The following is a 113,170-nucleotide window of genomic DNA, read 5'->3' on the forward strand; positions in this document are numbered from 1 at the left end:
AACTGGCCTACTTTTACGCCGCCCTAATGGACCAATTTTGCGCCGCCCTTGACAGGAGTACTGGTTTGACGCCCCGGATCGAGCCCGTGATGCGGCGCAAACCTTGCGTGCCGGGCTTTAATGGCTACCACGATCCCCTTGCGCAATATCTGGCTGCTATTTTTGTACGCGGCCGATCTGGTGCAATTCAAAGGGCGATTTGACCATCAGGTCGAGACCGCCCCGGATCTTCCGGATCTAGTGGCGCGCCTCTTGACCCATGTGGTCGAGGAACGCCTGAGCCGGAACCTATCCCGCGGATACCGCCCCCAAGTGGCTACCCTGTCGCGGGTGCGGGGGCGTATTGACATGCTAGAAACCACGACCCGCCGATTGATGGACCGCGGTCGCATTGCCTGCCGCTTCGAAGAGCACACGATGGACACGCCCCGCAATCGGCTGGTCAGGGCAGCCCTCGCGCAGCTTGCGAACCGCGTTGCGGATGATCTGGTTGCGCATCGCTGCCGCCAACTGTCCGGGGATTTTACCCGCATGGGCGTTGTCGGCCCCCGCCCCTCCTGGGCAGAAGTGGCCAGTGACCAGATTGGTCGCAATGAGGCCGCCGACCGTTTGATGGTGGCACTGGCCCGGATGGTGTTTAACACGATCATCCCGACAGAGGAGCCCGGGGAGGTATCAGGCGCCCTGCCTGACAGCACCGACCACCTGATCCGCCGCCTATTCGAGCGGGCGGTGGGCAACGCCCTGCGCCTTGAACTGGAGCCTCAAGGTTGGTGCGTGACTCAAGGCAAACGCCTTTCATGGCCGGTCACGGCCGCATCCCCCGGGATCGCCGCGATCCTGCCCGGAATGCAGACCGATATTGAGTTGAACCATGTCGAAACGGGGCGCCGAATTGTGATAGACACGAAATTCACGGCCATCTTTACAGCGTCCAGCTATCGAGACCGGATTCTGAAAAGTGGTTACCTCTACCAGCTTTACACCTATCTGCGCAGTCAGGAGCGGCCGGGCGATCCCGCTAGCTTAACCGCCGTCGGGATGCTGCTGCATCCGCAGACAGGGGGATCAGTCGATGAAGGGGTAACAATCCAGGGACACCGAATGCGCTTCAAGACGGTTGATTTGGCAGGCGATCCTGGAGAGTTCGAGGTGAGCTTACGGGGGGTGTCTCGGAATGAGGGCTCATTAGCCGTAGATCGCTCAGTTCCCCTTGGCGATGGAAGCCAACCTTTCTTCCGCGCGCTCTGCGCGCGCTTCGGCTTTCTCAAGGATACCTTGAAGGTCAGAGACTCTTTGTTCTAGGCCGGCTATTTTTTCCGTGGCGCGCGCATGCTCAAGGGTTAGAGTTTCATAGGCGGTCTGGAGCATATCGAGGTCACTCTGCACATCATGCAGTGCAGTTTCTGCGTCCTCATGCTGCTTTCCTGCAAGCTTAAGATTTTCTTCAAGATCAGCTTGTTTTTCGGAATAATGATCTCGTAGCTTCTTTAGCTCTCTGCGCAGCGCCTCCGTCGCAACGCCAGCCTCTTCTTGCGCATCGCGCCATATTCGCGCCGCGAGTTCTTGCGCCAGCTGCTCGATGGGTTCGGGCACATAGCGCTCTGCGAGAGCCTGACGCTCCTTTTGATCTTCTTTCCAGGCCCTCACCAGGGGCGAAATCGTGGACATAGAACCGCCACCCAAAAGGCTGTGGACGGCTTGATTCGTCACTGGGCTGCCTCGCGCGATGAGCTTTTCGGCTGCCTCGGCGACAGCTTCGGGCGTTATGGACGACTGACGTGGCATGGCGTTGCTCCCTCTTTGTAATATCGTACATTATGATACGCAGGGAGCCCACAGGAGAAGCGCGGGCGCTGGTTGCCTGGTATGTGACTTCCTGATTAGTGTAATTAATTGTAAATTAGGACTTGAACAAGGGGGATGGTATCACCAAATTACACATAGGTCACCGGGCGCCCGATAAGCGGACGAGAACAGAGATCCTACCCTCTGCCCCCGCCCTGACCACCGAAGAGTCCATAGGAGACCCTACGATGGCTAAGTATTACGTAACCCGTGGCGCGGGCGGATTCAATTCCGCGCTTCCCTTCACCTTCACCCTGTCCCCGCTTGTCCTCGCCCGCGCGATGACTCGCGCGCTGGTCGATCTGGCCGCCGCCGAGCGTGAGCTGGGCGATGAGACCGGCTTCGACCCGGCCCTCTCCGCCTATCGGGCTGCCGTCGATGAGGCCCGTACCCGTGTCCTCGAGCACTGCGAGGCGCTGATCGCCCATGCCCCCGCCACGCTGCAGGCAGCCTCCCTTCAGCGGGTCGCGGTGCTGGTCGATACCGTCATCCGGTCCGGGGATCCGGTTGAGGTGGCCCGCATCCGCGCCAGTCTTCAGGTGGCACGCTGGGTCTGGCAGCTGCCGACTACCGTGCCGGGCCACGCCTTCTATAATGCGGCCCTCGATGCCGCGCTGGACGCACTCGGTGGTTATATTGACGGGCCTGACGAACCGCAGGACACTCCGCCGGCGGCAGGGTCCCAGACGGTGATGGAGGCCGGTGCGGCGGTGGAGAGGGACGATCATTCGATCCCCACCGCCCATACGGAAGTCAGCCGCGCCTTCACCGCCCTCGTGCACGGTCTCGAGGCCTGTGTGGCTGCCGAGCGGCGGATCCAGCGCGACGTTGTGGGCGACGATGTGTTTGCCCCGGAGGTCGCCTCGGACCTGGCTGCGGCAGAGGCAGCCCGCGAGGATCTTCTCGTCCGGCTCGCAGAGGTCACCGCGCTGCCGGAGCAGCGCGGTCTCGACCGTCCGCTGCAGCTGTTGGCGAAGGGGCTTCATGCGCTTGTTTCGGTGGAGGATGACGACGACCGCCAGCATATGCATGCAGTCATGGCGGGGAGCGCCGACCTGTTGCTTGTTCGGGGGGATGCGCCCGCGGTTCGCTGGGTGCGCGCGGCGCAGCGGCGCTTCCTCGACGGCGTCGCACGGCTCATGTCGATGGAAGACTTCGGAGGAAGGGGAGCCGGGCCGGACGATGACGGCACGGACGACGCACCCGGGCTCGCGGCCTGAGTCGCTCCGGACCTCGCCAGGGGGCCACGGCCCCCTTTCCCTCTTCCCGAACAATGGAGGCGCGCATGCCCCAACAGCCCTTCCTGCCCGGCATCATCTTGCCGAGCCGTCCCGCCGAGCCCCGCGACGCCCGTAACGCGCTGGCGGCCTACCCTGACATGCCGATCGAGGATCTCTGCCGCTATGCAAAGTGGCTGGGGGCCTCCGCCGAGATGACCGTCGACGCCCTGTTCTTGCGTCTCGGTGAGCGCATCTTTCCGGCACCCGAGCACGAGCGGCATGATCGCGTGTGGATCCTGCCCGACGGCACGCCGCTGCGCATTCAGGTCAAGACGCGCCACAGTCAGGCCGCGAACGGATCCTTTATCTTCAACCTCCGACAGCGCTCGGCCCGCGGGTCGACCGGCAAGGGGCCGTATCTGCCCGAGGATTTCGACCTGCTTGCCATGGTCATTCTGACCGAAAACGTCGTCGCCTTCACCGCCGACTGGCAGACGCGACATGTCATCCAGCCGAGTGAGATTCCGGCGCTTCGGCGGCACCCCCGTGCCACGTTGGACGCCGCCCTTATGCGCTTGGGCCATGCCCAGGCGATCCCGGGTCACGTCGACGGGCCGGACCTCAATCTCGCCGCCTGACCGACGGGTCTTTCCACCCCCCAGATCCTTCCTCGGTCCGCCCCCGGCGGTGGGCCGACTGCCCCCCTTTATTCCGGAGTTCTCCCATGACGCAGCCCACATCCTCCTTCTCGACCCCGCCCGCCACTATCCCGCTCACCGATACCCCGGACTGGGCCACCTTCGCCGCCGAGATCCGGAACGGCCTGCTGTCCCGGGCCGCCGCATGGGCAGTCACCGCCTACACCGCTTCCGGCCCCACCGAGGATGACGACGCCGAGGCCTCCGTTGCGACGGCCACCGACGCCGGCAACGCTGAGAAGGCGACAGTCGACACCGGCACCCGGCGCGATACGACTCTGGCGGACGCCGCCCGGTCCAGCGCCCAGAGCGACGGATGGCAACTCGATGATCTGCTCGATCAGATCGAGGCTGATGCGGCCATGAGTGAGTTCCCCGACGCGTTGCCCTTGGTCCCGGAGGACGCTACGGCACCGCGCAAGCGCTACCGCCTCCGCCCGGAGGCCGCACTGGCCGTGGTCCGCATCGCCAAGACCTTCGGCTCGGCCGGGGCGATGGGCCGGGCGCTCGGCGCGCCGGGCGCTGTGACCCTGATCACCACCGCAGATCCCGCGCTCGACGCGCATCTCATCCAGCTGATCGAGCACATTGCCCAGCCCAACGCGCTCTGGCCGAAGGGCGCGGCGATCCCCGTCGTGCTGAGTGCCGAGAAGGCCGCGCCCAGCAAGCTGGATGCATCCGAACCGGCTGTCAGTGTGCTCTGCGGCTCGCTGCGCTTGGCGCTGGAGACCCGCCGCCCGACCGTCCTCATCGCCCCGGCGGCCGGAACCGCGCCGAAGGCGCTCCGGGCGCTTCAGCCTGAGATGGTCGCGCTTGCGCCCCTCGACCGCGAGATGCTGGCGCAGATCCTCGGCGATGCCTATCCGGAGGCAGAGGTCCCCGGCGCGGCGCTCACCGCGCTGCCCGCCAACGCGCCGCTCGCGCGGCTCACCCCCGGCGACCTGCTCCTCGCCCTGCGCTGGCCCGACCCGAAGCGCGCCGTCACGACGCTGGCCGCCGCGCTGGCCCCCGAAGAGACCCAGACTGGGCCGGGGCTGGCCGCATTCCCGCTGCCCGAGGATGTCCGCGCACCGCTGGAGCAGCTCGTCGAGGATCTGCGGGCATGGAAAGCGGGGGAGATCCGCTGGCGCGACGTGTCGCGTGGGGTGCTGCTCGCCGGCCCTCCGGGGACCGGCAAGACCGAAACGGCCCGCCAAGTCGCACGCGAGGCGGGGATCGGCATGATCGCCGCGTCGCTCGCCACATGGCAGGCGCGTGGGGAGCGGTCCTCAGATTTGCTCCGGGCGATGAAGGCGGATTTCGCGCAGGCCGCCAGCGAGGGGCCGTGCATCATTTTCGTCGATGAGATCGATGTTTTCGGGGACAGAAACCGCCGGGATCACAATGCCTCCTGGACGGAATATGTCGTCGGCAGTCTGTTGGAGTGCCTTGACGGCTATGCGGCTCAGGAGGGGGTCGTGTCCATGGCCGCGACCAACCATGTCGATAGGGTGGACCCCGCCTTGCGCAGGCCCGGGCGTTTTGACCGCATCCTCCATCTGCGCCACCCAACGGTCGAGCTGATGCCGCGAGCGCTGCGCTGGCAGGCCTGGCCCGACCTGCGCGACGCCGACTTGACCGCCATCGCCGCGCAGGCCGTCGGCATGAGCGGCGCCGACGTCGCGGGCCTGGTCCGCGCTGCCCGGGCAACGGCCCGGCGGGCGGGTCGCCCACTCAGCGTGGAGGATCTCTCCGCGACCCTCGCGGAAATTCGGCCCCCCATGCCGGAGGCTGTCCGCTGGCAGGTGGCGGTTCACGAGGCCGGTCACGCCGTGGTCGGTGCCGCCACCGGGGTCGCCACGCCCCGCGTGCTCGCCCTCCAGGGCGATGGCGGCGTCACCCATGCGGAACGGCGCGTCATCCACCAGCGGCGGTCCGAACTGGAAGCCGCGCTGGCCCTCGACATGGCCGGCCGCGCGGCGGAACACCTCGTATTCGGCGAAGCCTCCGCCGGGGCTGGCGGCGCCTCGGACTCCGACCTCGCTCGGGCCACGACCATGGCTATCTCGATGGAAGCCGCCTGGGGGCTCGGGGACCGGCTTACGTGGTGCGGCGACCCCGAGACCATCGCGCCCCGCCTGCGCCTCGACCCGCCGCTCGCGGCCCGCGTCGAGGACCACCTCCGCCGCGCCGAAGACCGGTCGCTGGGGATCCTGCAGGCCCAGAGGCCGGTTCTCGAAGCCATCGCCACCGCGCTCTGCGACCGGGGCCTGCTGCAGGGGGCTGCGCTGGAGGAGCTGATTTCCCAGGTGAGGCCGGAGGCGGCACAGCCCACGCAAGGCGAGCGGGCGCTGGAGGTCCAGAAGGCACCGGACCAGTCGAAGTCTGAAGACGAACAGGCGGACAACCGGGATACGGACTGGTCCGTGCCATACCGGCCCCTCGATCGCGCCGCCTGATCCGGTCCGGACCCGCCCGCCTGTACGATCTCGGTGCAGGCGGGCGGCGGCAAGTCTCTCTGAATAACAAATCCGTCCGAACAGACGATTTGCACCTGCCTTAACTGAGGCTCGTTTCTGTTATCAGAACAGTCTGGGTAAGCGTTCGATCGCATCCGCTTTTATGCGTACACTGACATCGTCACGATACGTTTGTTCGTTTATCTCGCTGTAGGGCCTTTGCTCCTGCCCCCGGAAAGCATGTCCGGTGATGTCGTATCTGGTCACGTCAAGCACATCGGGATCGTGCAGCAGGGTGTCATTAACATAGTGTCGCAAGCTGTGCATGCAGAGCTCTCGTGGATTCCCACCCAGCGCGATCTTCAGCGCCTTCCGCCACATGTCGTCGATGCTTTCGCCAAATTTTTCCACGCCCTCAGCGGGATCAAGGCTTAGGCTGCGTGCGCTGCCCGACCGCGGCTTCGGGATAACATCTGGGAACAGAAACGTTTCGCCGTGTGCCTGCATGCGCCCGGCATGTTCCATCAGACCCAGTTCCACCAGGTGCGAGTGAATCGGAACGAACCGCGTGAGTTTCTTTCGCGGATCCGTTGTCCCTTCTTCCTCGCCTTTGAGCCCACGCCAGGCGTTAGACTGAATGATGATTGTCGGGATGCCCTCGATCGTCACGATATCAGAGGGCAGGAGGCCAGCGATCTCGGCTCGGCGTGAGCCCGTGTATGCGAGAATCAGGGGCACCCAATAGCGAGAGTCTTTCTTGATCATCTCGCCAGGAACATGCCGGCGGCCTGGGCTCTTGTGGCCTTGCCATAGCGGATGCCCAAACACCGTACGGACTTCATCGAGACGAAACACGGACCGACGTTTGTGATCGAGGACCCGACCACTTGTTTTCGGCCGCAGAGATGCGAGTTCAGGCTTGAAGCGGAGGGCGTGTCCCTCGGAAACGGCGCGGCCCAAAAAAAGTTCAAGAGATTTCAGGTGACGTTTGATTGTTCCAGAGGCCAGTCCAACCTGATCGCGTGGCATGTTGGCCGCGATCGCCTTCACCTGGCCATAGCTACGCCGCTGATCATATACTGACCGTAGGAAGGTCTTCGGGATTTCCTTGAGAGCGTCCGCGTATCGCCGCAGGTGCCACTGCTCGACTTCATCGATCGTTTGAATGCCATTCACAAAACAGAAAAGACGCAGATCAGCGGCGCGCTGCTGCGCCACGCCGTCGGATAGGCCTTCCTGTCGGGCATATCTCCAGAATATCCCGGCGATGTCGCGAGTGTAGCTTCCGTCCCCCGGTTCAGGTGCCGACTGGGCCGCTGCGAATTGTTTCATCAGTTCGCCTACCGTAAATGTCCCATCAATCAAATCGACGCCGTGGGATATAGGCGCGAGTTGTTTGGTGCACTTGATAGGTGTGGTGGTTGTATCGGGTTCGAGTGTCAGTTGATCCGCCATGACGACCGGTTCAACTTGTTCAGAGTTTATTGACGTCAGCAGCGCATCAGCTTCCGACAGATAGGTTTCTTTTTGACGTTTAGTGATGCTGGATAGGGCTGCCAGCCTGACCTTTAGATCCGCCTCCCGTACTTGGGCGTGATGCTCCATCGAAGCGAGGGTCGCACCGGTGGTTTCGGTAAATCTTTTCACCATCGTCCGTCGGGCCTCTGGTGACATGATCCGAGCATATTCGATTTGATAGATGCGAAGCATATGCTCCACCTGCGCCGGCGTCCAAGCCGGATCGATTCTATGGGGGGGAAATGTCGAGTGAACACCGTCTTCCAGCAGGGTCAGCACTGCGAGCTTTTGGATATCCCGAAGCCACGCACCGTCCTGAAGGCCGCGCCCCGTCATCCGCTCAATCCGGACCTTGCGATGAAATTCCGGCAGCACCTGACGCAGGCTGGTGGCCATGTATTTCGAGACCACCTCTTCAGGGAGGGCAGGAGAGAGCAGGATCAGCGACGACATCATTCGATCGAATTCCACAGTGATACGTCCCGTTAATATAGACGCTGAACGCTCATCTGTGGTGCCCAGAGGGATGACCACTGGTCCGATTTTTGGGGATAACCCCGGTATCCGTCTTCGAAAATAGAAGCGGTGTCCCTGACGATAGAGGTACTTACCGGTTGTTGGGTGGTCTTGTGTCCGCATCGCGCCCTGCTTTCCGGGCGGTCCGAACTCATGAGCCAGAGAACACGAGGGCGTTGTGACAGACGTGTGCAAGTTTTGTGCAACGCCTGTGAAAGAAAACACGCCGTAAATCCAAAATTCGCCGGAGCTAAGTTTGGAAGTCGTAGCTTTTCAACACCTTATAGGTGATATGGCTCCGGCGGTAGGGATCGAACCTACGACCAATTGATTAACAGTCAACTGCTCTACCGCTGAGCTACGCCGGAACTGGGGGCGGATATAGCAACAGCGCTGGGGCCGGGCAAGGGTCAAACTTCGGCATTGGTGCAATTTTCCTCGGGATCAGCCGGTCCGGGCAAAGACGGCTTCCTGGTGCAGGTCGGATTCCGGCGCGACGGCGGATTTCCCCATCAGATCAATCAGGTGGGCGAGGACATTGCGGGCGGCAGCGGGCAGCAGCTGCGGCGGGATGTCAGTGTAGATGCGGGCGGCCAGGCTGGCGGCATTGGCGGGGCCGTCCTGCAGCGCCTCCAGGATGGCCGCTTCGCGGGTCTTGCGATGGGCGATCAGCCAGTCGATCCGCGCCTGCGGGGCCTCGATCGGGGCGCCGTGACCGGGCAGCAGACGTTGTGGTTCCAGGGCGCGCAGACGGGCGCAGGAGGCCATGAAATCGGTCAGGTCACCATCCGGCGGCGAGACGATGGAACTGGACCAACCCATCACCAGATCGCCTGAAAAAACCAGGCCATCCATGTCAAAGACCAAGTGATTGCCAAAATGCCCGGGGGTCCAATGTCCGCGCAGGCGCCAGCCGTCGCCGCTGACCTCGCCGCCATCGGCGATGATCTCGTCTGGGCTGAAATCCGTATCCGCACCTTCGCCGCCGCCGATCTCTCCGGCGGCCGCTAGGCGTTGCATCACCGCCGATTGCCCGGCCAGCGCGTCGCCATAGGCATAGACCGGGGCGCCGGTCCGCGCCTTCAGGGCGTTCGCCAGCGGCGAGTGGTCGCGATGGGCATGGGTGATCAGGATGTGACTCACTGATTCGCCGGGCGCCAGCGCCGCCAAGATCGCCTCGAGGTGGTGGTTGTCCTCGGGGCCCGGGTCGATCACCGCGATGCCGCTGCCCTGGCCGACCAGATAGGTGTTGGTGCCACGATAGGTAAAGGCCGAAGAATTGCCGCAGAGCACCCGGCGCACCCTCGGGGCGAGGGTTTCGGGCTGACCGACGGGCGGGTTGAAATCATCTGTGGCTTGCATCGTGGCTTCCTTCCTAAGTGGCGTCCGCGTAGGTTTAGCCCATGACCTTTGGTTGGCTCAAACGATATGTGCCGCGCGGGCTATATGGGCGGGCGGCGTTGATCCTGATCCTGCCGGTGGTGGCGCTGCAACTGGTGGTGTCGGTGGTGTTCATCCAGCGGCATTTCGAGGGCGTGACCGAGCAGATGACCGGTGCCATCAGCCGCGAGCTTGACCTGATCCAGGGCGCGGTGGCGGTCGGGCTCGACCCCGGTGAAATTGCCGCGCGGCTGGATGTTCAGCAACAATCGCTGCCGTTGAGCGCGGTACCACCGGATCATATCCGGCCCTGGTATGACCTCTCGGGGCGGGCGGTGATCGCGACGCTGGCGCGGTTGCGCCCGGATTTGCTGGCGGTGTCGCTGGCGGATGACAAGGTGGTGCGGGTCTATTCTGCGGCGACGGAGCCTGCGGCAGGTGCCGTCGAATATGCTTTTGGCCGGGAACGGGTTTCAGCCTCTAACCCGCACCAGCTCTTTGTAAACATGGTGGTTTTCGGGGCGTTGATGACCGCTATCGCCTATGTCTATCTGCGCAACCAGCTGCGTCCGGTGACCACGCTGGCCAAGGTTGCGGCGGCCTTTGGGCGCGGCCAGCACCTGCCATACAAACCCGCGGGCGCCGCCGAGGTGCGCGCCGCCGGCCAGGCCTTTGTCGACATGCGCAGCCGGATCGAGCGGCAGATCGAGCAGCGCACCCTGATGCTGTCGGGGGTCAGCCACGATCTGCGCACCCCGCTGACCCGACTCAGGCTGGGTCTGTCGCTGCTGGACGAGGCCGAGCGCGCGCCGCTGGAGCGGGACCTGGCGGAAATGCAAAAGATGATCGAAGGTTTTCTCGATTTTGCCCGGGGCACCGCCGAGGATGCGCCCGAGGCGGTTGATCCGATTGCCCTGATTCACAGCATCGTCGATGATGCGCAACGGGCCGGGATTGCCGTCGAACTGGTTGAAACCGCCGAACTGGGCCCGGTGTCGCTGCGCCCGCTGGCGGTGCGCCGTGCCGTCGAGAATCTGATTGGCAATGCGGTGCGCTATGGCCACCGCGCCGAAGTGTCGCTGACCGCGACCTCGCGCGGCCTGTGCATCCGGGTCGAGGATGACGGCCCCGGCATCCCGGCCGAACAGCGGGCCGAGGCGCTGCGGCCGTTTCAGCGGCTGGATGCGGCGCGCAATCAGGATCGCGGCGGCGGCGTCGGGTTGGGCCTGTCAATTGCGGCGGATGTGGCGCGGGCGCATGGCGGCGCGCTGCGACTGGGCGACAGCAGCCGATTGGGCGGATTGCAGGCGGATCTGGTGATCGCGCGCTAGCTGGGTCTATCGCCCGCGAGCAAACGATTGCCGGGCGACACATGGCGCGGGACTCGACCGGTGCGTCGCGGAAATCCAAATCCGACTCGCTCTCCTGAACCGCGTCCTTGGACTGGCCGCCACAGGGGCCGTAGGCGGGGGCGTCCGGGGATGGGGACGTCTGACCCTCACCCGATTTGCGCAACAATACCCTGCGCAGCAGTCAGAATTCATTCAACCCGGATGATTTGGGTGAGTTTGGTAGGCCCGGAGGGATTTGAACCCCCAACCAAAGCGTTATGAGCGCTCTGCTCTAACCGTTGAGCTACAGGCCCGCCATGGCCCTGCTTTAGGAGATTACAGGCTGGACGGTCAAGCGGCTGCGCGCCTAGGCTGGTCCGATGATCAGGGAGAAGCAGAGATGACCAGCGACAAATCCGCGCTGACACGACAGGTCGGCGGGTTCCGGGTGACCGCCATTCAGGATGGGCAAATGACCGGCAGCGTCGCGTTGATGCCGGATTTCGACGACGCGCAGGCGCAGGCCTATTGCGACCGGGTCGGGGTGCCTTTCTCGAAAGTGCGCGAAACCTCGGTCAATTGCTTTGTGATCGAGGGGCAGGGGCGCACGATGCTGGTGGACACCGGATCGCCGCCGGATTTCCACAAGGACGCGGGCCGCTTCCCCGAAGCCTTTGCCGCCGCCGGGTTCAAGCCCGAGGATATCGATATTCTGATCCTCACCCATCTGCATGTTGACCATTGGGGCAATATGCTGCGCCGCGAGGATGGCGAGGCGTTTTTCCCGCGTGCGGAATTCGTGGTCACCCAGTCGGATTACGATTTCATCCACGATGAGTCGGTCTACGCAGGCCTGAATGACGCGCGCAAAGTGGCGCATGACCGCTCTCGCGCCTGTTGCGTGCCCTATGCCGGGCGGACGCGGCTGATCGCCGATGACGGCGACATCGTGCCGGGGATCAGCTATGTCACCATGCCGGGCCATTCGCCGGGCCATTCCGGGGTGTTGATCCAAAGCGCGGGCACGGTGTTGTTCATCTTTGCCGATCTCGCCCATGCCTGGTTCTGGCAGGCGCCATTCCCGGATTGGTCGGTGCTTTATGATCTCGACCAGAAACAGGCGGCGCGGTCGCGGCGGGCGACCCTGGCCCGGATCGTCGCCGAAGGCTGGCCCTGCGCCGGGATGCACACCCCGTTTCCCGGCTGGGCGCGGGTTGAGCAGGATGGCGACGTCTGGCGCATCCTGCCGGATTTCTGATCCTGGCCGGGCGCTGAGCCCGTGCTTGCGGTGGACTCGCGCGCCGCGCTGATCTATCCGAGGCGCGAACGGTCCGGAGGGCGGAAATGAGCGGCACAGGCGCGGGCAAGAACGGCATAACCTACGCGGATGCGGGGGTGGATATCGACGCGGGCAATGCGCTGGTCGATCGGATCAAACCAGCGGCCAAACGCACCGAGCGTGCTGGCACCATGGCCGGGTTGGGTGGCTTTGGCGCGTTGTTCGATCTCAAGGCGGCAGGTTACAGCGACCCGATCCTGGTGGCGGCCACTGACGGGGTCGGCACCAAGCTGCGCATCGCCATCGACACCGGGCTGGTTGACGGCGTCGGCATCGATCTGGTCGCGATGTGCGTCAATGATCTGGTCTGTCAGGGCGCCGAGCCGCTGTTCTTTCTCGATTACTTCGCCACCGGCAAGCTGTCGGTCGATCACGCCGCGCGGGTGGTTGAAGGCATCGCCGAGGGCTGTCTGCGCGCCAGTTGCGCGCTGGTCGGCGGCGAGACCGCGGAAATGCCCGGCATGTATCCCGAGGGCGATTTCGACCTCGCCGGATTCTCGGTCGGGGCGATGGAACGTGGTGGCGAGCTGCCGCGCGACGTGGCGCCGGGCGATGTGCTGCTCGGCCTTGCTTCGGACGGGGTGCATTCCAACGGGTATTCGCTGGTGCGCAAGCTGGTCGAAATCTCCGGCCTGGGCTGGGATGCAGCCTGCCCCTGGGGCGCGGGCACCCTGGGCGCGGCACTGCTGACGCCGACCCGGATCTATGTGCGCCCGGCGCTGGCGGCGATCCGGGCAGGCGGCGTGCATGCGCTGTCGCATATCACCGGTGGCGGGCTGAGCGAGAACCTGACCCGGGTGGTGCCGGGGGCTGACATCGATCTCGACGCCTGGGACCTGCCGCCAGTATTCGGATGGCTGCAACAGACCGGCGGCATCGAAGCCGCCGAGATGCTGAAAACCTTTAACAGCGGCATCGGCATGGTGTTGGCGGTGGCGCCGGAGCGGGCCGGGGCGCTCACCGAGCTGCTGCGCGCTGAGGGCGAAACCGTGATCCAGCTGGGCACTGTCACCGACAGCGGCAAGGTCACCTACCGGGGCCGCCTTTCTTGAGCCAACGGGTGGCGATCCTGCTTTCGGGCGGCGGCTCCAACATGGTCCGCCTGATTGAAAGCATGACCGGCGATCACCCGGCGCGGCCGGTGCTGGTGCTGTCCAACGATCCCGATGCTGGTGGCTTGGCCAAGGCCCGGGCGCTGGGAGTTGAAACCGCAGCGATCAGCCACAAAGCGTTCAAGGGTGACAGGCCGGGATTCGAGGCCGCGCTGTCGGTGCCGCTGGCCGCGGCGCGCCCCGATATCATCTGCCTGGCCGGGTTCATGCGGGTGCTGACCGCCGATTTCGTGCGCCAGTGGCAGGGGCGGATGCTGAACATTCATCCCTCCTTGCTGCCGAAATATCGCGGCCTCAACACCCATGCCCGCGCCATTGAGGCCGGTGATGCTGAGGCCGGCTGCACCGTGCATGAGGTCACCGCCGAGCTCGACGATGGTCCGATCCTGGGGCAGGCGCGGGTGCCGATTCAGCCCGGCGATAGCGCCGAGTCGCTGGCGGCCCGGGTTCTGGCGCAGGAACATTGCCTTTACCCGGCGGTGCTGCGCCGCTTTGCCGCAGGCGATCGACGCCCGATCTTGCTGCCCTGAGCCGCCATGGCACCCGACTTTCCAAGCCGGAGCGATTGGAGTATATCCGCCCGAAGGCGAGGTCTGGATCGACATCAAAAGACAGGTATTTATGAAGACACTGACCACGACTGACGAACTTGCAGAGTTTTGCGCCCAGGCTGCCAAACACCCCTACGTCACCATCGACACCGAGTTCCTGCGCGAACGCACCTATTATTCGCAGCTCTGCCTGGTGCAGCTGGCGATGCCCGGCACCGACGACAGCGGTGCGGTGCTGGTCGATCCGCTGGCCGAGGGGATCTCGCTGGAACCGCTGCATGCGCTGTTCCGCGACACTTCGGTGGTCAAGGTCTTCCACGCGGCGCGCCAGGATCTTGAGATCTTTCAGGTCGATGCCGGGGTGATCCCGGATCCTCTGTTCGACACCCAGGTTGCGGCGATGGTCTGTGGCTTTGGCGAACAGGTCGGCTATGAGACGCTGGTGAAAAAGATCGCCCGGCAAAACCTCGACAAATCGTCGCGGTTCACCGATTGGTCGCGCCGCCCGCTGAGTGATGCGCAGCAGAAATATGCGCTGGCTGATGTCACCCATCTGCGCCAGATCTACGAATTCCTCGACGCCCAGATCCGCAAGACCGGGCGCGAGAAATGGGTGACCGAGGAATTGCGCATCCTGACCAATCCGGAGACTTATATCGTGCGCCCCGAGGACGCCTGGAAACGGGTGCGCACCCGGACCAATTCCGGCAAGTTCCTGGCGGTGATGCGGGAATTGGCGCGGTTTCGTGAATCCTATGCGCAGGCGCGCAACGTGCCGCGCAACCGGGTTTACAAGGACGATGCGCTGGTCGAGCTGGCCTCGACCAAGCCGCAGAACATCAATGACCTCAGCCGCTCGCGTCTGCTGCTGCGCGAGGCCCGCAAGGGCGATATCGCCGAGGGCATTCTGGCGGCGGTCAAGGCCGGGCTCGACTGCCCGCCTGAGGGGTATCCCAAGGTCGACACCAGCCGCGACAAGATGCAGGTGAACCCGGCACTGGCCGATCTATTGCGGGTGCTGCTGAAAGCCAAGAGCGAGGGCGCTGGCGTGGCCGCAAGGCTGATCGCGCCGACCTCGGATCTGGACGCTCTGGCGGCGGGGTGGCGCGATATTCCGGCGCTCAGCGGCTGGCGCAAAGAGGTGTTCGGCGACGACGCCATCCGCCTCTGCGAGGGCAAGGTCGCCCTGGCCGCGCGTGGCGCCCAGGTGGAAATCGTCGAATTGTAAGCGGGTCGGTCGTCAGGCTCGAGTCCGGCGCGGTGCGATCAGCGGCGGCTGGTCATCGAATTGCGCGTGCCCGAGACGCGAATCTGGCGCACCCCTTCCAGTTTCTGATCCGTCACATGATGGGCGGCGACGATCCGGCGCGACGGCGCGGTGCCAATGGCTGAACGATGGGCGACCAGAGCCTTGAGCGTGTAGGACAACACCCCGTCCACCGCGATTTCGTCTTCGGAATCCGGCACCACCTTGACGCTGAACGATCCCTGACGGGCCGCCAATGCCTCGATTCGAATGATCGCGCCGCCAGGCACCCGTTCCACCGTCAGCGCGGTGATCTGATCCACCGGCGTACCGTAATAGGCCGAGGAATCTTCTGATGACATCAAGCCGTTGCTGCGCGGGATCAGCGGGTTGGTCTCGGCGGCGGTTTCGGTTGCCCGTCCCCGGCCAAACCAGTTCGCCGGGTTCAAACGGGACCCGCCCAAAGCGCCGCAACCGCCGAGAACCAGCGTGGTAAGCAACAGAACGGCGATGGATTTGCGCATCATATCGGGCCTTTTGCTGGCGGTGTCCCCATCGAGTTACCCTATCGGCCCGGCCTTGAAAAGCCGCAAGGCGTCGCGCCGGGGGCTGGACCTCATCGTTGCTGGCGCCTAGGTGAGGACAGCAGCGCAAGGCAGGTGAGCATGGCACAGGACGCATTCGAGGATATCGTCGCGGATTTCGAATTCCTTGAGGATTGGGAAGACCGCTATCGCCATGTGATCGAGATTGGCCGGGCGATGCCACCGCTGGATGAGGCATTGAAGACGAAGGTGACCAAGGTCGATGGCTGCGCCAGCCAGGTCTGGCTGCATCCTCGGATCGAAGCGGGCAGATTCACCTTTGAGGGCGACAGCGACGCCCTGATTGTGCGTGGGCTGATCGCGGTGCTGCGCGCGCTTTATGACGATCTGCCGGTGGCTGAGGTGGTCGGCGTCGATGCGGGCGGTGAATTGGCGCGGCTGGGCCTGCAAGAGCATCTGTCGGCGCAGCGCTCAAACGGGCTGCGCGCGATGATCGAACGAATTCGCGAAACCGCCAGCGCCGCGACCTGATCGCAGCGCGGCGGGGGGTGGCGCGGCCCGATCCTGGCCAGCCCGCGCCCTGCCGTCAAAGACGCGCGGTCAGTCGGTGACCCGCACCCGTTCCATCCGGTCCGGTTCGCCGATCACCGCGCCATTCGGGCCACGGCCGCGCTTGATCGCGTCGACGATCTCCATCCCCTTGGTCACCTGGCCGACCGCCGTGTATTGGCCGTTCAGATGCGGTGCCGGGGCGAACATGATAAAGAACTGCGCATTGGCGCTGTTCGGATCGCTGGACCGGGCCATGCCCAGAATCCCGCGCTCAAAGGATTTGTCGGAAAACTCGGCCCTGAGGTTGGGCAGTTTTGATCCCCCTGTCCCGGCCCGGCGCATGTCGCCGCCCTTGCGGGCGAATTCGACATCGCCGGTCTGCGCCATGAATCCGTCGATCACCCGGTGGAAATAGACGCCATCATAGGCGCCCTCATTGGCCAGCTGGGTGATCTGGGCGACATGGTTGGGCGCCACATCCTCGAACAGCTCGACATGGATGCTGCCGCGTGCTTCACCGGCGATTTCGATATCCAGGCCGGTGGCATGGCCGGGCAGGGCCAGCCCGGCCAGGATCAGGGCGCCGATCAGCGCCTTAGACATCGCTGGCCACCTTGACGCTGATCATCCGGTCGGGGTTCGCCGGTGGTTCGCCTTTGGTGATGGCATCGACATGTTCCATGCCTTCGATCACCTGGCCATAGACCGTGTATTGCCCGTTCAGGAAATCGTTGTCCTTGAAATTGATAAAGAATTGCGAGTTCGCAGAATTCGGGTTTTGCGAGCGCGCGGCGCCGAGGCTGCCACGGGCATGCGGCAGTTTGGAAAACTCGGCGGGCAGGTCGGGCAGGTCGGAGCTGCCGGTGCCGGCGCGGCGGATGTTGAACTCGCCTTCCATATTGCCATGCTGCACGTCGCCGGTCTGCGCCATGAAGCCGTCGATCACCCGGTGAAAGGCGACGTTGTCATAGGCACCGGCGCGGGCCAGTTCCTTCATCCGTGCGGTATGGGCCGGGGCCACATCGGGCAAGAGCGCGATGGTGACGGTGCCGCCTGCCAGCTCCATCAGGATGGTGTTTTCGGGGTCCTTGATCTCGGCCATGGTCGGGTTCCTTTGATTGGCTTTGCGCTACCCTTAAAAGAGCGGCGGCAAATTGCCAAGGCGCGGGCTGTTGACCCTTTCGCGATCAGCAGCCAATAAGCGCCGGACTCGCAACGGGCGGGAGGCGGCAAAGGGTGGAGCGCATGGGCTGGAAGACGCTGGACGACATGGATTTGGCGGGCAAGCGGGTCTTGCTGCGCGTCGATATCAACGTCCCGGTGGAAAACGGTAAGATCACCGACACCACGCGGATCGACCGGATTGCCCCGACGGTTCACGATATTCGCGCCAAGGGTGGCAAGCCGCTCCTGATCGCGCATTTCGACCGCCCCAAGGGCAAGGTGGTGCCAGCGCTGAGCCTGCGGATCACCCTCGGCGCGCTGCGCCGGGCCCTGGGCTGCGATGTCGCCTTTGTCGAAACCCTTGAGGCGCTGGAAGCCGGGACCGAAGAGCAGGGCGAGGCCGATGTGCTGCTGCTGGAAAACATCCGCTTTCATCCCGGTGAAGAGGCCAATGACCCGGCCTTTGCCGCCCGGCTGGCGCGCCTCGGCGATATCTATTGCAATGATGCCTTTTCCACCGCGCACCGGGCCCATACCTCGACCGAGGGGCTGGCCCATGTCCTGCCGGCCTGCGCCGGTCGTCTGATGCAGGCCGAGCTTGAGGCGCTTGAGACAGCGTTGGGGCATCCCAAACGTCCGTTGGTGGCCGTGGTCGGCGGCGCCAAGGTGTCAAGCAAGCTCGACCTGCTGGGCAATCTGGTTGAAAAGGTCGATCACCTGGTGATCGGCGGCGGCATGGCCAACACCTTTCTCGCCGCGCGGGGACTCGATGTCGGCAAATCACTCTGTGAGCATGACATGGTCGACACCGCCGAAGCGATCCGCCTCAAGGCGCTGGATCTGGGCTGCACCATCGTGCTGCCCTCGGATGTGGTGGTGGCGCGGGAATTCCGCGAACATGCAGACAGCGAAACCGTGCTTGTCGACAATTGTCCGGCGGATGCGATGATCCTCGACGCCGGATCGGAAAGCGTCAAGCGGATCAACGCCCTGTTCGACACCGCCGCGACCCTGGTCTGGAACGGCCCGCTGGGCGCCTTTGAAATCGTGCCCTTCGACATGGCCACCAATGCGGCGGCGCAAAAGGCGGCCGAATTGACCAAGGCCGGGCGGCTGGTGTCGGTGGCCGGTGGTGGCGACACGGTGGCGGCGCTGAACAAATCCGGGGCCGGGGCCGCGTTCAGCTATATCTCGACCGCTGGAGGTGCCTTTCTTGAGTGGATGGAGGGCAAGACCCTGCCCGGCGTCGCCGCCTTGGGCGGTTGATCGGCGCTGTTAGCGCCACCTTTATTGCAACCGTCCCGGGCCTCGCCTAGAAGCGGGGCCGGGGGAGTTTCCCGCAGATTTGGACCATTTCAGGCGAAAGTGATTATGGCGAACCCAGAACAATCCGAGAAATTGCGCAGCGGTCAGGGCTTTGTGGCGGCATTGGATCAAAGCGGCGGCTCGACCCCCAAGGCGCTCGGCCTTTACGGGCTGACCCCAGCGGCCTGGAACACCGAGGCCGAGATGTATGGCCTGATCCACGAGATGCGCAGCCGGATCATCAAATCGCCCGCCTTCACCGGTGACAAAGTGCTGGGCGCTATCCTGTTCGAGCGCACCATGGATGGCGAGATCGACGGCATTCCGACGGCGCAATACCTTTGGGAAAACCGTGGCGTGGTGCCGTTTCTCAAGGTCGACAAGGGGCTGGCCGACGATCAGGGCGGGGTGCAGCTGATGAAGCCGATGCCGGAGCTCGATGCGCTGCTGGCCCGCGCCAGCGCCAAGGGCATTTTCGGCACCAAGATGCGGTCGGTGATCAATGCCGCCGCGCAGCCGGGCATCCGATCGGTGGTGGCCCAGCAATTTGAGGTGGGGCAGCAGATCCTCGGCCATGGGCTGATCCCGATCATCGAGCCCGAGGTGACGATCAGCATTGCCGACAAGGCCGCCGCCGAAGACATCCTGCGCGATGAACTCGCGGCCGCGCTGGATCGCCTGTCCACGGATGTTCAGGTGATGCTGAAGCTGACGCTGCCAGAGACCGAAAATCATTACCAATCCCTGGTCGATCATCCCCGGGTGATGCGGGTGGTCGCGCTGTCGGGCGGCTATTCCCGCAAAGAGGCCAACCGGCGCTTGTCACTGAACAAGGGCGTCATCGCCTCGTTCAGCCGCGCCCTGACCGAGGGTCTGTCCGCCGGGCAATCGGATGCGGATTTCGACGCCACCCTGGCCCGCACCATTGATGAGATCTGCGCGGCCTCGATCGCGGGTTGAGCCAGCCCAGCGGTTTTTGCGACGCTGTGATGGTTTTTCAACAACGCCGGCGCGACAGATGCGCCAGGGGGATTCCCTTGGCGAATCAGCTGTGGCATGGTGGGCGAACCCGTCCAGAAGAGGCGGGGATGAGGCACAGAATGGCAAACGGCAGACGTCCCGCGCTTGGCGCGGCAATATTCTTTATCGCGGCTTTCGGCTTTGGCCTGTATTTCACCTTTGCAGCGGTGCAGGGTGATTACGGGCTGTTCCAGCGTGCCGAGATTCTGGCCCAGTCCGAGGCGCTTGAGGCACAGCTGGCGGCCCTGAATGCCGATGTGGCGCGGATGGAGAACCTCACCCATCGCCTGTCTGACGACTACCTCGACCTCGACCTTCTGGATCAGCAGGCGCGCGACATGCTGGGCATGCTGCGCAGCGATGAAATCGTCATCCGCTGAGCTTCTCTTCCTCGCTGCGCCAGTCACACATTTCACCCGGCCCGCCCGGCATTTTCGCCCTCGCATGCCGCGGGCGAATGGTGTAGATAATAGTTTAACGCTAAACCATTTTGGGGAGGAGCGCCGATGGCGACCCGAAAGCCCGCCGCCAAGCCGAATGTTTCGGCCGATGAGCTGAAACACTACTACCGCGACATGCTGCTGATCCGCCGGTTCGAAGAAAAGGCGGGGCAATTGTATGGCATGGGGCTGATTGGTGGGTTCTGTCACCTCTACATCGGCCAGGAGGCGGTGGTCGTCGGGCTGGAAGCGGCAGCGGAAGAGGGCGACAAGCGCATCACCTCGTATCGGGATCACGGCCATATGCTGGCCTGCGGCATGAACCCGGACGGGGTGATGGCCGAACTGACCGGGCGTGCGGGCGGCTATTCCAAAGGCAAGGGCGGCTCGATGCATATGTTCAGCCGCGAGAAACATTTCTACGGCGGCCACGGCATCGTCGGGGCGCAGGTGCCGCTGGGCGCCGGATTGGCCTTTGCCGACAAATACCTCGATAACGGCCGCGTCACATTCACCTATTTCGGCGATGGCGCCGCCAATCAGGGCCAGGTCTATGAGACCTTCAACATGGCGGCGCTGTGGAAGCTCCCGGTGATTTTCGTCATTGAAAACAATCAATACGCGATGGGAACCTCGCAGAAACGGTCGACCTCGACCGAGGATATCTATACCCGCGGCGCACCTTTCGGCATTCCCGGAGAGGTGGTTGACGGTATGGATGTGCTGGCGGTCAAGGCGGCGGGCGAAAAGGCGGTGGCACATGGCCGGGCGGGCAAGGGGCCCTATATCCTTGAGGTGAAAACCTATCGCTATCGTGGCCACTCGATGTCGGATCCGGCGAAATACCGCACCCGCGAAGAGGTGCAGAAAATGCGCGAGGAAAAGGACGCGATCGAACATGTCCGCGACCTGCTGCTGTCGGGCAAACATGCCAGCGAGGATGATCTCAAGACGATCGACAAGGAGATCAAGGGAATCGTCAACCGCTCTGCTGAATTTGCCAAGGAAAGCCCGGAACCGGATGCGTCCGAGTTGTGGACTGATATTTACGCCGCCGAGATCCCGCAGGGTTCTGCGGTGCAAGAATCCTGAGGGGGAGGGAACGACATGGCAACCAATATCCTGATGCCCGCGCTGTCCCCGACGATGGAGGAGGGCACCCTGGCGAAATGGCTGGTCAAGGAAGGCGACACCGTCAAATCCGGTGACATCATGGCCGAGATCGAGACCGACAAGGCGACGATGGAATTCGAGGCGGTGGATGAGGGCGTGATCGGCAAGATCCTGGTCGCGGAAGGCACCGAGGCGGTCAAGGTGAACACTGCCATCGCGGTGCTGCTGGAAGATGGCGAAGAATTGAGCGCCTCTGATACCGCGGCTGAAAGCGCGCCGGCCCCGGCTGCGGCGCCTGCGCAGGAAGAAACGGCCAAGGCCCCGGCCGCAGCCAAGGCCGCCGCGCCCGCTGCGCCGTCTCCCGATCGGGCCCCCGATTGGCCCGAGGGCACCGAGATGAAATCGCAGACCGTGCGCGAGGCACTGCGCGATGCGATGGCCGAAGAAATGCGCTCCGATTCCAGCGTGTTCCTGATGGGCGAAGAGGTGGCCGAATATCAGGGCGCCTATAAGGTCAGCCAGGGCATGCTGGACGAATTCGGCAGCAAGCGGGTGATCGACACGCCGATCACCGAACATGGGTTCACCGGCATCGGCGTCGGCGCGGCCTTTGGCGGCTTGCGCCCGATTGTTGAATTCATGACATTCAACTTTGCCATGCAAGCGATTGATCACATTATCAATTCGGCGGCCAAGACACTCTATATGTCGGGCGGTCAGATGGGCTGTTCGATTGTGTTTCGCGGCACCAATGGCGCGGCGGCGCGGGTCGGTGCCCAGCACAGCCAGGATTACGCCGCCTGGTATTCGATGATCCCCGGCCTCAAGGTGGCGATGCCCTATTCGGCAGCGGACGCCAAGGGCCTGTTGAAAACCGCAATCCGCGATCCCAACCCGGTGATTTTCCTGGAGAATGAAATCCTCTACGGGCGCGCCTTTGATGTGCCGGTTCTTGATGATTTCACGGTGCCTTTCGGCAAGGCCAAAATCTGGCGCGAAGGCGGTGATGTGACCATCGTCAGCTTTGGCATCAGCATGCAGTATGCTCTGGAAGCCGCTGAAAAGCTTGCAGAAGACGGGATCGAGGCCGAGGTCATCGACCTGCGCACCCTGCGCCCGATCGACTATGACACGGTGCTGGCCAGCGTGATGAAGACCAACCGCTGTGTGACGGTCGAAGAGGGCTTTCCGGTCGGCTCGATCGGCAACCATCTGGGCGCGACGATCATGCAGCGTGCCTTTGATTATCTCGATGCGCCAGTGATCAACTGCACCGGCAAGGATGTGCCGATGCCCTATGCGGCGAATCTGGAAAAACTGGCTTTGGTGACCACCCAAGAGGTGATCGAGGCCGTGCATCAAGTGACCTACAGGTAAGGAGGGCGCGCAATGGCGACCGAGATTCTGATGCCCGCCCTGTCCCCGACGATGGAAGAGGGCACCCTGGCGAAATGGCTGGTCAAGGAAGGCGACGCCGTCAAATCCGGCGATCTGCTGGCCGAGATCGAGACCGACAAGGCGACGATGGAATTCGAGGCGGTGGACGAGGGCGTGATCGGCAAGATCCTGGTCGCGGAAGGCACCGAACGGGTGACGGTCAACAGCCCGATTGCGGTGCTGCTGGAAGAGGGTGAAAGCGCCGATGATATCGTGGGCGCGGCCCCGGCCAAGGCTCCGGCTCCGAAAGCTGCAGAGCCGGCCGCAGAACCCGCCGCAGAACCGATTGTGGCCCCGGCAGCGAAACCCGCCGCCGACCAGGCCCTGGCGGCCCCCAGCGGCGGTGATGGCAAGCGCCTGTTCGCCAGCCCGCTGGCCCGCCGGATCGCCGCCGACAAGGGCATCGACCTGGCGCAGGTCACCGGCTCTGGCCCGCATGGCCGGATCGTGCGCGCTGATCTGGAGGGGGCGACAGCCTCGGCCCCGGCGACCGTCACGGCCGCGGCTCCTACGGGCGCTGCGTCGATGCCGACCGGGCCGTCGACCGACGCGGTGCTGAAGATGTATCAGGACCGCGACTATGCTGAGATCAAGCTGGACGGGATGCGCAAGATCATCGCCGCCCGCCTGACCGAGGCCAAGCAGACCATCCCGCATTTCTATCTGCGCCGCGATATCCGTCTGGATTCGCTGATGAAATTTCGCGCCGATCTGAACAAACAGCTGGCGCATCGCGACATCAAATTGTCGGTGAATGATTTCATCATCAAGGCCTGCGCCCTGGCCCTGCAACAGGTGCCAGCGGCCAATGCGGTCTGGGCCGGGGACCGGGTGCTGCAACTGGTGCCCTCGGATGTCGCGGTCGCCGTGGCGATCGAGGGCGGGTTGTTCACCCCGGTGATCCAGGACGCCGAGATCAAGTCGATGTCGGCTCTTTCCGCCGAGATGAAGGACCTCGCCGCACGGGCCCGCAGCCGCAAGCTGGCGCCACATGAATATCAGGGCGGCAGTTTCGCGATCTCCAACCTTGGGATGTTCGGCATCGACAATTTCGACGCGGTGATCAACCCGCCACAGGCGGCGATCCTGGCGGTCGGTGCCGGGGTGAAAAAGCCGGTGGTCAGCGCCAGTGGCGATATTGCGGTGGCGATGGTGATGTCGGTGACCCTGTCGGTCGATCACCGGGTCATTGACGGCGCGCTTGGTGCAAAGCTGTTGCAGGCGATTGTCGATAACCTGGAAAACCCGATGGCGATGCTCGCCTGAACGGACCCCGATCGGGCCGCTGCGAACGGCGGCCCGCGGTCGGCCTAATGGCGATCCGTTGGCGGCAATCAGCGTCATCGGGCCGGGCGCGTTTTCCGCTGTCCGGAAAAATCCCACCATCTTGACGCATTGCCCTTTCATCCGTGCCGGTGACACATTAGATATCTTTGGACTTTCCGGCCCTCAAAGCAGGGCCACACTCAGGGAGCATCCCCATGCTGAACAACATCGGACTTCCAGGCCTGCTGCTCATCGCCGTGGTCGTGCTGGTCCTCTTTGGACGCGGCAAGATCTCGTCGCTGATGGGCGAGGTCGGCAAGGGCATTACCGCCTTCAAAAGGGGCGTGGATGACAGCAAGAAAGAGCTTGAGAGCGCCAAGGCCGAAGAGGCACTCGACGTGACTCCGGCGGACGCGGAAAAAGACAAGGCCTGATCTCAGGGTCTGATCCGTCGCAGGCCTGATCCCTCCGGGGGCGGCCTGATCGTCTAGACCTGCGCGCTACTTGAGGGGCATACAGCCATGTTCGACCTCGGTTGGACCGAACTTTTGCTGATCGGCATCGTTGCGCTGATCGTGGTGGGCCCCAAGGACCTGCCAGGGCTGTTCCGCAACGTTGGCCGCTTTGTCGGCAAGGCCCGTGGCATGGCGCGCGAATTCACCCGGGCAATGGAAGACGCGGCAGATGACTCCGGGGTTGGCGATCTGACAAAGACCCTGCGCGACGCGGCCAATCCCAGCAAGATGGGTTTGGACAAGCTGAAAGAGGCGACCGATTACAGCAAGTGGACGCCGGACAGCGCCACCGGCAAACTGGCCGAAGACCGCGCCGAAGCCGCCAAGAAGATCCACAGCGCCAGCGCCGAACGCGCCGAGAAACGCCTCGCCGCCGAGGCGGCTGAGGCTGATGCGGCCAAACCCGCCGCCGCCGCGTCCAAGACCGCAACCAAGACGGCTGCGAAACCGGCGGCCAAGACCAGCGCCAAGCCGAAGGCCGCAGCCGGTACCGCCGCGAAACCGGCAGCCAAATCCAAAGCGGCGGCGAAACCAAAACCGGCCAGCAAGCCTGCTGCCAGTAAGGCCGCCGCCAGCAAGACGGCAGTCAGCAAACCCGCTGCGAAACGCCCGGCCAAGCCGAAACCGGCCACCGGAGGCTCTGCTACATGAGCACGCCCAATGAGCTTGAAGACAGCGCGGCCCCGCTGATTGAACATCTGGCCGAGCTGCGCAACCGGCTGATCCATTCGGTGATCGCCTTTATCATCGGCATGGTGATCTGTTTCACTGTCTGGAATCCGATCTTCAACTTTCTGACCCAGCCGCTGTGCAATGCCCTTTCGGCGCGCGGGCAGGTCGGTGATTGCGGGCTGATCCTGATCAAGCTGCAGGAGGGCTTCTTCGTCGCGATCTCGATCTCGCTGCTGGGCGGGCTGTTCCTGTCGTTTCCCTATATCGCCTTTCAGATGTGGCGGTTCGTGGCGCCCGGGCTCTATCGCAACGAACAAAGCGCTTTTCTGCCGTTCCTGATCGCCTCGCCGGTGATGTTCTTTCTCGGCGCCGCCTTTGCCTTCTATGTGGTCACGCCGATGGCCTTTAACTTTTTCCTCGGCTTTCAGCAGCCCGGAACGGTGATTGGCGAGGGCGGTGCGGACAGCGGCATTGCGGCGATCGCCTTCCAGGGGTCGGCTCAGGAATATCTGCGGCTGACGGTCAAGTTCATTGTCGCCTTTGGCATGTGCTTTCAGCTGCCGGTGCTGCTGACCCTGATGGGCAAGGCCGGGCTGGTTTCGGCCGAGGGCCTCGGCAATGTGCGCAAATACGCGGTGGTCGGCATTCTGGTGCTGGCGGCGCTGGTCACCCCGCCGGATGTGATCACCCAGGTGATCCTGTTCGTGGTGGTCTATGGCCTTTACGAAATCTCAATCCTGATGGTCCGCCGGGTGGAAAAGCAGCGCGAAGAGCGGCTGCGCGCCGAGGGCTATTATGACGACGAGGATGACGAGGCCGGGGACGAGGCCGATGATCCGCTGAATGACGAAGACGACGCAGAAGACGAAGGTTCCGCGAAAGATGACCGACCCAATTGAGCGGATCGCCGCCGCGCTGGAACGTATCGCCCCGGCGCCCCTGGATGCCCCGGATTTCGATGGCGCCGATGCCTTTGTGTTTCATGTGAACCCGGAGCGGCTGGAACCGGTGACGCGGGTCAACCGGGTCGATCTGGGCCTGCTGATCGGCATCGAGCGTGCCCGTGACACATTGCTCGCCAATACCCTGCAATTCGCCCGTGGCCTGCCGGCCAACAACGCGCTGCTCTGGGGCGCGCGCGGCATGGGGAAATCCAGCCTGGTCAAGGCGATCCACGCCGAAATCCGGCGCCAGGGTCAGCCGCTGAAGATCGTCGAATTGCAGCGCGAGGATCTGCCCAGCGTGTCGCGGCTGATGCAGCTGCTCAGCGCCGCGCCGCATCGGTTCGTGTTGTTCTGCGATGACCTGTCCTTCAGCCATGACGACGAGCATTACAAATCGCTGAAGGCGGTGCTGGATGGCGGCATTGCCGGGCGTCCGGAGAATGTGTTGTTCTACGCCACTTCGAACCGCCGCCACCTGATGCCGCGCGACATGATCGAAAACGAACGCTCCTCGGCGATCAGCCCCTCCGAGGCGGTCGAAGAAAAGGTGTCGCTGTCGGATCGCTTCGGGCTTTGGCTCGGTTTTCATGCCTGCGACCAGGATGCCTATCTGGCGATGATCCGCGGCTATTGCGACGCCTATGGGCTCAACATCGACGCGGCAAGCCTGCGCGCCGAGGCGATCGAATGGCAGGCCACCCGCGGTGCCCGCTCGGGCCGCGTCGCCTGGCAATTCTTCACCGATCTGGCTGGCCGGATGGGCGTTGCGCTGAACTGAGAAGAGGCCAGCCCGACGGTTCTCTCAGCCCTGCCGCTTCCTCTGGTCAAAAATATCCCGGGGGGCGGCGCAGCCGTCAGGCTGCGGCGGGGGGCTGGCCCCCTCCGCACCGCTGCAAGTCAGCCGGACTCAGTTCAAATAGGGCAGCGGATCGGTGCTTTCCAATCCCTTGCGCACTTCAAAATGCACATAGGTCGATTTGCCCGACGGGATCTCGGCGATGGCCTGCCCCCGGCTGACCTTCTGCTTTTCCTTCACCTTGATCCCGGTGACATTGGAATAGATGGTCAGCAGCTTGCCGTCGTGGCGCACCACCACAACGTGGTTGCCCTCGGCATCCGAGGTAATGGCGGCAACCTCTCCAGCCTCGGCGGCACCGATCGCAGTGCCGGCGGCGGCGGCGATGTCGATGCCGTCATTGCGGCCCTTGGCGTAGTCGCGCACGATATTGCCCTTGACCGGATAGGCCATGCGTCCGGCTTTCTTGGCCGTTTGCTGGCCGATATCGGCCACCGGCGCCGTCGTGGCGGCGGCCTTTGCGACCGGTTTGGTCTTTTCATCCGGCAGCGGCTTGACGGCGCTTGGCGGCAGCGGCGTCGGCGATCCGACCCCTGGCGCTTCGGTGCTTTGTGCGGCGGTCTTTTGCACCTGCGGCGTCTCGACCTTGACCGGGATCAGCAGGTATTGGCCTTCGCGAATGCTGAATTCGCTGTCCAGCCCGTTCCATTCCCCCAGCGCCTTGACCGGCACCTTGTAGAGCCGGGCGATGGTATAGGCGGTCTCGCCGCGCACCACCTTGTGGCGCTCGGGTTCCTTGCCGGTTTGGGCCCTGGGCTTGCTGGCTGTGGCTTTGGCCCGGGCCGCGGGCGCGGCGGCGGGGTCCGCCGGGGTCAGCGGCGTGGTTTCCACCCGCCGGTCGCCCGCCCGGTTGAGCGCGCCACCGGCGATCGAGGCGATGTCGGTGCTCGGGGCCGTTGGTTCCGGGTCCGGCAGGATTGGCCCGGTGCTGAGGGCACCGGTTTCCGGCGAGGGTTCGGCCACCCGGCTGGGCAGCGACAGCACCTCACCCGCGCGCAGCGGATCATTGAATTTCAAACCATTGTGACGGGCCAGGGCGGCAGGATCGGTGCCGACCCTTTCGGCCACATCGGTGACCGAATCGCCACGTCGTGCCACCGCCACCTGGTAATTGGGATAGGAAATCACCCCCCGGTTATCGGGCCGGGGTCGGTCGGTGGTGGCCAGGCGCGCCGCCTCGGCGGTGCTGAACTGGTCGAAATTGCCGCGCATGTCCAGATCCAGCGGCGTGGTGCAGGCCGTCGCCAGCGCCAAGGTCGAGGCGCTCAGCCCCCGAAATACTGTTCGGATGGTCACATTCATCTGTTCGATCCCTCACCGCCACCCCTGTTTGCCGGGGTCGTCGTCGATATCCTGTGCCACGCCACCGGATGGGGCGCGGGTGCCTGTCGTTGCCGTCAGCCCGGGTCGCGTCTGCTTGCGGGCCAGTTCCAAGTCGTCGTCAGTCCTGAGCCAGCCCTTCGATCAGCGGCACGAACCGCACCGGGCGCAGCTCGTCGTATTCCAGTCCCGTTTCGGTGCGGCGGACGCGGATCAGGCTTTGAACATTGTCCGACTGCCCCACCGGCAGCACCATAATACCGTTAATCTTGAGCTGCGCCAAGAGCGGGCCTGGCGGGTCCTCGGCGGCGGCGGTCACGAGAATGCGATCAAACGGCGCCTGATCGGGCAATCCGTGCGATCCGTCACCGGCGATGGTGGTGATGTTGGTCAGGTCAAGCGCGGTGAAGATCTCGCGGGCCTCGCGAACCAGACGCGGATGCCGCTCGATCGTATAGACGCGTCGCGCCAGCTGGCTCAGCACTGCCGCCTGGTAGCCCGATCCGGTGCCGACCTCCAAAACCTTGTCGCGCGGCTGCACCTCAAGCGCCTGGGTCATCAGCCCGACGATAGAGGGCTGCGAGATGGTCTGGCCGCAATTGATCGGCAACGGCGTGTCCTCATAGGCGCGTTCGGCAAAGAGCCCGCGAATGAACACCCCCCGGTCGATCTTTTCCATCGCGGTCAGGGTGCGGGCGTCGGTGACCCCGCGCGAACGCAGCGTGTAAAGGAATTGCATCTGGCGTTCGGCAACGCGGTCGGTCATTCAATGCCTTTCAACACGTCCAGCATGTCATGCGCCGTCAGATCGGCGCGCATCGGTGTCACCGAGACATAGCCGTCCAGATTGGCATGGGCGTCGCTGCCCGGTTCGGTATGGATCTGCTGATCGCCGCCCTTGATCCACAGGAATTTGCGCCCCGAGGGGGCGAAATGCGGCTCGGTCGAGAATTTGGTGTTGCGGCGGAACCCCTGGGTGGTGATCCGCATGCCGCGCACCGCATGTGCCGGGCAGGGCGGAAAGTTGACGTTGTAGAACAGCCGGTAATCGCCACTGTCCTTGGGCTGCGCCGCCAGCACCTTGCGGATCACCTCGGCGCCATGTTGCCCCGCTGCTTCGAACGGATCGTCGCTCTGGTAATTCTCCGGCCCGAGGTATTGCGACAATGCAAAGGAGGGGATGCCCTGCAGGGCGCCTTCCATGGCACCGCCCAAAGTGCCGGAATAGAGCGCGTTTTCGGCGGAATTATTGCCCTGGTTGACCCCGGAGAGGATCAGGTCGACCCGCTGGTCCTTCAGCACATCATGCAGCCCGGCGAGCACGCAATCGGCGGGCGAGCCTTCGGCGGCAAAGCGTTGCGGGCCGAGTTTCGAGACCATCATCGGATGGGTGTAGGAGATCTTATGCGCGACGCCGGATTGCTCGAACGCCGGGGCCACGGTCCAGACCTCGCCCTTGGGGCCGGCCAGTGCCTCGGCGATGCCCTGCATCACCGCCAGCCCTGGTGCCGAAATGCCGTCGTCATTGGTGATCAGAATTCGCATATGTCCGCCCGTTTTGCCTGCCTCTGAATAGGCGAGGGGCGGGGCCGGGGCAAGCACTGGCACCCAGAGCGCGGACGGAGTTTCAGCCGGGGTGCGGCAGCGTCACACCAGGCTGTCCAGCAAACGCGCCGCTTCGTCCTTGGGACTGGCCAGTCGGCTGCGATCCTCGCCGGGGTGGAATCGGGCGCGCAGGGCGGTGGCCATCGGCGCCGGGGTCAGCACATGAACCTGCGGGCCGGTCGTGCCGGTTTCCCCGACCCAGGCCCGGGCCAAGGTGATCTGCGCGGCTTTGGTGGCGCCATAGGCGCCGTGGAACTTGGCACCGCCCGCCGGGTCGTCAAAGAACAGGGCGGACCCGTCGGCGCCCAGCAGCGGCGCGATAAACGGGATCAGGATGCCGGTGGCGGTGACATTGGTGGCCACCGCGCGGTCCCAATCCTTGGCATCAATATGATGCGCCGGGGTCAGCGGCGGCACCTGCACCGCCGTATGCGCCCAGAGCGCGATGCCGCCCCAACGGTCGTGGATCGACCGGCACAGCTGCGCCATCGCATCGCGATTGGTGATGTCCATCGGCGCCAGGGTGGCGGCACCGCCACGGGCGCGGATGCGGTCATCCAGCTCTTCCAGCGCGCCGGTGGTGCGGGCCACCGCGACGATGTGGTGTTCAGGCGCCAGGGCTTCGGCCAGGGCCGCACCCAGGCCGCGCGAGGCGCCGGTGATCAGGGCTATTTTTTCGCTCATGCTGTGCGGTTTGGGCATATTCGTCGCCGCAGTCAAGCGCTGCGCCAAGTCGAAGCCCGGCGATCAGCCGCCGATTTCGGCGCGGCGCAGGGCGATGACCCGGTCCAGCACCGCATCCGGGGGCAGGGCCGCGAAATCGGCGCGGTGGGCATCCGCCGCAGCGTTCACTCGGCGGCTCTGAGTTGGAAACCCTTTTCGATCATATCCGCCGGTTCCACCGGATATTCGCCCGAGAAACAGGCGTCGCAATATTGCGGGCAATTGGAATTGCGGCCCGTCGCCTCGCCCGCCGCGCGATAGAGCCCATCGAGCGAGATGAAGCGCAGGCTGTCCACCGACAGGTGTTCGCGCATTTCTTCTTCGGACATGGTGGCGGCCAGCAGTTTTTCGCGCTGCGGCGTGTCGACGCCATAGAAACAGGGCCAGGCGGTTGGTGGGCTGGCGATGCGAAAATGCACTTCGGCGGCGCCGGCATCCAGGATCATTTCCTTGATCTTGCGGCTGGTGGTGCCGCGCACCACGGAATCGTCGACCAAGATCACCCGCTTGCCGCGGATCAGCGCCCGATTGACGTTCAGTTTCAGCCGCACGCCCATATTTCGGATCTGTTCGGTCGGCTCGATGAAGGTGCGGCCCATATACTGGTTGCGGATGATCCCCATCGCGTAGGGGATGCCGCTTTCCTGGCTGAAGCCGATCGCCGCCGGGGTGCCGCTGTCGGGCACCGGACAGACCAGATCCGCATCCACCGGCGCCTCGCGTGCCAGTTCGACGCCAATCTGACGACGGGTCTCATAGACCGAACGCCCCCCCAGAACGGAATCGGGGCGGCTGAAATAGACATGTTCAAAGATGCAGAAACGCGGGCTTTTCGGACGGAACGGACGGCGGCTGTCCAGACCCTGGTCGGTGATCACCACCATCTCGCCGGGTTCGACCTCGCGCAGGAATTCGGCGCCGATGATATCCAGGGCGCAGGTTTCCGATGACAGAACCCAGCCATCGCCGATCTTGCCCAGCACCAGCGGGCGCACCCCCAGCGGGTCACGCACCCCGATCAGCTGGGTGGCGGTCATCGCGACGATGGAAAATGCCCCCTCGACCCGGCGCAGCGCATCCTCCATCCGTTCCGGCAGGTCCTTCTGCAGAGACCGGGCCATCAGGTGCACGATACATTCACTGTCCGACGAGGATTGAAAGATCGAGCCATGCTCGATCAACTCGCGCCGCAGCGCATCGGCATTGGTGATATTGCCGTTATGGCCAATCGCCGCGCCGCCCATCGAAAATTCGCCAAAGAACGGTTGCACGTCGCGGATCTGCGTGGCGCCCTTCGATCCGGCGGTGGAATAGCGCACATGGCCGATCCCGATCGAACCGGGCAGGGTGGCCATGACATCGGTGCTGGTGAAATTGTCGCGGATGTAGCCGAACTTGCGCGCGTCGCTGAACCCGTGTTCGGGATCATAGGTGACGATCCCACCGGCCTCTTGACCCCGATGTTGCAGCGCGTGCAAGCCGAGCGCGACAAAATTGGCCGCGTCGCTGACCCCGAGGACGCCGTAAACGCCGCATTCCTCGTGCAGTTTGTCATCGTCCCAGGGAAGGCTGGGCAGGGTTTTGGTCTTGGTCGCTGTTTCGGGCGAGTGGCTGGGCAAGGGGCAGCTCCGAATCCTGTCGCGTGATGCCCCTTTTAAACACCCACCGGGCACAGTGTCACGAAAGGATCACATAGTCGCGCCGGTTGCCGGCCGAAAGCGCTGGCAAGCGGGGCACCTCGGAGCAGATCCTCGCAGAGGTCTAAAACGGGCTGATCGGCTGAAAAAACGACGATCGGCGCCCGGATCCGTGCCGCAATCGGTGAAATCGGCGTCTCCGACCCGGTGCCGCAGGCCATAGCGCCGGCGTTGCTGACCCAGCCCTGTGGCGATGCGGCGCAGCCTGTCAGGGACTCGCGGACCATGGCACCGGGCTGCGGGATGCGCGGTCGATGGCGGTCGACTCGCCCCGCCATGACATCGTGTTGCAGCACCCCGCTTGGGCGGTCTGGCCGCCAATCGAAGCTTTTCTGACGGAATGTGAAGGCGAGGCGGCTGCGCCGCCTTATTCGCAGGCGCCGACCAGGCGTTCGTATTGGCTGGTGATCCAGCCGAGGGCGCGTTCGGGGTTTTCGTCCTCGATCTTGCCGGTCAGCCGGGAAAAGACCTGGGCCGAACGGCTGTCATCCACCATCGGGATTTCCTGCGAGGTCAGCACGGTGTTGTAGACAAAGAAGGCGATGGCGATCAGCAACACGCCGCGCGCTGCACCGAACAGAAAGCCGAGCGCCTGATCCAGCCCGCCGAGGACGGAGCGCTGCACCAGCGACGAAAACAATGGTGTGAACAAGGAGGCGATGACCAGCGCCACCGCAAACACGGCGGCAAAGGCGGTGATCACCGACAATTCACAGCTGTCGGCGATGAAGCTGCCGATCACCGGCACCTCTTTGACCAGCGGTTGCACCTGCGGCGCAAAGATGAAGGCCAGGACCGCGGCGACAACCCAGCCGCCGATCGCCAGAACCTCGCGCAGGAAGCCGCGGGAATAGGCCAGGATCGCCGAGATGACGATAATCGCGGCAACCACGCCGTCGATGATGGTGAAACCTTCCATGTCGTTTGCGTCCTTCGCAAGGGGGCGCGGGTCAACCCGCGCCGAAAACTTCGCCCACGAAGGCGGTCAGATCCGCCATCGGCTTGACCGCCATTCCACCATCTCCGCCCGGTTTGCCACCGGCGGGTGCAATGGCCGAGGTGAAACCAAGTTTCGCCGCTTCTTTCAACCGATTTTCGGTCTGCACCACCGGTCTGAGGGCGCCTGAGAGGGAAATTTCGCCAAAAACAACACACTCTGGCGGCAAAGCCGCGTCTTCGCGGGCGGAAAGCAGCGCCGCGGCGGCGGCCAGATCGGCGGCCGGTTCGCTGATTTTCATGCCACCGGCGACGTTCAGATAGACATCGAGCCCGGTGAAGGGGATGCCGCAGCGTGCCTCAAGCACCGCCAGGATCATCGCCAGACGGCCGCTGTCCCAGCCGACCACCGACCGGCGCGGCTGCGAATGCGGGCTGGGGGCGACCAGCGCCTGAAACTCGACCAGAACCGGGCGGGTGCCCTCGATCCCGGCAAACACCGCCGATCCCGGGGCCGGGGCGCCGCGTTCGGACAGGAACAGCGCCGAGGGGTTGGACACCTCGGCCAGCCCGGCGCCGGTCATCTCGAACACCCCGATTTCATCGGCGGGGCCAAAGCGGTTCTTGACCGCGCGCAGGATGCGGAACTGGTGACCGCGCTCGCCCTCGAAATAGAGCACCGTGTCGACCATATGTTCGACCACCCGCGGCCCGGCGATCTGGCCATCCTTGGTGACATGGCCGACCAGGATCACCGCCGAGCCGCGGCGTTTGGCGAATGCGGTCAGCTCATGCGCGGCGGCGCGCACCTGGCTGACCGACCCGGGGGCGCTTTCGACGGAATCCGACCACATCGTCTGAATCGAATCGACGATCACCAGGTCGGGGCGTTCAGCATCCAGCGTGGTCAGGATATCGCGCAGCACGGTTTCCGCGGCCAACTGCACCTTTGCGCCGGTCAGCCCCAGCCGGTCGGCACGCATCCGGATCTGCGCCGCCGCCTCTTCGCCGGAAATATAGAATGTCTTTAGCCCGGCATTGGCGAATTGCGCCGCCGCCTGCAACAACAGGGTGGATTTGCCGATGCCGGGATCGCCGCCCACCAGCACCGCCGAGGCCGGGACCAGCCCGCCACCCAGCACCCGGTCGAGTTCGGCCATGCCCGAGGCGGTGCGCGGCAGCGGCGGATCCTGCGTCGAGAGATCGGTCAGCGTGATCGCGCGACCGCGCGCCGCGCCCAGCGATTGCTTGCCCGCCGCCGCCGACAGCGGCCCCTCTTCGATGATCGAATTCCAGGCGCCGCAGGCGTCGCATTGCCCCGACCATTTGGTATGGACAGCGCCGCATGCGCTACAGGTGAAGGTGGTGGTTGCCCGTGCCATGGGGCTTCTTGCCCCGGCGCGGCCGGGCGGTCAATCGTGCTGCTCAGTCGTTGCCACGATTGCCCATGCCGACAACCTTGGCGCGGCGCTGTTCCAGGATCGGGCTGGAGATCACCACGTCATCGTAATCGTCGTCGAAATCGTCCTGCATCATCGCCTCGGCCAATGATGGCATCGCGGTCAGCTTTTCCACCCTGCTCGGCGGCGGGGTAATCTCAGGCTGGGTTTGCTTGGCATCTTCGCCCAGATTGAGCGCTGGCAGAATACCGTCGAGCTCCTCAAGCAGGCGATCCAGCTGCGAGCGGGCAATGCTCTCTTCCATCTCCATCGCGTTCAGCCATTGCCGCAGATCGGTGGTGATCACCTTGGCAGTGCCGAGCCGATCGTTGAATTTCTCGATCTCTTCCTGACGCTGTTTCAGAAAGGCGCGGGCGCGGTTCACATTGTCTTCGCTATAGGTCTGGGCCAGTTCCTGGCTGACCTGGCTCATCTGCGCCGCCGCTTCCAGGATGTCCGGTTCCAGCCCGTCCAGATCGGGGTGTTTGCGCAGAAAGGCGATGCGTTCGCGCACCGCGTCAAATTCATGGCTCATCCGGAACACACCGTCGCGGTCGGCGCTGTGCGCCTTGAAATAGGCATGTGCCACGTCATGCATCGAGATGTGGAAATTGCGGTGCGACTTTTCCAGGGCCTGCACCCGGCCATTGGTCGGCAGAAAGGCGCAGAGGCCAAGCGCCAGCGCGGTCAGGCCGATCATTGCCCACATGCCCGCATCCGGCACCGGCGCGCCGTTCCAGATCAGGCTGAGTTCCGGCCAGGGGATCACCGCAAAGGCCGCCAGCAGCGTCGCGGTCAGCAGTGCCAGCGCCAGCATCAGCATCGCGCCCATGGTGATCGGTTGCACGATTCGGGTGAGGATCAGGCGCAAAGTGCCCTCACGCGATTCAATGTGATCGGTTCGAAATGCCATTCGTCAAAATCCCCCGGGTCCCGCGACTCACCCGAATCGGCGGGTTTCCGCCGTTGTTACCACAGGTTAGCGGTGGAACTTACCGTACGTTAAGCTTGGGTGTGCTCCGCGCCCGGCCCGAGGCGGCGCGCAATCGCCGTTTCGGTCAGCCGTGCGAGCAGCAGCGAGGCGAGGATGCAGCCGGAGAAAAGGTATATCCCCCATCCGGTTTCAACCCGCCCGATCCCGATTCCCTTGATGATCGCAATATAGAGCGAAATCAAAAAGATATCGGCCATTGCCAGGCGTCCTGCCCAATCTGCAAAACGCAGGGACCGCCGCCCCCAGCGTCCGGTTAACACCCCCAGCAACGCCAGGGTTTTGGCATAGGGCGCGACCAGCGCAAAGAGGCCGACCAGCAGGGCCAGGAAACGGTCAGTTTCCCAGAGCGAAACGACCCCGGACCAGACACTGATCTCTGACAGGCCGAAAAGTGGCAGCAGCCCGGCGCGCAGCAGCGGCGCGAACCAGGCGATCGGGTAGAGCAGCAGCAACAGCAGGTTGCCGAGGATCAGCGCCCGGGTCAGCCCCGGGGTGGCGCGCCAGCCGATCATTGCTCAACGCACCGCCGCGATCGGCCCCTCGGCGCGGCCATGGATGAACTGATCGAGATAGGGGTCGCCGCTGGCATCCATCTCGCTGACCGGGCCGGTCCAGCGGATCTTGCCGTCATGCAGCATCGCCACATTGTCGGCGATGGCGCGCACACTGGTCATGTCATGGGTGATGGTCATGGCCGTGGCGCCCATCTCGGTGACAATCTCGCGCACCAATTCGTTGATCACCCCGGCCATGATCGGATCCAGCCCGGTGGTCGGCTCGTCGAAAAAGATGATTTCGGGTTCAGCGCAAATGGCGCGGGCGAGGCCGACGCGCTTTTGCATGCCGCCCGACAATTCCGCCGGGAACAGATCGGCCACATCCGGCGAAAGTCCGACCCGGCGCAGCTTTTCCACCGCAATCGCCTTGGCCTCGTCACGCGGCCGCGCCAGGGCGCCGCGCAGCAGCCGAAAGGCGACATTCTGCCAGACCGGCAGGCTGTCAAACAGCGCGCCGCCCTGAAACAACATGCCGAACCGCGCCAGGAACGCATCGCGGTCATGGCCCTCGCCACCCTCGACGGTGATGCTGCCGCCGTCCGGTTTGATCAGGCCGAGGACGCATTTCAGCAGCACCGATTTGCCGGTGCCAGAGCCGCCGATCACCACCATCGAGGTGCCGCGCGGGATCGTCAGATCAACGCCGCGCAGCACATGTTTGGGGCCAAAGGATTTGGTGACGCCGTTGAACTCGATCATCTCAGTGCGCCCCCCGTCGAAACAGATATGTCGCCCCGGTGCTCATAGCGAAAAGAACATCCGGGTCAGCAGGAAATTCGCCGCCAGGATCAGCACCGCCGCGGCCTCGACCGCGCTTTTGGTTGCTGCTCCGACGCCCTGGGCGCCCCGGCCGGAATTCATCCCCGCATAGCAGCCCATCAGCGCCGCGATCACCCCGAACACCGCTCCCTTGACCAGAGACGAGATGATGTCGAGCGGCTCCAGGAAATCGACTGTGTTTTTAAGGTAAACCGCCGGGTTGAAGCCCAGTGATCCGGTCGCCACCTGATAGCCGCCAAGCACGCCGATGACATCGCCGATTCCAACCAGCACCGGCACGGTGACCAGCGCCGCCAGCACCCGCGGCACCGTCAGGTATTTCATCGGATGGGTCGAGAGGGTAACCAGCGCGTCGATTTGTTCGGTGACTTTCATCGTGGCAATCTCGGCGGCGATAGAGGAAGTCACCCGCGCCGCGATCATCAACCCGACCAGCACCGGGCCCAATTCGCGGACCATGCCGATGGCGACGATCTGCGGCACCACCGCCTCGGCGTCAAAGCGGGAGCCGCCAGCGTAGATTTGCAGCGCCAGCGCGCCGCCGGTGAAAACCGCTGTCAGCCCGACCACCGGCAGTGACAACCAGCCGATATTGATCAGGGCGATGCCGAATTCACGGCTGTAAAACGGTGGGCGCAGCAGGTGGCTGAGTGTTTCAACGAAATAGAGCGCCACCCGCCCGATCAGCGCCAGCAGGCCCAGAACCTGGGCGCCGATGCCGGCAAGCAGCCTCATCCTTGCGAAAATCGACGGCTGTAGCGGGGGCTCAGCGCGGTCAGGATCTCATAACCGATGGTGCCGGCATTGTCGGCCAGGTCGTCGACGCCCTGATCCGGGCCGATCAGGGTCAGCACCTCGGGGTCATGGCGCAGATGGCTGATATCGACACCGATCAGATCCATCGAAATGCGGCCGCGCACCGGGCAGGGGACATCATCGGCATAAAGTGATGTCCGCGGCGCAAGGATCCGCTGGATGCCATCGGCATAACCGCCCGAGACCGTGGCGATGCGGCTGGGTTCCTCGGCCTCCCAGGTGTTGCCATAACCCACTGTTTCACCCGGATCGAGGTCGCGGATCTGGATCACCGGCAGGTCAAGCCGCACCACCGGCTGCGCCGCTTCGAAGGGGCGCCCGCCGTAAAGGCCGATCCCGGGGCGGGTCAGGTCGAAATGATACTCAGGCCCCAACAGGATGCCACCGGTGGCCGACAGCGAGCGGGGCGCGTCAAAGCCGCCGGTCATGTCGTGAAACACCTGCAATTGTTCGCGGTTCATCGGGTGATCCGGCTCATCGGCACAGGCCAGGTGCGACATCAGCAGGGTCACCTCCTGCTCCATCGCGATCGGGCGCAGCGCGTCCCATTCGCTGGGTTCCATCCCCAGCCGGTTCATCCCGGTGTCCAGCTGGACGCCAAAGCGATGCCCCGGCAGCGCCTCGACATGGCGCAACATCTGGTCGATGGAATTGATCATCGGCACCAGATCCAGATCGTGGATCATATCGGTGTCGCCGCGCATATGGCCGCTGAACAGGTTGATCTCGACAGCAGAGCCAAGCACCTCGCGCACCTGCGCCGCCTCTTCGGCCACCGCGACAAAGAACCGGCGGACCCCGGCCCGGGCCAGCGCCCGCGCCACCTGGGCGGTGCCGAGACCATAGCCATTGGCCTTGATCACCGCAGCGGTTTCCACCCTGTCGTCCGACAGGGCATTCAGCGCGCGCCAATTGGCGATCAACGCGTCGAGGTCGATGGTGAGTTGTCCTGTAGCCATGCGCCGTTTTTGACCGCAGCACCGGCGCGGTGCAAGGACAAACCGCGCCGGATGCGGCGCAGGCGCGATGTCGCGCCGATGATCGGGACGGGGCCTGTCTAGAGAGGTTCCCAGAGGTCGCGGCTGCGCTGCCACATCTTTTCACCGATCAGGCAATCACGCCCCGGGGAGGCCTGGGTCGGGATCACCCGCGCCTCGGGCCGGGGCGGGGCTGGCGTCTTGCCCGCGATTTCCAGCACCAGTTTCTTGCGCACCGCGGCGGCGAATTCCGCCCAGTCATAAACCGGGATAACAAAGCTCCCGGCGCCGCCGGTCACACAGGTCTGGTAATAGATATCGAGATCATCAAGGTTCCAAGCCGCGATTCCATCGCGGGTCATCAGTGGCAGCCCGTTGATGGTGATCCCTTCGGCCAGCACCTGATCGCGGATCGGCAGCACCGGCGCGCCGTCATTGTTCGGCCCGTCGCCGGAAATGTCGATCACCCGCCTGAGCCCGGCAAAGCGGTTGCCGCGGAAATACCCGGGGCCCATCGCCAGCGCCCCGGAAATCGAGGTGCGGCGCATAGCTTGGGTGAAATGCAGGGTGAGCGCCTCGGCAAAACCCTGGGCATCGTCGCGCGACCGGATCAGCCGCCAATCGACCACCACTCTCTGCGACCCGGCGCCGGCCCATTCGACATAGGCCACCGCGATATGGCCGAGAAAGCCATCGCCGATCACGTTCAGAACCGAATCCGAGGTCAGCGCCTCGGCATAGCCGCGCCGCTGAATCTCAAGCTCGCTCGGGGTCATCGACCGGGACACATCGACCAGCAACAGCAGCTCGACATCGACCTCGATGGCGCTTGGGTCGTAGGGCTCGACCTGTGCCGCGACCGGCGGCGCAGAGATGAGGGCAATGACCAGGGCAAACACGCGTCTCATCAGCCGATCCTCGCGCCAGGCTCTGCGCGGAGTCCAGCCATTCCCGCTGGCGCACGAAAAGGTGAAGGCGAATCAGTTCAGTTCGGCTTCGGCATATTCGACCTGCCGAAAGCTCAGCCCGAGCGCCTGATAAAAGGGTTTGGCGCTGGCGCTATCCGGATCCGATCCCAGCCAGATCCAGGCACAGCCCATATCGCGCCCTGCGGCCAGCGCTGCCTGCATCAGCGCGGTGCCAATTCCACGTCGCCGGGCCACCTCAGCAACCCCGAGATTGTCGATATAAAGCGCCGGATCCCGGTCCGGCCCATGCAGCACCATCGCCAGGCACTGGCCGACCACCAGTTCGCCGTCGCGGGCGACAAATAACAGATGCTCGGGCCGGGCCAGAACCGCCGCCAGCCGCTCCGGGGTGAGCGGTGCGTCGAACACGCCCTCGGCCACCTCAGCCAGATGATGCGCGGTCTCGGCGCTGATCCGTTCGATCCGCGCCTGCGTGCTCAATAGTCGCCACCCTGATCGGCCTGCCAGGGCTTGACCAGATTGCCGAATTTGGTGAACCGGCCCTCAAAGCTCAGCTCGACCGTGCCAATCGGGCCGTGGCGCTGCTTGCCGATCACCACCTCGGCGCGGCCATGCAGACGCTCCATCCGCTCCTGCCAGGCGGCGATTTCGGCCATCTTGTCATCCGAGGGCTTTTCGCGTTCGACGTAATATTCCTCACGGAACACGAACATCACCACATCCGCATCCTGTTCGATCGACCCCGATTCCCTGAGGTCCGACAGTTGCGGGCGCTTGTCCTCACGGTTTTCCACCTGCCGTGACAGCTGTGACAGGGCGATCACCGGGATGTTCAACTCCTTGGCGATGGCCTTCAGCCCCATCGAGATCTCGCCGATCTCGTTCACCCGGTTTTCGGCGGTGCCGCGCACCAGCTGCAGGTAATCGACGATCAGCAGGTCAAGCCCATGAGTTCGCTTCAACCGCCGCGCCCGCGCCGCCAACTGCGCAATCGGCAGGGCGGCGGTGTCGTCGATGTAGAGCGGGCAGGCTTCCAGCTCCTTGGCGGCCTCGACAAAACGGCGGAACTCATCCTCGGTCATGTCGCCGCGACGGATCTGTTCGCTGGGCACCTGGGCGGCTTCGGACAGCACCCGCGCCGCCAGTTGCTCGGCGCTCATTTCCAGCGAATAAAAGCCGACGACGCCGCCATCCACCGCGCCCTCGGTGCCGTCATGACGCAGCCCGCGGCGATAGGCCTTGGCGACATTAAAGGCGATATTGGTGGCGAGCGAGGTTTTGCCCATCGACGGGCGCCCGGCAAGGATCAACAGATCCGAAGGGTGCAGGCCGCCGAGTTTCTTGTCGAGATCGGTGAGCCCGGTCGAGATCCCGGCCAGCCCGCCGTCGCGCTGATGCGCGGCATTGGCCATGTTCACCGCATCGGTGACGGCGCGCAGGAAGGATTGGAACCCGCTTTCGGTCTGGCCCTGTTCGCTGAGCTTATAAAGCTGTTGTTCGGCTTCGACGATCTGCTCTCTGGGTTCGCTGGCAACATCCACCGTCGCCGCCTTGGCGGCGATCTCATGGCCCAGCCCGATCAGCTGACGGCGGATCGCCATGTCATAGATCATCTGGGCATAGTCGCGCGCCGCATAGGCGCTGACCGCGGCCCCGGCGATGCGCACCAGATAGGCCGGTCCACCCAGTTCTGCCAGACCTTCGTCGGCCTCCAGAAACGCCTTCAGCGTCACCGGGCTGGCCAGGTTGTTCTTGGCGATCCGGGCGGCGGCGGTTTCGAAAATCCGGGCGTGCACCGGCTCATAGAAATGCTGCGGACCGATGATCCCGGCGATCTTGTCATAGATGTCGTTGTTGGTCAGCAGGGCGCCCAGCAATTGCTGTTCAGCCTCGATCGAATGCGGGACACGGTCGATTTCCTTGCCCAAAGGCAAAAGTCCCTCCGCCGAGTCAATCCTTGGATGGTCGTTCATCTGATACCCTCGGGCCACCTGTGACCCAATCGGCCAGCTGCCGACAATCCGGCCCGCTGTGCCCCCGTTCCGCGTCGTTTTCGTTGCGCGCGTCCATAGGCACTACACCTATAGGATAGGCCGCGCGACCGACAATCTTGATAACCTGTGAATCGTCTGTGCATAAGTTTTGATACCACATCTGGGTGGATCAGGCGAACATCCAGCGAGATATGGCGCGGGTTTTCGCTGTCCTATCCTTTTGCTCCATCGTTTTCCGAGCCGAATTGCTGGCAGGGCGCGGATGTGGCACCGCGCGGCACCCGCCTCTGCGGGCGAATCGTCAGACGCCGCTGCGCGCCGCCTGCCAGGCCCGGGGATCGTTCAGAAACGTCTCGACCTCACTCAGGGTGGCGGTGTCGAAACTGGCGCGGCGCTTGGCCTCAGCCAGCACATCCCACCAGGTGCAGAGGTGATGCAGGGCGATGCCATGATCGCCAAGGGTCTGCTCGGTCTCCGGAAAAATCCCGTAATAAAAGATCACGGCCGTATGCGCGCAGGTGGCCCCGGTTTCGCGGATCGCATCGACAAAGGAGACCTTTGATCCGCCATCGGTGGTCAGATCCTCGACCAGCAGCACCCGCTGGCCGGGAGTCATCACCCCCTCGATGCGCGCATTTCGGCCATAGCCTTTCGGCTTTTTGCGCACATAGGTCATCGGCAGCGCCATCCGCTCGGCCACCAGCGCCGCAAAGGGAATGCCGGCGGTCTCGCCACCAGCGATATTGTCGAACGCCTCCAGCCCGGCATTGCGCATCACCGTCACCGCCAGAAAATCCATCAGGGTGGAGCGGATGCGGGGATAGGAGATCAGCTTGCGGCAATCGATATAGGTCGGACTCGGCAATCCGCTGGCCAGGGTGAAGGGCTCGGTCGCGTTGAAATGCACCGCTTCAATATCGAGCAGCATCGCCGCGCTCAGCCGGGCGATTTCCTCGGCGGCGGGGTAGGATGATGGGATCATGGGCTGGGTCTCCGTCTTGAAACGCGTCTGCGCTTCATCTTGCCAAAAATAGTCCCGCCGGAGGCTTGAAATCGATGTCGCGACATCACCGCCGCGGATCGCTCCGGGAGGGGGCACCGCCCGGTTCGCCGCCGCTGGCGGCGATGCCTCCGGCGGGACTATTTTTGGCAAGATGAAGCCTGGGGTCAGTCATCGACCTGCCAATGCAGCGGGAAACCGGGGTCAAAGACCGTGACCGGACCATCGGCGCTGTCGATCTTGCTTGGATAGTGGAACGGGGGGCCTTTGATCAGGGTCAGGCGCGCCTCGTTCGCGGGCATGCCATAGAAGGCCGGGCCGTTCAGCGAGGTGAAGCCTTCCAGCCGGTCAAGCGCGCTTTCGGCCTCGAACACCTCGGCAAGGATTGACATCGTGTTGGTCGCGGTGAAGCAACCGGCACAGCCGCAGGCATGTTCCTTGAGCGCGTCGATATGCGGGGCGCTGTCGGTGCCGAGAAAGAAGCGCGGATCGCCCGAGGTGGCGGCGGCGACCAGGGCGAGGCGATGTTCCTCGCGCTTGGCGACCGGCAGGCAATAATAATGCGGCTTGATGCCACCGACCAGGATGTGGTTGCGGTTGATCACCAGGTGATGGGTGGTGATCGTCGCGCCAAGGCCGGTATCGACGCTGCGCACGTATTCGGCGGCCTGGGCGGTGGTGATATGCTCCATCACCACCTTCAGCCCAGGATGAGCGCGGCGCAGCGGATCCAGCACCCTGTCGATGAACACCGCCTCGCGGTCGAAAATATCGACATCGGCATCGGTGACCTCGCCATGGGTGCAGAGCGGCAGCCCGATCTCGGCCATCCGCTCCAGCACCGCGGCGATTTTGTTGAAATCGGTGACGCCGGAGGCGGAATTGGTGGTGGCGCCGGCCGGATAGAGCTTCACCGCCTTGATCAGGCCAGAGGCATGGGCGGCGGCGACATCCTCGGGATCGGTGCCCTCGGTCAGGTAGAGCGTCATCAACGGCTCGAACACCATGCCTGCGGGCAGGGCGGCGCGGATCCGGTCGCGATAGGCGGCGGCCTCGGCCCCGGTCACCACCGGCGGAACCAGGTTCGGCATCACGATGGCGCGGGCGAAATGGCGGGCAGTTTCCGGCAGCACGGCGGCGAGCATCGCGCCGTCGCGCAGATGCAGGTGCCAGTCGTCGGGACGGCGGATGGTCAGGTGATCGCTCATGCCGCTTCGCATAGCGCAAGTGCTGCGGGCTGACCAGTCCCCGGCGCGGCTTGGATCAGCCGACCCGCGCCGGTTCTGTTGCGTCCTTGTCCGGATGGGTTTCCCCGCTCGCGGCGCCCTCGGCGCTGGTCAGCATCTCCAGGCGGCGGGCAAAGCGCGGCGCCTTCATTCGGGCGACCACGTTGCGGCAGAGGGCGGCGACGAGCGTTGGCCGGCCTGCCGCCTCGATGGCGCCGAGCAGGCGGCGCAGATAGGGCAGGTGACTGCGACGGGTGCGGGCCAGCCGGGCGAAGCTGGCAGCGTTCAGCCGCCCGGTGCCGGCCAGTTCGATCAGCCGGTGCAGGATCTGCATCGCCTTGAGATCGCCCTCGATCGCGTCCCCCATCCGGCGCAGCTTCAGCGCTGTGGTGTTCTTGCGCCGGAACAGCGCCGCATGCATCGCGTCCAGGGTTTCGGTCGGGTCATAGATGACAAAGGCCTGATCCGCCGCCTCGGTCATATCCGGGGCAAAGCCGTAGCGGTCGGTAAAGGAAACCCGGCGCATCTCGGTAAACCGATTGTCCCAGAGCGCGTGCTCGGGATCGAGTGTCGCTTGTGGCGAGATCGTCAGCACCCTGGCCCCCGGCGCGGTGACCGAAAACGCCGCCGCCGCATAACCGCAGGGCCCGGCGCCGTAGAACAGCACGGTCTCGAAATCCTCAAGAAAGCCGTCATCGACCAACCGGTCGAAATAGCCAAACACCCGGGGATCGCGAAACCAGGTGTCGCCGTCGCAGGCCAGGCAGAGATGCGACCAGCCGGAGTCGCGCACCATATGCCAGCCCAGCGGCTCTCCCTGGGTGCGGATCGCGGGCAGGGATTCAAAGGTCACCAGCAGGGTGGAGCCGTTTTCGACCAGCGCCGCGAAATGGCGTTTGCCGAGCGGTTGGAAGGCGCCATGCTCATCGACGATATTGACGAATTCGCGCAGCCAGGTGGTGTCATCCAGACCCTCAAGGCTGCGCGTCAGCGCCGTTTCCACATCGTTCATCGCCAAGCCCCCCACGGCCCAATCGCCGCCAGCCCAGCGGTCAAGGCCTGATCTTGCACCATCCGACAGCGGTTTGCGAAGGCCTCTGCCGGAACTGTCGTCGGATCGTGATCGATCAGGCGCCTTTCGGGCCATTGTCGCGGGATCGGGCCAAATTGGCGTGCCGAACCAGGAATTGCGCGGCTTTGAGTGACACCGGGCGGGTCGGTTGGCTCATCAACAGCCGCCCGAACAGGGCGCGAAACGGCTCTTGCTGCAGCAGGATTTCGAATCGCTCGCGGCGCCAGGCGACGGCGTTGTGGTGCAGGGCGGCGAGTTCGGGATCGGCCATCAGCCGGGCGCGTTCCGCCGCCATCTCCGGGGCGAGGGCGTGGATTGTGGTGTCTTCGGCGGCGGCAAAATTGCGCTCGACCCAATAGTCGATATCGAGCAGATGATCGGAATGCACCGCCCGTCCACGGTCCGCCTTGACCACATAGCTTTCCATCGCGCCGAGCGGATAATGGTTGAGCTGGGCGAGGTCGTTGTTCTTGCGTCCGTAATTGTTGAAAATCCGTTCGGTGCGGAATTTCGCATCCAGTTCGCGCCCGGCGGCGTCAAACCAGCGCGCGGTGTCGATCCGGGTTGGATCCGGGGCGCGCGGGCGATGCACCCCGAGTTTCTTGTAGGTGCCATCGTTGCGGTAGAGCGTCTTGAACATCAAGGCGCGCCAGGGCCAATAGATCACCTCGGGTGCGGCGCGGGTGAATTGCGCGGTGATCGGCTCGTCGACATAACGTACCACATCGGCATTGCCGAACAGCCGCCAGGTCAGGGTGACGGCGCTGGCCTCGGGCAGGGCGCCGAGCAGATCGGGCAGGCGATGGTTCCCGACATGGATATTGACGAATTCATCGACATCAAAGGCCAGGATCCAATCGGCGGCACGGACGCTCTCCAGCCGGTCGGCCTGTTTCAGCGCGGTGAACTGGATGCCGCCCTTGTCATAGGGGCCATCATTGCGAATATGGGTGATCAGCCCCAGGGCGGCCAGCCGGTCGAGCATCTGGTCGGTGCCGTCCTGGCAATCGTTGGAAAAGACCAGGAAATCGGTGAATCCGACGGCGCGGTGATGCGCCAGCCATTCCAGCAGGAAGGCTGCCTCGTTGCGAACACAAAGAACTGCCAGGAATTTCAAATTCTTACGCCTGACGGATAATTCATTACTTTAACTTTCCATGTCCAGCGCCAGCGCATAGGCCACGCGCTCGGTCTCGTTCAGATGGACAGTGAGGGTCTGCTCGTAAAGCTTTTGGAATTCGGGGTTTTCATGCAATTCCGCCGCCTTGTCGCGATGCCAGTCGACCCCGGCCAGATGCAGTTCCTGCAGATTGGTGTCGGCCAGCAGCGCGTCATAAGCTGCGCGCAGGCGGGGCAGATTACGTTTGATGGTTATGTCTTTGAAATCGTTCCAATCCATCCGCACCCAGTAATTCATCCCGATGGACCGGTCGACATGCAGCGCCCGCCCGCGCTGACGCTTGACCAAATAGCTCTCGGCCGAGCGCAGGGCATAGTGGTTCAGTTGGATCAGGTCGTAACCGATCGAGCGTTTGGAATTCCGCCAGCCGTTTCGGACCACGTCCCCGCCCATCGGCGCGCCGGACCCATTGACCCAGGCGATGTCGCCAAGCCGGTCCTCGGCGGGTTTGTTGGGCCGGTGGCAGGACAGTTTTCCATAGGCGCCGATGTTGCGAAACATGGTCTTGAAGCCCCAGGCGGTGTGCGGCTTGGGGCAGAATTTCGGGGCGCAGCTGTCGAATTGCTCGATCACAAATTCATCCGCGTAACGGGTGACGCCATTGTGGCCGAACAGCCGCCAGGTCATTGCCACATTGGTCGCATGCGACACCCGCTCAAAGAAATCGTCCAAAGTGCCATTGCCGCAGCGGATATTGACGAATTCGTCGACGTCGATATGGGCGATCCATTCGGCATTCTTCAGCACCGGTTCGTTCAGCGCCGCATCCAGGGCGAATTGCTGTGGCGAATTGCCGGTCCAGCCGTCATTGTCACGGTGCTGGACAATGCCCATTGCATCCAGCCGCTGCAGGATTTTGTCAGTCCCGTCGCTGCAATCGTTGGTGTAAATCAGGAAATTGTCGAACCCGATGGCGCGGTGATAGGCGACCCATTCGATGATATAGGGCGCCTCGTTCTTCATGCAGCCGACGATCACCCGCCCGCTGGAGCCTTCGGGCAGGTCACGCGGCGGGACCGGGGTATAGGCCGCCGCCAGCTCTTCCTCATTCACCTGTCCCAGCCGGTTGTGCGGGCGGAACGGCGAGGTGACGATTTCGCGGTATTTCTCCACGGCCAGCGGCGGCATCACCTTCAGCGCGGCGGCGCTTGGGGCATCTGCGGCGGGCTGACCCGCCTTGGGTGCGGGCGTGCCATTCAGCGCCGCCATCGCCTGCACCTTGGTCGCCTGCGCGTCGGCCGTCGCCTTGTCGATACGCCAGCGAAAAGCCAGCAGATATTGCGAGGCGCGAAAGCCAAAGGTCGGGTCGGCCTCGGTCCAGGTCGGGCCGGGATCGGGCGCGGTGAACGGGGCGGCGGCCAGGGCGGGATGGGCCGTGATCAGCGCGGCATTATCGTCAGCAAACCGTTCTGAAATCGCGGCCAGTCTGCCGGGGTCAATAGGATCGCCGTCGACACGGAAATCCTCCATGATCCGAGTCCAGAGCGGGCGCGGCAGCACCCGGTCGCCCTTGGCCAGCAGGCGCAGCAACAGCGTGTTCATCTGCCGCCCGCGCGCCACCCAGGCGGCGGCGGGCTGTGCCGGCGGCGGCACCGGCCCGGCCTTGCCGATATTTTCCTCGATGTCAAAGGCGGCACGCAACTCCTCGGTGGCGATGGCGCTGAACACTTTGGTCTGGAACGGGCGCAATTGCACGGAACCGGCGCCGAAAACGCCTTCCCAGTGGCGCATAAGCTGCTGATAATCCAGCCAGAATGCCGGGGCCTGGTTCTCCTGAAACACCCCGAGCTGCGGCGCGATCTCAGGCGCTGCCGCCCGTGCGGCCGCCCACCAGTCGGTTGCCCCGACGAGGCCTAGCTCGACGGCCAGGCTGCTGGCCCGGCCTTCCATCACCTGTGCCGAATAGAACCGCGCCAGCACCCGGGCCTGATCGTCGACATGCGCCACGATCCGGATGTCATCCGAGAGCTGCGACAGCAGCGCCTTGAGCCGCTCCAGCTCACTGACCCGGGCCAGCGAGGTGCCCAATTGGCTGGCCGACAGGATCAGCACCTCTGGGCGATGGGTTTCGACCTCTTTCCTCAGGCTTTCCAACACGTTGTTGGCCAGGTTTTCCTGTTTTTCCGGCAGGATGTAGCCCCGGTTGAAGCGCAGCGGATCAATGTGATCGGGGTCGGTGACGGCCATGAACAGCCGGGTGTGATTGCGATTGCCGGGGCTGCGTGCAAACAGCACGCCCTTGCCGATCAGCTGCGCGCGCTTGTCGACCAGCACCGCCTGCAGCCGTTCGGCGCCGACATGTTCCAGCCCGATATGCAGATAGATCCTCATGCGTGGGTCGGGCCTTCGCTGGTTTCGTCCGCGTCGCCATCCGCGTCGTCTTCGGTTTCGTCAGATGCGCCATCGGGATTGGCATTGGCGCGCCCCCACCAGTCGATCTCTCTCCCCAGAAAGGCGCTGAGCTGTTCGCGCGCATCCTCGGCGGCAACGTCGAGCAGCAGGAATTCCTCGGGCCGCCCCCGGAACAGCCGACGCAGATGCGCGTAATGTGCCTTGATCCAGGTCACTCGCTCCATCGTCGTGTTGCCATATCCATGAGGAAGCCCGGGGATATCAGCGCGTTCCAGCCTTGTATTCATGTTGGTCCAGCTCAGCATCGAGCGCGACAGAAATTTCGCCCGCCGCTGGGTGGCGACGAATTTGGCGCCGGGATGATGGGCGCGGATCGCCTCGATCAGCCCGAAATCCATCTGCGGCCAAGCGGACCCGCCATGGGTCAGGTAAGAGCTTTCGGTGATGGCGTCGAACGCCTCCAGCTCGGCCAGCGGATCGCCGGTCCGGAAATAGCCACGATAGAGCACATCGCCGACGAATTGCCGTTGCAGCGCCGGGTTGTCGGTCTGGGCCGGGCGGATCTTGTGATCCGCGACTTTCATCCCGGCCTTGTTCAGCGCTGTGGCCAGGGTGGTGGTGCCGCTTTTCGGCAGACCGAGGTTGATGACGCGCAGCCGTGTCATGCGCTTAGCCCCAGTTCTTCCAGCAGCGCCAGCTCTTGCGGTGGCAGGGTGCCGAGTGATTTCAGCTGTGCCCGCATCGCCTGATAGCTGGGTTGGGCATCCAGCTCCGCCAGCTTGGCCCGGTGCAGCGTCACCGCCTGCTCATGCAGATCCGCGATCCCCGGCAGCGCCATGAGACGATCAGTTTCCGATTTCAGATCAGGCAGGTAGCGCTGGATGCTCAGGTCCTGCCAGGCGACATCGGCACGTTCGCGCCAATAGCTGTCGTCAAAGGCGCGGTGCGCGCGGTTGACGTCGCCGCGGTCATTCTTGACCAGATAGCTGTCGAGCGAGCGCAGTGCGTAATGGTTCAACGTGGCGAAATCGCGGGCACCCAGGGCGGGAAACTTGCGGATCCGGCGCTCATTGGCGGCGACCAGGAATTTATGCGGCACCGGTCGGCCCGATCCGTCGGTCCAGCTTGGGCGCTTGTCCTTGGCCACCGATTTCTTGATGAACGGGCGATGGGCGCCGTAATATTGCACCGGGAAATCCCTGCGGATCAGCGACTTGACCTCGATTGCCAATTCCCCGCACCAGATGTCCGGATTGTGTGAGCGGGTGAATTGCGCGATCACCGGGCGATCCGAATAGGCCTCGATCCCGTCATTGCCAAAGAACTGAAAATTCAGCGAAATCGCTTGTGGATCGTTGCAGGCGGCGATCAGGGCCGGGATCGTATGGTCGCCAACATGGATGTTCAGGAATTCGTCGACATCGGCGATCCAGACCCAATCGGCCCCGGTCACCAGCGGCTGTTTCTTGGCGTCTTTCAACGCCTCCATCTGGTAATTGCGTCCCTCGGCCGGGTTCGGCAGGTGCTGCACCACGCCATGATCCGCCAACCGGTCGAGCAACCGGTCAGTCGCGTCGCTGCAATCGTTGGAATAGAACAGGAAATCCGTGACCCCGATCACATGGTTGAAGGCGATCCATTCCAGCAGGAACGGACCCTCGTTCTTTACACAGGTGATCGCGGTTATCCGCATGAGCGCGCCTGCGCGGTGATCCCGGATGCCATATTTCTGCCTGTCGCCATCTGTCGGGGGTGACCCGTTATTGTTTGGCCAAAGAATGGCAGCGGTGCCGGGCCGCGTCAATTGCCCCGGCGCGGGCAGGCCGGGCGCGTGGCAATTCAGCATATGGCGGTTTCACTGCGGTGGGTTGACTATAACCGCCCCGAATGCAGGCTGGCCCTCCGGAGCAGAGCGAGGGCCAGATGGCATATCCGACAAGCATTGACGCGACCCAGGACATGCTGGCCGGGCAGGGCTATGTCGCCGCGCGCGCGCTCAGCACCGTGACCTTTCTGTCGCTGACCCTGGCCCGGCCGCTGTTTCTTGAGGGCGAGGCCGGCACCGGCAAGACCGAGATCGCCAAGACCATTGCGACATCCCTGGGGCGCGACCTGATCCGGCTGCAATGTTACGAGGGGCTTGATACGGCCTCGGCGGTCTATGACTGGAATTTTGCTGCCCAGATGATCGCCATCCGCACCGCCGAGGCCACCGGCCAGGCCGATGCCGAGATCCTGAATCGCGACCTCTTTGGCCCGAATTTCCTGATCGAACGGCCGCTGTTGCAGGCGATGCGCCCGCATGAAAATGGCCCGCCGGTGCTGCTGATCGACGAGATCGACCGCGCTGACGAACCGTTTGAGGCGTTTCTGCTTGAGGCGCTGTCGGAGTTTCAGGTCAGCATTCCGGAAATCGGGGTGATCCGGGCGCCTGAGCCGCCGATCGTCATCCTGACCTCGAACCGCACCCGCGAAATCCATGACGCGTTGAAGCGCCGCTGCCTGTACCATTGGGTCGATTACCCGGATTTTGCCCGCGAAATGCAGATCCTGCGCGCCCGGGTTCCCGAAGCCTCTGATCGCTTGTCTCAGGAGGTCACCGCCTTTGTGCAGCGGCTGCGCGCTGCCGATCTGTTCAAGAAACCCGGCGTCGCCGAAACCATCGATTGGGCAAAATGCCTGCTGGCGTTGAATGCGGTGGCACTGTCGCCGCAGCTGATTTCCGACACGCTCGGTGCGGTGCTGAAATACCAGGATGATATCGCCCGGATGGAAGGCTCCGAAGCCGCCCGATTGCTGGATGAGGTCCGCGCCAGCCTTGGCCCGGTCTGAGATGCCCCAGCGGCTTCCTCTGGTCAGAAATATCCTCGGGGGGGCCGCCCGCAGGGCGGTGGGGGGCAGACAGCCCCCCGCAAGGGTGCCGCAATGACCACGGCATCCACTGAAGCCGCCACTTTGCCGCAAGCGCCGCGCCTGGCTGACAATATCACCCATTTCGCCCGCGCCCTGCGCCATGCCGGTCTGCCGATCGGGCCGGGCCGGGTGCTGGACGCGGTGCAGGCGGTGGCGGTGGCCGGGTTCAGCGAACGCGAAGATTTCTACTGGACCCTGCAGGCCTGCTTTGTCTCGCGCCCCGATCACCGGGCGATTTTCGATTCCGTGTTCCGGCTGTTCTGGCGCGATCCGCGGCATCTGGAGACCCTGGTCGCGGTGATGGCACCGGCTCTGCGCGAGGCGGCGCCGCGCCCGCCCGCCGCCGCCGAAACCCGCGCCGCCGAGGCGCTGCTGGCCGGGCTCAGCCCGGACCAGGGGCCAGAGGATAGCGCCCCCGATCCCAAGGTCGAATTGCAGGTCGATGTCAGCGACACCGCCTCGGCGCGGGAACGGCTCAAGACCCTCGATTTCGATCAGATGACCGGGGCGGAAATGGTGATGGCACGGCGGATGATCGCCGACCTGGCGCTGCCGGTGCGCCCGCTGCCGTCGCGGCGCCGCCACCCGGCAGTGAGCGGGCGCATCGACCGGGCGCAGAGCCTGCGTGCTGCCCTGCGCCAGGGCGGCGAGCTGCAGGCGCCGCGCCGCCATCGTCCGCGCGACCGCTGGCCAGATCTGGTGGTGCTTTGCGATATTTCCGGCTCGATGAGCCGTTACAGCCGGATGCTTTTGCATTTCGTTCATGCCATCGCCAATGCCAGGGGCGCCGGCTGGGCCCGGGTCCATGCCTTTACCTTCGGCACCGAGCTGACCAATATCAGCCGCCACATGCGCCATCGCGACGTCGATGCCGCGCTGCAGGCGGCGGGGACCGAGGCCCGCGACTGGGAGGGCGGCACCAGGATCGGCACGGCGCTGCATATCTTCAATCGCGACTGGTCGCGCCGGGTGATGGGGCGGGGCGCGGTGGTGATCCTGGTCACTGATGGCCTTGATCGCGGTGACCCGGCGCAGCTGATCGCCGAGGCCGAGCGGCTGCAGCTTTCCGCCCGCCGGGTGATCTGGCTGAACCCCCTGCTGCGCTTCGACGGGTTCGCGCCGCGCGCCCGCGGCATCCGCGCCCTGCTGCCCACCGTCGATTGTTTTCTCGCCGGGCATTCCGTCGCCTCGCTCGAAGCCCTGGGGCGGGCGCTGGCCCAGGCCGGGGATAGCGGCCAAAGGGGCAAATTCCTGGCCGCTCTGCGGGCGCCCTGATCACCCAGTCCGCTTGGCGATGACAGCCGCGCCGCCGCGCCCGGTGATCCGGCCCCTTGACCGCACCCTTCTGAACGCCGACATAAACCGGGCCTGACCGGAGATCCGCATGCCCGAACGCAACCCAGCCGCCCTCGACTTCCTGCTCAGCCGCAGATCGCGCCCGGCCAAGACCCTGACTGCCCCGGCACCGGAGCGCGCCGCGCTGGAAACCATCCTCACCGCCGCCGCGCGCAGCCCCGATCATGGCAAGCTGGAGCCCTGGCGCTTTATCGTGCTGCAAGGCGCCGCCTTGACCCGGCTTGCCGACCTGGCCGCCAGCCGTGGTGCGGCTCTGGGCAAGGACGCCGGTGACATCGCCAAGGCGGTCGATCAATTCGCGCAATCGCCGCTCGCCGTCGTGGTGGTCGAAAGCCCGGTGGACAGCCCGAAAATCCCCGCCCTGGAACAGACCTATTCGGCGGGCGCGGTGGCGCTGGCGCTGCTCAACGCGGCGCTGGCCTCGGGCTTTGGCGCCAATTGGCTGACCGGCTGGGTGGCGCATGACCGCGATTTCGTCACCGCCGGGCTGGGCCTGGCTGGCGCCGAACGGGTCGCGGCCTTTATCCATATCGGCACTGAAACCGCCGCGCCGCCGGAGCGGCCGCGCCCCGATCTGGAGGCCAAGGTGACATGGATCTCCCTCTGATCTTTCGGGCCTTTTCCCTGACCCTGTCGCAGGTCGGCGATCCGCGATTTCGCCGGGTGCTGCTGCTTGGCATGGGGCTGACCTTTGCACTGCTGGTGGCGGTCTTTGCGGCCTTCCTGCTGCTGCTGAACTGGTGGATCGGTCCCGAGGCGGTGATTCCGTTGGTCGGCACGGTCACCTGGCTGAACGATCTGCTGACCCTGACCAGCTTTTTCGTGATGGTGTTCCTGTCGGTGTTCTTGATGGTGCCGGTGGCCTCGGCGATCACCTCGATGTTTCTCGACGATGTCGCCCAGGCGGTGGAGGATGTGCATTATCCGACCCTGCCGGAGGTCCCCCGTCAGCCGCTGGGCGATGCGATCCGCGACACGCTGAATTTCCTCGGGGTGCTGATTGGCGCCAATATTCTGGCGCTGGTGCTCTATGCGCTTCTGGCCCCGCTGGCGATCTTCATCTTCTGGGGGCTGAACGGCTTTCTGCTGGGACGCGAATATTTCACCCTGGCGGCGATGCGCCGGGTTGGCCGGGTCGAGGCGCGCCGGTTGCGCCGCCGCCATATCGGCACCATCTGGCTGGCCGGGGTACTGATGGCGATGCCGCTGTCGATTCCACTGGTCAACCTGGTGATCCCGATCCTCGGTGCCGCAAGCTTCACCCATCTGTTCCACGGGCTGGAAGGGCAGCGGACCTAGGTCGGTCCGGTCCGGCGACTCAGCTGGGCGGGCCCATCCGGTTGTAGAAATCGAGATCGCGAATGCTGATCCAGCCGGAAAGGATGATCCCGGCGGCGATGGCCCAGAGCACGATGGTCACCCCGGTGGTGATCCAGATTTTCTTGCGCAGGTGATGCACCTCCGGGGCGCCGGATTGGGTGCCCTTGGTCACCTTGCCAAGATCGGCCTGGGTGCGAATCCGCATCGGCGCGATGATCAGCAGCACCAGAAACCAGATCACCGCGAACAGGACGATGGCCGATGTCGGTCCCATCAGACCTGTTCCAGTTCGACGAGACAGCCGTTGAAATCCTTGGGATGCAGGAACAGCACCGGTTTGCCGTGCGCGCCGATCTTTGGGGTGCCATCGCCCAGCACGCGGGCGCCGGTCGATTGCAGATGGTCGCGGGCGGCGAGGATATCCTCGACCTCATAGCAGACATGGTGAATGCCGCCCGAGGGATTCTTGTCGAGAAAGCTCTGGATCGGCGAGCCTTCGCCCAGCGGATACAGCAGCTCGATCTTGGTGTTGGGCAGCTCGATGAACACCACGGTGACCCCGTGATCCGGCTCATCCTGCGGCGCGCCGACCTTGGCTCCGAGGGCGTGACGATATTGGTTCGACGCGGCCTCCAGGTCGGGCACGGCGATGGCGACATGGTTCAAACGACCGATCATGGCATATCCTTTTCTCTACCCCGCCCTTATGCGCAGGCGCGCCGTCCGGTTCAAGCGCTGCCACCGCGACCAATCTGCGCGCTCTGGCTCGGGGCCAATCTCCGCCCCCCGCTTCCTCTGGTCCAAAATATCCCGGGGGTGAGGCCAGGGGCCGAGGGGGCAGCGCCCCCTGACCCAAGTCGCCACCGCCGCGCCATTTTGGGGCAGACACCGCCCGGCCACATGCTAGGTTCCACCCCGGAGGACCCGATGATGGACCGTTTTGACGATATGCCCGAACAGGCGCTGGCCTGGCACCGCGCCGGACGCGGTGCGGTTCTGGCCACGGTGATTGAAACCTGGGGCTCGGCGCCGCGCCGGACCGGATCGATGTTGGCCATTTCCGGCGACGGGGCGCTGGCGGGATCGGTCTCTGGCGGCTGCGTCGAAGGCGCGGTGGTCGGCGAGGCGATCGAGGCGCTGGCCGATGGCGGCACAAGGCTGCTCAGCTATGGCGTGTCGGATGATGACGCCTTTGCGGTCGGGCTGGCCTGCGGTGGCACCATCCGGATCCTGGTGCAGCCGATCGGCCCCGAAAGCGGCCTCAGCGAAACGCTGCTTGCCGATCTCTGCGCCGCGCGCGCCGCCCGGCGCCCGGTGGCGCTGGTTTCGGATCTGGAGGGGGAGGCACGTCATCTGGCCGGACCGCAGGATTTCCCCGAACGCTTCCGCGCCGATCGCTCAGGGCTCGAGGCGGACGGGCGCCATGTGGTGGTGATCCACAACCCGCCGCTGCGGCTGATGCTGGTCGGGGCGGTGCATATCGCCCAGGCGCTGGTGCCGATGGCGCGGATCGCAGGCTATGACTCGACGATCATCGACCCGCGCCCGGCCTTTGCCGCCGAGCATCGCTTTCCCGGCGAGGTGATCCGTGATGACTGGCCCGATCTGGTGCTGGCCGAGCTGGGCATGGATGCGCGCAGTGCGCTGGTGCTGCTGACCCATGACCCCAAGATCGACGATTCCGCCCTGAGCCTGGCACTGACGTCTGACTGTTTTTACATCGGTGCCCTCGGCTCCACCCGCACCCATGCCAAGCGCGTCGCGCGGTTGCAGGCGGCGGGGCATGATGCGGCCGCGATTGCCCGGATCCACGCGCCGATCGGGCTGAACATCGGCGCCGCCGACCCGGCAGAGATCGCGGTGGCGATCCTGGCGCAGATGACCCAGGTGCTGAGGCAGGCATGAGGTTCGGCCCGGTTCCCACGGCGGCGGCGGCGGGCGCGATTCTGGCGCATTCCGTCGCGCTGCCCGGCGGGCGACTGCGCAAGGGCCGGGTGCTCAGCACCGCGGACATCGCTGCACTCAGGGCTGCCGGCCTGGCCGAGGTGATCGTCGCCCGCCCTGATCCCGGTGATGTCGGCGAGGATGCCGCCGCCGCCGCCATCGCCGCGGCGCTGGTGCCTGATCCCGAAGGGCAGGGGCTGCGGCTGAGCGAGGCCTTTACCGGTCGGGTGAACCTGATTGCCGAAGCGCCGGGGGTGATCCTGCTCGACCCGGAGCGGTTGCTGGCGCTGAACCGGATCGACCCGATGCTGACCCTGGCCACGCTGCCGCCGTTTCAGCAGGTTGGCAGCGGCCAGATGGCGGCGACGGTCAAGATCATCGCCTATGCGTTGCCCGGCGCGCATCTGGAGCGCGCCCGCGCGGTGCTGGCCGGGCCTCCTGCAATCCGCCTGGCACGACCGGCCCATGCGACGGCGCGGCTGATTGTCACCGAAATCGACCGTGGCGCCGGGGCCAAGGGGGTCGAGGCGGTGCGCGCCCGCCTTGCCGCCCTGAACATCACCATGGGCGACCCGGTCATGGTGCCGCATCGCGCCGCGCCGCTGGCCGAAGCGCTGCGCGAGGCTGACGAGGATCTGCTGCTGATCCTGACCGGATCGGCGACCTCGGACCTTGAGGATGTCGCGCCGCAGGCGCTGCGGCTGGCGGGCGGGCAGGTGGATCGCTTTGGCATGCCGGTCGATCCCGGCAACCTGCTGTTTCTTGGCGCGCTCGGGCCCCGCCCGGTGATCGGATTGCCGGGATGTGCCCGATCTCCGGCGCTGAATGGTGCCGATTGGGTGCTGGCGCGGGTCGCTTGCGGACTCCCGGTCAGCCTGGATGACATCGCCGCAATGGGGGTGGGCGGGTTGCTCAAGGAAATCCCGACCCGGCCACAGCCACGCGACCGCCGCCGCCGCCGCGAGGAATGACAGAGGCCCGACACAGGCTGACACAGGCATCATGCAGGGCCGCAAAAGGCAGATCGCCTCTTTTCCTCGCCCGCGCCGCATGGTTTACTTAACTTGGAATACCGTTTTCGAAGAGGATCAGCGATGCCCAGAATCAGCATGAAGGTGAATGGCGACACCGCCGAAGGTGACGTCGAGGGTCGCACGCTGCTGGTCGAATTTCTGCGCGATTCCCTACGCTTGACCGGAACCCATGTCGGCTGTGACACCTCGCAATGCGGCGCCTGCACGGTGCATGTGAACGGCATCCAGGTGAAGGCCTGCACGATGTTCGCCGCCGAGGCCGACGGCGCCGAGGTGCTGACCATCGAAGGGCTGGCGGATGGCGACACCCTGTCACCGATGCAGCAGGCGTTTCAGGATCATCACGGGCTGCAATGCGGGTTCTGCACCCCGGGGATGATCATGGCCGCTGAGGCGCTGCTCAAGATCAACCCCAAGCCCAGCGAAGCCGAGGTGCGCGATCACCTCGACGGCAACCTTTGCCGTTGCACCGGCTATCATAACATTGTCAAGGCCGTGCTGGCGGCCTCGGGCCAGGATGTGAGCGCGCTGACCTCCGCCGCCTGAGGGCGGCAGGGTCGCAGCGCAGCCTGAGCCCTGAGCAACGGACATGAAAAAGCCCGGTCGCCTGAATGGCGCCGGGCTTGTCGATTCAATGGTCTGGCGGCTGTCAGCGCGACGCGATCAGCGCGCCGGGCCGATCATCATCACCATCTGGCGGCCTTCCATGCGGGGCATGTTTTCGACCTTGCCGACGTCCTGAACGTCTGCGGCCACCCGTTCCAGCAATTCACGGCCCAGGTTCTGGTGCGCCATTTCACGGCCGCGGAACCGGAGGGTGATCTTCACCTTGTCGCCGGCCTCAAGAAACCGGAACACATTGCGCATCTTGACGTCGTAATCGTTGGTGTCGGTGTTGGGGCGAAACTTCACCTCCTTCACCTCGATCGTCTTTTGCTTTTTGCGGGCTTCGCTCTCACGTTTTTGCTGTTCGTATTTGAACTTGCCAAAATCCATGATCTTGCAGACCGGAGGTTCTGCATTCGGGGAAATCTCAACCAGATCGAGCCCGGCTTCTTCGGCCATTTCCATCGCACGGGCGGGGGTCACCACGCCGACGTTCTCACCCTCCGCGCCAATCAAACGGATTTGGCTGGAACGGATTTTCTCATTGATACGAGGGCCGGTGTCACGCGTCGGAGGCGCGTTGTGGGGTCTGCGAGCCAGTTTTTCACTCCTTCAGTGGTGCTGGATATGGTAGCGCAAGGTAGTGCCGCCAGCGCCCGCTTTCAAGCGGCAATCGGCGCTGGAGCGAATGCAGCTGGGCGCCGGAACCGGGCAATCGGCGCCGGCCTCACTCAGGGTCCATCGGCACACCCTTCGGATCGTCGCTGCCGCGCATGTATTTAAAGGTGCCAATGGCATGGGCGCAGAGGTTGCCCTGGTCATCGTACACTTCGCCAACAGAGGAATAAATCGTTCTGCCTGAGCGGGTTACCCGGGATTCTATGTGCAGTTTTCCGGATTTGGACATGCCGACATAATTCACCGTCAGCGACAGGGTCGAACATTTGCGGATGCGGCCGGGATACGGACAATACAACCCAGAGCCGGTGCAGGCGCTGTCCAGAACGGCAGCATAAACCCCGCCATGGGTGAATTTCGCCTTGTTCATGTGATAAGGCTGCAGGTCGATCTCGCCCTTCAGAAAGCCTTCGCCGCGCTCGACAATGCGAAACCCCATAAGCTGGTTGAAGCCGCCGAGCTTATAGATGCCGTCATCGGTCCCGGCGGCGTGTGAGTCGTCGTCTTTCATGTCTGTCCTTCGCAATCGGCGCGCCCCGAAAGGACGCGCCGATTTAAGTTAGAGTATCAGTGCAGTGATTTGAAATTACGCGGCTTTGGTCAGGTCCGGCATGGTGCCGCAGCCATCGGCAAAGCGCAGTTTCGCGCCCGTACGGGCCTGCAATTCCTCGGCGGTCATGCCATCGATCATCTCGGTCACCAGGAACCCGTCCTTGGTCACGTCGATCACCGCCAGATCGGTATACACCCGCTTGACGCAGCCCATGCCGGTCAATGGCATGTCGCAGGTTTCCAGCAGCCGCGCGGCACCGTCCTTGGAGTTGTGCTGCATGATCACCCAGATTCGCTGGGCGCCGACGGCCAGGTCCATGGCGCCGCCGACCGAGGCGATGGGATCGTCGTTGTCGCGGCTCCAATTCGCCAGATCACCGTTTTGCGCCACCTGGTAGCCGCCGAGACAGCAGAGCTCCAGATGGCCGCCACGGATGATGCCAAAGCTCATCGCGTGGTCGAAGATCGACGCCCCTGACAACATGGTGATCGGCTTTTTCCCGGCGTTGACAAGGCTTTCGTCCTCTTCCCCTTCAGGCGGGGTCGGACCCATGCCGAGGATGCCATTTTCAGAATGGAGCAGGATATCGCGGCCTTCGGGCAGGAAATTGGCGACTTGCTCGGGCATGCCGATGCCAAGGTTGACGTGCCAGCCGTCGTCGATGTCCTGGGCCAGTCGGGCGGCAATTGCCTCTCGGGTCAACGGTTTCATGCGGCTACTCCCCATTCGTTCTCGGCCACGGGCCGACATTGGATCAGACGGTTGACGCAGACGCCCGGCGTGACAATCGTGTTCGGCTCCAGCGCGCCGAGTTCGACGATTTCGTCGGCCTCGATGATGCTGACATCGGCCGCCATCGCCATCAAAGGCGAAAAGTTGCGCGACAGGTTCTTGTAGGTCAGATTGCCCCAACGGTCGGCTTTATCGGCGTGGACAAGGGCATAATCCGCGTGCAAGGCTGTTTCAAGAACGTAGCCTACGCCGTTGAATTCCCTGGTTTCCTTCCCTTCGGCCAGTTTGGTGCCATAGGCAGTTGGCGTATAGAACGCCGGAATGCCGCAGCCCGCGGCGCGAATCCGTTCGGCCATGGTGCCTTGCGGGTTCACTTCGACGGTGAGCGAGCCTTCGCGCACCCAGCGGGTGATTTCGGCACCCAGATCTCCGCGCGGGAAGGAACAGGTCAGCTTGCTGATCATGCCAAGGCGGAACAGCATCGCCAGCCCGGTAAAACCGTTCCCGGCGTTGTTCGAAATGACGTGCAGGTCCTTCACGCCTTTGTCGATCATGCCTTTCAGCAAGTAGTTTGGCCGTCCCGCGTCACCAAACCCCGACACCATGATTGATGCGCCATCCTGGATCCCGTCCAGCGCCACCTCAATCGTTTCACATCTGCGATCCAGCATCGCTCCTCCCTCACGTTTTGCCAATGGTTCTGTCTTTTGACCCGGTGGTCAACGCGTATTGACGCGCTGTCCCGAGCTTTCTAGCCTGATCGATAGCGCAGAACGGCCTTCCGCAACGCGGAATGGTATGCCGTCCTGAGCGTCAGGGAGGAATATAGCCGTGTCAGAAACCAAGGTCACCATCCAAAAGGATGGGGAAGTCGCCATCATATCCATCGCAAGCCCGCCGGTGAACGCTCTGTCCGGGCGGGTCCGACAGGGGATTTGGGGGCATCTTCAAGCCGCGCTTGCGGACCCGGAAATCAAGGCAATCGTGCTGGCGGGCAGTGCCCGTGCCTTTTCCGGCGGCGCCGATCTGACCGAGTTTGGAAAGAGCACATTGGAGCCGGGTTTGAACCCGCTGATCGACGGCATCGAGGCGGCGGAAAAACCAGTGGTCGCGGCGGTCGAGGGGCTGGCCTATGGCGGTGGCTTCGAGATCGTGCTCGGCGCCCATTATCGGGTGTTGGGGCCGAAGGCGACGCTGGCCTTGCCCGAGGTCAAGATCGGGATCATTCCGGGCGCTGGCGGCACCCAAAGGCTGCCACGGCTGATCGGGCCAATCGCCGCCCTGGCGCCGATTGTCACCGGCGATCCGATCACCGCGCAACAGGCGCTTGATCTGGGCATTGCCGATGCGGTGGTTCAGGGTGATGTGATCGCTGAATCAATTGATTTTGCACGGAAAATTGCCGACAACCGGCCGTTGAACCGGATCTCGCAGAACGACGAATTCGTACGCGGAGTCGATCAGGCCGAGTTCGAGGCCGAGGCCAGCCGGCTGCTGTCTCGCAGCCGCAAGCTGAAGGCGCCGCAGGGCTGTGTCGCGGCGGTGCGGGCCTCGATGACGCAGTCCTTTGAGCAGGGCATGGCGACGGAACACGAGGTGTTTCACGAACTGCGCGAAAGTGATGAATCCAAGGCAATGCGGCATCTGTTTTTTGCCGAACGCGCCGCGTTGAAACTGCCCGGCGTGGCCAAGGCGACCGCACCCCGACAGGTCGAGAAAATCGCGGTGCTGGGGGCCGGGACCATGGGTGGCGGGATCACCATGTCGATGGCCACCGGCGGCTATGATGTGACCATCATCGACCTCGATCCGGCGGCCCTGAAACGGGGTCTGGACATCATCGAAAACAACTACCGCAAGACCCAGGCGCGCGGCGGCTTTACCGAGGCCGAAGTGACGGCTGCGTTGAGCCGGATCCACGGATCGACAGATTTCGAGGATGTGAAAAATGCGGATATGGTGATCGAGGCGGTGTTCGAGAACATGGATCTGAAGAAACGGATCTTTGCCGATCTCGACCGGCTCTGCAAACTCGGCACGGTGCTGGCCTCGAACACCTCGTCGCTGGATTTGGATGAGATCGCCAGCGTCACCAAACGGCCCGAGGATGTGATCGGGATGCATTTCTTTTCCCCGGCCAATGTTATGAAATTGCTTGAGAATGTGCGTGGAGCCAAGACGGCCCCCGAGGTTCTGGTGACCGCTAATGCGGTGGCTAAGCGGGCGGGCAAGGTGCCGGTGACGGTTGGTGTCTGCAATGGCTTTGTCGGCAACCGGATGGGGGCCAGCCGCGGGCGGCAGGTGCATGCGCTGATGCTGGAAGGCGCGATGCCGCAACAGATCGACCGGGCGGCCACCAGCTTCGGATTCGCGATGGGGCCGCTGGCGACCAATGATCTGGCGGGACTCGACGTCGGTTACTTGGTGCGCCAGGAGCGCGGCGAGGTGATGGAGATCCCCGACGCGATCGTCGAAAAGCTGGGCCGCAAGGGGCAAAAGACCAAGGCGGGCTTTTACCGCTATGAGGAGGGGTCGCGCAGCCCGATCCCGGATCCCGAGATCGAGACGCTGATCAGCGATATCCGCCGCGACAAGGGCTTTACCCCGCGCGCGTTCAGCGATGACGAGATTGTCGAGCGACTGATCTTTCCGCTGATCAACGAAGCTGCGCAGATTCTGGACGAAGGCATCGCCACACGGGCCAGCGACATCGACCTGATCTATATCAACGGCTTTGGCTTTCCGCTCTGGACCGGCGGGCCGATGGCCTATGCCGACCGGGTCGGGGTGGCCGAGGTGGCCAGCAAGCTGGCGCAATATGCCGAGATGGCGGGCAGTGATGAGCTGAAACCGAAACCGTTGCTGGCGCGATTGGCCGCGGAGGGCCGCAGCTTCGCAGATTTCGATAGGGAGCGTGGCTGATGAACACCCATGCACCGATCTGGGCTCAGCAGTTTCGTCCCGCCGTCGATCCGTTCTTTCAGCCCGAAAAGATTTGCCTCAACGGCATGCTCAAGCGCGCCTTTGATCAATGGGCCGATATGTGTCAGTTCGAATATTACGGACAGACATATACTTACGCAGAAATGCGGCAATTGGCGGCGCAGGTGGCCTCGGCGTTGAAAGCCGCCGGGATCAAGCGCGGCGACCGGGTGGCGCTGCATTTGCCCAATACCCCCTGGCATCCGATCTTTTTCTTTGGCGTGATGGCGGCTGGCGGGGTTGTCACCCATCTGTCGCCCTTGGATGCCGAGGCCGAGATTGCCCATAAGGTGCATGATGTTGGCGCCAAGATGGTGATTTCACTGTCGACCCCGGAATTCGCAGAGCGCTTTACCAAACTCGTGCAAGATCCTGACTTTCCACCTATCTATCTCTGCGACGATCCGATTTCGGCGATGGGTCGACCTTGCCCGGTGCCCGAGTCAATGCAGTCGGCCAGCGCGCTTCTGGCTGGACATGAGGGCGCGGTTTACGACCCGCCGATGATGCGGCTTGATGAATTGGCGTTGCTGCAATTCACCGGCGGCACCACCGGCGTGCCCAAGGCGGCGATGCTGACCCATGGCAATCTGAGCGCCGCCGAGCAGACCTACAACCACCTTTCCGCCGCCGATCCCGGGGCCGAGCCGGGCAAGCCGGGGATGCTCTATGCGCCGCTGTTCCACATCATGGGGCTGACCAGCGCGATGCTGAAACGCACGATGGAGGGTGGCCGGATGCATCTGCGGCTGCGCTTTGACGCGGCCTCGGTGATTGACGACGTGGAAAAGCACCGGATTGCCAGCCTTAGCGGGGTGCCGACCACTTGGATCGCCATCATGCAGCTTCCCGATATCGACAAGCGGGATCTGTCCTCCGTCGAAAATGTCAGCTCGGGCGGTGCGCCGCTGCCCCGCGAGGTGTTCAACCGCATTCGCGACCTGACCGGGCTCAAGATCGGCGGCGGCTGGGGGATGACCGAAACTGCGTCGAACGGCACCTCGGTGCCGCGCGATTTCCCGGATGAGAAGCTCGGGACCATCGGTATTCCGTTGCCGGGGATGGATATGGCGATTGTCGATCTTGAGGATCCGACCAAGCGCCTGGCCACCGGCGAACCTGGCGAGATCATCATCAAGGGCCCCGCCGTCACCATCGGCTATTGGCAGAACGAAGAAGAGACCCGCAACGCCTTTGTCGATGGTTATCTGCTGACCGGCGATATCGGCTACATGGATGAGGACGGGTATTTCTATATCGTCGACCGGAAAAAAGACCTGATCCTGTCCGGCGGCTTCAACGTTTATCCGTTGTCGATTGAAAACGCGATCCATATGCATCCGGATGTCGCCGAGGCTTTGGTCATCGGGGTGCCCGATGTTTACCGAGGGGAAAGCGCCAAAGCTTTCGTATGTCTGAATAATGGCGCCCATCCGTTTACCCTGGAGGAATTACAGGGTTTTCTTGCGGACAAGTTGGGACGGCATGAAATGCCGAGATTCCTTGAATTCCGCGATGAGCTGCCACGCACATCTGTGGGCAAGGCGTCGCGCAAGATGCTGAAAGACGAAGAACGAGCAAAAAAACAGGCCGAAGGGGCCTGAGGAGGAAAGATGGACCTGAAGTTTACCCCTGAAGAGGAGGCCTTCCGTCAGGAAGTGCGCGACTTTATCGACGCCAACCTGCCCGCGGAAACCCGCGAGCACCTCAAGTTGGGCAATGCGCCGACCAAAGAGATGACGGTGCAATGGCAGAAAATCCTGAACAAAAAGGGCTGGGCGACGCCGCGCTGGCCCGAGGAATGGGGCGGGCCGGGTTGGTCGGTGACTCAGCAGTATATCTTCCAGCAGGAAAACCAGAGCGCCCCGGCGCCTGATCCTTTGGGCTTTGGCGTCAATATGGTTGGCCCGGTGATCATCCAGTTCGGCAATGAAGAGCAAAAGAAGCGCTTTCTGCCGGGAATCGCCAATCTTGACGATTGGTGGTGTCAGGGCTTCTCCGAACCCGGCGCCGGATCGGATTTGGCTGGTCTGAAAACCCGCGCGGTGCGTGATGGCGATCATTGGGTCGTCAATGGTCAAAAAACCTGGACCACGCTGGCCCAGCACGCCGATTGGATTTTCGCACTGGTGCGCACCGATCCGGACGTGAAGAAACAGGAAGGTATCTCGTTCCTGCTGATCGACATGAAAAGCCCCGGTGTTGAGGTCCATCCGATCCAGACCATGGATGGCGGCCACGAAGTCAACTCGGTGTTCTTTACCGATGTCCGGGTGCCTGCGGAAAACATGGTGGGCGAGGTCAACAAGGGCTGGACCTATGCCAAGTTCCTGCTTGGCAACGAACGCCTAGGCGCGCCGCGGGTCGGCTCCAGCATGGCCAAGCTGGAAGAGCTGAAAGAAATCGCCAAATCCCGCATCGTGCGGGGCAAGCCGCTCTGGGATCATCCGCGGTTCCGCGACAAGTTTGTCGAGGCCCAGGTCGAGCTGAAGGCGCTTGAGATGACGGTGATGCGGGTGCTGTCGGGGATCGAAGCCGGGGCGGATCAGTCCAAGCCCGATCCGGCGACTTCGGTGATCAAGATCAAGGGCGCCCAGATGGTGCAGCGGATGACCGAACTCTATGTCGAGGCGGCCGGCGAACAGGCGGCGCCATGGCTCGACGCAGAGGGCGCCAATGCCCAGGTCGGCCCGGATTGGACGATCCGCGCCGCGCCCAACTATTTCAACATGCGCAAGTCGAGCATCTACGGTGGCTCGGATCAGGTGCAGAAGGGGATCATCTCCAAAGCGATCCTTGGACTGTGAGGTAAGACAATGAACTTTGAACTGAATGACGAACAGCGGATGCTGTCCGAAAGCCTGACGCGTTTCCTTGCAGACCGTTATGATTTTGAAAAGCGCAACAAATACATGGCGCTGCCCGAAGGCTTTGATCGCAAGATCTGGCAAGGCTATGCCGATATGGGCCTGTTTGCGCTGCCGTTCCCCGAGGATGAGGGCGGCATCGGCGGCACCCCGACCGAAACCATGCTGGTGGGCGAGGCGATGGGCAATGCCAACACGCTGGAGCCTTGGGCCGAAGCGATCGCAATCGCACCGGCACTGCTGGCGTCGGCCTCTGCTGCGCAACGCGCGGCGATTGCCGAGGGCATCATCTCGGGCGCGCATGTGCCGACCTGGGCGCATCTGGAACCGGGGATGATCGAGCGTGACGAGCCGCTGAAAACCCAGGAAAACGGTGGCAAGATTTCGGGCAGCAAGACCGTGGTGTCCTATGGTGCCGAGGCCGATCTGATCTTTGTCACCGCCGTCGACGGCGCTGGTGCGGTCGGCATCTATGTGGTGCGCAAGGGGGCCGAAGGGCTTGAGACTCGCAGCTACCGCACTCAGGACGAACAGCGCGCGGCGGAGCTGACCTTTGATGGCACTCCGGCGGAAAAGCTGACCGGCGGGATTGCCGCGGACAAGGCCATTGCAGTGGCGGAGTCCAAGGCGCTGGCGGCGACCATCGCGGAATCCCTGGGTGCGATGGAGCAGGCGATCGACCTGACCGTCGAATACATCAAGGGGCGCGAACAATTTGGCCGCCCGATCGGCACCTTCCAGGCGTTGCAGCATATCGCGGCGCAGGGCGTGGTCGAAAAGGAACAGGTCAAATCAATGGCGATGTATGCCGCGCTGATGTGTGAGGATGCGGATGAGCAGACTCGCGACCTGGCGCTCTCCACCGCCAAGGTAAAGATGTGCGATGCCTCGCGCTATGTCGGGCAGATGTCGATCCAGCTGCATGGCGGGGTCGGGATGACGATGGAATATTCCATCGGCCACTACTTCAAGCGTCTGACGATGCTGGAAATCGCCTGGGGTGACCGGGATTTCCACATGGACCGTCTCTGTGCGGCAGGCGGGCTGGCGGCGTAACGCCAGGGGAAAGGTTTTAACCAAGACTTTTCAAAAAAACTTTGGCGCGGCTGGTCACGGTCGCGCCAAATCGGCAGGGTGCGGATGCATCAAACAGATCCAAAAGGCAGGGCCAATGAATATCGACCAGACCATGCAGGAGCGGCGCAGTATTCGCGGCTTTCAGAAGAAGCCGGTGTCGCGCGCCCTGATGGAAGAGGTGCTGGCGCTGGCCAATTGCGCGCCGTCTTCGATGAACACCCAGCCCTGGCATTTCCATGTCCTGACCGGCGCGCCGCTGGAAAAGGTGCGTGACGGCAATACCGAACGGATGTTGGGCGGAGTACCGCCAAAGCGCGAGATTCCCAGCCATGGCACCTATGAAGGCATCCACCGCGACCGCCAGGTCGAGATCGCCAAACAGCTGTTTGCCGCGATGGGCATCGCCCGCGAGGATGCCGAACGTCGCCAGGATTGGGTGATGCGCGGGTTCCGGCAATTCGACGCACCGGTCTCGGTGGTGGTGACCTATGACCGGGCGTTGAACGACCACGGACCGGTGGCGATTTTCGACGCGGGTGCCGCCACCTACGGGCTGGTGCTGGCGGCCTGGTCGCGCGGGCTGGGCGCGGTGATCAACGGCCAGGGCATCATGCAATCGCCGGTGGTGCGCGAACATGCGCAGATCCCCGAGGATGAGGTCATTCTCACCTGTGTCGCCCTGGGCTGGCCGGATGAGGAATTCGCCGCCAATTCGGTGAAATCGGTGCGCCGGGACGCGGCTGAGGTCAGCACATTCCTCGGCTTTGAAGACTGAGATCAACGGCTAAGATCAACAATGCGCTCCCCGCTGTCTGAAAATGGCGGGGAGACGCCATTGGCGGGCAAGCGGGCTCAGCCCCGGTTGCGCCCGACCCCAAGGGCGTCGAGTTCCCTTTCGATGCCGATGGGTGCCGTTGCCGATTGCTTGGCTTGCGCCTTCAGCCCGTCAAAGCGCAGCCTGAGCGCGGCTTTTTCTTCAGCCGTGCAATCGTTCCAGGGGCGGCCCTGAAGACCCATGACCAGTGCATAATAACCAATGAAATGGGCAGAGCCGCCGGCGTGCAGATAGGCGAGATAGCCCTGATCCGCGCCGATCTCGCGCAGCTGCGCGGCGCTGGTGATCCCGGCGCGGGCGAAATCGCGCACCGCCGCCGGGCCGAGGTTGGGAATGGTCGAAACCGGGTCGTCCATTCCCGGAGGCTCAGATTTGCCGCACGGCCCCTTTGGCCGCGCTGGTGGTCAGGGCGGCATAGGCGCGCAACGCCCCGGTGATCTTGCGCTTGCGCGGTTTCGCCGGGGTCCAGCCCTTGGCCTCCTGTGCCGCGCGCCGGTCGGCCAGAACCGCGTCATCGACGGCCAGGTGGATTGTCCGGTTCGGGATGTCGATCTCGATCAGATCGCCCTGTTCGACCAAGCCGATGGTGCCACCTTCGGCCGCTTCCGGCGAGACATGGCCGATCGACAGCCCCGAGGTGCCGCCAGAAAACCGCCCGTCGGTGACCAGCGCGCAGGCGGCGCCCAGGCCTTTGGATTTCAGATAGGAGGTCGGGTAGAGCATTTCCTGCATCCCCGGTCCGCCGCGCGGCCCCTCGTAGCGGATCACCACCACATCGCCGGCCTTGACCTTGCCGGTCAGGATCGCGCTGACCGCGTCATCCTGGCTTTCCACCACAAAGGCCGGGCCCGAGAATTTCAGGATTGAATCGTCGACCCCGGCGGTTTTGACGATACAGCCCTCTTCGGCGAGATTGCCGTTGAGCACGGCCAGCCCGCCATCCTGGGAAAACGCATTGGCCTTGTTGCGGATCACCCCGGCCACCCGGTCGGTGTCGACGGCTTCATAGCGGCGCGATTGCGAAAACGCGACCTGGGTTGGCACCCCGCCGGGGGCGGCGGAATAAAACTCATGCACCGAATTGCTGGTGGTCTGGGCAATGTCCCATTGCGCCAGAGCCGCCGCCATCGTTGGTGCATGCACGGTGGGCAGAGAAGTATCCAGCAGCCCGGCGCGGTCCATTTCGCCGAGGATTGCCATGATCCCACCGGCGCGATGCACGTCTTCCATATGCACATCCGCCTTGGCGGGCGCGACCTTGCACAGGCACGGCACCTTGCGGCTGAGGCGATCAATATCCTCCATGGTGAAATCCACCCCGCCCTCATGGGCGGCGGCCAGCAGGTGCAACACGGTGTTGGTGGACCCGCCCATGGCGATGTCGAGGCTCATGGCGTTCTCAAACGCGGCAAAGGACGCGATCGAACGCGGCAGAACCGAAGCATCGTCGTTTTCGTAATAGCGTCGGCACAGATCGACGATCAGATGCCCGGCCTCGACAAACAGCCGCTTGCGGTCGGCATGGGTGGCGAGAGTCGAGCCATTGCCGGGCAGGGATAGCCCCAGCGCCTCGGTCAAGCAATTCATCGAGTTGGCGGTGAACATGCCAGAACAGGAACCACAGGTCGGGCAGGCGGCCTCTTCGATGGTCTGCACCTCGGCGTCGGAATACTTGTCATCGGCTGCGGCAACCATGGCATCGACCAGGTCCAGCGCCTGTTCCTTGCCGTTCAGCACCACCTTGCCGGCCTCCATCGGCCCGCCAGAGACAAACACCACCGGGATGTTCAGCCGCATCGCGGCGTTCAGCATGCCCGGCGTGATCTTGTCGCAGTTGGAGATGCAGACCATGGCATCGGCGCAATGGGCGTTGACCATGTATTCGACGCTGTCGGCGATGATTTCACGGCTGGGCAGGGAATAGAGCATCCCGTCATGGCCCATGGCGATGCCGTCATCCACCGCAATGGTGTTGAATTCCTTGGCCACGCCGCCGGCCGCCTCGACCTCGCGGGCCACCAGCTGACCCAGGTCCTTCAGATGGACATGGCCGGGCACGAATTGGGTGAAGCTGTTCACGATAGCGACAATCGGCTTGCCGAAATCGCCATCCTTCATGCCGGTTGCGCGCCAAAGGCCACGGGCTCCGGCCATGTTGCGGCCATGGGTGGAAGTGCGGGAACGGTAATGCGGCATCAGATGTCCTCCTGTCGTCGGGCATCCTATACCAGCTTCGGCGCCGGATGCCATCGCATCCAGCGCCTGAAATTCAGCCTCAGATCGCCGCCCAATCGGTATAGCGCTGCGGTTGCGGGGTGCTGGCGCCCGGTTGGGTCGTCGGGGAGGATTGCTGGCCCTGTTGCTGTTGTGGCTGTGCGGGCTGCGTGGTGTTCGGTGACATCGGATTCGCCTGTGATCAAACCGGGGATCATCCCCCGAATGCGGCGGCATTTGCGCCCGGCCCGGTGAAATTGCAAGCCTTCGATTTCCGCAACACGTTCACATGCGCGCGACACCGCCGAACTGTGACGAAAACCCCCGGCGCCCGGTAACAAATTGTCAGATCGTCTTGGCCGCAAGCGTCTCGCTCCAGGCGGCGCGCCGCTCCTTCAGGGCGCGTGGACGCGCCACTGGCTCGACCTCGTCGCCAAGCGTTTCCAGCACCTCGAACGCGATGGACTCAGCCCCCTCATCGGTCCAGGCCGCCTGCAGGTCGCGCTGCGGGTGATTGCCACCACGCAGGGAAAAGCTCTGGCGATTCCATATCGTATCAAGGTCGCTGGCGGATCCGACCCAGATCAGCCCGCGCGCCGCACACCGCAGCGCGTAGATGCCAGCGCGGCGCTTTTCCTCGCCCCAGGCGGCGACGGCGGCTTTGCGCTCGGCCTTGCTCACCGGAGGGGTGCGATTTGCCGTCATTTCCGTATTCCTCAAGCTTCAGGAAAGCGGGAGGCGCCAGGGTATTTCCCAGGCGCCCACCGTCGTTACTTCTTCCAGCCGAGCTGGCCGCACAGCCGCTGTTGCGCGGCTTCGAATTCATCCGCCAGCCGGTCGATCAGCACCGTCGTCGGCACCACCTCCTTGACCAGGCCAATGCCCTGGCCGGATCCCCAGATGTCCTTCCAGCGTTTCTTGCGCTCGGTGCCTTCGGCGAAATTCATCGCCGCCGGGTTGGATCCGGGCAGGTTGTCGGGATCAAGCCCGGCGCGTTCGATCGAGGGGCGCAGGTAATTGCCCCAGACACCGGTGAAATCGTTGGAATAGACGATGTCGCTGGCGCCATGCGTTGTGATCATTTCCTTGTAACCGGGCACCGCATTCGCCTCTTCAGTGGCGATAAAGGCCGACCCAGCATAGCCACCATCGGCGCCCATCGCCAGCGCCGCCAGGATCGAATCGCCCTTGGCAATCGCGCCGGAGAGATAGAGCGGCCCATCGAACCATTCCCGGATCTCCTGGATCAGCGCCAAAGGTGACAGCGCCCCGGCATGGCCACCGGCCCCGGCGGCCACGGCGATCAGGCCATCTGCGCCTTTCTCGATCGCCTTGTGGGCGAATTTGTCGTTGATGACGTCATGCAGGACGGTGGCGCCGACCGAATGCGCCGCCTCATAGACCCATTCCTGCGCCCCCAGCGAGGTGATCCAGACCGGCACCTTGTGCTTCACGCAGAGCTCGACATCGCGCTCCAGCCGCCCATTGGTGCGGTGCACGATCTGGTTGACCGCATAGGGTGCGGCGGGCCGGTCCGGATTGGCCTGGTTATGGGCGTCCAGCTCGTCGGTGATCCGGGTCAGCCATTTGTCCAGCTCGATCTCTTCGCCTTCGGCCTCGCGGGCATTCAGCGCCGGAAAAGAGCCGACGACACCGGCCTTGCATTGCGCCAGAACCAGATCGGGATTCGAGATGATGAACAGCGGGCTTCCGATCAGCGGAATACGCAGATTTTGCAAAACTGGCGGCAGTGCCATGTGATTTCCTCCTAGGATCATTCGCCTTGCGGAAAGAGGTTCCGCAACAGGCAGGCGGCTACACTATCGCCCCTGTCAGGGGTTGCAATCGCTTCTTCCCCCCCCTTCGGCTTTCACTCGGGCGACCACCCTGGCCTCTGCGCCCGCGCCGATCTTCATCTTGCCAAAAATATTCCGGGGTCCGGGGCAGCGCCCCGGCGCTCAGCCAAGCCGCGCCCGCGCCGACCGCCGCGGCATCAACCGTGCCACCCACCGCCAGCACCACACCGAACAAGCTCCGCGCCATCCTCGGCGGCGTAAATCCCGTCCGAGCGGTCATTGGCCTCGGCGATCACCAGCGAGAATGCGGCGCGGGAAAACGACAGGTCCATTTCGTCGCAGACCTGCTGCAGCCCGGCCTGAATGACGGAGAGGGTAATCGGGTCGAGACTCATGATTGCATCACCTTTCGGACGGCAGTGCCCGATCGCCGGGGGGGGGCGGTCGGGCGCTGCCTGTGCCGCAAGCCGCACCGGCGGTCTGTTTGGCAACCGAACCGCAAATGCGGCAGACATGCGCATGTCTGCGGCCTCCCGGCGGCTCCGCAGGTGGTTCGGGCATTCGGGCGGGTTCTCGCCCCGCCAGCGCCCTCCACCACCCCCATCGGCGCGATGCCGAGGTGATCCCGATGTCTCACCGATGCCCCGCAGCCCGATCATGCCGCCCCGCCAATCGTCACCAGGATATTGCCGATCGCATCGCCCTCGGCCCGGTCGCCGGGCGGGATCAGGATGGTGGTGTCCATCTGTTCGATCACCGCCGGGCCGTCGATCACCGCCCTGAGCGGCAGCGCTTCGCGCTGATAGATCGGTGTCGCCTGCCAGGTGCCATCGAACGACACCTGCCGGATGTCGCGCTGCGCCTCGGCCAGGGTCGCGCGCCGCCCCGCCGCCGGGATCAGCGTCGCCAGGTCAAACCCGCGGCGTTCGCCAATGACCGAGCAATTCACATTGACGACCGCCGCCCGGATCGAGTCGAGCCGCACCCGGAACCGTTGCCAATAGGCGGCCTCGAACCGGGCCTGCAGCGCCTCGCGGCTGATCTCGGGCCCGTCCAGATCGACCCGCAGCAGGTGGGTCTGGCCGATGAATTGCATGTCGAGCGAATAGAGCGCCCGCACCCCGGTCAGTGGCAGGGTCTCGCGCGCGATCAGGGCGCGGCCCTCGGCGGCCTGGGCCTGCAGCACCGCGCTGAGCGCGTCCATATCGAGCTGGTCGAGCGGGCGGTTCAGCGTGGTCACGAAATCATGGCGCAGATCGGCGACCACACAGCCCAAGGCGTTGGTGATGCCGGGGCGGGCCGGGATCAGCACCCGGGGAATGCCCAATTCGCGGGCCAGGGCGCAGGCGTGCAACGGCCCGGCACCGCCAAAGGCGAAGAGGGCAAAATCGCGCGGGTCGACGCCCAGCGACACCGACACCATGCGGATCGCCCCGGCCATCTTGACATTGGCCAGCCGCAGCACCGCATCGGCCGCCGCTTCTGTCGTCACGCCCAGCGGGTGGCCCAGGTGTTCGTCAAAGATCTGACGCAGGTGATCCAGGCTGACGCCGCCTTCGACCGAGTTCAGCCGCGCCGGATCCAGCCGCCCGAGCAGCAGGTTGGCATCCGAAATCGTCGGCAATTCACCGCCCCGGCCATAGCAGATCGGCCCCGGCGCCGCCCCGGCGCTGTCCGGCCCAACCTCCAGCAGACCGGCGGCATTGACCCGCGCGATCGAGCCGCCGCCCATGTCATAGGTGATCAGGTCGCCGATCCCCGCCGCCCGCCCGGTATAGGCCGCCGCCATCACCCCCGAGGCCGGGCCGGACATCACCGTCTTGGCCGCCTCGCGCGCCACGTTGGCCGCCGAAACCATGCCGCCATTGCCATTCATCACCAGCAGTTCCCCGGCATAGCCCGCCGCCGCCAGCCGGTCTTTCAACCGGGTGACATAGCGGTCCAGCAGTGGCTGCACCGAGGCATTGACCGCCGCCGTCACCCCGCGCTCGAACTCGCGGCTTTCCGACAGCAAGGCATGGCCGAGGGTGATGTGCGAATTGGGCCAGAGTTCGCGCAGGATCTCGGCGGCGCGCAGCTCATGCGACGGGTTGGCATAGGCGTGCAGGAAATGCACCACCACCGAAACACAGCCTTGATCCAGCAGCGCCTGCGCCGCCGTTCCCAGTGCCACCTCGTCCAGCGCGGTCACCACCCGGCCCTGGGCATCCATCCGTTCGGGGACCTCGAGGCGCAGATCGCGCGGGATGATCGGGCGAAACACGCCCTTCATCCCATAGGCCTGTGGCCGGGTGCGTCGGCCCAGTTCCAGAATGTCGCGAAATCCGGCGGTGGTGATCAGCCCGGTGCGCGCCAGCTTGCGCTCAAGCACCGCATTGGTGGTGGTGCCATGCACGATCAAGGCGCAACGGCGCAGATCGGCCCCGGCCGCGTCCAGCGCCGCGATCACCCCGTCGGCCTGATTGGTCGGCGTGGTCGCCACCTTGGCCAGCCGCACCGCGCCGCTGCTCGGGTCGCAGAGCACTAGATCGGTGAAGGTGCCGCCGACATCGACGCCAATGATCTGATCGGCTCTGCGCTGGGTCATCGCTTGCCTCGTATTGTTGGTGTGCAAATGATTTGCCTGCCAGGGGCGAGGTGTCAATTGCGGCGTTGCCTGGCATTGCCGGGTGCCGGGCGATTGTTGAGGCTTGGAACCGGGGCGCGAACCGGGCTAGATCAACGGATGCGGCGGATTTGTGCACTCATATTGTTGATTTCAGCCCTGATACCGGGGGCCGCCCTGGCGCATGCCTCCGAAGGCGGATTCGTGCTGTTGCTGCCGACCGGCCTCTATGCGGCGGGCGGAGTCACGGTGGTGGTTCTGACGGTGCTGCTGGTGGCGCTGCTGCCGGGGCGACAGAGCCTGGCGCTGTTTCGCCCGCTGCCGCTCTGGCGCGCTGCGCCGCGGGTTCGGGCGGGCTGGATCAGTCTGCTGGTGCTGGCGATCCTGGCCTGGGCGGTGATCCAGGGCTGGGTCGGCGAACAGGATCCGACCCATAATCCGCTGCCGCTGATCGTCTGGACCGGGGGCTGGGTGATCCTGCTGCTGATCCAGGCGATTCTGGGCGATGTCTGGCGGGCGCTGAATCCCTGGACCGGGCTCTGGTGGCGGCTTGGTCGTCCGGCGCCGCTGCGCTATCCGGCGGCGCTGGGGCATTGGCCCGCAGTGGTCGGGCTGCTGGCGCTGGCCGGGTTTCTGCTGGCCGATATCGCCCCCGCCGCGCCGGGGCGGCTGGCCTGGGTGGTGGCGCTCTATTGGGCGCTGCAAATGTTGGGGCTGTGCCTGTTCGGGCTGCCCTGGTTGCTGCGCGCCGAGGCGATCACCGTCATGATGCGGGCCTATGTCGGGCTGAGCCTGCTGGGCCGCAGCCGGGGCAGGCGGGCGATCGGGCTGAGCGGCTGGCGCCGGATGGCGCAGCAGACGCCGCCGCCCGCCGGGCAGGCGGTGTTCATCCTGCTGATGCTGGCGATTGGCAGCTTTGACGGGGTGAACGAAACCTTTTGGTGGTTCGCCCGGATCGGGATGAACCCGCTGGAATTCACCGGCCGGTCAGCGGTGGTCTGGCAAAGCCTGGGCGGGCTGGCCCTGGCCTGTCTGCTGCTGGTCGCGGTGTTTGCCGCCACCACCCGCGCCGGTCTGTGGCTGCTGCAGAGCACGCTGCCGCCGGGCCGGGTGATCCGCCTGTTGGTGCCGAGCATCCTGCCGATTGCCCTGGGCTATCACCTGGCGCATTACCTGCCGGTTCTGCTGGTCGAGGGGCAATACCTGGCACTGATGCTGAATGACCCCATGGAGACCGGCGTCAATCTGCTGGGGCTGGCGGGCGCACATGTGACGACCGGGTTCTTCAACACCCAGGCGACGGTACGGGTGATCTGGCTGACCCAGGCGGGGGCAGTGGTGTTTGGTCATGTGATCGCGATTCTGATGGCGCATGGGCTGGCGCTGCGCCTGTTCGAAACGCCGCGAAAGGCGGCGTTATCGCAAATTCCGCTGGCCATTTTCATGGTGCTCTACACGATTTTCGGACTTTGGCTGCTGGCCTCGCCACGCGGTGTTTGACCCATGGTAAAACTCTGGACAACCATGTCTGGGGGGGCGAAACTTGTTCATCCCCGGTCAGACGGGACATGCGATCACCGCCAAGGATCAATTCCAGAAGGATTGCCTGCCATGACAAAATCCACTGATCACCCGGTTTCCACCTCGCGCCGCACGGCGCTGAAGACTCTGGGCGCCGTCGGGGCCGCTGCCACGCTGCCGCTCTGGTCGCGCTATGCCCAGGCCCAGACCAGCGAACCGATCCGCATCGGGTTCCAGAAACACGCGACCGGCATCGGCGCCGCCTATGGCCGCTGGTATGAGCGCACCACCGATGCGGCGGTCGCCAAGATCAACGCCGAGGGCGGGATCAATGGCCGGATGGTCGAGCTGGTGACCGAGGATGATGGTACCGACCCCAAGCGCGGTGCCGAAGTGCTTGAAAAATTTGCCAATCAAAGCAAATGCGATGTCGCATTCGGCACTCTGTACAGCCATGTGGTGATCGGTTCTGCGCCGCGCGCGGCTGAGCTGAAGCTGCCGTATTTCGTGGTCTCCGAAGGCCATCATGTCGCCTCGGGCATTCTCAACCGCTGGACCGTGCAGCCGGGCATCACCGATGTGAAAAGCCAGGTGCAGGCGATGGCGCCGTTTGTGAGCAAGACGCTCGGCAAAAAGGTCACGATGATCTATCCTGACTTCGCCTTTGGCTATGATCACCGCGACAATTTCTCGGCGGCGATGAAGGCGCAGGGCGGCGAGGTTCTGGAAATGATCGCAGTGCCGCCGACCGAAACCTCGTTTACCAAGTATTTCCCCAAGATCCCCCGCGACACCGAGGTTCTGTATCACGTCATGGTCGGCCCTGCGGTGCTGACCTTTGTCAAGGAACTGGGCGAATTCTTTGGCCCGAACCGGCCAGAGCTTTTCGGCTTTATCGACAGCCTGGAAGCGGTCGATATGGCCTCGCCCGGCCTGGAATTCCTGGAAGGCACCTATTTCTGGGAAGGCATGCCGCGGTATCTGCAGCCGGACACCCCGGATTACGTCAAGACCTACCGCGACGCGGTCGGCATCGACGCCAATGGCGCCTCGGTCAATGATGCCAAGGACGTGTCGACCGCCGCGCATATGTTCGGCTGCTGGGAAACCCTGCATGTCATCAAGGCCGGGATGGAGGCGTCGGGCTATGTCGGACCGAAGGACCGGCAAAAGCTGATCGAAGCGGTCGAGGCAATGAGCGTGATGCCCGCCGGGCTGGCACATCCGCAGGGCGGCAAGCTGTTCAATGGCAAGACCCACCAGGTGTTCGGCCCGCAATACATCAGCCAGGTCGAGAACGGCAAATTGGTGGTCAAGCACACCGCCGCGATCACCGACACGCTCTATGCGGATGAGGTGGATTACACCGCCCAGAGTTTCTGAAGCCTCGGGCGCGGCCGTGTCGCGTGCCGTATCGATGCGCTCCGGCCCACCGCGCGGCGTGGTCTTCCATCACATGAAAATCACCCAGTAACCCGCAAGGATCACGATGGAATTCGGCCCCTATCTGATGCTCGCCATGCTCGAGGGCGCGGTGCTGGCCGCGGTGCTGGCGCTGATGGCCTCGGGCCTGTCGCTGACCTTTGGGGTGATGCGGGTGGTCAATGTCGCGCATGGCGAATTCTACATGCTGGGGGCGGTCATCGCCTGGTTCGTCGCACATCTGGTCGGCGGTGGCGCGGCGCTGTCCTTTGTCGCCGCCGCGATCATTGCGCCGCTGGCGGTTGGCGTTCTGGCCGCCGCCGCCGATATCACCATCCTGAAGCGCATCGACTATGACCCGGAGCGCACCATCGTCGCCACCATCGGGCTGCTCTATGTGATCCAGCAGGTGACGCTGATGACCTATGGCCCGGATGCGCGCCCGGTCGAACCGCCGTTCAATAGCCGGATCGCGCTGCCCTGGATCGAATGGGGCGAGGGCGGGCCGTCGCTCTATTTCCCCTGGGGGCTGTCGACCACCTCTTACAAGCTGTTCGTGATCGGCGCCGCTGCGGTGCTGATCCTGGCGATCCGACTGTTCATGACCCGTTCGCGCGCCGGTCTGATCATGCGGGCGACGCAGCTGGACAGCGACATGGCCACCGCCTTTGGCATCCCGGTCGAGCGGGTCTATGCGGCGGTGTTCGGCCTCGGCGCGGCACTGGCGGCCCTGGCCGGGGTGCTGATCGTGCCGATCCAGCAGGCGCATTACCTGATGGGCGGCGACGCCCTGCTGCTGTCGTTCATCGTGGTGATCATCGGCGGCCTCGGCTCGATGGCCGGGACCATTGTGGCGGCGGTGCTGATCGGCATGTCCGACGGCATCATCTCGGTGTTTTTCTCACCGACCCTGGCCAAGATCATCGCGACGCTGCTGGTGGCGCTGGTGCTGGTGTTCCGCCCGCAGGGCCTGTTTGGGACCCGCGACAGATGAGCCGCATCGTCGCCCTGCACCTCGGCCTGGTGGCGCTGTTGCTGGCGCTGAATTTCCTGCTGCCCGCCTACACCCATGGCAATATTGCCCGGATCATGGTGCTGGCGGTCTATGCGATCGGCTATAACATCGCCTTTGGCTATACCGGGCTGCTGTCGCTGGGCCATGCGATGTTCTTTGCCGCGGGCATGTATGGCACCGGGCTGATCCTGCGGTTCAGCGAGCTGTCGGCGCTGCCTGCCTGGGGGGTGGGGCTGGCCTGCGGCGCCGGTCTGGCGCTGGCGGTGGGGCTGCTGGCGCTGCGCACCGCCGGGGTGGCGTTCATGATCGTGACGCTGATGTTCTCGCAGGCGGTCTATTTGATCATCCTTTATTTCGGCGCCTTTACCCGTGGTGACGAGGGTTTTGTGATTGAAGCCGCCGATCGGATGATCTGGGGCCTCGACCTCGGCCAGCCGCAGGTCCGCTATCTGGCCGCCTGGGCGCTGTTCTCCGTGGTCTTGCTGATCTCGCTGCGGCTGGTGCGCCGCCCGGCGGGCCGGGTGTTCGTCGCGATCCGCGAGAATGAACTGCGGGCGCGGTTGCTGGGCTATGACACCTTCCGCTACAAGCTGTTGGCGCTGGTGATCTCAGGGACCATTTCGGCGGCCTCGGGTGGCGCCTATGCGCTGCTCTTCGGCTATGCCGGGGCCAGTTTCGCCACGGTGCAATATTCGATCTTTCCGTTGCTCTGGGTGCTGCTGGGCGGCGCGGGCACCGTGCTCGGCCCGTTCCTTGGCACCTTGTTCATGTTCTACCTGATCGACATCGCCTCGGGTCTGACCGAGGCCTATATGCTGATTGCCGGTCTGGCGCTGATCGGCCTCACCCTGTTCGCGCCACAGGGCATCGCCGGGGTCATCCGGGCGCGGCTGTGGAAGGATCTGCCATGAGCCTGATCCTGTCGACGCGCGGATTGTCCAAATCCTTTCAAGGGTTGCGGGCGGTGCATGAGGTCGATTTCGACCTGCCGCAGCATCAGGTCCGGGCGCTGATCGGCCCGAATGGCGCGGGCAAGACCACCTTCGTGTCGATGCTGATCGGGCGGCTGGCGGCGAGCGCAGGCCGCATCTGCTTCGATGGTCGCGATGTCACCGATATGCCCGCCCATGCCCGCGTGGCCCTCGGCATGGCCTATACCTTTCAGATCACGTCGGTTTTTGCCCGGCTCAGCGCGCATGAGAATGTGGCGCTGGCGGCGCGCCGCCATCTCGGCGCCGATCAGGATGCGGTCGAGGCCGAGGTGCAGGAGGCGCTGGGCCGCACCGGCCTGGCCGATCGCGCCGACGCGCTGGCTCAGGACCTCTCCTATGGCCATCAGCGGTTGCTGGAAATCGCCATGGGGCTGGCACAGCGGCCTCGGCTGATGATCCTCGATGAGCCGACCCAGGGCCTGGCCGAAGGTGAGATCGCCGCGTTCAAGGCGTTGATCCGCGACCTGGCGCGGGACACCACGATCCTGCTGATCGAACATAATATGGCGGTGGTGATGGAGCTGGCCGACCGGATCACGGTGTTGAATTTCGGCGAGATCCTGGCCGAGGGCACCCCGGCGGAGATCCATGCCGATGCCCGGGTGCAGGCGGCCTATCTGGGGAGTGGCGGCGATGATTAGACCCGCGCCCTGTTGCCAGCGCGCGCCCTTTGGCCGGGCGCGCAAAATAGAGAAAATGCCTCCGGCGGGGATATTTGCAACCAGAGGAAGCAGGCGGATCGGCCCTCGCTTCCTCTGGTCTGAAATATCCCCGCCGGAGGCTTCGCCGTCAGGCGAAATCAGCCCGGGGCGCCACCAATGCTGAGGCTGGAGGGGATCAGCGCCGGATATGGCCCGGCGATCGTGCTGCGCGATCTCAGCCTCAGCGCCGCGCCGGGGCGGATCACCTGCCTGATGGGGCGCAATGGTGCGGGCAAGACCACGACGTTGAAGGCGATCATGGGGCTGGTGCGCCCCAGCGCCGGGCGGATCATGCTGGGCGATCAGGTGATCTCGGATCTGCCGGCGCATCGGGTGGCTGGGCAGGGGATCGGTTATGTGCCGCAGGGCCGGGGGCTGTTTTCCGAACTGAGCGTGGCGCAGAACCTGCGCATCGGGCTGATGGCGCGGCGCGGCGACGCGGCCGAGACCGCTGCGATCCGGGCCGAGGTTCTGACCCGGTTTCCGCGCCTGGCCGAGCGGCTGGATCAGCGCGCCGACACCCTGTCTGGAGGCGAGCAGCAGATGTTGTCGATGGCCCGCGCGCTCTGCCTGCGGCCCCGGCTGCTGCTGCTGGACGAACCGACCGAGGGCTTGCAGCCGAGCATGATCGAGGCAATCCGCCAGGTTATCATGTCGCTGCGCGACGCGGGCGCGGCGGTGCTGTTGGTCGAACAGCGGATCGACGCGGTTCTGGCGATTGCCGATCATGTCCATGTGATTGAAAACGGGCGCAATCTGGAAGATTTCGACGCCGCCGCCCTGACCCGGGCGCCGGAGCGTCTGCGCGCCCATCTCGGGGTCTGAGGCTCAGCCGAGGCGGGCCAGCAGCGCCAGCAGGGTGGCGCTTTCCTGCTCGGACAACGGCGCAAGGGTTTCGGCGCTGATCTGATGCCCGGTTCCGACCTGCGCAGCAAACCAATCCCGCCCCTCGGGGCTGAGCCGCAGACTCAGGCGGCGCTGATCGTCAGGATCGGGTCCGGCCGCGATCAGCGCCTTGGCGCGCAGCCGGTCGACCACCCCCTTGATCGTCGCCCCGTCCATCGCCACCGCCCGCCCCAGGGCGTTTTGCGACATCGCACCGCGTTCGTACAGCCGGGCCAGCACCGCGAATTGCATCGGCGTCACCGCATCGATCCGGGCGGCAAAGAGTGCCAGGTGGCGCTGATTGGCGCGGCGCATCAGAAACCCGACCTGATCGTCGAGCCGATAGTCAGATTGGCCCATATCCCGTCCCTTGCTGTGTTGATCCCGAACTTGACAGAGCGGGGTCGCGGCGCTCACGCTCTCGTTTGTATACCAACGCCCCCGACGCTCATAGCGCCCAACTGAAAGCGGCGACGCGCGAGGTCGGATCGGTGCAGATCCAGAATGCGGGCACCCTCGGCGGCAATCTCTGCAACGCTTCCCCCGCCGCTGACGGGGTGCCGGCCCTGCTGAGCCTTGAGGCGCGGGTCGAGCTGCGCAGCGAGAGCCGCACAAGGGTGCTGCCGCTCAGTGATTTCCTGCTCGGGCCGCGCCGGACCGCACTGGCGGCGGGCGAGATCCTGAGCGCGGTGCTGATCCCTGATGTCTCTGGGCAGGGCGGCTTTCTCAAGCTTGGTGCGCGGCGCTATCTGGTGATCTCGATTGCCATGGTGGCGGCGCGGATCGCGGTAAGCGAGGGGCGGATCAGTGCCGCCGCGCTGGCGGTCGGGGCCTGTTCGCCGGTGGCCTGCCGCCTGCCAGACCAGGAGGCGGCGCTGATCGGGTGCCCGGTGGCGGCGGCGGTGTCGGCCATCGACGCGGCGCTGATCTTGCCGGTGCTGGCGCCAATCGACGACCCGCGGGCCGATGCCGGGTATCGCCAGATCGCGGCGGTCGAATTGCTGCGCCGATTGGTCGGGGACATGACGGGGGCGGCGCGATGAGCCTTGATCTGAAGGTCAACGGCCGACAACACCAGGTGAGCGCCGCGCCGGGGCGTCGCCTGTCGGATGTGCTGCGCCACGATCTGCGTCTGACCGGCACCAAGACCGGCTGTGACGCGGGCGATTGCGGCGCCTGCACGGTGCTGATCGACGGCGCCCCGGTCTGTGCCTGTCTGACCCCGGTTGCCCAGGTGGCCGGGCGAGCGGTCGAAACCGTCGAGGCGCTGGCCGGGATGCCGGAAACCGCCGCCCTGCAGGCCGCGTTTCTGCGCCACGGCGCGGCACAATGCGGGATCTGCACGCCGGGTATGTTGATGGCCGCGACGGCGCTGATCCGCCTTGTGCCGCAGCCGAGCCGGGCCGAGGTCGAGGCGGCGCTTGGCGGGGTGCTCTGCCGCTGCACCGGATACACCAAGATCATCGATGCGGTCTGTGACGCCGGGCCGGGGGCGATGCCAGTACAGCCCATTGCCGGGGCGGCGGTCGGCGCCCGGCTGCCACGGCTCGACGGCGGCGACAAGGTGACCGGGGTCGAGCGGTTTGGCGCCGATCACCTGCCCGAGGGCGCGCTCTGGCTGCGGGCGATCCGCTCGCCACACCCGGCGGCGCGGTTCCGGCTGGGCGATGTCGCGGCTTGGGCGGATGCGGTCGGGGTGCAGGTGTTCACCGCCGCCGATATCCCCGGGGTCAACCGGTTCGGGGTGATCCCGGCCTTTATTGATCAGCCGGTGCTGGCCGAGGGTGAGGTGCGGCTGCGCGGTGAGGCGGTTGCGCTGATCGCCGGGCCGCGCGCGGCGGTGGAGGCGGCGGATCTGGCCGGGTTTCCGGTAACCTGGGAGGTGCAGGAGGCGATCAGCGATCCGGGGCAGGCCATCGGCGCCCGCCCGGTGCAGCCCAGCCGCCCCGACAATGTGCTGATCCGTGGCCAGGTCATCCGTGGTGATGCCGAGGCGGCGCTTGCCGCTGCTGCGCATCTGGTGGAAGGAACGGTCGAAACCGGCTTTGTCGAACACGCCTATATCGAGCCCGAGGCGGGGGCGGCCTGGATGGAGGGGGACACGCTTTGCATCCGCGCCTGCACCCAGGCGCCGGTGATGGATCAGGAAAGCGTCGCCAGCCTGCTGGCCCTGCCGCTGGAGCGGGTGCGCATCCTGCCCTCGGGTACTGGCGGCGGCTTCGGCTCCAAGCTTGATCTGTCGGTGCAGCCGCTGATCGGGCTGGTGGCGCTGAAAACCGGCCAACCTGCCGTGATGGCCTATTCGCGCGCCGAATCGCTGCAGGTGAGCACCAAGCGTCACCCGGCCCGGATGGCGGCGCGGATCGGTTGTGACGCTTCGGGGCGGATCACCGGAATGACGTTCACCGGCGATTTCGACACCGGCGCCTATGCCTCCTGGGGGCCAACGGTGGCGAACCGGGTGCCGGTGCATGCCTCTGGGCCCTACTACACCCCGGCCTACCGGGCCGAGGCCGCGGCGCTGCACACCAACAACCCGATTTCCGGGGCGTTTCGCGGCTTTGGCGTGCCGCAGGCGGCGATCTTGCAAGAGACGCTTTATGACGATCTGGCGCAGAGCACCGGCATCGACCGGCTGGCGTTCCGGCGGTTGAATGCGCTGAGCGAGGGCCAGCCGACGGTCTGCGGCCAGGAGCTGGGCGGCGTCGGCATCGGCGCCTGTCTGGAGGCATTGCAGCCGCATTGGGACCGGGCGCGGGCCGCGGCGGCGGCGTTCAATACGGCGGCAGAGACCAGTGACGGCGCGATCCGGCACGGCGTCGGGGTGGCCTCCTGCTGGTATGGCTGTGGCAATACCGCATTGCCCAATCCCTCGACCATGCGGCTGGGGCTGAGCGCGGCAGGGCGGCTGGTGCTGCACCAGGGGGCGGTCGATATCGGTCAGGGGTCGAACACGGTGATCGCGCAGATCTGCGCCGATGCGCTGGGGCTGCCGCTGGCGGATTTCGACCTGATCGGACCGGACACCGCGCTGACCCCGGATGGTGGCAAGACCTCGGCTTCGCGGCAGACCTATGTTTCTGGCAAGGCGGCGCTTCTCGCCGGGGCGGCACTGCGGGCGCAGATCCTGGCGCTGACCAACCGGGCTGCCGACGCGGTGCTGGCGCTGGAGGGGGCGCGGCTGAGCGTCAGGGATGCCAGCGGTGAAAGCCTGCTCGACCTGGCGCAAATGCCCGGCGGCGCAGGCGGGTATCTGCTGATGGCGGAGGAAAGCTATGACCCGCCGACCCGGCCCTTGGGTGAAAACGGGCAGGGCGCACCCTATGCGGTCTATGGCTTTGGTGCGCAACTCGCTGAGGTTGCGGTGGATTGCGCCCTGGGCACGGTCCGGGTGCGGCGCATCATTGCCGCGCATGATCTTGGCCGGGTGATCAACCCGCTGCTGGCCGAAGGCCAGATCGAGGGCGGCATTGCCCAGGGGTTGGGTCTGGCGCTGATGGAGGACTACCTGCCGGGGCGGAGCGAGAACCTGCATGATTACCTGATCCCGACCAGTGGCGACATGCCCGAGATTGTGCCGATCCTGCTCGAAGTGCCCGATCCCGAGGGGCCGATGGGCGCCAAGGGTCTGGGTGAACATGCGCTGATCCCGACCGCTCCGGCGATTCTGAACGCGATCCGGGATGCGAGCGGGGCACGGATCACCCGGTTGCCGGCGCTGCCGCACCGGGTGCTGAAGGCGATCGGGGAGGCGGCGGGATGAACGCGGTGCGACCGGTCTCTGCGGCCCATATCGCAGACATAGCCACCCACACCCGCCCGGGCTGCGCCTGCCTGCCCCCCGGCAGGCGCATTCGCGCCCGCCCAGTCCGGCGCAACCCTTCGGTACTGTCGCCACGTTGCAACCAGGCGTTAACTCATGACCACCCCTGACGCCCGCCCCGAGAAGGTCCGCTGCGATGCCTGCCCGGTGATGTGCTATGTCGCCGAAGGCCGCACCGGCGCCTGTGACCGCTATGCCAATCACAATGGCCAGATCGTGCGCTGTGACCCGCTGACCATCCTCGAGGCGGCAACGGAAAGCGGCACGCCGCTGCGCCCGTTCCTGAACGCCGATTGGGACGGCAGCCTCGCCACCGATGACGGGCGCATTGTCACCGCGATCGGCGCGGGCACCACCTATCCGGATTTCAAACCCGCCCCGTTTATCGTCTCGCGGAAGTTCGACGGGATCGACGCCGTCACCGTGGTGACCGAGGCGATCTATTCCTATTGCGGCGTCAAGGTGAAGATCGACACCGACCGCCACCTCGGCCCGGAGGGCGCAAGGGTCTTGGCCAAGGGCGAGGTCGTCGGGCTGGTCATCACCTCTGAATATGGTTCGCAAATGCTCTCGCTCGGCGGTGTCGATCACCTGACAGGCGGCTCGAAATCCGAAGGCCGGGCGACCTGCGACACCTTGCTGGCGCTGTGCAATTGTGAACCGGTCACGTTGCAGATCGATGGCGGCGCGGAGGTGATCGTGCAGGCCGGGCAGCCGCCGATTGTCGACGGCCAGCCCGAGGCGCGGATGCGGGTCGGCTGCGGTTCGGCCACCATCGGCATGTTCGCCGGCCAATGGCAGGGGTTGGTGGACGAGGTGGTGGTGGTCGATGACCACATCACCGGCGTGGTCAGCGAACACCAGGCCGGCAAGGTGATCGGCTGGGCCGACACCGGCATCCGGATCAAGGGCCACCGTTCGACTCCCGGGCGCTATTTCCGGGTGGCCGAGCCCGGCCTTGGCTGGGGCGGCACCAATATCGACGATCCGCTGGCGATCTTGAATCCCTGGCTGGCGAAAAAGGGCGCGCGACCCGGGCTGACGCTGCTGATGGTTTCAACCACCGGAGAGCATGCTGCCTATTATGTTCTGGATGACGATCTGCAGCCGCGGCGGCAAGAGATACCCGCAGCCCTGCAGCCCTCGGTCGATCTGATTGCGGAAAACTGCGAACGGGCGCTCTGCACGGTGATGTTTCAGGCCGGTGCGGGGGGATCGTTGCGCTCAGGTGTCACCCAGAACCCGGTGCGGCTGACCCGGGCGGTGCAATCCGGCGCGGTCAGGGTCACGGTCGGCGGCGCGCCCGCCTATATCTGGCCCGGCGGCGGCATCACCCTGATGGTCGATGTCACCGAGCTGCCACCAAACAGCTTTGGCTATGTGCCGACACCGGCGCTGGTGGCGCCGCTGGAATTCACCTGTGACCGTGTCACCTTCCGGGCGTTGGGGGGCCATGACGACGCGGTGCGCGATATTTCGGATGTGCTGGAAAACGGCAATGAATACGGGGCCGAGCATCGGATCTTGCCGGGGCGCACAGAATGACCGGGCCGCAGGCGCAGATGCTGAGCGGAGACCGGCTGCACCTCAACCAGGGACCGATTGACCTGATCCTCGGGGCGAGAGGGCCCGGTCGCGCGGCGTTTTTTGCCGCCGCCACCGCGCGGTTTCAGACGGTTCTGCAGGAATTGGTGGCCGAGCTTGCCAACCTGCGCCGTGCCGATCCGCCGCCGCTATCCGGCCCGGTGGCGCGGCGGATGCAGGCCGCCATCACCCCCTTGGCGGTGGAGTTCGTCACCCCGATGGCCGCCGTGGCCGGGGCGGTGGCCGATGAGATCCTGCAGACCGCACCGCCGGAGCTGCCAATGGCCTATGTCAACAATGGCGGAGATATCGCCTTTCAACTTGCGCCGGGTCAGAGCTTTGCGGTGGCGATGGTCGGCGGAAGCCTCACTCTTCCCGCCGCCGCGCCCTGGCGCGGCCTCGCCACCTCGGGGCGCGGCGGACGCTCACATTCACTGGGGATCGCCGACGCGGTCACCGTCATCGCCAGAACCGCCGCCCAGGCCGATGCCGCCGCCACGATGATTGCCAATCGCGTCGATCTGCCCGGCCATCCGGCGATCAGCCGTATGCCGGCGTGCCATCTGTCGCCGGACAGCGATCTCGGCGACCGCCCCGTCACCACCGGCCTTGCCCGCCTCACCGCCGCCGAAACCGCCCAGGCGCTGGCGGCGGGCGCCGCCTATGCCGAAACCCTGCAGCTGCGCGGCCTGATTGGTGGCGCGCAGCTCTGCCTCAACGGCGCCACCCGCCAAACTGGCCCCGATATCTTGACCAAGGACCCTGCCCATGCCTGATTTTACCCTGCGCAAGACGATGATTTTTCTGGAAGATATCCAGCACGACGGCGGCCCCGTCGGTCCGGTCCGGCAGCGCGGCGCGATTGTCGCGCTGGTGCGCAACCCGTTTGCTGGCGGCTATACCCCGGATCTGCAATCGGCGATGGACGACCTGAAACCGCTGGGCCTGCTGATGACTGATAGGCTGATCGCCGCGATGGGCGGTCGCGACGGGATCGACGGCTATGGCAAGGCGGCGATGTGCGGCACCGGCGGTGAATTGGAACACACCGCGCTCTGGCACGTCCCGGGCGGTTATGCGATGCGCGAGCGGCTGGGCGAAGCGCGGGCGATTGTGCCCTCGGCGATGAAGCAGGGCGGGCCGGGCATCCGCATCGACGTGCCGCTGGGGCATATCAATGCCGCCTATGTGCGGTCGCATTTCGATGCGATGGAGGTCGGGCTGCCGGATGGCCCGCGCCCGGATGAATTGCTGCTGGCGCTGGCGATGGCGCGCGGTGGCCGCATCCATGCGCGGATGGGCGGGCTGCGTGTCGATCAGATCAGTGTCGGCGACGGGCTGCGCTAATCGGCAAAGCCGCGTTGCCGCTCGATCGCGCGCAACTTTTCCGTCGCCGCCTCCAGCACCGGGCAGGGCACGCCGCGCGCCCGCGCCAGCGCCACGGTGGCACCAAAGATCGGCTCCACCTCCATCGGGCGGCCCTTTTCCAGATCCTGCAGGGTCGAGGGTTTGAAGCCCGGATCCCGCGCCGCCAGCTCCAGCCGTTTTTCGGTGGTCATCCGGATCTCGGCACCCTCGGCCTTGGCCAGGGCGCGGACCTCTTCCATGATCGCGGCGGCCTGCTGGCGCAGCGTTGGATCGGCCATGATTTCCGCCTGGGTCAGCCCGGACAGGGCGGCGACCGAATTCAGCGCGCAATTGCTGAACAGCTTGGAAAACAGCGAATTCTGGAACGGTTCGGTCTCGCGGATGGTCAGCCCGGCGTCCCGCAGCAGCTGGGCCAGGCGTTCGACATCCTCGCGCGGCTGGCCGGGCAGGCGGCCAAGGTCGAGATAACCGTCAATCTCGACCTGGATCAGCCCCGGTTCTGGCACCGAAGCGCCCATATAAGCAATCGCGCCAATCGCCCGTTCGGCGCCGACCAGCCGCCACAGGCGGCCCTTTGGATCGACCTCGGGTGCGCCCTGGACCCCGCCCTTGCCATCGGGCAGCGGATACCACCAGGGCAGCCCGTTGACCACCGGCACGATCCGCCCGTGCGAGGCCAGCAGCGTTGCCAGCTTGCCCGCCATCGCCGGAATCTGATGGCCCTTCAGAGCGGTGATCACGACATCCTGCGGCGGCAGCTCGGCGGGGTTTTCGACCGCCGTGACCGGGATCGCTATCGGTTCGGGATGCACTGGGGTTTTCAGCCGCAGCCCGTAGTCGCGGATCGCCTGCAAATGCGCGCCCCGCGCGATGACCGAGATCTTGCCCAGCCCGTGATCCCGCGCCATTGCCAGCCGTGCGGCGATGGTGCCGCCAATCGCGCCGGGCCCGACGACGCAGACATTGAGATTTCCAGGCGGCAGCGGTGGCAGGGTGTTGGACATCGGCGGGCCTTTCCTGGCAGTTGCGGGTGGCGGCACGATCCGCAGCGGGCCGCACCGGTTGCGACGATAGGCAGTGGCTGCGCTGCGGGCAACCGCCAAGCGCGGCACCCGCCCCCGGTTTACAACGCCCCGACCGCTTGCTAAATCGGGTCAGCCTGCAACGGAGCTCTGCCGCATGTGCAATCAGCGATGGCCAAGCCGGATCGAAGCAGGGCGATGGCGCGCGCCGTCGTCCGTCTGATACTTGCCCGGCAACCGAGGGCGCCCCGGCGCACCCGACACATGAGAATCCAAACCAATGACTGACCTGACCTTTGTGACCAAGGGTGGCGTGACAATTGCGCGCCGCGAAACCGAAGCGCGTTATCTGGCCGCCGCCGAAGAGTTGGCCGAACGGCTCGACTCCCGTCTCGGCGCGCTGTTTTCGTCGAACTACGAATACCCGGGGCGCTATACCCGCTGGGAATTCGGCTTTGCCGAACCGCCGCTGATGATCGAGGCGCGGGGCCGCGAGATGGCGATCCGGGCGCTGAACCCGCGCGGTGAGGTGCTGGTGCAGCTGCTGCGCCCGACCCTGGAACCGCTCGACGCGCTGTCGTCAGTGCGCGACTCCGCCGACGGGCTGGCGCTGACCATCCGCACCCCCGACCGGGTCTATAACGAAGAGGAACGTTCGCGCGCGCCCTCGGTGTTTTCGGTGCTGCGGGCGATCACCGATCTGTTCCATGCCGAAGAGGACAGCCACCTCGGCCTCTACGGCGCCTTTGGCTATGATCTGGCGTTTCAATTCGAACCGATCGAATTGAAACTGAAACGCCCCGATGATCAACGCGATCTGGTGCTGTTCCTGATCGACAGCCTGCTGGTGACCGATCACTATTCGACCCGGTCCTACACGCTGTCCTATGAGTTTTCCAAGGACGGGCTGAGCACCCAGGGCCTGCCCGGCGGCGGCCCCAATGATCCCTTTGTCAAAGGCCCGTCCGAGGTGCCGCGCGGCGATCATGTGCCCGGCGAATACGCCAAGCTGGTGACTGAGGCGAAGAAGAGCTTTCGCCGCGGCGATCTTTTTGAGGTGGTGCCGGGACAGGTGTTTTATGAACCCTGCAAGGATGCGCCCTCTGCGATCTTCAAGCGGCTGAAAAAGATCAACCCGGCGCCCTTTGGTTTCATCATGAACCTCGGCGCGCAGGAATATCTGGTCGGCGCTTCCCCGGAAATGTTTGTGCGGGTCACCGGGCGGCGGGTGGAAACCTGCCCGATTTCCGGCACCATCAAACGCGGGGCCGATGCGATCGAGGATTCCGAACAGATCCTGAAGCTGCTGCAGTCCAAGAAGGACGAGAGCGAGTTGACGATGTGCTCGGATGTCGATCGCAATGACAAATCCCGGGTCTGCGAACCCGGCTCGGTCCGGGTGATCGGACGTCGGCAGATCGAGATGTATAGCCGCCTGATCCACACCGTCGATCATATCGAGGGGCGGCTGCGCGAGGGCATGGATGCCTTTGACGCCTTTCTGTCGCATGCCTGGGCGGTGACGGTGACCGGGGCGCCAAAGCTCTGGGCGATGCGGTTCATCGAGGCGCATGAAAAATCGACGCGGTTCTGGTATGGCGGCGCGGTCGGGGCGATCGGCTTTGACGGCGATATGAACACCGGGCTGACCCTGCGCACCATTCGGATCAAGGATGGCGTCGCCGAGGTCCGCGCCGGGGCGACCCTGCTGAACGACAGCGACCCGAACGAGGAAGAGGCCGAGACCGAGCTGAAAGCCAGCGCCATGCGGGCGGCAATTCGTGGCGATGTCACGGGTAATGCTGCTGGCGGCGACGGCTGGCGGCTGCCGGTCGGGCAGGGGCGACGGGTGCTGCTGGTCGATCACGAGGACAGCTTCGTGCACACTCTGGCGAATTATTTCCGCCAGACCGGGGCCGAGGTTCTGACCACGCGAACACCGGTTTCGGATCAGGTGTTTGACGACTTTCACCCCGATCTGGTGGTGCTGTCGCCAGGCCCGGGCAACCCGGCGGATTTCGATTGCCGCACCACCATCGGCAAAGTGCTGGCCCGAGACCTGCCGCTGTTCGGTGTCTGCCTGGGGCTGCAGGCGATTGCCGATTATTTCGGCGCGACGCTAGAGCAACTGGATGAGCCGATGCACGGCAAACCCTCGCGGGTGCGGGTGCTCCACCCCGGGGTGGTCTTTGCCGGTCTGCCGGAGGCGGTGACCATCGGGCGCTATCATTCCCTGCACGCCCGGCGCGAGACAATTCCGGATGACATGATCGTGACTGCCATCACCGAGGACAATGTGGTGATGGGACTCGAACATCGAAACCGCGCAATCGCGGCCGTGCAATTCCATCCCGAAAGTATCATGTCCTTGGGCCAAGATGCTGGTATTCGGATGATCGAAAATGTGGTCAGCCGATTGTGCGCCAAGCCGGTTTGAGCCAGTGAAACAAGCGTATCATTGGGAAATTGTTCAGCGCTAACGGTCAATGGATTAATTGTCTTGGGTAAAGAAAGCGACGCCGACCGGTATCGCTTTCTTTATCGCCATTTCGAATAATATCGCCATTATTCGAACTTAATTTTTCTATTGGATAACTCCGGATTTGGCGGCGTTCGCCGTTGACACAAATTAGCCCATTGACTTATGCGGCTCTCCATGGGCAGTAACCTGTCTGGGTATGGCAACAATTCGGTCCAATGTGGCCGTACGTTTGAGGAAATGGTAACGAATGAAAATTGACCTGGAAAATATTTCTCTGGATGAGCTGAAGGCACTTCGCAAGGATGTGGAGACCGCTATTCGCAACTTTCAGGATCGCGAACGCAAGAAGGCGTTGGACGCATTGGAAGAAAAGGCGCGTGAACTTGGCTATTCGCTGTCTGATCTGACTGGCTCTGGCGCCAAGACACGCAAGGTGAACCCGGCCAAGTACCGTCATTCCGACGATCCCAACAAAACCTGGAGCGGCCGTGGCCGTCAGCCGGGTTGGATCAAGGAGATCCTGGCCAATGGTGGCAACCTGGACGATTACCTGATCCGCAAGTGATCGCCTTTAAGTGATCGCCTTTCCAGCGCGCCCGTGATCGGGCGCGCTGGACAGGGGGGCTATTTGCGAATGCCCATCGTGCGTCCGACCCAATCGGGCACTGGCGATTGGGAATGCTCTGCCAGCATCGCCTGCAACGCCGCCAGCACCGGCGCCGGATAGGGCGCGACCCTTGGGCCGGATTGGTCGATATGCAGGCTGATCCCCTCACCGGTGGCCGACAGCCAGCCGTCGCTGTGATACAGCTCCTGACAGAAGTGATAGGCCTTGGGCCCGACGTCGAGCAGCCGAAAGGTGGAATAGACGCTGGCATCGGGTGGCAATTCGCGCAGGTAGCGAATGTGGAATTCGCCGGAAAAGGTGGTAAAGCCACTGCTCCGGGCATAGTCGATACCCAGGCCGACACTGTCCTGAACCGCATCCACCCCCCAATCGAACAACACGCCGTAATAGGCCATATTGAGATGGCCGTTGTGATCGATCCACTCGGGTTTCAGGGTTTGTGTGGCGCTTTGAATGCTCATCAGCGGAGTCCCATCTTGCGCCCGACCCAATCGGGCCGTGGCAATTGTGCCTGTTCTTTTTGCAACGCCTGCAGTCGTGCCAATATTTCCGGCAGATAGGGGGCGACGCGCGGGCCATTGGTATCGATATTCAGGCTGATCTTTTCCGACGTCGCCACCAACCTGCCGTCACCGCGCAGCAGTTCCTGGGCAAAGTGAAACGATTTCGGCCCGACATCCAGCAGGCGAAAGCTGCAGCGCACCCGGTCGCCCAATCTCAATTCGCTGAAATAGCGCACCCAGAATTCACCGGCAAAAGTGGTGCGTTGATACTGGGCGCGATAGGCGGGGCCAAAGCCTATCCGGCGAAACACATGGCTGCTGCCCTTGTCGAACAGCACCCCGTAAAACGCCCTGTTCATATGCCCGCTGTGATCGATCCATTCCGGCAGCACTGCCATCGGTGGCGACAGATCCGGTGGCGACAGATCCGGCGCATCGATTTCGGGCGGCGCGGCAGTGATCATTTCGGCTTGCGCTCGGCAATGTCGAGGCCCGCGGCTTTCCAGGCGCCGAAGCCGCCGGTCAGGTTCACCGCCTTCAGCCCCATCTCCTGGGCGACCTTGGTGGCCAGCAATGAGCGCCAGCCGCTGGCGCAATAGAACACGAATGTCTTGTCCTCGGCAAAATAGGGCTTGTGATAGGGGCTGGCCGGGTCAATCCAGAATTCCAGCATCCCGCGGGGTGCGTGTTTGGCGCCGGGCACCATGCCGTCACGCTCCAATTCGCGCACGTCGCGGATATCGACAAAGACGGTGTTTTCATCCGCCAGCTTTGGCTGTGCCGCCTCCGGCGCCCAATTGGTTACCTGCGCCTCGGCGCGTTCCATAAGATCCTTGATTCCGAGTGCCATGTGTCTGCCTTTCCTGTTGCGTGCCGAACCTGCCGCGTGACGGCGGCAAGGGCAAGAGGGCGGCAGGCTATTCGCCTAGGGCTGCACGAATGTGGTCGCGCAGGGTGGTGGCCTTTGGGTGGCAATAGGCGGCGGCGTCGGGGTCATAGACCTCCGGCGCGACCTCGGCGTTGTTCGGGGCCCGGTGCAGGCGGTGGCCATCGCCATGTCTTGATGGTCAGCACCCGTCCGGTCAGCGACAGATAGCGTTGTGCTGCCGCGCAATTGAGTGGCACGCAATCACGGGTCTGTTTGCTGGGCGAGCCAATGCCCGCCCGCCCTTACAGCCCGAGTTTCGCCGTCACCAGCGCGTTGACTGCCGCCGGGTTGGCCTTGCCGCCTGTCGCCTTCATCACCTGGCCGACGAACCAGCCGGCCAGTTTCGGGTTCTGCTTGGCCTTTTCCACCTGCGCCGGGTTGGCGGCGATGACCTCGTCCACCGCGGCCTCGATCGCGCCGGTGTCGGTGACTTGGGTCATCCCTTCCGTGGCCACGATTTCCTCCGGCGCACGGCCCGAAGTATAGGCGATTTCAAAGACATCCTTGGCGATCTTGCCGTTGATGTCACCGCTGGAAATCAGCCCGACGATCTGGCCCAGATAGTCCGGGCTGATCGGGCTGTCGGTGATGTCGTGATCTTCCTTCTTCAGCCGTCCGAACAACTCGTTGATCACCCAGTTGGCGGCCAGTTTGCCGTCGCGCCCCTCGGCGACCTTTTCAAAGAACGCCGCGCTTTCGGCATCGGCGGTCAGGACCGAGGCGTCGTATTCCGACAGGCCGAAATCGCTGACAAAGCGCGCCCGCTTTGCGTCCGGCAGTTCCGGCAGGCTGGCCTTGATATCGTTGACCCAGGCCTGTTCGATCTCAAGCGGCAGCAGATCGGGGCAGGGGAAATAGCGATAGTCATGCGCCTCTTCCTTGGAGCGCATCGAGCGGGTTTCGCCCTTGTCCGGGTCATAAAGCCGGGTTTCCTGCACGATCTCGCCGCCGGATTCCAGGATCTGGATTTGCCGGCGCGCTTCATGGTCAATGGCTTGCTGGATGAAGCGCATCGAATTCATGTTCTTGATCTCGCAGCGGGTGCCCAGATGCGAGAAATCCTGCGTCGCCTGATATTTCTCATATTGGCCGGGTTGGCAGACCGAGACGTTCACATCTGCCCGCAGGTTGCCGTTCTGCATATTGCCGTCGCAGGTGCCCAGGTAGCGCAGGATCTGGCGCAGCTTGGTGACATAGGCGGCGGCCTCTTCGGGGCCGCGAATATCGGGGCGGCTGACGATTTCCATCAGCGCCACGCCGGTGCGGTTGAGATCGACAAAGGACATGTTCGGATCCATGTCATGGATCGACTTGCCGGCGTCCTGTTCCAGGTGGATCCGTTCGACCCGCACCAGGCGGGCGACGCCGGGGCCCATGTCGACCAGGATTTCGCCCTCGCCGACAATCGGATGGTAGAGCTGACTGATCTGATAGCCCTGCGGCAGATCGGGGTAGAAGTAATTCTTGCGATCAAAGGCCGAGCGCAGGTTGATTTCCGCGTTCAGCCCCAGCCCGGTGCGCACTGCCTGTTCAACGCAGAATTCGTTGATCACCGGCAACATCCCGGGCATCGCCGCGTCGACAAAGGCGACGTTGGAATTGGGTTCGGCGCCGAATTCGGTGGAGGCGCCGGAAAACAGCTTGGCCTTTGAGGCGACCTGGGCGTGCACCTCAAGCCCGATCACCAATTCCCAATCGTGTTTCGCGCCTGCGATCACCTTTGGTTTCGGGGTCTCATAGCTGAGGTCCAGCATGGTGCATCCTTTCGGGCCGAGTGTCGATCAGCCTTCTAGGACAGGGTCAGCAGGGGAGCAAGGGCTCAGGCCGGGTTGCGCAGTTCGACGCCTCCGGGGGCAAAGGTCACGATCTGCCCGGCCTCGAGTTCCTGGTGGAAATGCCGCGAGATCAGTGACCGCGCCATCGCCTCGCCATCCTCGGCCAGATCTTCGACCGCCGGCAGGTTGGCAAAGGGTGACAATTGCGCCTCGGCCCAATGCCCGGGGTGCAATTCATGCAGCCGTTCGCGCACGATCGCGCCAAAGCTGTCGTTGATCTTTTTGCGGTTGCGGCGGGCCGTGGCGCTGATGTCATCGGGGGCGCTGGTCGGGTCCATCACCACGCCGGCATGGGCGGCCATCAGATTGGTCACATGCTGGGTGCCGCGCCGGTCGAGAATGTCTTTTATCCCCTCGACATAGCGATCGATGTCCAGCCGGTCGGCGGCCTCGGGCACCGCCCGCAGCACGTCGAACCAGACCCAAGTATAGCCGCCGTCGCCCCAGATGTCCTCGACCCGCTCGGCGGTTTCATGCGCCATCTCGTCAAGAATCTCGAAAGAGCCGAACCAGCGCGGCAGCAGCCGCAGGCCGAAATTGCGCAGGTGCCGGGGATTGCCGGGATCGAGGTCGATCAGGTCTTCGAAATCGTCGCAGACCCGGTCCGGCGCATCCGGGATGCCAGAGAGCAGATCGCACCGCGCCTCGGCCAGCAGGGCGCTGCCCAGCTCGATGGCGCTGAACGGATCGAGGATCTCGGCGGCGCGGTTGAAATGATGGATGCAATTCGCGCCATCGCAGGGGGGGCGCGAGGTCGGACGGCGCGGGCCGAGGCTGGCCAGCCCCATATCCATATGCGCCTGTGCCACCACCACGGCGACGCCCCAGCATTCGGGATGATCATCCAGCGCCTCCTCCAGACCGGCCAGAACCGAAGCGTCGGGCTGGCCGCCCGCATGATAGGCGGCGGTGGCGGCGGTGACGAAATCCGAACGGGCGCCGAGCGACAGCAGCCTGGCATAGCTGGTGCCTTCGGTGGTGGTTTCGCGGTTCAAGTCGGTTTCGCGGGTCAGACGACCAAGGACATCCCACTGGTCCTGACGCACCAGAAACTGGCCTTTGCCGATATAGGTCTGGCGCAGGTAATCCTCCTGGCCGTCGGAATTGACCGGCAGGATCAGCCCACGGTCGCGGTGATGGCCAGCGGCCTTGCCACGCGCCAGGCTCATCGCGAACTGGGCAAAACCCACCGCGTCGGTCTGGCTGCGCGAGGCCGGTTTGGGGGCGCCATGGTGACCTTTGGCCTTGGCCGAGCCGTCACGCGGGGTGCGGGACAGCTGCGAGGCGATCAGATCGGGCAGACGGGCAAAGCCGCGCATGGGGGTACTCCGTGAATTATTCGTTGGCATCAATCTGGCATCGCATTCCGGCGGAAACGTGGCTGCATTCAGGAGATACGGCGAAACCTTCGCGACGCGGATTGACCCTAGGTCAGCCCGGGGCACGGATTTGGGCAGGTGCGGGGGGCGGTGAAATTTGGTGAAAGCGCTTTGTAACAAAGGGTTTCAGCGGCCGGTCCGCGTGGCACCGACGCCCGTTCCGGCCTAATTTTCGGGGCAATGGCCACATTGACGCCCTGATGACCGGGCGTGGCCTTGGGGCGTGGCCCTGGTCAGGGGGCTGGCCCGGTTCGCGCCCATCAGCGGGGCGCAACCGGGCCGTCCGGCCTAACCGTTGCGGATCCGGGCGATCATTTCGGCACAATCCGGGCTCAGCCCGTCACGGGCCGCGATCCGGTCCAGTTCGGCTGCGATCATCTGCTGGCGGTCAGCGTCATAGCGGCGCCAGCTCTGAAACGCGGTGCATATCCGCGCCGTGGTCTGCGGGTTCAGCGCATCCAGCGCGATCAGCCCATCGGCCATGATCCGATAGCCGTCACCGCTGGCATGATGAAACCCGGCCTGATTCAGCGCCAGGGCGCCATAGACGGCGCGGAACCGGTTGGGATTGCGCAGGGTGAAATCGGGATGCTCGGTCAGGCGCTGGACCGTTGCCGCCGTGTCTTCGGGCGCGGCATGACCGACCTGCAGCATGAACCATTTGTCCATCACCAGCCGGTCGGCGCGCCATTGCCGTTCAAACCCGGCCAGCGCCTCGGCTCCGGCCCCGGCAATCAGCAACGCTGACAGGGCGCTGAGTTGTTGGGTCATATTGTCAGCCGCCGCATATTGGGTGCGGGCGAGGGCGCCGCCATCGCGCCGCGACAGCAGCATCAGCGCGCTGTTGGCCAGCGACCTTGCCGCGACATGCGCCGCTTCGGGGCGGTAATCGCCGGGCACCTGATTGACCTCATAGGCGGCGCGCAATTGATCGCCCAGACGGTCGGCGATGGCATCAAGCAGCGCCTCGCGCGCCTGATAGATCGCCTGCGGATCGGGCACCCGCCCGGCATCGACCTGGGCCTGGGCCAGGTCATCCTCAGAGGGCAGGGCAAGAACCAGCGCGACAAAGGCCGGGTCAAGGCTGTCATCGGCCAGGGTGGCCGCCAGCGCGCCGAGATAGCTGTCGTCGGGCGTGGCGCCCTCGTTCAGCATCCTGAGCAGCCCGTCACGGGCCAGGGCGCGCCCGGCCTCCCATTTGCAGAACGGATCGGTGTCATGGGCCAGCAGAAAGGCGCGTTCGGCATTGTCGGTGTCGCGGTCCAGGATCACCGGCGCCGAAAACCCGCGCAGGATCGACGGGATCGGCCGGGCACCCAGCCCGTTGAACTCAAAGCTTTGCTCGGCTTCGGTCAGCTCCAGCACCGTGGTTTCCCGCACCTCGTCGCCATTGGGGCCGATCAGGCCGACGGCCACCGGGATCACCCGTGCCGGTTTGTCGGGCTGGCCCGGGGTCGGCGGCGTCGATTGCGACAGGGTCAGGGTAAAGGTGCCATCCGCCCAATCCTCGCGCACCTTCACCCGTGGGGTGCCGGCATCGGTATACCAGCGTTTGAACTGGCTGAGGTCGCGGCCGGTGGCATCCTCGAACACCTTCAGCCAATCCTCGATCGTGCAGGCCTGACCGTCGTGGCGGGTGAAGTAAAGGTCCAGCGCCTTGGCGTAATTCGCGTCCCCGACCAGCCGTTTCAGCATGCCGATCACCTCGGCGCCCTTTTCATAGACCGTGGCGGTATAGAAATTGTTGATCTCGACGAAATGATCCGGGCGCGGCGGATGCGCCAGCGGGCCGTTGTCTTCGCGGAACTGGCGGCCGCGCAGGTCGATCACATCGCTGATTCGCTTCACCGGTTCGGATCGCATATCGGCGGTGAACTGGCTGTCGCGGAACACCGTCAGCCCCTCTTTCAGGCAGAGCTGGAACCAGTCGCGGCAGGTGATCCGGTTGCCGGTCCAGTTGTGGAAATACTCATGCGCGATGATCGCTTCGATCCGTTCGAAATTGGCGTCCGTCGAGGTTTCCGGCGAGGCGAGCACGGCGGAGGAGTTGAACACGTTCAGCCCCTTGTTCTCCATCGCGCCCATGTTGAAATCGTCAACCGCGACGATGTTGAAGATGTCGAGGTCGTATTCGCGGCCATAGACATCCTCATCCCATTTTATCGCCTTTTTCAGGCTCTCCATCGCAAAGGCGCATTTGCCCTCGTCACCCGGGCGCACCCAGACATTGAGCTCGATCTTGCGCCCGGACATGGTCTTGAACTGGCCCGGATGGTTCAGCAGATCACCGGCCACCAGCGCGAACAGATAGGCCGGTTTCGGCCAGGGATCGTGCCATTCGGCAAAACCGGCGCCACTGGCCTGCGGGTTGCCGTTCGACAGCAACACCGGCAGGTCGCTTTCGATCCGCACGCTGAAGGTCGCCATGACATCCGGGCGGTCCGGGTAATAGGTGATCTTGCGAAATCCCTGCGCCTCGCATTGGGTGCAATACATGCCGTTGGACATGTAAAGCCCTTCCAGCGCGGTGTTGCGTGCCGGGGCAATTTCGACCTCGGCTTGCCAGTCAAACGGCGCGTCCGGGACCGCGCAGCGCAGACCCTCTGGCGTGACCTCGGGGCTGATCGGCTGTCCGTCGATACTGGCCGCGATCAGCGTCAAATCCTCACCATGCAGAAAGAAATCGCGGTCGCTGGTCGCCGGGTTGGGGCGGAATTGGATGCGGCTTTTCACCCGTGTCGCCTCGGGCGACAGAACAAAGGTCAGCTCGACCTTGTCCACCAGATAGGCGGGCGGGGTGTAATCGCTCAGGTGAATGGTTACGCCGCCTGTTTCGCCTTTGTTGCTCATTGCCGCCTCCGTTTTGGGTTTGGCCATTGCTGCGGCAGGGGCGGCGGAATTGCAAGGGTGGCCGGGGCGATGTGCGTCGCCCCGATGGTGTCAGCCGACTTGCCGCTTGCGTGCCGCCGCGTCGAACGCTGGCCGGCGTTTCATAACCCGTTTCCAGCGCGCCAGATGCCATGATATTGCGACGGGGCATATCGCCAAGGGTCGTCTTCACGGTGACCCGCTTGCCCTGGCTTTCGGCACCAAAGGTGACGAAAACATCGCTGTGGTGGCGCAGGTCGTCAAAGCGGCTCAGCCAATAGGCCAGATGCTTTTCTGGCTCCGTCTCAGCGAATTCATGCCGGTTCGGAACGTCCATGCCGTCGCCCTGCATGGTAAAGCGCCAGCGCCCGCCGGGCTGCTCTATGTCTCGCCATTTGCCTCACCAAATGGGGCGCAGCCTGGCCGTCAACAGAAACCTGGGCAAATGCCGAACTGTCGCCGTCTTGTGGCGGCAGTGACAGGGCGTTAGCCTGCACCTTGCAACCAGCAGCGGACAGGGGAACAACATGGCAGACAGGATCAAGGCCCACGGGCTTGAGGTTGCGGACAGCCTTTACCGGTTTGTCACCGATCAGGCTTTGCCCGGCACCGGCATCAGCGCCGACAACTTCTGGTCCGGCTTTGCCGATCTGATCGCCGACCTGACACCGAGGAACGCGGCGCTTCTGGAAACCCGCGAGGTGATGCAGCAAAAGATCGACGCTTGGCATCTGGCCCGGCGCGGCCAGCCGCATGACCCGGGCGCCTATCGCGCGCTGCTGGAAGAGATTGGTTATCTGGTGCCCGAAGGCCCGGATTTCGAGATCGAGACCAGCGGCATCGACCCGGAAATCGCCCATATCGCCGGGCCGCAGCTGGTGGTGCCGGTGACCAATGCGCGCTACGCGCTGAACGCCGCCAATGCCCGCTGGGGATCGCTTTATGATGCGCTCTATGGCACCGATGCCCTTGGCGACTTGCCACAGGGCGGCGGCTATGACCCGGCGCGCGGGCTGCGGGTGATCGCCTGGGCCAAGGCGCATCTGGATGCGGTGGCACCACTCACCGGTGCCAGCTGGGCTGCGGTCACCGGGATCAGCGTCAATGACGAACGCCTGGCGTTGAGCTCCGAGGCCGGGCCGGTCGGGTTGCAGGATGCGGCGCAATTTGTCGGCTGGGCCGCCGATGACCAGGCGCCGCTGCGGGTGCTGCTGCGCAAACACGGGCTGCTGATCGAGATCGTGGTGGATTACGACACCCCGGTCGGCCAGCAGGACCTGGCGGGGATTTCCGATGTCCGGCTGGAAAGTGCGGTCTCGGCGATCATGGATTGCGAGGACAGTGTCGCGGCGGTCGATGCCGAGGAAAAAGTCGGGGCCTATGCCAATTGGCTGGGGCTGATGAAGGGTGATCTGAGCGAACAGATGGACAAGGGCGGCCGCGCCTTTACCCGCCGCCTGACCCCGGATCGCGACTATACCGCGCCGGATGGTCATAATTTTTCGGTCAAGGGTCGCGCCCTGATGCTGGTGCGCAATGTCGGCCATCTGATGACCAACCCGGCGATCCTGGACGCCCATGGCGATGAGGTGTTCGAAGGGCTGATGGACGCGGTTGTGACCACGCTCTGCGCCCTGCACGACCTGGCCAAATCCGGCGGTGATCGCAATTCCATCGAAGGCTCGGTCTATGTGGTGAAGCCCAAGATGCACGGGCCGGCAGAGGTCGCCTTTGCCGACGAGATCTTTACCCGGGTCGAGGACCTGCTGGGCCTGCCGCGCTATACGGTAAAGCTGGGGATCATGGATGAGGAACGGCGCACCTCGATCAACCTCAAGGAATGCATCCGCGCCGCGAAACACCGGGTGGCCTTTATCAACACCGGCTTCCTCGACCGCACCGGGGATGAGATCCACACCAGTATGGAGGCCGGGCCATTCCTGCCCAAGGGCGAAATGAAGAACACCGCCTGGATCGCCGCCTATGAGGATCGCAATGTCGATATCGGCCTGGCCTGCGGGTTGAAGGGCCGGGCGCAGATCGGCAAGGGGATGTGGGCGATGCCCGACCGGATGGCCGAGATGCTGGAGGCCAAGATCGGCCACCCCGAGGCCGGAGCGAGCTGCGCCTGGGTGCCTTCGCCAACCGCCGCGACCCTGCATGCGACGCATTATCACAAGGTCGATGTCGCCACCCGGCAGAGCCAGATTGCCGCTGGCGGCGCGCGTGGCCGGCTTGAGGATCTGCTGCGCATCCCGGTGCTGGACGGGCGCAACCTGAGCAGCGACGAGGTGGCGCGCGAGGTTGCCAACAACGCCCAGGGCATCCTGGGCTACGTGGTGCGCTGGGTCGATCAGGGGGTCGGCTGTTCCAAGGTGCCTGACATCCATGACGTCGGGCTGATGGAGGATCGCGCGACCTGCCGGATCTCCTCGCAGGCTTTGGCCAATTGGTTGCATCACGGGGTGGTGGACGAGGTTGAAGTGATGACGGCGCTGCGCAAGATGGCGGCGGTGGTCGACCGCCAGAACGCCGATGACCCGGCCTACCAGCGGATGGCGCCGGATTTCACCGGCTTTGCCTTTCAGGCGGCCTGTGATCTGGTGTTCCAGGGCCGGGTGCAACCCTCGGGCTATACCGAGCCGGTGCTGCACCGGCGGCGGCTGGAGATGAAGGCGGCGGGCTGAGGCGCAATTGATGCGGGAAGCGGGGGGCTGTCTGCCCCCCACGCCCTGCGGGCGCCCCCCCGAGGATATTTTGAACCAGAGGAAGCGGGAAAAGACATGGCCGAGATCAGTTTGAGACGGGCGCGGACGATCATCCGCAAGGCGCTGGAGGCCGGACAGGCGCAGCAGATGCGGCCGCTGTCGGTGGTTGTGCTGGATGCCGGGGGTCATGTGAAGGCTTTTGAGCGCCAAGATGGCGCCTCGCCCGGGCGGTTCGGGATTGCGCATGGCAAGGCTTATGGCGCGGTGATGCTGCATATGAGCGGCACCGCGCTGGCCGAGCGGGTGGCCGCAGGGCCGGGCGGCGCCGCTTTTGTCGCCGCCGCCAACGGGGTGTTCGGCGGCGCGGTGGTGCCGGTGCCGGGTGGGGTGCTGGTGCGCGACGGCAAGGGCCATGTGATCGGCGCGGTCGGGGTCAGTGGCGATCTGTCGGAACGCGATGCCGCCGCCGCGGTGGCCGGGATCGAGGCCTCGGGGCTGAGCGCGGAAGCCTGAGCCGGGGCACGAATGTCACAAGCCTGCCCAAACGGCGGTCAAAGGCCGCTGATCTGCGCATATGCACAGGTTTAACTGTTTATTCGCGGCAACTTGCGGCATAGGATCGGTGCCAAATTCCAGATTTCAGGTGGCTCATGTCCCGCGCGCGCGTCGGTATCATTACCAATTATAACGTCATTAATGATCAATACCGCACCCATTCCGGCGGGCTGATGAACACCCAGGCGGTGGCCGAGGTCTGCGATTGCATGCCGCTGCTGATCCCCGCCGATCCCCGGTTCGTGTCGGTCGAGGAACTGCTGGCAGAGTTTGACGGTTTCGTGCTGACCGGCGGGCGCCCGAATGTGCATCCCGAGGAATATGGCGAGGAAGCGACCGAGGCGCATGGCACCTTTGATCGCAACCGTGACGCCATCACCCTGCCTTTGGTGCGCGCCTGTGTGGAGCGTGGCCAGCCGTTCCTGGGAATCTGCCGGGGGTTTCAGGAGGTTGCGGTGGCGATGGGATCGACCCTGCATCCGGAAATTCGCGACCTGCCGGGGCGGTTGAACCACCGGATGCCCCCCGACGGCACCATCGAGGAAAAATTTGCCCTGCGCCACAAGGTGACCTTTACCGAGGGCGGGGTGTTTCATCAGCTGATGGGCGCGCCTGCGGTGATGACCAACACGCTGCACGGGCAGGGGGTGGCAACCCCCGGTGCCCGCTTCCATGTCGACGGCACCGCGCCGGACGGCACCCCCGAGGCCGCCTATGTCGACGGTGCGTCGGGCTTTACCCTGGCGGTGCAATGGCACCCGGAATACAATGCGTCCAATGATCCGGTATCGCGGCCGCTGTTCACCGCCTTTGGCGATGCGGCGCGCGACTGGGCGGCGGGCCGGGCCGGGTGCCCGGTGTTGAAAAGCGCCTAGGCCACCGGGATTTCGGCCTGGATTTCTGGGGTATTGCCATCCGGGTCGGGCAAGAACGGCGTCCGGCGCGGCACGCTCGACACCGGCGGCGGCGCATCCGGCCGCATCGCGGGCGAAAATGACGGTGCAATCAATCGCCCGGATGGATTTCAGAGCCTGCGCTGGTGGGCCATGGTTCAGAGCGGTCCGCCCGCGATTTCGACCTCGGAGCCATTGACGCTTTCACAGAGTGGGTTGCACAGCCAGAGCGCGGCGGCGGCGACCTCTTCGGGTTTGATCAGCCGCTTGTGGCGGTTGATGTTCACCATCACATCGCGGGCCTCGTCGGCACTGACCCCGGTGCGGTCCTTGATCGAGTCAGTGTTGCGGGTGACGATCGGGGTGTCGACATAGCCCGGGCAGATCGAATTGAACGTATAGGGCCCGCCGATGAAATCCTCGGCAAAGGAGCGCACCATCCCGATCACCCCGTGTTTGGAGGCTGAATACGCACCCGCACCGCCGGCACCGCGCAGCCCGGTAATCGAGGAAATCACGATCACCCGGCCCCAATCGGTGCCGAGCATCGAGTGCAGGCTTTCGCGCACCGTATAGAAACTGCCATCCAGATTGGTGGCCATGATCTTGCGCCAGAACTCGCCGCTGGTCTTGTGCAGCTTGCGGCCTTCGGCAATTCCGGCATTGGCGACGCAGATCTGGATCGGGCCACGGGCGGCGACGGCGGCGGCGGTGACATCGCGCACCTGCGCTTCGTCGGTGATATCCATCACCAGCGGGTGCATGCCGGGGTCGGCGACCTCTTTCAGCACCTCGATCCGGCGGCCGGTGATTGTCACCTCGGCGCCCTCGGAGACCAGAGCGCGGGCGATGGCGAGGCCGATTCCGGTGCCGCCGCCGGTGACGATGGCGTGTTTGCCCTTGAGATACATGCAGTTCCTCCTGTTTCTGGCGTCAACTTACCCACCGGCACCGGGGTGACAAGCCCGCCCGATTGCGAAAGCTTCTATGGCGGTGGCTCCGAGGGCGGGCTAAAGTGGCGCCATGCGCAAGTGGATCGACATCCCCCCTGTCTGGCTGGCCGCGTTTCTGGCCCTGGCCTGGGCGCAGGCTGCCTTTGTGCCGATGGGTCTCAGCTTTGGCACCACCGGTGCGCGCTTCCTCGGTGGGCTGGCGGTCGGCGGCGGGCTGGTGCTGATGGCGCTGGCGGCCTATGAGATGCGGCGTCGGCGCACCACCCTCATACCACATGCCGAGGCCAGCGCGCTGGTCACCTCAGGCATTTTTTCCCGCTCACGCAATCCGATTTACCTTGGTGATGCGCTGATTCTGACCGGTATGATCCTCTATTGGGGCGCGGTTCTGGCGCTGGTGCTGATCCCGATCTTTGTCTGGCTGATCGAACGTCGGTTCATCCTGCCCGAAGAGGATCGTCTGCGGCGGAAGTTCCGGGCCGATTTCGCCCGCTATTGCCAGAAGGTGCGCAGATGGGTTTGACACTTTGCGCAAGAACGGGCATCTCATCTGACGAAACCGCGTAACAATATTGCGCAATGAATTTGCGGGCTGCTTCGGGGTAATCCGGCGCGGCCCTGACCTTTGTTCAGTAGGGGGATCTAGGACGTGAAGATCGGAACGCCAAAGGAAGTGTTCGAGGGCGAGGCGCGGGTTGCCATGACCCCGGATTCAGCCACGCAACTGCAAAAGCTGGGCCATGACTGCCTGATCGAAAGCGGCGCGGGCGCCATGGCCGGGTTTTCGGACGCGACCTATGAGGCCGTCGGCGTCAAGGTGGTGGCAACCGCTGCGGCGCTCTGGAAAGAGGCCGATGTCATCGCCAAGGTGCGGCCGCCCTCGGACACCGAGGCCAAGCGGCTGACCGAAGACAAAACCCTGATTTCGTTCTTTTATCCTGCCGCCAATGCGGAGTTGATGGAGCTGTGCAAATCCAAGGGTGCCTCTGTCATCGCGATGGATATGGTGCCCCGCATCAGCCGGGCGCAAAAGATGGATGCGCTGTCTTCGATGGCCAATATCGCCGGGTATCGGGCGGTGATCGAGGCCGGTAACAACTTTGGCCGCTTCTTTACCGGTCAGGTGACTGCCGCCGGTAAAGTGCCGCCTGCCAAGGTTCTGGTGGTCGGCGCCGGGGTGGCTGGTCTGGCCGCGATCGGCACCGCGACCTCGCTGGGTGCGATCACTTACGCCTTTGACGTGCGCCCCGAAGTCGCCGAACAGGTGGAATCGATGGGCGCCGAGTTTGTGTTCCTCGATTTCGAAGAGGAACAACAGGACGGCGCCGCCACCGGCGGTTATGCCGCCGTGTCGAGCCCGGAATTCGCCGCCGCGCAGCTGGCCAAGTTCCGTGAGATTGCGCCGGATATCGACATCGTCATCACCACCGCGTTGATCCCGAACCGCGAAGCGCCCGAGCTCTGGACCGAGGATATGGTCGCGTCGATGAAGCCGGGATCTGTCATCATCGACCTGGCCGCCGAACGTGGCGGCAATTGCAAGATGACGGTGATGGATGAAAAGATCGTCACCGACAACGGCGTGACCATCGTCGGCTATACCGATTTCCCCAGCCGGATGGCAGCGCAAAGCTCGACGCTCTATTCCACCAATATCCGCCATATGATGACCGATCTGACCCCGGCCAAGGACGGGGTGATCAATCACAATATGGAAGACGACGTGATCCGTGGTGCCACCGTGACCCATGCTGGCGAGATCACCTTCCCGCCACCACCGCCCAAAGTGAAGGCGATTGCGGCGCAGAAGCCGAAAGAGAAATCCCGGGAATTGACCGTTGCCGAAAAGCGCGAGCTTGAGGTGGTGGCGTTCAAGAAACAGACCCGCTCGCAGGTGACATTGCTGGCGGTCGGCGCGGCGATCCTGCTGGCGATCGGGCTGGTCGCTCCGGCCAGCTTCATGCAGCACTTCATCGTCTTTGTGCTCTCGGTCTTCATCGGTTTCCAGGTGATCTGGAAAGTCAGCCATTCGCTGCACACGCCGCTGATGGCGGTGACCAACGCGATTTCGTCGATCATCATTCTGGGTGCCCTGATGCAGGTCGGATCCGGGTCGTTCCTGGTGATTTTGCTGGGCGCGCTGTCGGTGTTCATGGCCGGAATCAATATTTTCGGCGGCTTTCTCGTGACCCGGCGGATGCTCGCCATGTTCCAGAAATCGTAAGGGGTAGGACAGATGGATTTTGGTTTCACAACAGCGGCCTATGTGGTCGCAGCTGTCCTCTTCATCCTCTCGCTGGGTGGGCTTTCCGGACAGGAAAGCGCCAAGCGGGCGGTCTGGTATGGCATCAGCGGCATGGCGCTGGCGGTGTTTGCGACGCTGATCGGCCCCGGTTCCGGGCTCTGGCTGCTGTCGCTGATCCTCATCGTCGGTGGCGGCACCATCGGGTATTTTGTCGCCACACGGGTGCAGATGACCGAGATGCCGCAGCTGGTGGCGGCGATGCATTCACTGGTCGGTCTGGCGGCGGTGTTCGTCGGCTATAACGCCCATATCGAACTGGGTCGGGTGCTGATGATGGACGCGGCGACCCGCCACGACCTGACCGGCTTTGCCGCGCTTCTGGCGCATAAGACGGCGGTCGAGGTGTCGATCCTGCGGGTCGAATTGTTCCTTGGCGTGTTCATCGGCGCGGTGACCTTTACCGGCTCGGTGATCGCCTATGGCAAGCTGGCCGGCAAGGTCAGCACGGTGGCGACCAAGCTGCCCGGCGGGCATCTGCTGAACGCGGCGGCGGCCGGGCTCTCGGTGCTGTGCCTGTTCTGGTATTTCAGCACTGGTGGCTTTTTCCCGCTGTTCCTGATGACGCTGCTGGCGCTGTTCATCGGCTATCACCTGATCATGGGCATCGGCGGCGCGGATATGCCGGTCGTGGTGTCGATGCTGAACAGCTATTCCGGCTGGGCGGCGGCGGCGATCGGTTTCTCCCTCGGCAATGATCTGCTGATCGTGGTCGGGGCGCTGGTCGGCTCTTCCGGTGCGATCCTGAGCTATATCATGTGCCAGGCGATGAACCGCTCGTTCATCTCGGTGATCCTCGGCGGCTTTGGTGGCTCCACCGGCCCGGCGATGGAGGTCGAGGGCGAACAGATCGCCATCGATTCCGACGGTGTCGCGGCGGCGCTGGAGGATGCGGATTCGATCATCATCATCCCCGGCTACGGCATGGCGGTGGCGCAGGCGCAGCAATCTGTCAGCGAGTTGACCAAGCGGCTGCGGGCAAAGGGCAAGACCGTGCGCTTTGCCATTCACCCCGTCGCGGGGCGTCTGCCCGGCCACATGAACGTGCTGCTGGCTGAGGCCAAGGTGCCCTATGACATCGTGTTGGAAATGGACGAGATCAACGAAGATTTCCCCAGCACCGACGTGGCGATTGTCATCGGGTCGAACGACATCGTGAATCCGGCGGCGCAGGAGGATCCGAATTCGCCGATCGCCGGGATGCCGGTGCTGGAATGCTGGAAGGCCAAGCAGGTGTTCGTGTCCAAGCGCGGCCAGGGCACCGGCTATTCCGGGATCGAGAACCCGCTGTTCTATAAAGAGAACACCCGGATGTTCTATGGCGATGCCAAGAAATCCCTAGATGAGTTGCTGACCAAGATCAGCTGATCGTCATGGGGTCGGAATGCATGGGGCGGTCCTTTCGGGCCGCCCTTTTGCTATTGTGTGACTGGGATGATGTGGGGCGCGCGCTTTGGTGCGCCGCAGAGGGGGCGCTGCCCCCGCCGGGCCTGCGGCCCGACTCCCCCGGAATATTTATGGCAAGATGAAGCGGTCGGGGCTCAGGGGGGTTAGCGGCCGCGGATGCGCGGGTCGAGCGCGTCGCGCAGCCCGTCGCCCAGGTAGTTCACCGACAGCACCGTCAGCGAGATCGCCAGGCCGGGCATGATCACCCGCTCCGGGTTTTGTTGCATGTAATCCACCGCGTCGAACAGCAGCCGCCCCCAGGTCGGGAAATCGGGTGGAAAGCCGAGGCCGAGGAAGGACAGCGCGGATTCGGTGATAATCGCATTGGCGATGCCGAGGGTGGCCGAGACCACGATCGGCGAGACCACATTCGGCAGGATATGCCGGGCGATCAGCATCAGGTTCGAGGTGCCGATCGAGCGCGCCGCGAGAACGAATTCACGCTCTTTCAGCGCCAGCACGTCGCCGCGCACGATTCGTGCGGTCGGCATCCAGGAGGTGATGCCGATGGCGGTGACCATCAGGATGAAAATCCCGGTTTCCGGCCCGAAGGCGGCGCTCAGCCGGTCGCGGAACAGCATCACCATGACCAGCAGCAGCGGCAGCAGCGGCAGCGCCAGGAACAGATCGGTCAGCCGCATCAGCAGACCGTCGAGCCGCCGGTAGAACCCGGCCAGAACCCCGATCAGGGTGCCCAGCACCAGCCCCAGGGACATCGCAACGATGCCGACCAGCACCGAGGTCTGGCCACCGATCATCATCCGGCTCAGCATGTCGCGCCCCAATTGGTCGGTGCCGAAAGGATGTGCCAGGCTGGGTCCCTGATTGCGGGCGCGGATGTCGATATAGGTGGCGTCGAGCGTCCAGATCTGCGGCCCGAGAAAGACCGCAAAGACGATCAGCAGGAACACCACGCCGCCGGCGACGGCGCCCTTGTGGTGGATGAACTGGCTCCAGACCTCGCTCAACTGGCTGCGCGGCGGGGTCAGCGGCACCGGGCCACTGGTCAGCACTGCATCCAGCACCTCGGCGGTGAGGTCAGGTTCGGCGGTGGTGCGGCGGTCCTCAGTCATAGCGGATCCTTGGATCGAGGATGCCGTAGAGCACATCGGCGATCAGATTGAAGAGGACGATGAGAATTGCGAATATGAAGGTCAACGTCTGCACCATCGGAATGTCATTGGCCTGAATCGCGGAGATCAGCAGCTGACCGATCCCGTTCACCTTGAACACCTGTTCGGTGATGATCGCGCCGCCGAAAATCTGCGGAATGCCCAGGGCGATGACGGTGACCACCGGGATCATCGAATTGCGCAGCACATGGACCAGCACCACCACCCGTTCGGACAGGCCCTTGGCGCGGGCGGTGCGGACGTAATCCTGATTGAGATTGTCGAGCATCGAGGCCCGCATGAAGCGTGACAATTGCGCGGTGATCTGCAGTGCCAGCACCATCACCGGCATCACCATCTGGCGCAATTGCACGACGAAACTGTCCCAATCGTTCACCGCATGGGTGGTGTCATAGATCGACGGCAGCCAGCCCAGGTTGACCGCAAAGATCACGATCACCAGAACCCCGGAAAAGAAGGGCGGCACCGAAAACCCGATCATCGAGATAAAGGTGCCGACATTGTCGAAGATCGAATATTGTCGGTAGGCGGAATAGATGCCGATTGGCAGGGCGATGACGATTGCCACCAGATAGGCGGTGCCGACGACCCAGAGGGTCTGCGGCATCCGCTGCCAGACGATGTCCATCACCGGCGAACGGGTCTGCCAGGACAGCACGCGCTGCTGGCCTTCGGCGAGATGGCTGCCAAACAGGCTGTCGATCATCACCTGCGGTTCGACCCAGCAGAACTGCACCATCCATTTGCCAAAGCGCACCGGCAGTGGTTCGTCGAGACCCAGTGACTGACGGATCTGTTCGCGCACCTCCGGCGGAATGGTCAGCGGCAATTGCGCAGTCGGATCACCGGGTGCCAAATCCAGCAAAAGAAAGATCACCAGGCCGATAAACAGCAAAGTGGGAATCGCAAGAACCAGCCGTCGGACGGTGTAAGTCAGCATTCAGGCCAAACGCTTTCGGTTCTGGTTGGAAAAGGGAACGGGGGCAGGAGGGCGACGCAGGGCCGCCCTTCTGTAATCGGACTCACTTGATCCGGTACCAGTCAGCGATGTTCCAAAGCTCGCTGTCCCAGTCGGTCATCTTGACGCCGCCCAGGGTCTTGGCATGGGCGGATTGACCGCCACGGTGCACCAGCGGGACGATCGAATAGCTGGCCATGATCATGTCGTTCATCGCCTTGGCCAGGTCGCCGCGCTTGGACAGTTCGGCGGTTTTCGACATCTCGGTGACCAGGGCATCATAGGCCGGGTTGCAGAACCGCTGCATGTTCGACCCTTGCCATTGCTTGTCCGGCCCCGGGATTTCCGAGCAACGCCAGTTGGCCATATAGGCCTCGGGATCCACGCCGGAGAAGTTGTTGGTGTACATCTCGATGTCGGCATAGAACTTCTGGAAGGTATCGGGCGAGGACGGGTCGCCGCCAAAGAACACCGAAGCATTGATGTTGCGCAGCTCGGTTTCGACACCGAGTTCCCCCCACCACTGCTTGATCAGCGCTTGCGAATCCTGACGCACGGCGTTGGTCGAGGTCTGGAAGAGCACCGACAGTTTCACGCCATCCTTTTCGCGAATGCCGCCGGCGCCGACTTTCCAGCCTGCTTCGTCCAGCAACTTCTTGGCGCCTTCGATGTCCTGGTTCAGGCAGCTGTCATTGGCGGTCGAGGCATAGGCCGCCGGGGCCGGCAGCACGTTGCAGGTTGCTTTCCCGGCCTTGCCATAGCCCACGTCGACCAGCAACTGACGGTCAATGGCCATGCTCAGCGCCTTGCCGACCTTCGGATCGGTCAGGAACGGGTGCGGATTCTTGCCATCGGCATAGACCGATCGCATGTCCGGGCCGAGGTCGGCAGAGGCATTGCTCTGGTTCAGGTGCAGGCGCTCGACCGAGGTGCCAAAGGCCACAACGACCACGCCCTTGCCGCCCATTTCCATCTTGTCCAGAATCTCGGGCGCCAGCTGCAGGTTCCAAGCATAGTCGAATTCGCCGGTTTCCAGAACCGCGCGGGCCGCCGCCGCTGCGTCGCCGCCGCCTTTGAATTTGACCGATCCAAAGGCCGGTTTGGACGCGTCACGGTAATTGGCATTGGCCGAGAGCGAGATCACGTCGTTCGGTTTGAACTCGTCGACCACATAGGGGCCGGTGCCGATCGGATTAAAGTTGGCGTCGGTGCATTCGGGAGCCTTGGCGCCCATGCAGTTTTCAAACTGTGCCTTCTGGATGATCGGGCTCTCTGAGCCGACAAAGGCGGTGTAGGGGAACGGCTTGGCCTCGGCGAAGGTGACCTTGACGGTCAGCGGATCGGTGGCTTCGACATTGGACACGCCGTCGAAATACGAACTCTGCGCGCAGCCGCCTTCGGGATGGGTGCAATATTCCCAGGTGAACACCACATCAGACGCGGTAAAGGCGCTGCCGTCGGACCATTTGATGCCATCGGACAGCTTGTAGGTGATGGTTTTCAGATCGGCCGACACGCCACCGTTTGCCACGGTCGGGATCTCGGAGACCAGCATCGGCACCATTTCCCCTTGTTCGTCAAAGCGGATCAAGGGTTCGATCACCATGGACGCGGCTTCGACCTCCTTGGTGCCGCCGGACAGGAAGGGGTTCATCGTTGATGGCGCTTGCCAGTAGATGATGTTCAACTGCCCATCCGCGCCGCGCTCGGCGTAGGCGGTTGGTGCCAGGGCGAGCGATGCCGCCGCGCCCAGCAATAGCGACTTGAGGTTCATGTCACACTCCTAGTTGGTTTGCCCCGATCTCTTGGCGGATCGGTGCTGTTCGGCTCGGGGCGGTGTTCTCCCGTGGAAGGAGCCCCCGAAGCAAACTCCCCCGGAAGACCTGGGGCGGCCTTCTCCACGGTTGCAGATCATCGAAAACCGCTTGCGCTTAAATTGCAAGCCTCGCCTTCGTTTTACGCTGGGACAATTTCCCGGGATGTTTGACATTCGGGCAGTGGCATCGCTAGCGTCGTCCCATTGCGCCAACAGGATATGCTTCATGCTGGATCAGCCGCCCCCCAATGCCCAGGCCCGGCCCGAACCCTTGGCCCGGATCGAAAATCTGAGGGTCACCTTTCAGACCAAGGATGGTCCGGTGGTCGGGGTCGAGGACGTGTCGTTTTCGATAAAGCCCGGCGAAACCGTTGCGGTGGTCGGAGAATCCGGCTCGGGCAAGTCGGTGTCGTCGCTGTCGCTGATGCGGCTGGTTGAATATGGCGGCGGCGAAATCGCCGGTGGCCGGTTGCTGTTTGACCGCCGCGATGGTGGCCAGACCGATCTGGCGCAGATCGATCAGGACCAGATGCGCGACATTCGCGGCAACGAAATCGGCATGATCTTTCAAGAGCCGATGACCGCGCTGAACCCGGTGTTCACCGTGGGCCGGCAATTGACCGAAGGCCTGCGGGTGCACAAGAACATCAGCCGCGAGAGCGCCAAGGCGCGGGCGCTGGACCTGCTGCGCCAGGTGCGGATCCCGGAACCGGAACGGCGGCTGGAACAATATCCGCATGAACTGTCCGGCGGCATGCGCCAGCGGGTGGTGATCGCCATGGCGCTGGCCTGCGAGCCGCGTCTGCTGATCGCGGACGAGCCGACGACGGCCCTGGATGTGACGATTCAGGCCGAGATTCTGGCGCTGATCAACCGGCTGAAAAAGGAAACCGGCACTGCGGTGATGTTCATCACCCATGACATGGCGGTGGTGGCGCAGATGGCCGACCGGGTGGTGGTGATGTTTCGCGGCAACCTGGTCGAAGAGGGAACCGTCGAGGAGATCTTTGCCAATCCGCAGCAGCCCTATACCAAGGCGCTGCTGGCGGCGGTGCCAAAGCTGGGCGAGATGCGCGGCAAGGCCTATCCCGAACCGATGAAGCTGTTCGGCGCCAAGGATCAAAAGATCGAACCGATCACCGGCGAGGACACGCCGCTGCTGGAGGTGCGCAACCTGACCGCCCGGTTCCCGGTCAAGGGGGGCTTTTTCCGCCGCACCGTGGCGCAGGTGCATGCGGTCGAGGATGTCTCGTTTACCATCAACAAGGGGCAGACCCTGAGCCTGGTTGGTGAATCAGGCTGTGGTAAATCCACC

General features: G+C 64.2%; 105 protein-coding genes, 2 tRNA genes and 1 pseudogene (1 of these 108 cut by a window edge). 52 read left to right on the forward strand and 56 right to left on the reverse strand.

All coding sequences use genetic code 11. The features are described 5' to 3' along the window. The first annotated feature begins 120 nt into the window (after positions 1-120). Positions 121-1,305, forward strand: a complete 1,185-nt coding sequence (mcrC, locus tag P1U48_RS08920; RefSeq protein WP_301068620.1) for a 5-methylcytosine-specific restriction endonuclease system specificity protein McrC — start codon at positions 121-123, stop codon at positions 1,303-1,305. On the opposite strand, the gene P1U48_RS08925 is transcribed toward mcrC, so the two are convergent. Then, positions 1,204-1,788, reverse strand: coding sequence for a DNA-binding protein (locus P1U48_RS08925; protein ID WP_301068621.1), 585 nt, complete (start codon positions 1,786-1,788; stop codon positions 1,204-1,206). The genes mcrC and P1U48_RS08925 overlap by 102 nt on opposite strands. A gap of 248 nt (positions 1,789-2,036) precedes the next feature. Here P1U48_RS08925 and P1U48_RS08930 point away from each other — a divergent pair, with 248 nt between their 5' ends. From P1U48_RS08930 to P1U48_RS08940, 3 genes are all read left to right on the forward strand, one after another. Then, on the forward strand, positions 2,037-3,068 hold the full coding sequence (locus P1U48_RS08930; protein ID WP_301068622.1) for a hypothetical protein: 1,032 nt from the start codon (positions 2,037-2,039) through the stop codon (positions 3,066-3,068). A gap of 65 nt (positions 3,069-3,133) precedes the next feature. Then, positions 3,134-3,706, forward strand: a complete 573-nt coding sequence (locus tag P1U48_RS08935; RefSeq protein WP_301068623.1) for a hypothetical protein — start codon at positions 3,134-3,136, stop codon at positions 3,704-3,706. 86 nt (positions 3,707-3,792) lie between these two features. Next, the gene (locus P1U48_RS08940) at positions 3,793-6,204 is read left to right on the forward strand and encodes an AAA family ATPase (RefSeq protein WP_301068624.1); all 2,412 of its coding nucleotides are present in this window, start codon (positions 3,793-3,795) and stop codon (positions 6,202-6,204) included. 123 nt (positions 6,205-6,327) lie between these two features. Here P1U48_RS08940 and P1U48_RS08945 read toward each other — a convergent pair whose 3' ends face one another. The 3 genes from P1U48_RS08945 to P1U48_RS08955 all read right to left on the reverse strand — a co-directional run bounded on the left by P1U48_RS08945 (position 6,328) and on the right by P1U48_RS08955 (position 9,600). After that, positions 6,328-8,193 (reverse strand): hypothetical protein, encoded by a 1,866-nt coding sequence (locus P1U48_RS08945; RefSeq protein WP_301068625.1) that lies wholly within the window; start codon positions 8,191-8,193, stop codon positions 6,328-6,330. A gap of 338 nt (positions 8,194-8,531) precedes the next feature. After that, positions 8,532-8,606: transfer RNA gene (locus P1U48_RS08950), tRNA-Asn, on the reverse strand. A 76-nt stretch (positions 8,607-8,682) separates the two neighbouring features. Then, the gene (locus P1U48_RS08955; RefSeq protein WP_301068626.1) at positions 8,683-9,600 is read right to left on the reverse strand and encodes an MBL fold metallo-hydrolase; all 918 of its coding nucleotides are present in this window, start codon (positions 9,598-9,600) and stop codon (positions 8,683-8,685) included. Between the two features lie 41 nt (positions 9,601-9,641). Between P1U48_RS08955 and P1U48_RS08960 the strand changes: the two genes are divergently transcribed. Beyond that, positions 9,642-10,949: an ATP-binding protein gene (locus tag P1U48_RS08960; protein ID WP_301068627.1), complete on the forward strand. Its 1,308-nt coding sequence runs from the start codon at positions 9,642-9,644 to the stop codon at positions 10,947-10,949. Positions 10,950-11,187: 238 nt separating this feature from the next. Here P1U48_RS08960 and P1U48_RS08965 read toward each other — a convergent pair. Further along, positions 11,188-11,263, reverse strand: a tRNA-Ile gene (locus tag P1U48_RS08965). An 86-nt stretch (positions 11,264-11,349) separates the two neighbouring features. Between P1U48_RS08965 and P1U48_RS08970 the strand changes: the two genes are divergently transcribed. The 4 genes from P1U48_RS08970 to rnd all read left to right on the forward strand — a co-directional run bounded on the left by P1U48_RS08970 (position 11,350) and on the right by rnd (position 15,179). Beyond that, positions 11,350-12,207, forward strand: coding sequence for an MBL fold metallo-hydrolase (locus P1U48_RS08970; protein WP_301068628.1), 858 nt, complete (start codon positions 11,350-11,352; stop codon positions 12,205-12,207). Positions 12,208-12,293: 86 nt separating this feature from the next. Next, a complete protein-coding gene (purM, locus tag P1U48_RS08975; protein WP_301068629.1) occupies positions 12,294-13,340 on the forward strand; it encodes a phosphoribosylformylglycinamidine cyclo-ligase in 1,047 nt (348 codons plus the stop codon). Continuing rightward, positions 13,337-13,930, forward strand: coding sequence for a phosphoribosylglycinamide formyltransferase (gene purN / locus P1U48_RS08980; protein WP_301068630.1), 594 nt, complete (start codon positions 13,337-13,339; stop codon positions 13,928-13,930). Before purM ends, purN begins: the two co-directional genes overlap by 4 nt. Positions 13,931-14,021: 91 nt before the next feature. Continuing rightward, entirely contained in the window at positions 14,022-15,179 is a 1,158-nt protein-coding gene (gene rnd, locus P1U48_RS08985) for a ribonuclease D (RefSeq protein WP_301068631.1), read from the forward strand. A 38-nt stretch (positions 15,180-15,217) separates the two neighbouring features. Here rnd and P1U48_RS08990 read toward each other — a convergent pair whose 3' ends face one another. Beyond that, positions 15,218-15,721 (reverse strand): hypothetical protein, encoded by a 504-nt coding sequence (locus tag P1U48_RS08990; RefSeq protein WP_301068632.1) that lies wholly within the window; start codon positions 15,719-15,721, stop codon positions 15,218-15,220. A 141-nt stretch (positions 15,722-15,862) separates the two neighbouring features. Between P1U48_RS08990 and P1U48_RS08995 the strand changes: the two genes are divergently transcribed. After that, complete coding sequence (locus tag P1U48_RS08995; RefSeq protein WP_301068634.1) at positions 15,863-16,273, forward strand: SufE family protein; 411 nt, start codon at positions 15,863-15,865, stop codon at positions 16,271-16,273. Positions 16,274-16,342: 69 nt separating this feature from the next. Here P1U48_RS08995 and P1U48_RS09000 read toward each other — a convergent pair whose 3' ends face one another. Both P1U48_RS09000 and P1U48_RS09005 read right to left on the reverse strand, forming a co-directional pair. Then, positions 16,343-16,897, reverse strand: a complete 555-nt coding sequence (locus P1U48_RS09000) for a peptidylprolyl isomerase (RefSeq protein ID WP_301068635.1) — start codon at positions 16,895-16,897, stop codon at positions 16,343-16,345. Next, on the reverse strand, positions 16,890-17,396 hold the full coding sequence (locus tag P1U48_RS09005; protein WP_301068636.1) for a peptidylprolyl isomerase: 507 nt from the start codon (positions 17,394-17,396) through the stop codon (positions 16,890-16,892). Before P1U48_RS09005 ends, P1U48_RS09000 begins: the two co-directional genes overlap by 8 nt. A gap of 143 nt (positions 17,397-17,539) precedes the next feature. On the opposite strand from P1U48_RS09005, the gene P1U48_RS09010 reads away from it, so the two are divergent. From P1U48_RS09010 to P1U48_RS09055, 10 genes are all read left to right on the forward strand, one after another. Continuing rightward, positions 17,540-18,724, forward strand: coding sequence for a phosphoglycerate kinase (locus P1U48_RS09010; RefSeq protein WP_301068637.1), 1,185 nt, complete (start codon positions 17,540-17,542; stop codon positions 18,722-18,724). Positions 18,725-18,829: 105 nt separating this feature from the next. After that, a complete protein-coding gene (locus P1U48_RS09015; protein WP_301068638.1) occupies positions 18,830-19,723 on the forward strand; it encodes a fructose bisphosphate aldolase in 894 nt (297 codons plus the stop codon). A 140-nt stretch (positions 19,724-19,863) separates the two neighbouring features. Next, positions 19,864-20,163: a septum formation initiator family protein gene (locus P1U48_RS09020; protein ID WP_301068639.1), complete on the forward strand. Its 300-nt coding sequence runs from the start codon at positions 19,864-19,866 to the stop codon at positions 20,161-20,163. 126 nt (positions 20,164-20,289) lie between these two features. Then, on the forward strand, positions 20,290-21,315 hold the full coding sequence (gene pdhA, locus P1U48_RS09025; protein WP_301068640.1) for a pyruvate dehydrogenase (acetyl-transferring) E1 component subunit alpha: 1,026 nt from the start codon (positions 20,290-20,292) through the stop codon (positions 21,313-21,315). A 15-nt stretch (positions 21,316-21,330) separates the two neighbouring features. Continuing rightward, the gene (locus tag P1U48_RS09030) at positions 21,331-22,713 is read left to right on the forward strand and encodes a pyruvate dehydrogenase complex E1 component subunit beta (RefSeq protein ID WP_301068641.1); all 1,383 of its coding nucleotides are present in this window, start codon (positions 21,331-21,333) and stop codon (positions 22,711-22,713) included. A gap of 12 nt (positions 22,714-22,725) precedes the next feature. After that, positions 22,726-24,039: a pyruvate dehydrogenase complex dihydrolipoamide acetyltransferase gene (locus P1U48_RS09035; protein ID WP_301068642.1), complete on the forward strand. Its 1,314-nt coding sequence runs from the start codon at positions 22,726-22,728 to the stop codon at positions 24,037-24,039. A 215-nt stretch (positions 24,040-24,254) separates the two neighbouring features. Beyond that, positions 24,255-24,473: a twin-arginine translocase TatA/TatE family subunit gene (locus tag P1U48_RS09040; protein WP_301068643.1), complete on the forward strand. Its 219-nt coding sequence runs from the start codon at positions 24,255-24,257 to the stop codon at positions 24,471-24,473. Positions 24,474-24,560: 87 nt separating this feature from the next. Further along, positions 24,561-25,205, forward strand: coding sequence for a Sec-independent protein translocase protein TatB (gene tatB / locus P1U48_RS09045; protein WP_301068644.1), 645 nt, complete (start codon positions 24,561-24,563; stop codon positions 25,203-25,205). Beyond that, a complete protein-coding gene (gene tatC, locus P1U48_RS09050; RefSeq protein ID WP_301068645.1) occupies positions 25,202-26,125 on the forward strand; it encodes a twin-arginine translocase subunit TatC in 924 nt (307 codons plus the stop codon). The genes tatB and tatC overlap by 4 nt, the downstream gene beginning before the upstream one ends. Further along, positions 26,109-26,948 carry an ATP-binding protein gene (locus P1U48_RS09055; protein ID WP_301068646.1) on the forward strand — a complete coding sequence of 280 codons (840 nt, stop codon included), beginning with the start codon at positions 26,109-26,111 and terminating at the stop codon, positions 26,946-26,948. The genes tatC and P1U48_RS09055 overlap by 17 nt, the downstream gene beginning before the upstream one ends. Before the next feature lie 129 nt (positions 26,949-27,077). Here P1U48_RS09055 and P1U48_RS09060 read toward each other — a convergent pair whose 3' ends face one another. The 22 genes from P1U48_RS09060 to P1U48_RS09165 all read right to left on the reverse strand — a co-directional run bounded on the left by P1U48_RS09060 (position 27,078) and on the right by P1U48_RS09165 (position 50,316). Beyond that, positions 27,078-28,328: a LysM peptidoglycan-binding domain-containing protein gene (locus P1U48_RS09060; protein ID WP_301068647.1), complete on the reverse strand. Its 1,251-nt coding sequence runs from the start codon at positions 28,326-28,328 to the stop codon at positions 27,078-27,080. A gap of 139 nt (positions 28,329-28,467) precedes the next feature. Continuing rightward, positions 28,468-29,112, reverse strand: a complete 645-nt coding sequence (locus P1U48_RS09065; RefSeq protein ID WP_301068648.1) for a protein-L-isoaspartate(D-aspartate) O-methyltransferase — start codon at positions 29,110-29,112, stop codon at positions 28,468-28,470. Continuing rightward, entirely contained in the window at positions 29,109-29,891 is a 783-nt protein-coding gene (surE, locus tag P1U48_RS09070; RefSeq protein ID WP_301068649.1) for a 5'/3'-nucleotidase SurE, read from the reverse strand. Before surE ends, P1U48_RS09065 begins: the two co-directional genes overlap by 4 nt. Before the next feature lie 102 nt (positions 29,892-29,993). Beyond that, positions 29,994-30,635, reverse strand: a complete 642-nt coding sequence (locus tag P1U48_RS09075; RefSeq protein WP_301068650.1) for an SDR family NAD(P)-dependent oxidoreductase — start codon at positions 30,633-30,635, stop codon at positions 29,994-29,996. 164 nt (positions 30,636-30,799) lie between these two features. After that, positions 30,800-32,251 carry an amidophosphoribosyltransferase gene (gene purF, locus P1U48_RS09080; protein ID WP_301068746.1) on the reverse strand — a complete coding sequence of 484 codons (1,452 nt, stop codon included), beginning with the start codon at positions 32,249-32,251 and terminating at the stop codon, positions 30,800-30,802. 487 nt (positions 32,252-32,738) lie between these two features. Continuing rightward, the gene (locus P1U48_RS09085; protein ID WP_301068651.1) at positions 32,739-33,290 is read right to left on the reverse strand and encodes a CvpA family protein; all 552 of its coding nucleotides are present in this window, start codon (positions 33,288-33,290) and stop codon (positions 32,739-32,741) included. A gap of 31 nt (positions 33,291-33,321) precedes the next feature. Continuing rightward, complete coding sequence (radA, locus tag P1U48_RS09090; protein WP_301068652.1) at positions 33,322-34,689, reverse strand: DNA repair protein RadA; 1,368 nt, start codon at positions 34,687-34,689, stop codon at positions 33,322-33,324. A gap of 43 nt (positions 34,690-34,732) precedes the next feature. After that, positions 34,733-35,659, reverse strand: a complete 927-nt coding sequence (locus P1U48_RS09095) for a DNA repair protein (protein ID WP_301068653.1) — start codon at positions 35,657-35,659, stop codon at positions 34,733-34,735. An 89-nt stretch (positions 35,660-35,748) separates the two neighbouring features. Beyond that, positions 35,749-36,252, reverse strand: a complete 504-nt coding sequence (locus P1U48_RS09100; protein WP_301068654.1) for a paraquat-inducible protein A — start codon at positions 36,250-36,252, stop codon at positions 35,749-35,751. Positions 36,253-36,255: 3 nt separating this feature from the next. Continuing rightward, on the reverse strand, positions 36,256-36,996 hold the full coding sequence (locus P1U48_RS09105) for an ATP-binding cassette domain-containing protein (RefSeq protein WP_301068655.1): 741 nt from the start codon (positions 36,994-36,996) through the stop codon (positions 36,256-36,258). A 42-nt stretch (positions 36,997-37,038) separates the two neighbouring features. Further along, entirely contained in the window at positions 37,039-37,812 is a 774-nt protein-coding gene (locus tag P1U48_RS09110; protein WP_301068656.1) for an ABC transporter permease, read from the reverse strand. Next, on the reverse strand, positions 37,809-38,852 hold the full coding sequence (gene alr / locus P1U48_RS09115) for an alanine racemase (RefSeq protein ID WP_301068657.1): 1,044 nt from the start codon (positions 38,850-38,852) through the stop codon (positions 37,809-37,811). The genes P1U48_RS09110 and alr overlap by 4 nt, the downstream gene beginning before the upstream one ends. A 98-nt stretch (positions 38,853-38,950) precedes the next feature. After that, positions 38,951-39,778 (reverse strand): DUF1194 domain-containing protein, encoded by an 828-nt coding sequence (locus tag P1U48_RS09120; RefSeq protein ID WP_301068658.1) that lies wholly within the window; start codon positions 39,776-39,778, stop codon positions 38,951-38,953. A 72-nt stretch (positions 39,779-39,850) separates the two neighbouring features. Beyond that, a complete protein-coding gene (locus tag P1U48_RS09125; protein WP_301068659.1) occupies positions 39,851-40,279 on the reverse strand; it encodes a GNAT family N-acetyltransferase in 429 nt (142 codons plus the stop codon). Beyond that, positions 40,276-41,772, reverse strand: coding sequence for a replicative DNA helicase (locus P1U48_RS09130; RefSeq protein ID WP_301068660.1), 1,497 nt, complete (start codon positions 41,770-41,772; stop codon positions 40,276-40,278). Before P1U48_RS09130 ends, P1U48_RS09125 begins: the two co-directional genes overlap by 4 nt. Before the next feature lie 322 nt (positions 41,773-42,094). Next, entirely contained in the window at positions 42,095-42,775 is a 681-nt protein-coding gene (locus tag P1U48_RS09135) for an orotate phosphoribosyltransferase (protein WP_301068661.1), read from the reverse strand. Positions 42,776-42,960: 185 nt separating this feature from the next. Then, a complete protein-coding gene (gene pyrC, locus P1U48_RS09140) occupies positions 42,961-44,001 on the reverse strand; it encodes a dihydroorotase (protein ID WP_301068662.1) in 1,041 nt (346 codons plus the stop codon). Positions 44,002-44,056: 55 nt separating this feature from the next. Next, entirely contained in the window at positions 44,057-45,031 is a 975-nt protein-coding gene (locus P1U48_RS09145) for a phosphoadenosine phosphosulfate reductase (protein WP_301068663.1), read from the reverse strand. Between the two features lie 115 nt (positions 45,032-45,146). Further along, positions 45,147-46,208, reverse strand: coding sequence for a glycosyltransferase family 2 protein (locus tag P1U48_RS09150; RefSeq protein WP_301068664.1), 1,062 nt, complete (start codon positions 46,206-46,208; stop codon positions 45,147-45,149). A gap of 30 nt (positions 46,209-46,238) precedes the next feature. Continuing rightward, positions 46,239-48,602 (reverse strand): glycosyltransferase family 2 protein, encoded by a 2,364-nt coding sequence (locus P1U48_RS09155; RefSeq protein WP_301068665.1) that lies wholly within the window; start codon positions 48,600-48,602, stop codon positions 46,239-46,241. Beyond that, a complete protein-coding gene (locus P1U48_RS09160; protein WP_301068666.1) occupies positions 48,599-49,288 on the reverse strand; it encodes a sulfotransferase in 690 nt (229 codons plus the stop codon). Before P1U48_RS09160 ends, P1U48_RS09155 begins: the two co-directional genes overlap by 4 nt. After that, the gene (locus P1U48_RS09165; protein ID WP_301068667.1) at positions 49,285-50,316 is read right to left on the reverse strand and encodes a glycosyltransferase family 2 protein; all 1,032 of its coding nucleotides are present in this window, start codon (positions 50,314-50,316) and stop codon (positions 49,285-49,287) included. The genes P1U48_RS09160 and P1U48_RS09165 overlap by 4 nt, the downstream gene beginning before the upstream one ends. Before the next feature lie 230 nt (positions 50,317-50,546). Between P1U48_RS09165 and P1U48_RS09170 the strand changes: the two genes are divergently transcribed. From P1U48_RS09170 to P1U48_RS09185, 4 genes are all read left to right on the forward strand, one after another. Next, positions 50,547-51,455, forward strand: coding sequence for a MoxR family ATPase (locus P1U48_RS09170; protein ID WP_301068668.1), 909 nt, complete (start codon positions 50,547-50,549; stop codon positions 51,453-51,455). A gap of 93 nt (positions 51,456-51,548) precedes the next feature. Continuing rightward, complete coding sequence (locus P1U48_RS09175; protein WP_301068669.1) at positions 51,549-52,811, forward strand: VWA domain-containing protein; 1,263 nt, start codon at positions 51,549-51,551, stop codon at positions 52,809-52,811. 109 nt (positions 52,812-52,920) lie between these two features. Continuing rightward, complete coding sequence (locus tag P1U48_RS09180; protein WP_301068670.1) at positions 52,921-53,499, forward strand: nitroreductase family protein; 579 nt, start codon at positions 52,921-52,923, stop codon at positions 53,497-53,499. Next, the gene (locus tag P1U48_RS09185) at positions 53,496-54,191 is read left to right on the forward strand and encodes an EI24 domain-containing protein (RefSeq protein WP_301068747.1); all 696 of its coding nucleotides are present in this window, start codon (positions 53,496-53,498) and stop codon (positions 54,189-54,191) included. The genes P1U48_RS09180 and P1U48_RS09185 overlap by 4 nt, the downstream gene beginning before the upstream one ends. A gap of 19 nt (positions 54,192-54,210) precedes the next feature. On the opposite strand, the gene P1U48_RS09190 is transcribed toward P1U48_RS09185, so the two are convergent. After that, on the reverse strand, positions 54,211-54,486 hold the full coding sequence (locus P1U48_RS09190) for a DUF1467 family protein (RefSeq protein ID WP_301068671.1): 276 nt from the start codon (positions 54,484-54,486) through the stop codon (positions 54,211-54,213). Then, positions 54,486-54,890, reverse strand: coding sequence for a methylmalonyl-CoA epimerase (mce, locus tag P1U48_RS09195; protein ID WP_301068672.1), 405 nt, complete (start codon positions 54,888-54,890; stop codon positions 54,486-54,488). The genes P1U48_RS09190 and mce overlap by 1 nt, the downstream gene beginning before the upstream one ends. 252 nt (positions 54,891-55,142) lie before the next feature. Between mce and P1U48_RS09200 the strand changes: the two genes are divergently transcribed. The 3 genes from P1U48_RS09200 to P1U48_RS09210 all read left to right on the forward strand — a co-directional run bounded on the left by P1U48_RS09200 (position 55,143) and on the right by P1U48_RS09210 (position 57,736). Further along, positions 55,143-56,117, forward strand: a complete 975-nt coding sequence (locus P1U48_RS09200) for an XdhC family protein (protein WP_301068673.1) — start codon at positions 55,143-55,145, stop codon at positions 56,115-56,117. Further along, complete coding sequence (locus P1U48_RS09205) at positions 56,114-57,127, forward strand: molybdopterin-binding protein (RefSeq protein WP_301068674.1); 1,014 nt, start codon at positions 56,114-56,116, stop codon at positions 57,125-57,127. The genes P1U48_RS09200 and P1U48_RS09205 overlap by 4 nt, the downstream gene beginning before the upstream one ends. Before the next feature lie 123 nt (positions 57,128-57,250). Then, positions 57,251-57,736: a (2Fe-2S)-binding protein gene (locus P1U48_RS09210; protein ID WP_301068675.1), complete on the forward strand. Its 486-nt coding sequence runs from the start codon at positions 57,251-57,253 to the stop codon at positions 57,734-57,736. A gap of 117 nt (positions 57,737-57,853) precedes the next feature. Here P1U48_RS09210 and infC read toward each other — a convergent pair whose 3' ends face one another. The 4 genes from infC to P1U48_RS09230 form a co-directional block, all read right to left on the reverse strand. After that, the gene (gene infC / locus P1U48_RS09215) at positions 57,854-58,396 is read right to left on the reverse strand and encodes a translation initiation factor IF-3 (protein WP_366142873.1); all 543 of its coding nucleotides are present in this window, start codon (positions 58,394-58,396) and stop codon (positions 57,854-57,856) included. A 127-nt stretch (positions 58,397-58,523) separates the two neighbouring features. Then, the gene (locus tag P1U48_RS09220; RefSeq protein ID WP_301068676.1) at positions 58,524-58,985 is read right to left on the reverse strand and encodes a PaaI family thioesterase; all 462 of its coding nucleotides are present in this window, start codon (positions 58,983-58,985) and stop codon (positions 58,524-58,526) included. Positions 58,986-59,060: 75 nt separating this feature from the next. Then, positions 59,061-59,738: a 3-oxoacid CoA-transferase subunit B gene (locus P1U48_RS09225; protein ID WP_301068677.1), complete on the reverse strand. Its 678-nt coding sequence runs from the start codon at positions 59,736-59,738 to the stop codon at positions 59,061-59,063. Continuing rightward, positions 59,735-60,430, reverse strand: a complete 696-nt coding sequence (locus P1U48_RS09230) for a 3-oxoacid CoA-transferase subunit A (protein ID WP_301068678.1) — start codon at positions 60,428-60,430, stop codon at positions 59,735-59,737. Before P1U48_RS09230 ends, P1U48_RS09225 begins: the two co-directional genes overlap by 4 nt. Before the next feature lie 160 nt (positions 60,431-60,590). On the opposite strand from P1U48_RS09230, the gene P1U48_RS09235 reads away from it, so the two are divergent. The 5 genes from P1U48_RS09235 (at position 60,591) to P1U48_RS09255 (ending at position 67,460) form a co-directional block, all read left to right on the forward strand. Beyond that, positions 60,591-62,681 (forward strand): 3-hydroxyacyl-CoA dehydrogenase NAD-binding domain-containing protein, encoded by a 2,091-nt coding sequence (locus P1U48_RS09235; RefSeq protein WP_301068679.1) that lies wholly within the window; start codon positions 60,591-60,593, stop codon positions 62,679-62,681. Continuing rightward, positions 62,681-64,345, forward strand: coding sequence for an AMP-binding protein (locus P1U48_RS09240; RefSeq protein ID WP_301068680.1), 1,665 nt, complete (start codon positions 62,681-62,683; stop codon positions 64,343-64,345). The genes P1U48_RS09235 and P1U48_RS09240 overlap by 1 nt, the downstream gene beginning before the upstream one ends. Before the next feature lie 9 nt (positions 64,346-64,354). Further along, positions 64,355-65,548 (forward strand): acyl-CoA dehydrogenase family protein, encoded by a 1,194-nt coding sequence (locus P1U48_RS09245; RefSeq protein ID WP_301068682.1) that lies wholly within the window; start codon positions 64,355-64,357, stop codon positions 65,546-65,548. 9 nt (positions 65,549-65,557) lie between these two features. Beyond that, positions 65,558-66,664 carry an acyl-CoA dehydrogenase family protein gene (locus P1U48_RS09250; protein WP_301068683.1) on the forward strand — a complete coding sequence of 369 codons (1,107 nt, stop codon included), beginning with the start codon at positions 65,558-65,560 and terminating at the stop codon, positions 66,662-66,664. 115 nt (positions 66,665-66,779) lie between these two features. Continuing rightward, a complete protein-coding gene (locus tag P1U48_RS09255) occupies positions 66,780-67,460 on the forward strand; it encodes a nitroreductase (protein WP_301068684.1) in 681 nt (226 codons plus the stop codon). Between the two features lie 77 nt (positions 67,461-67,537). Here P1U48_RS09255 and P1U48_RS09260 read toward each other — a convergent pair whose 3' ends face one another. The 7 genes from P1U48_RS09260 to P1U48_RS09290 all read right to left on the reverse strand — a co-directional run bounded on the left by P1U48_RS09260 (position 67,538) and on the right by P1U48_RS09290 (position 74,117). Beyond that, a complete protein-coding gene (locus tag P1U48_RS09260; protein WP_301068686.1) occupies positions 67,538-67,876 on the reverse strand; it encodes a TfoX/Sxy family DNA transformation protein in 339 nt (112 codons plus the stop codon). Between the two features lie 10 nt (positions 67,877-67,886). Then, complete coding sequence (gene ilvD / locus P1U48_RS09265) at positions 67,887-69,716, reverse strand: dihydroxy-acid dehydratase (RefSeq protein WP_301068687.1); 1,830 nt, start codon at positions 69,714-69,716, stop codon at positions 67,887-67,889. A gap of 79 nt (positions 69,717-69,795) precedes the next feature. Next, on the reverse strand, positions 69,796-69,921 hold the full coding sequence (locus P1U48_RS09270; protein WP_301068688.1) for a hypothetical protein: 126 nt from the start codon (positions 69,919-69,921) through the stop codon (positions 69,796-69,798). Positions 69,922-70,079: 158 nt separating this feature from the next. Continuing rightward, positions 70,080-70,439, reverse strand: coding sequence for a GIY-YIG nuclease family protein (locus tag P1U48_RS09275; RefSeq protein WP_301068689.1), 360 nt, complete (start codon positions 70,437-70,439; stop codon positions 70,080-70,082). A 65-nt stretch (positions 70,440-70,504) separates the two neighbouring features. After that, positions 70,505-71,491 (reverse strand): nitronate monooxygenase family protein, encoded by a 987-nt coding sequence (locus P1U48_RS09280; RefSeq protein ID WP_301068690.1) that lies wholly within the window; start codon positions 71,489-71,491, stop codon positions 70,505-70,507. 236 nt (positions 71,492-71,727) lie between these two features. Further along, entirely contained in the window at positions 71,728-71,925 is a 198-nt protein-coding gene (locus P1U48_RS09285; protein ID WP_301068691.1) for a hydantoinase B/oxoprolinase family protein, read from the reverse strand. 260 nt (positions 71,926-72,185) lie between these two features. Beyond that, on the reverse strand, positions 72,186-74,117 hold the full coding sequence (locus P1U48_RS09290) for a hydantoinase/oxoprolinase family protein (protein WP_301068692.1): 1,932 nt from the start codon (positions 74,115-74,117) through the stop codon (positions 72,186-72,188). 162 nt (positions 74,118-74,279) lie between these two features. On the opposite strand from P1U48_RS09290, the gene P1U48_RS09295 reads away from it, so the two are divergent. The 6 genes from P1U48_RS09295 to P1U48_RS09320 all read left to right on the forward strand — a co-directional run bounded on the left by P1U48_RS09295 (position 74,280) and on the right by P1U48_RS09320 (position 80,611). After that, positions 74,280-75,635, forward strand: a complete 1,356-nt coding sequence (locus P1U48_RS09295; protein WP_301068693.1) for a hypothetical protein — start codon at positions 74,280-74,282, stop codon at positions 75,633-75,635. A gap of 111 nt (positions 75,636-75,746) precedes the next feature. Further along, on the forward strand, positions 75,747-77,039 hold the full coding sequence (locus P1U48_RS09300) for an ABC transporter substrate-binding protein (protein WP_301068694.1): 1,293 nt from the start codon (positions 75,747-75,749) through the stop codon (positions 77,037-77,039). Positions 77,040-77,145: 106 nt separating this feature from the next. Beyond that, on the forward strand, positions 77,146-78,072 hold the full coding sequence (locus P1U48_RS09305) for a branched-chain amino acid ABC transporter permease (protein WP_301068695.1): 927 nt from the start codon (positions 77,146-77,148) through the stop codon (positions 78,070-78,072). After that, positions 78,069-79,004 (forward strand): branched-chain amino acid ABC transporter permease, encoded by a 936-nt coding sequence (locus P1U48_RS09310; RefSeq protein WP_301068696.1) that lies wholly within the window; start codon positions 78,069-78,071, stop codon positions 79,002-79,004. Before P1U48_RS09305 ends, P1U48_RS09310 begins: the two co-directional genes overlap by 4 nt. Continuing rightward, entirely contained in the window at positions 79,001-79,726 is a 726-nt protein-coding gene (locus P1U48_RS09315; protein WP_301068697.1) for an ABC transporter ATP-binding protein, read from the forward strand. Before P1U48_RS09310 ends, P1U48_RS09315 begins: the two co-directional genes overlap by 4 nt. Positions 79,727-79,903: 177 nt before the next feature. Next, positions 79,904-80,611, forward strand: coding sequence for an ABC transporter ATP-binding protein (locus P1U48_RS09320; protein ID WP_301068698.1), 708 nt, complete (start codon positions 79,904-79,906; stop codon positions 80,609-80,611). Between the two features lie 3 nt (positions 80,612-80,614). On the opposite strand, the gene P1U48_RS09325 is transcribed toward P1U48_RS09320, so the two are convergent. Beyond that, positions 80,615-81,031: a MarR family transcriptional regulator gene (locus tag P1U48_RS09325; RefSeq protein ID WP_301068699.1), complete on the reverse strand. Its 417-nt coding sequence runs from the start codon at positions 81,029-81,031 to the stop codon at positions 80,615-80,617. A gap of 65 nt (positions 81,032-81,096) precedes the next feature. Here P1U48_RS09325 and P1U48_RS09330 point away from each other — a divergent pair, with 65 nt between their 5' ends. From P1U48_RS09330 to P1U48_RS09350, 5 genes are all read left to right on the forward strand, one after another. Beyond that, the gene (locus P1U48_RS09330; protein WP_301068700.1) at positions 81,097-81,714 is read left to right on the forward strand and encodes an FAD binding domain-containing protein; all 618 of its coding nucleotides are present in this window, start codon (positions 81,097-81,099) and stop codon (positions 81,712-81,714) included. Next, on the forward strand, positions 81,711-84,434 hold the full coding sequence (locus P1U48_RS09335; protein WP_301068701.1) for a molybdopterin cofactor-binding domain-containing protein: 2,724 nt from the start codon (positions 81,711-81,713) through the stop codon (positions 84,432-84,434). Before P1U48_RS09330 ends, P1U48_RS09335 begins: the two co-directional genes overlap by 4 nt. A gap of 156 nt (positions 84,435-84,590) precedes the next feature. Beyond that, positions 84,591-86,039 carry a 6-hydroxynicotinate reductase gene (locus P1U48_RS09340; RefSeq protein WP_301068703.1) on the forward strand — a complete coding sequence of 483 codons (1,449 nt, stop codon included), beginning with the start codon at positions 84,591-84,593 and terminating at the stop codon, positions 86,037-86,039. Then, positions 86,036-86,854, forward strand: a complete 819-nt coding sequence (locus P1U48_RS09345; protein ID WP_301068704.1) for a UPF0280 family protein — start codon at positions 86,036-86,038, stop codon at positions 86,852-86,854. The genes P1U48_RS09340 and P1U48_RS09345 overlap by 4 nt, the downstream gene beginning before the upstream one ends. Next, positions 86,847-87,425 (forward strand): amino acid synthesis family protein, encoded by a 579-nt coding sequence (locus P1U48_RS09350; protein ID WP_301068705.1) that lies wholly within the window; start codon positions 86,847-86,849, stop codon positions 87,423-87,425. Before P1U48_RS09345 ends, P1U48_RS09350 begins: the two co-directional genes overlap by 8 nt. On the opposite strand, the gene P1U48_RS09355 is transcribed toward P1U48_RS09350, so the two are convergent. Further along, complete coding sequence (locus P1U48_RS09355; RefSeq protein ID WP_301068706.1) at positions 87,422-88,450, reverse strand: 2-dehydropantoate 2-reductase; 1,029 nt, start codon at positions 88,448-88,450, stop codon at positions 87,422-87,424. The two genes, P1U48_RS09350 and P1U48_RS09355, sit on opposite strands and share 4 nt — an antisense overlap. Positions 88,451-88,748: 298 nt before the next feature. Between P1U48_RS09355 and P1U48_RS09360 the strand changes: the two genes are divergently transcribed. Next, complete coding sequence (locus P1U48_RS09360; protein WP_301068708.1) at positions 88,749-90,905, forward strand: anthranilate synthase; 2,157 nt, start codon at positions 88,749-88,751, stop codon at positions 90,903-90,905. Positions 90,906-91,197: 292 nt separating this feature from the next. After that, positions 91,198-91,515, forward strand: a complete 318-nt coding sequence (locus P1U48_RS09365) for an H-NS histone family protein (protein WP_301068709.1) — start codon at positions 91,198-91,200, stop codon at positions 91,513-91,515. 59 nt (positions 91,516-91,574) lie between these two features. Here P1U48_RS09365 and P1U48_RS09370 read toward each other — a convergent pair whose 3' ends face one another. The 7 genes and pseudogenes from P1U48_RS09370 to P1U48_RS18195 form a co-directional block, all read right to left on the reverse strand. Then, positions 91,575-92,039, reverse strand: coding sequence for a thioesterase family protein (locus P1U48_RS09370; protein WP_301068710.1), 465 nt, complete (start codon positions 92,037-92,039; stop codon positions 91,575-91,577). Next, complete coding sequence (locus P1U48_RS09375) at positions 92,039-92,545, reverse strand: thioesterase family protein (RefSeq protein ID WP_301068711.1); 507 nt, start codon at positions 92,543-92,545, stop codon at positions 92,039-92,041. The genes P1U48_RS09370 and P1U48_RS09375 overlap by 1 nt, the downstream gene beginning before the upstream one ends. After that, entirely contained in the window at positions 92,542-92,931 is a 390-nt protein-coding gene (locus P1U48_RS09380) for a rhodanese-like domain-containing protein (RefSeq protein WP_301068712.1), read from the reverse strand. Before P1U48_RS09380 ends, P1U48_RS09375 begins: the two co-directional genes overlap by 4 nt. A 320-nt stretch (positions 92,932-93,251) precedes the next feature. Continuing rightward, positions 93,252-94,763 carry an Asp-tRNA(Asn)/Glu-tRNA(Gln) amidotransferase subunit GatB gene (gatB, locus tag P1U48_RS09385; RefSeq protein ID WP_301068713.1) on the reverse strand — a complete coding sequence of 504 codons (1,512 nt, stop codon included), beginning with the start codon at positions 94,761-94,763 and terminating at the stop codon, positions 93,252-93,254. Positions 94,764-94,828: 65 nt separating this feature from the next. Next, positions 94,829-96,163 carry a hypothetical protein gene (locus tag P1U48_RS09390; RefSeq protein WP_301068714.1) on the reverse strand — a complete coding sequence of 445 codons (1,335 nt, stop codon included), beginning with the start codon at positions 96,161-96,163 and terminating at the stop codon, positions 94,829-94,831. Positions 96,164-96,511: 348 nt separating this feature from the next. Continuing rightward, positions 96,512-99,073, reverse strand: coding sequence for an aminopeptidase N (pepN, locus tag P1U48_RS09395; RefSeq protein WP_301068715.1), 2,562 nt, complete (start codon positions 99,071-99,073; stop codon positions 96,512-96,514). Between the two features lie 205 nt (positions 99,074-99,278). Further along, positions 99,279-99,476 (reverse strand): annotated as a pseudogene (locus P1U48_RS18195) (SRPBCC domain-containing protein); the annotation flags it as partial. Positions 99,477-99,618: 142 nt separating this feature from the next. Here P1U48_RS18195 and P1U48_RS09400 point away from each other — a divergent pair. The 3 genes from P1U48_RS09400 to P1U48_RS09410 all read left to right on the forward strand — a co-directional run bounded on the left by P1U48_RS09400 (position 99,619) and on the right by P1U48_RS09410 (position 103,229). Further along, entirely contained in the window at positions 99,619-101,778 is a 2,160-nt protein-coding gene (locus tag P1U48_RS09400; protein ID WP_301068716.1) for a malate synthase G, read from the forward strand. Positions 101,779-101,874: 96 nt separating this feature from the next. Then, positions 101,875-102,312, forward strand: coding sequence for a heme-binding protein (locus P1U48_RS09405; RefSeq protein ID WP_301068717.1), 438 nt, complete (start codon positions 101,875-101,877; stop codon positions 102,310-102,312). Positions 102,313-102,449: 137 nt separating this feature from the next. Continuing rightward, positions 102,450-103,229, forward strand: coding sequence for a gamma-glutamyl-gamma-aminobutyrate hydrolase family protein (locus tag P1U48_RS09410; RefSeq protein ID WP_301068718.1), 780 nt, complete (start codon positions 102,450-102,452; stop codon positions 103,227-103,229). Positions 103,230-103,405: 176 nt separating this feature from the next. On the opposite strand, the gene P1U48_RS09415 is transcribed toward P1U48_RS09410, so the two are convergent. Further along, a complete protein-coding gene (locus tag P1U48_RS09415) occupies positions 103,406-104,158 on the reverse strand; it encodes an SDR family oxidoreductase (RefSeq protein WP_301068720.1) in 753 nt (250 codons plus the stop codon). Between the two features lie 112 nt (positions 104,159-104,270). Between P1U48_RS09415 and P1U48_RS09420 the strand changes: the two genes are divergently transcribed. From P1U48_RS09420 to P1U48_RS09430, 3 genes are all read left to right on the forward strand, one after another. Beyond that, on the forward strand, positions 104,271-104,723 hold the full coding sequence (locus tag P1U48_RS09420; RefSeq protein WP_301068721.1) for an isoprenylcysteine carboxylmethyltransferase family protein: 453 nt from the start codon (positions 104,271-104,273) through the stop codon (positions 104,721-104,723). Positions 104,724-104,849: 126 nt separating this feature from the next. Then, positions 104,850-106,424 (forward strand): Re/Si-specific NAD(P)(+) transhydrogenase subunit alpha, encoded by a 1,575-nt coding sequence (locus tag P1U48_RS09425; protein WP_301068722.1) that lies wholly within the window; start codon positions 104,850-104,852, stop codon positions 106,422-106,424. Between the two features lie 12 nt (positions 106,425-106,436). Further along, on the forward strand, positions 106,437-107,870 hold the full coding sequence (locus P1U48_RS09430; protein WP_301068723.1) for an NAD(P)(+) transhydrogenase (Re/Si-specific) subunit beta: 1,434 nt from the start codon (positions 106,437-106,439) through the stop codon (positions 107,868-107,870). A 182-nt stretch (positions 107,871-108,052) separates the two neighbouring features. Here P1U48_RS09430 and P1U48_RS09435 read toward each other — a convergent pair whose 3' ends face one another. The 3 genes from P1U48_RS09435 to P1U48_RS09445 all read right to left on the reverse strand — a co-directional run bounded on the left by P1U48_RS09435 (position 108,053) and on the right by P1U48_RS09445 (position 111,813). Further along, on the reverse strand, positions 108,053-109,021 hold the full coding sequence (locus P1U48_RS09435; RefSeq protein WP_301068724.1) for an ABC transporter permease: 969 nt from the start codon (positions 109,019-109,021) through the stop codon (positions 108,053-108,055). Next, on the reverse strand, positions 109,014-110,021 hold the full coding sequence (locus tag P1U48_RS09440) for an ABC transporter permease (protein ID WP_301068725.1): 1,008 nt from the start codon (positions 110,019-110,021) through the stop codon (positions 109,014-109,016). Before P1U48_RS09440 ends, P1U48_RS09435 begins: the two co-directional genes overlap by 8 nt. A gap of 82 nt (positions 110,022-110,103) precedes the next feature. Beyond that, a complete protein-coding gene (locus tag P1U48_RS09445) occupies positions 110,104-111,813 on the reverse strand; it encodes a peptide ABC transporter substrate-binding protein (RefSeq protein WP_301068726.1) in 1,710 nt (569 codons plus the stop codon). Between the two features lie 268 nt (positions 111,814-112,081). Here P1U48_RS09445 and P1U48_RS09450 point away from each other — a divergent pair, with 268 nt between their 5' ends. After that, positions 112,082-113,170, forward strand: the 5' portion of a protein-coding gene (locus P1U48_RS09450; RefSeq protein ID WP_301068727.1) for an ABC transporter ATP-binding protein. It continues 762 nt past the right edge of the window; 1,089 of the gene's 1,851 nt are visible here — the first part of the coding sequence; it begins with the start codon at positions 112,082-112,084; its stop codon lies off the right edge, out of view.

The organism is Pseudooceanicola sp., assembly GCF_029213205.1.
Taxonomy (GTDB): domain Bacteria; phylum Pseudomonadota; class Alphaproteobacteria; order Rhodobacterales; family Rhodobacteraceae; genus Pseudooceanicola.

Bases quoted from the DNA above. Each gene is read 5' to 3' on its own strand.
- P1U48_RS09405 (WP_301068717.1), top strand. From the start codon at position 101,875: ATGGCCGAGATCAGTTTGAGACGGGCGCGGACGATCATCCGCAAGGCG.
- P1U48_RS09335 (WP_301068701.1), top strand. From the start codon at position 81,711: ATGAGCCTTGATCTGAAGGTCAACGGCCGACAACACCAGGTGAGCGCC.
- P1U48_RS08960 (WP_301068627.1), top strand. From the start codon at position 9,642: ATGACCTTTGGTTGGCTCAAACGATATGTGCCGCGCGGGCTATATGGG.
- gatB (WP_301068713.1), bottom strand. From the start codon at position 94,763: ATGCTGGACCTCAGCTATGAGACCCCGAAACCAAAGGTGATCGCAGGC.
- pyrC (WP_301068662.1), bottom strand. From the start codon at position 44,001: ATGAGCGATCACCTGACCATCCGCCGTCCCGACGACTGGCACCTGCAT.
- P1U48_RS09200 (WP_301068673.1), top strand. From the start codon at position 55,143: ATGGACCGTTTTGACGATATGCCCGAACAGGCGCTGGCCTGGCACCGC.
- P1U48_RS09440 (WP_301068725.1), bottom strand. From the start codon at position 110,021: ATGCTGACTTACACCGTCCGACGGCTGGTTCTTGCGATTCCCACTTTG.
- P1U48_RS09255 (WP_301068684.1), top strand. From the start codon at position 66,780: ATGAATATCGACCAGACCATGCAGGAGCGGCGCAGTATTCGCGGCTTT.
- P1U48_RS09270 (WP_301068688.1), bottom strand. From the start codon at position 69,921: ATGTCACCGAACACCACGCAGCCCGCACAGCCACAACAGCAACAGGGC.
- radA (WP_301068652.1), bottom strand. From the start codon at position 34,689: ATGGCACGGGCAACCACCACCTTCACCTGTAGCGCATGCGGCGCTGTC.
- P1U48_RS08955 (WP_301068626.1), bottom strand. From the start codon at position 9,600: ATGCAAGCCACAGATGATTTCAACCCGCCCGTCGGTCAGCCCGAAACC.
- P1U48_RS09365 (WP_301068709.1), top strand. From the start codon at position 91,198: ATGAAAATTGACCTGGAAAATATTTCTCTGGATGAGCTGAAGGCACTT.
- P1U48_RS09250 (WP_301068683.1), top strand. From the start codon at position 65,558: ATGAACTTTGAACTGAATGACGAACAGCGGATGCTGTCCGAAAGCCTG.
- P1U48_RS09430 (WP_301068723.1), top strand. From the start codon at position 106,437: ATGGATTTTGGTTTCACAACAGCGGCCTATGTGGTCGCAGCTGTCCTC.
- P1U48_RS09260 (WP_301068686.1), bottom strand. From the start codon at position 67,876: ATGGACGACCCGGTTTCGACCATTCCCAACCTCGGCCCGGCGGCGGTG.
- P1U48_RS09300 (WP_301068694.1), top strand. From the start codon at position 75,747: ATGACAAAATCCACTGATCACCCGGTTTCCACCTCGCGCCGCACGGCG.
- P1U48_RS09370 (WP_301068710.1), bottom strand. From the start codon at position 92,039: ATGAGCATTCAAAGCGCCACACAAACCCTGAAACCCGAGTGGATCGAT.
- P1U48_RS09400 (WP_301068716.1), top strand. From the start codon at position 99,619: ATGGCAGACAGGATCAAGGCCCACGGGCTTGAGGTTGCGGACAGCCTT.
- P1U48_RS09230 (WP_301068678.1), bottom strand. From the start codon at position 60,430: ATGCTGGATCGCAGATGTGAAACGATTGAGGTGGCGCTGGACGGGATC.
- P1U48_RS08935 (WP_301068623.1), top strand. From the start codon at position 3,134: ATGCCCCAACAGCCCTTCCTGCCCGGCATCATCTTGCCGAGCCGTCCC.
- P1U48_RS09010 (WP_301068637.1), top strand. From the start codon at position 17,540: ATGGGCTGGAAGACGCTGGACGACATGGATTTGGCGGGCAAGCGGGTC.
- P1U48_RS09180 (WP_301068670.1), top strand. From the start codon at position 52,921: ATGCCCGAACGCAACCCAGCCGCCCTCGACTTCCTGCTCAGCCGCAGA.
- P1U48_RS09145 (WP_301068663.1), bottom strand. From the start codon at position 45,031: ATGAACGATGTGGAAACGGCGCTGACGCGCAGCCTTGAGGGTCTGGAT.
- P1U48_RS09435 (WP_301068724.1), bottom strand. From the start codon at position 109,021: ATGACTGAGGACCGCCGCACCACCGCCGAACCTGACCTCACCGCCGAG.
- P1U48_RS09005 (WP_301068636.1), bottom strand. From the start codon at position 17,396: ATGGCCGAGATCAAGGACCCCGAAAACACCATCCTGATGGAGCTGGCA.
- P1U48_RS09415 (WP_301068720.1), bottom strand. From the start codon at position 104,158: ATGTATCTCAAGGGCAAACACGCCATCGTCACCGGCGGCGGCACCGGA.
- P1U48_RS08995 (WP_301068634.1), top strand. From the start codon at position 15,863: ATGGCACAGGACGCATTCGAGGATATCGTCGCGGATTTCGAATTCCTT.
- P1U48_RS09240 (WP_301068680.1), top strand. From the start codon at position 62,681: ATGAACACCCATGCACCGATCTGGGCTCAGCAGTTTCGTCCCGCCGTC.
- P1U48_RS09325 (WP_301068699.1), bottom strand. From the start codon at position 81,031: ATGGGCCAATCTGACTATCGGCTCGACGATCAGGTCGGGTTTCTGATG.
- P1U48_RS09290 (WP_301068692.1), bottom strand. From the start codon at position 74,117: ATGACCCAGCGCAGAGCCGATCAGATCATTGGCGTCGATGTCGGCGGC.
- P1U48_RS09110 (WP_301068656.1), bottom strand. From the start codon at position 37,812: ATGAGGCTGCTTGCCGGCATCGGCGCCCAGGTTCTGGGCCTGCTGGCG.
- P1U48_RS09040 (WP_301068643.1), top strand. From the start codon at position 24,255: ATGCTGAACAACATCGGACTTCCAGGCCTGCTGCTCATCGCCGTGGTC.
- P1U48_RS08925 (WP_301068621.1), bottom strand. From the start codon at position 1,788: ATGCCACGTCAGTCGTCCATAACGCCCGAAGCTGTCGCCGAGGCAGCC.
- P1U48_RS09310 (WP_301068696.1), top strand. From the start codon at position 78,069: ATGAGCCGCATCGTCGCCCTGCACCTCGGCCTGGTGGCGCTGTTGCTG.
- P1U48_RS09135 (WP_301068661.1), bottom strand. From the start codon at position 42,775: ATGATCCCATCATCCTACCCCGCCGCCGAGGAAATCGCCCGGCTGAGC.
- P1U48_RS09205 (WP_301068674.1), top strand. From the start codon at position 56,114: ATGAGGTTCGGCCCGGTTCCCACGGCGGCGGCGGCGGGCGCGATTCTG.
- P1U48_RS09360 (WP_301068708.1), top strand. From the start codon at position 88,749: ATGACTGACCTGACCTTTGTGACCAAGGGTGGCGTGACAATTGCGCGC.
- P1U48_RS09155 (WP_301068665.1), bottom strand. From the start codon at position 48,602: ATGAGGATCTATCTGCATATCGGGCTGGAACATGTCGGCGCCGAACGG.
- pdhA (WP_301068640.1), top strand. From the start codon at position 20,290: ATGGCGACCCGAAAGCCCGCCGCCAAGCCGAATGTTTCGGCCGATGAG.
- P1U48_RS09445 (WP_301068726.1), bottom strand. From the start codon at position 111,813: ATGAACCTCAAGTCGCTATTGCTGGGCGCGGCGGCATCGCTCGCCCTG.
- P1U48_RS09165 (WP_301068667.1), bottom strand. From the start codon at position 50,316: ATGCGGATAACCGCGATCACCTGTGTAAAGAACGAGGGTCCGTTCCTG.
- P1U48_RS09410 (WP_301068718.1), top strand. From the start codon at position 102,450: ATGTCCCGCGCGCGCGTCGGTATCATTACCAATTATAACGTCATTAAT.
- P1U48_RS09420 (WP_301068721.1), top strand. From the start codon at position 104,271: ATGCGCAAGTGGATCGACATCCCCCCTGTCTGGCTGGCCGCGTTTCTG.
- P1U48_RS09075 (WP_301068650.1), bottom strand. From the start codon at position 30,635: ATGAGCGAAAAAATAGCCCTGATCACCGGCGCCTCGCGCGGCCTGGGT.
- P1U48_RS09055 (WP_301068646.1), top strand. From the start codon at position 26,109: ATGACCGACCCAATTGAGCGGATCGCCGCCGCGCTGGAACGTATCGCC.
- P1U48_RS09020 (WP_301068639.1), top strand. From the start codon at position 19,864: ATGGCAAACGGCAGACGTCCCGCGCTTGGCGCGGCAATATTCTTTATC.
- P1U48_RS09085 (WP_301068651.1), bottom strand. From the start codon at position 33,290: ATGGAAGGTTTCACCATCATCGACGGCGTGGTTGCCGCGATTATCGTC.
- P1U48_RS09000 (WP_301068635.1), bottom strand. From the start codon at position 16,897: ATGTCTAAGGCGCTGATCGGCGCCCTGATCCTGGCCGGGCTGGCCCTG.
- P1U48_RS09065 (WP_301068648.1), bottom strand. From the start codon at position 29,112: ATGACCGACCGCGTTGCCGAACGCCAGATGCAATTCCTTTACACGCTG.
- P1U48_RS09060 (WP_301068647.1), bottom strand. From the start codon at position 28,328: ATGAATGTGACCATCCGAACAGTATTTCGGGGGCTGAGCGCCTCGACC.
- P1U48_RS08990 (WP_301068632.1), bottom strand. From the start codon at position 15,721: ATGCGCAAATCCATCGCCGTTCTGTTGCTTACCACGCTGGTTCTCGGC.
- P1U48_RS09345 (WP_301068704.1), top strand. From the start codon at position 86,036: ATGACCGGGCCGCAGGCGCAGATGCTGAGCGGAGACCGGCTGCACCTC.
- P1U48_RS09340 (WP_301068703.1), top strand. From the start codon at position 84,591: ATGACCACCCCTGACGCCCGCCCCGAGAAGGTCCGCTGCGATGCCTGC.
- P1U48_RS09245 (WP_301068682.1), top strand. From the start codon at position 64,355: ATGGACCTGAAGTTTACCCCTGAAGAGGAGGCCTTCCGTCAGGAAGTG.
- P1U48_RS09315 (WP_301068697.1), top strand. From the start codon at position 79,001: ATGAGCCTGATCCTGTCGACGCGCGGATTGTCCAAATCCTTTCAAGGG.
- P1U48_RS09015 (WP_301068638.1), top strand. From the start codon at position 18,830: ATGGCGAACCCAGAACAATCCGAGAAATTGCGCAGCGGTCAGGGCTTT.
- P1U48_RS09225 (WP_301068677.1), bottom strand. From the start codon at position 59,738: ATGAAACCGTTGACCCGAGAGGCAATTGCCGCCCGACTGGCCCAGGAC.
- P1U48_RS09355 (WP_301068706.1), bottom strand. From the start codon at position 88,450: ATGTCCAACACCCTGCCACCGCTGCCGCCTGGAAATCTCAATGTCTGC.
- P1U48_RS09320 (WP_301068698.1), top strand. From the start codon at position 79,904: ATGCTGAGGCTGGAGGGGATCAGCGCCGGATATGGCCCGGCGATCGTG.
- rnd (WP_301068631.1), top strand. From the start codon at position 14,022: ATGAAGACACTGACCACGACTGACGAACTTGCAGAGTTTTGCGCCCAG.
- P1U48_RS09190 (WP_301068671.1), bottom strand. From the start codon at position 54,486: ATGGGACCGACATCGGCCATCGTCCTGTTCGCGGTGATCTGGTTTCTG.
- P1U48_RS09380 (WP_301068712.1), bottom strand. From the start codon at position 92,931: ATGGCACTCGGAATCAAGGATCTTATGGAACGCGCCGAGGCGCAGGTA.
- P1U48_RS09130 (WP_301068660.1), bottom strand. From the start codon at position 41,772: ATGAACGACCATCCAAGGATTGACTCGGCGGAGGGACTTTTGCCTTTG.
- P1U48_RS09220 (WP_301068676.1), bottom strand. From the start codon at position 58,985: ATGAAAGACGACGACTCACACGCCGCCGGGACCGATGACGGCATCTAT.
- P1U48_RS08970 (WP_301068628.1), top strand. From the start codon at position 11,350: ATGACCAGCGACAAATCCGCGCTGACACGACAGGTCGGCGGGTTCCGG.
- P1U48_RS09390 (WP_301068714.1), bottom strand. From the start codon at position 96,163: ATGCGCGGCTTTGCCCGTCTGCCCGATCTGATCGCCTCGCAGCTGTCC.
- P1U48_RS09280 (WP_301068690.1), bottom strand. From the start codon at position 71,491: ATGGCACTGCCGCCAGTTTTGCAAAATCTGCGTATTCCGCTGATCGGA.
- mce (WP_301068672.1), bottom strand. From the start codon at position 54,890: ATGATCGGTCGTTTGAACCATGTCGCCATCGCCGTGCCCGACCTGGAG.
- P1U48_RS09160 (WP_301068666.1), bottom strand. From the start codon at position 49,288: ATGACACGGCTGCGCGTCATCAACCTCGGTCTGCCGAAAAGCGGCACC.
- alr (WP_301068657.1), bottom strand. From the start codon at position 38,852: ATGGCTACAGGACAACTCACCATCGACCTCGACGCGTTGATCGCCAAT.
- P1U48_RS09175 (WP_301068669.1), top strand. From the start codon at position 51,549: ATGACCACGGCATCCACTGAAGCCGCCACTTTGCCGCAAGCGCCGCGC.
- P1U48_RS09035 (WP_301068642.1), top strand. From the start codon at position 22,726: ATGGCGACCGAGATTCTGATGCCCGCCCTGTCCCCGACGATGGAAGAG.
- P1U48_RS08940 (WP_301068624.1), top strand. From the start codon at position 3,793: ATGACGCAGCCCACATCCTCCTTCTCGACCCCGCCCGCCACTATCCCG.
- P1U48_RS08930 (WP_301068622.1), top strand. From the start codon at position 2,037: ATGGCTAAGTATTACGTAACCCGTGGCGCGGGCGGATTCAATTCCGCG.
- tatB (WP_301068644.1), top strand. From the start codon at position 24,561: ATGTTCGACCTCGGTTGGACCGAACTTTTGCTGATCGGCATCGTTGCG.
- ilvD (WP_301068687.1), bottom strand. From the start codon at position 69,716: ATGCCGCATTACCGTTCCCGCACTTCCACCCATGGCCGCAACATGGCC.
- P1U48_RS09100 (WP_301068654.1), bottom strand. From the start codon at position 36,252: ATGATCGGCTGGCGCGCCACCCCGGGGCTGACCCGGGCGCTGATCCTC.
- P1U48_RS09120 (WP_301068658.1), bottom strand. From the start codon at position 39,778: ATGAGACGCGTGTTTGCCCTGGTCATTGCCCTCATCTCTGCGCCGCCG.
- tatC (WP_301068645.1), top strand. From the start codon at position 25,202: ATGAGCACGCCCAATGAGCTTGAAGACAGCGCGGCCCCGCTGATTGAA.
- mcrC (WP_301068620.1), top strand. From the start codon at position 121: ATGGCTACCACGATCCCCTTGCGCAATATCTGGCTGCTATTTTTGTAC.
- P1U48_RS09095 (WP_301068653.1), bottom strand. From the start codon at position 35,659: ATGGCATTTCGAACCGATCACATTGAATCGCGTGAGGGCACTTTGCGC.
- P1U48_RS09305 (WP_301068695.1), top strand. From the start codon at position 77,146: ATGGAATTCGGCCCCTATCTGATGCTCGCCATGCTCGAGGGCGCGGTG.
- P1U48_RS09285 (WP_301068691.1), bottom strand. From the start codon at position 71,925: ATGAGTCTCGACCCGATTACCCTCTCCGTCATTCAGGCCGGGCTGCAG.
- pepN (WP_301068715.1), bottom strand. From the start codon at position 99,073: ATGAGCAACAAAGGCGAAACAGGCGGCGTAACCATTCACCTGAGCGAT.
- P1U48_RS09375 (WP_301068711.1), bottom strand. From the start codon at position 92,545: ATGATCACTGCCGCGCCGCCCGAAATCGATGCGCCGGATCTGTCGCCA.
- P1U48_RS09210 (WP_301068675.1), top strand. From the start codon at position 57,251: ATGCCCAGAATCAGCATGAAGGTGAATGGCGACACCGCCGAAGGTGAC.
- P1U48_RS09170 (WP_301068668.1), top strand. From the start codon at position 50,547: ATGGCATATCCGACAAGCATTGACGCGACCCAGGACATGCTGGCCGGG.
- P1U48_RS09105 (WP_301068655.1), bottom strand. From the start codon at position 36,996: ATGATCGAGTTCAACGGCGTCACCAAATCCTTTGGCCCCAAACATGTG.
- P1U48_RS09350 (WP_301068705.1), top strand. From the start codon at position 86,847: ATGCCTGATTTTACCCTGCGCAAGACGATGATTTTTCTGGAAGATATC.
- surE (WP_301068649.1), bottom strand. From the start codon at position 29,891: ATGCGAATTCTGATCACCAATGACGACGGCATTTCGGCACCAGGGCTG.
- P1U48_RS09275 (WP_301068689.1), bottom strand. From the start codon at position 70,439: ATGACGGCAAATCGCACCCCTCCGGTGAGCAAGGCCGAGCGCAAAGCC.
- P1U48_RS09030 (WP_301068641.1), top strand. From the start codon at position 21,331: ATGGCAACCAATATCCTGATGCCCGCGCTGTCCCCGACGATGGAGGAG.
- purM (WP_301068629.1), top strand. From the start codon at position 12,294: ATGAGCGGCACAGGCGCGGGCAAGAACGGCATAACCTACGCGGATGCG.